This is a genomic window from Lederbergia graminis (genome assembly GCF_042655485.1).
Lineage (GTDB): Bacteria > Bacillota > Bacilli > Bacillales > Bacillaceae_C > Lederbergia > Lederbergia graminis.
The window spans coordinates 172305-256128 of the sequence record NZ_JBHSMC010000020.1; the positions used below are offsets into that span (position 1 = coordinate 172305).

The 83824-nt window shown below is 37.8% G+C and carries 78 protein-coding genes, 1 pseudogene and 1 riboswitch (1 of these 80 running past the window's edge); of the genes and pseudogenes, 26 read left to right on the forward strand and 53 right to left on the reverse strand.

What is annotated here, in order from left to right; translation table 11 throughout:
• Nucleotides 1-243 carry the end of an STAS domain-containing protein gene (locus ACFPM4_RS15260; protein WP_382353514.1) on the forward strand. 579 nt of this gene lie to the left of the window's left edge, so the window shows 243 of its 822 coding nt (coding positions 580-822); the start codon falls outside the window, past its left edge; its stop codon occupies nt 241-243.
• Between the two features lie 175 nt (nt 244-418).
• On the opposite strand, the gene ACFPM4_RS15265 is transcribed toward ACFPM4_RS15260, so the two are convergent.
• The 6 genes from ACFPM4_RS15265 to ACFPM4_RS15290 form a co-directional block, all read right to left on the reverse strand.
• Nucleotides 419-1318: a hypothetical protein gene (locus ACFPM4_RS15265; protein WP_382353517.1), complete on the reverse strand. Its 900-nt coding sequence runs from the start codon at nt 1316-1318 to the stop codon at nt 419-421.
• Between the two features lie 94 nt (nt 1319-1412).
• Nucleotides 1413-1925, reverse strand: coding sequence for a TetR/AcrR family transcriptional regulator (locus ACFPM4_RS15270; RefSeq protein ID WP_318281180.1), 513 nt, complete (start codon nt 1923-1925; stop codon nt 1413-1415).
• A gap of 266 nt (nt 1926-2191) precedes the next feature.
• Entirely contained in the window at nt 2192-2569 is a 378-nt protein-coding gene (locus tag ACFPM4_RS15275; protein WP_382353520.1) for a VOC family protein, read from the reverse strand.
• Nucleotides 2570-2774: 205 nt separating this feature from the next.
• Nucleotides 2775-3062: a hypothetical protein gene (locus ACFPM4_RS15280; RefSeq protein WP_382353523.1), complete on the reverse strand. Its 288-nt coding sequence runs from the start codon at nt 3060-3062 to the stop codon at nt 2775-2777.
• A gap of 245 nt (nt 3063-3307) precedes the next feature.
• Nucleotides 3308-4228, reverse strand: coding sequence for a glycoside hydrolase family 43 protein (locus tag ACFPM4_RS15285; RefSeq protein ID WP_382353525.1), 921 nt, complete (start codon nt 4226-4228; stop codon nt 3308-3310).
• A 277-nt stretch (nt 4229-4505) separates the two neighbouring features.
• Nucleotides 4506-5045 carry a hypothetical protein gene (locus tag ACFPM4_RS15290; RefSeq protein WP_382353528.1) on the reverse strand — a complete coding sequence of 180 codons (540 nt, stop codon included), beginning with the start codon at nt 5043-5045 and terminating at the stop codon, nt 4506-4508.
• 404 nt (nt 5046-5449) lie between these two features.
• Between ACFPM4_RS15290 and ACFPM4_RS15295 the strand changes: the two genes are divergently transcribed.
• Complete coding sequence (locus tag ACFPM4_RS15295) at nt 5450-6826, forward strand: sulfatase family protein (protein ID WP_382353531.1); 1377 nt, start codon at nt 5450-5452, stop codon at nt 6824-6826.
• A gap of 80 nt (nt 6827-6906) precedes the next feature.
• Here ACFPM4_RS15295 and ACFPM4_RS15300 read toward each other — a convergent pair whose 3' ends face one another.
• Nucleotides 6907-7185 carry a VOC family protein gene (locus ACFPM4_RS15300; RefSeq protein WP_382353534.1) on the reverse strand — a complete coding sequence of 93 codons (279 nt, stop codon included), beginning with the start codon at nt 7183-7185 and terminating at the stop codon, nt 6907-6909.
• Nucleotides 7186-7399: 214 nt separating this feature from the next.
• On the opposite strand from ACFPM4_RS15300, the gene ACFPM4_RS15305 reads away from it, so the two are divergent.
• Both ACFPM4_RS15305 and ACFPM4_RS15310 read left to right on the forward strand, forming a co-directional pair.
• Entirely contained in the window at nt 7400-7612 is a 213-nt protein-coding gene (locus tag ACFPM4_RS15305; protein ID WP_318281148.1) for a helix-turn-helix transcriptional regulator, read from the forward strand.
• Complete coding sequence (locus ACFPM4_RS15310; protein WP_144928317.1) at nt 7609-7995, forward strand: hypothetical protein; 387 nt, start codon at nt 7609-7611, stop codon at nt 7993-7995. The genes ACFPM4_RS15305 and ACFPM4_RS15310 overlap by 4 nt, the downstream gene beginning before the upstream one ends.
• Before the next feature lie 58 nt (nt 7996-8053).
• On the opposite strand, the gene ACFPM4_RS15315 is transcribed toward ACFPM4_RS15310, so the two are convergent.
• The 6 genes from ACFPM4_RS15315 to ACFPM4_RS15340 all read right to left on the reverse strand — a co-directional run bounded on the left by ACFPM4_RS15315 (nt 8054) and on the right by ACFPM4_RS15340 (nt 12432).
• The gene (locus ACFPM4_RS15315) at nt 8054-9157 is read right to left on the reverse strand and encodes a 5-methyltetrahydropteroyltriglutamate--homocysteine S-methyltransferase (RefSeq protein WP_382353537.1); all 1104 of its coding nucleotides are present in this window, start codon (nt 9155-9157) and stop codon (nt 8054-8056) included.
• Between the two features lie 138 nt (nt 9158-9295).
• Complete coding sequence (locus ACFPM4_RS15320; RefSeq protein ID WP_382353540.1) at nt 9296-9697, reverse strand: hypothetical protein; 402 nt, start codon at nt 9695-9697, stop codon at nt 9296-9298.
• A 14-nt stretch (nt 9698-9711) separates the two neighbouring features.
• Entirely contained in the window at nt 9712-10212 is a 501-nt protein-coding gene (locus ACFPM4_RS15325; protein ID WP_382353543.1) for an LURP-one-related/scramblase family protein, read from the reverse strand.
• A gap of 141 nt (nt 10213-10353) precedes the next feature.
• Nucleotides 10354-10746, reverse strand: coding sequence for a hypothetical protein (locus ACFPM4_RS15330; RefSeq protein WP_382353546.1), 393 nt, complete (start codon nt 10744-10746; stop codon nt 10354-10356).
• A 57-nt stretch (nt 10747-10803) separates the two neighbouring features.
• A complete protein-coding gene (locus ACFPM4_RS15335; protein WP_382353549.1) occupies nt 10804-11307 on the reverse strand; it encodes a GNAT family N-acetyltransferase in 504 nt (167 codons plus the stop codon).
• Between the two features lie 48 nt (nt 11308-11355).
• On the reverse strand, nt 11356-12432 hold the full coding sequence (locus tag ACFPM4_RS15340; RefSeq protein WP_382353726.1) for a DUF4279 domain-containing protein: 1077 nt from the start codon (nt 12430-12432) through the stop codon (nt 11356-11358).
• 152 nt (nt 12433-12584) lie between these two features.
• Here ACFPM4_RS15340 and ACFPM4_RS15345 point away from each other — a divergent pair, with 152 nt between their 5' ends.
• Nucleotides 12585-13364 carry an alpha/beta fold hydrolase gene (locus ACFPM4_RS15345; RefSeq protein ID WP_382353552.1) on the forward strand — a complete coding sequence of 260 codons (780 nt, stop codon included), beginning with the start codon at nt 12585-12587 and terminating at the stop codon, nt 13362-13364.
• Nucleotides 13365-13415: 51 nt separating this feature from the next.
• Here ACFPM4_RS15345 and ACFPM4_RS15350 read toward each other — a convergent pair whose 3' ends face one another.
• From ACFPM4_RS15350 to ACFPM4_RS15395, 10 genes are all read right to left on the reverse strand, one after another.
• Complete coding sequence (locus ACFPM4_RS15350; protein ID WP_382353555.1) at nt 13416-13973, reverse strand: GNAT family N-acetyltransferase; 558 nt, start codon at nt 13971-13973, stop codon at nt 13416-13418.
• 65 nt (nt 13974-14038) lie between these two features.
• Complete coding sequence (locus ACFPM4_RS15355; RefSeq protein WP_382353558.1) at nt 14039-14524, reverse strand: GNAT family N-acetyltransferase; 486 nt, start codon at nt 14522-14524, stop codon at nt 14039-14041.
• Nucleotides 14525-14557: 33 nt separating this feature from the next.
• Nucleotides 14558-15184: a lysozyme inhibitor LprI family protein gene (locus ACFPM4_RS15360; RefSeq protein ID WP_382353561.1), complete on the reverse strand. Its 627-nt coding sequence runs from the start codon at nt 15182-15184 to the stop codon at nt 14558-14560.
• A 475-nt stretch (nt 15185-15659) separates the two neighbouring features.
• The gene (locus ACFPM4_RS15365) at nt 15660-17936 is read right to left on the reverse strand and encodes an ATP-dependent DNA helicase (RefSeq protein WP_382353564.1); all 2277 of its coding nucleotides are present in this window, start codon (nt 17934-17936) and stop codon (nt 15660-15662) included.
• Between the two features lie 236 nt (nt 17937-18172).
• Complete coding sequence (locus ACFPM4_RS15370; RefSeq protein WP_382353567.1) at nt 18173-18493, reverse strand: hypothetical protein; 321 nt, start codon at nt 18491-18493, stop codon at nt 18173-18175.
• A complete protein-coding gene (locus ACFPM4_RS15375) occupies nt 18486-19016 on the reverse strand; it encodes a hypothetical protein (protein ID WP_382353570.1) in 531 nt (176 codons plus the stop codon). The genes ACFPM4_RS15370 and ACFPM4_RS15375 overlap by 8 nt, the downstream gene beginning before the upstream one ends.
• 2 nt (nt 19017-19018) lie before the next feature.
• A complete protein-coding gene (locus ACFPM4_RS15380) occupies nt 19019-19222 on the reverse strand; it encodes a helix-turn-helix transcriptional regulator (RefSeq protein ID WP_382353573.1) in 204 nt (67 codons plus the stop codon).
• A gap of 177 nt (nt 19223-19399) precedes the next feature.
• Entirely contained in the window at nt 19400-19876 is a 477-nt protein-coding gene (locus tag ACFPM4_RS15385; RefSeq protein ID WP_144928293.1) for a pyridoxamine 5'-phosphate oxidase family protein, read from the reverse strand.
• Nucleotides 19877-20081: 205 nt separating this feature from the next.
• Nucleotides 20082-20630, reverse strand: a complete 549-nt coding sequence (locus ACFPM4_RS15390; RefSeq protein WP_382353576.1) for an NADPH-dependent FMN reductase — start codon at nt 20628-20630, stop codon at nt 20082-20084.
• 167 nt (nt 20631-20797) lie between these two features.
• Complete coding sequence (locus tag ACFPM4_RS15395) at nt 20798-21103, reverse strand: transposase (RefSeq protein ID WP_382353579.1); 306 nt, start codon at nt 21101-21103, stop codon at nt 20798-20800.
• Nucleotides 21104-21279: 176 nt separating this feature from the next.
• On the opposite strand from ACFPM4_RS15395, the gene ACFPM4_RS15400 reads away from it, so the two are divergent.
• Entirely contained in the window at nt 21280-21501 is a 222-nt protein-coding gene (locus ACFPM4_RS15400) for a hypothetical protein (RefSeq protein ID WP_382353582.1), read from the forward strand.
• Between the two features lie 69 nt (nt 21502-21570).
• On the opposite strand, the pseudogene ACFPM4_RS15405 reads toward ACFPM4_RS15400, so the two are convergent.
• The 3 genes and pseudogenes from ACFPM4_RS15405 to ACFPM4_RS15415 all read right to left on the reverse strand — a co-directional run bounded on the left by ACFPM4_RS15405 (nt 21571) and on the right by ACFPM4_RS15415 (nt 26250).
• Nucleotides 21571-22962 (reverse strand): annotated as a pseudogene (locus ACFPM4_RS15405) (aldehyde dehydrogenase).
• 397 nt (nt 22963-23359) lie between these two features.
• Nucleotides 23360-23818 (reverse strand): PH domain-containing protein, encoded by a 459-nt coding sequence (locus tag ACFPM4_RS15410; protein ID WP_382353585.1) that lies wholly within the window; start codon nt 23816-23818, stop codon nt 23360-23362.
• A 581-nt stretch (nt 23819-24399) separates the two neighbouring features.
• Entirely contained in the window at nt 24400-26250 is a 1851-nt protein-coding gene (locus ACFPM4_RS15415) for a family 43 glycosylhydrolase (RefSeq protein WP_382353588.1), read from the reverse strand.
• A 318-nt stretch (nt 26251-26568) separates the two neighbouring features.
• On the opposite strand from ACFPM4_RS15415, the gene ACFPM4_RS15420 reads away from it, so the two are divergent.
• Nucleotides 26569-27072: a DinB family protein gene (locus ACFPM4_RS15420; RefSeq protein ID WP_382353591.1), complete on the forward strand. Its 504-nt coding sequence runs from the start codon at nt 26569-26571 to the stop codon at nt 27070-27072.
• A gap of 57 nt (nt 27073-27129) precedes the next feature.
• On the opposite strand, the gene ACFPM4_RS15425 is transcribed toward ACFPM4_RS15420, so the two are convergent.
• From ACFPM4_RS15425 to ACFPM4_RS15435, 3 genes are all read right to left on the reverse strand, one after another.
• Nucleotides 27130-28512, reverse strand: coding sequence for an ABC transporter substrate-binding protein (locus tag ACFPM4_RS15425; protein ID WP_382353594.1), 1383 nt, complete (start codon nt 28510-28512; stop codon nt 27130-27132).
• A 105-nt stretch (nt 28513-28617) separates the two neighbouring features.
• Nucleotides 28618-29751, reverse strand: coding sequence for a Gfo/Idh/MocA family protein (locus ACFPM4_RS15430; protein WP_382353597.1), 1134 nt, complete (start codon nt 29749-29751; stop codon nt 28618-28620).
• A 3-nt stretch (nt 29752-29754) separates the two neighbouring features.
• Entirely contained in the window at nt 29755-30534 is a 780-nt protein-coding gene (locus ACFPM4_RS15435; RefSeq protein WP_382353600.1) for a sugar phosphate isomerase/epimerase family protein, read from the reverse strand.
• Nucleotides 30535-30731: 197 nt separating this feature from the next.
• Here ACFPM4_RS15435 and ACFPM4_RS15440 point away from each other — a divergent pair, with 197 nt between their 5' ends.
• On the forward strand, nt 30732-31493 hold the full coding sequence (locus ACFPM4_RS15440; protein WP_382353603.1) for a helix-turn-helix domain-containing protein: 762 nt from the start codon (nt 30732-30734) through the stop codon (nt 31491-31493).
• A gap of 155 nt (nt 31494-31648) precedes the next feature.
• On the opposite strand, the gene ACFPM4_RS15445 is transcribed toward ACFPM4_RS15440, so the two are convergent.
• The 7 genes from ACFPM4_RS15445 to cysK all read right to left on the reverse strand — a co-directional run bounded on the left by ACFPM4_RS15445 (nt 31649) and on the right by cysK (nt 40160).
• The gene (locus tag ACFPM4_RS15445) at nt 31649-32671 is read right to left on the reverse strand and encodes a LacI family DNA-binding transcriptional regulator (protein ID WP_382353606.1); all 1023 of its coding nucleotides are present in this window, start codon (nt 32669-32671) and stop codon (nt 31649-31651) included.
• A gap of 284 nt (nt 32672-32955) precedes the next feature.
• Nucleotides 32956-34572, reverse strand: coding sequence for an extracellular solute-binding protein (locus ACFPM4_RS15450; protein WP_144928364.1), 1617 nt, complete (start codon nt 34570-34572; stop codon nt 32956-32958).
• Nucleotides 34573-34603: 31 nt separating this feature from the next.
• Nucleotides 34604-35512: a carbohydrate ABC transporter permease gene (locus tag ACFPM4_RS15455; protein ID WP_382353610.1), complete on the reverse strand. Its 909-nt coding sequence runs from the start codon at nt 35510-35512 to the stop codon at nt 34604-34606.
• A gap of 11 nt (nt 35513-35523) precedes the next feature.
• Nucleotides 35524-36483, reverse strand: coding sequence for an ABC transporter permease (locus ACFPM4_RS15460; RefSeq protein ID WP_382353613.1), 960 nt, complete (start codon nt 36481-36483; stop codon nt 35524-35526).
• A gap of 40 nt (nt 36484-36523) precedes the next feature.
• Complete coding sequence (locus ACFPM4_RS15465) at nt 36524-37354, reverse strand: MBL fold metallo-hydrolase (RefSeq protein WP_382353616.1); 831 nt, start codon at nt 37352-37354, stop codon at nt 36524-36526.
• Nucleotides 37355-37381: 27 nt separating this feature from the next.
• Nucleotides 37382-37975 carry a histidine phosphatase family protein gene (locus ACFPM4_RS15470; RefSeq protein WP_144928372.1) on the reverse strand — a complete coding sequence of 198 codons (594 nt, stop codon included), beginning with the start codon at nt 37973-37975 and terminating at the stop codon, nt 37382-37384.
• 1261 nt (nt 37976-39236) lie between these two features.
• Entirely contained in the window at nt 39237-40160 is a 924-nt protein-coding gene (cysK, locus tag ACFPM4_RS15475) for a cysteine synthase A (RefSeq protein WP_382353619.1), read from the reverse strand.
• 191 nt (nt 40161-40351) lie between these two features.
• On the opposite strand from cysK, the gene ACFPM4_RS15480 reads away from it, so the two are divergent.
• The 6 genes from ACFPM4_RS15480 (at nt 40352) to ACFPM4_RS15505 (ending at nt 45254) form a co-directional block, all read left to right on the forward strand.
• The gene (locus ACFPM4_RS15480) at nt 40352-41128 is read left to right on the forward strand and encodes an ABC transporter ATP-binding protein (RefSeq protein ID WP_382353622.1); all 777 of its coding nucleotides are present in this window, start codon (nt 40352-40354) and stop codon (nt 41126-41128) included.
• Nucleotides 41112-41879 carry an ABC transporter permease gene (locus tag ACFPM4_RS15485; RefSeq protein WP_382353625.1) on the forward strand — a complete coding sequence of 256 codons (768 nt, stop codon included), beginning with the start codon at nt 41112-41114 and terminating at the stop codon, nt 41877-41879. The genes ACFPM4_RS15480 and ACFPM4_RS15485 overlap by 17 nt, the downstream gene beginning before the upstream one ends.
• Nucleotides 41880-41893: 14 nt before the next feature.
• A complete protein-coding gene (locus ACFPM4_RS15490) occupies nt 41894-42874 on the forward strand; it encodes an ABC transporter substrate-binding protein (RefSeq protein ID WP_144928380.1) in 981 nt (326 codons plus the stop codon).
• Nucleotides 42875-43144: 270 nt separating this feature from the next.
• Nucleotides 43145-43924 (forward strand): 3D domain-containing protein, encoded by a 780-nt coding sequence (locus ACFPM4_RS15495; protein ID WP_382353628.1) that lies wholly within the window; start codon nt 43145-43147, stop codon nt 43922-43924.
• 109 nt (nt 43925-44033) lie between these two features.
• Nucleotides 44034-44777 carry a class I SAM-dependent methyltransferase gene (locus ACFPM4_RS15500; RefSeq protein ID WP_382353631.1) on the forward strand — a complete coding sequence of 248 codons (744 nt, stop codon included), beginning with the start codon at nt 44034-44036 and terminating at the stop codon, nt 44775-44777.
• Nucleotides 44778-44855: 78 nt separating this feature from the next.
• Nucleotides 44856-45254, forward strand: a complete 399-nt coding sequence (locus tag ACFPM4_RS15505) for a hypothetical protein (RefSeq protein WP_382353634.1) — start codon at nt 44856-44858, stop codon at nt 45252-45254.
• A gap of 121 nt (nt 45255-45375) precedes the next feature.
• Here the strand turns inward: ACFPM4_RS15505 and ACFPM4_RS15510 are convergent, their stop codons facing one another.
• The 3 genes from ACFPM4_RS15510 to ACFPM4_RS15520 form a co-directional block, all read right to left on the reverse strand.
• Complete coding sequence (locus ACFPM4_RS15510; RefSeq protein ID WP_382353637.1) at nt 45376-45771, reverse strand: VOC family protein; 396 nt, start codon at nt 45769-45771, stop codon at nt 45376-45378.
• 190 nt (nt 45772-45961) lie between these two features.
• Nucleotides 45962-46417, reverse strand: a complete 456-nt coding sequence (locus ACFPM4_RS15515) for an SRPBCC family protein (RefSeq protein WP_382353640.1) — start codon at nt 46415-46417, stop codon at nt 45962-45964.
• A gap of 244 nt (nt 46418-46661) precedes the next feature.
• Nucleotides 46662-47486, reverse strand: a complete 825-nt coding sequence (locus tag ACFPM4_RS15520; protein WP_382353643.1) for a MerR family transcriptional regulator — start codon at nt 47484-47486, stop codon at nt 46662-46664.
• 107 nt (nt 47487-47593) lie between these two features.
• Between ACFPM4_RS15520 and norA the strand changes: the two genes are divergently transcribed.
• From norA to ACFPM4_RS15535, 3 genes are all read left to right on the forward strand, one after another.
• Nucleotides 47594-48814: a multidrug efflux MFS transporter NorA gene (gene norA, locus ACFPM4_RS15525; protein WP_382353645.1), complete on the forward strand. Its 1221-nt coding sequence runs from the start codon at nt 47594-47596 to the stop codon at nt 48812-48814.
• 575 nt (nt 48815-49389) lie between these two features.
• Nucleotides 49390-50742 carry an ABC transporter substrate-binding protein gene (locus ACFPM4_RS15530; protein WP_382353648.1) on the forward strand — a complete coding sequence of 451 codons (1353 nt, stop codon included), beginning with the start codon at nt 49390-49392 and terminating at the stop codon, nt 50740-50742.
• A gap of 87 nt (nt 50743-50829) precedes the next feature.
• A complete protein-coding gene (locus ACFPM4_RS15535) occupies nt 50830-51201 on the forward strand; it encodes a VOC family protein (protein WP_382353650.1) in 372 nt (123 codons plus the stop codon).
• A 55-nt stretch (nt 51202-51256) separates the two neighbouring features.
• On the opposite strand, the gene ACFPM4_RS15540 is transcribed toward ACFPM4_RS15535, so the two are convergent.
• The 5 genes from ACFPM4_RS15540 to ACFPM4_RS15560 form a co-directional block, all read right to left on the reverse strand.
• Nucleotides 51257-52810: a BCCT family transporter gene (locus ACFPM4_RS15540; protein ID WP_382353653.1), complete on the reverse strand. Its 1554-nt coding sequence runs from the start codon at nt 52808-52810 to the stop codon at nt 51257-51259.
• A gap of 590 nt (nt 52811-53400) precedes the next feature.
• Entirely contained in the window at nt 53401-54960 is a 1560-nt protein-coding gene (locus ACFPM4_RS15545) for a BCCT family transporter (RefSeq protein ID WP_382353656.1), read from the reverse strand.
• 743 nt (nt 54961-55703) lie between these two features.
• Nucleotides 55704-57638, reverse strand: coding sequence for a fructose-1,6-bisphosphatase (locus ACFPM4_RS15550; RefSeq protein WP_382353659.1), 1935 nt, complete (start codon nt 57636-57638; stop codon nt 55704-55706).
• 299 nt (nt 57639-57937) lie between these two features.
• On the reverse strand, nt 57938-59749 hold the full coding sequence (locus ACFPM4_RS15555; protein ID WP_382353662.1) for an HD domain-containing phosphohydrolase: 1812 nt from the start codon (nt 59747-59749) through the stop codon (nt 57938-57940).
• A gap of 310 nt (nt 59750-60059) precedes the next feature.
• The gene (locus ACFPM4_RS15560; RefSeq protein WP_382353664.1) at nt 60060-60566 is read right to left on the reverse strand and encodes a DUF6141 family protein; all 507 of its coding nucleotides are present in this window, start codon (nt 60564-60566) and stop codon (nt 60060-60062) included.
• A gap of 136 nt (nt 60567-60702) precedes the next feature.
• Here ACFPM4_RS15560 and ACFPM4_RS15565 point away from each other — a divergent pair, with 136 nt between their 5' ends.
• Nucleotides 60703-62034 carry a LysM peptidoglycan-binding domain-containing protein gene (locus tag ACFPM4_RS15565; RefSeq protein WP_382353667.1) on the forward strand — a complete coding sequence of 444 codons (1332 nt, stop codon included), beginning with the start codon at nt 60703-60705 and terminating at the stop codon, nt 62032-62034.
• A gap of 109 nt (nt 62035-62143) precedes the next feature.
• Here ACFPM4_RS15565 and ACFPM4_RS15570 read toward each other — a convergent pair whose 3' ends face one another.
• The 7 genes from ACFPM4_RS15570 to ACFPM4_RS15600 form a co-directional block, all read right to left on the reverse strand.
• A complete protein-coding gene (locus ACFPM4_RS15570; protein ID WP_382353669.1) occupies nt 62144-63331 on the reverse strand; it encodes a M20 family metallopeptidase in 1188 nt (395 codons plus the stop codon).
• Between the two features lie 28 nt (nt 63332-63359).
• A complete protein-coding gene (locus ACFPM4_RS15575; protein ID WP_382353672.1) occupies nt 63360-64802 on the reverse strand; it encodes an MFS transporter in 1443 nt (480 codons plus the stop codon).
• A gap of 170 nt (nt 64803-64972) precedes the next feature.
• On the reverse strand, nt 64973-68719 hold the full coding sequence (locus tag ACFPM4_RS15580) for an alpha-L-arabinofuranosidase C-terminal domain-containing protein (protein WP_382353675.1): 3747 nt from the start codon (nt 68717-68719) through the stop codon (nt 64973-64975).
• 931 nt (nt 68720-69650) lie between these two features.
• Nucleotides 69651-70958, reverse strand: coding sequence for a G5 domain-containing protein (locus ACFPM4_RS15585; RefSeq protein WP_382353678.1), 1308 nt, complete (start codon nt 70956-70958; stop codon nt 69651-69653).
• A 165-nt stretch (nt 70959-71123) separates the two neighbouring features.
• Complete coding sequence (copZ, locus tag ACFPM4_RS15590; protein WP_382353681.1) at nt 71124-71327, reverse strand: copper chaperone CopZ; 204 nt, start codon at nt 71325-71327, stop codon at nt 71124-71126.
• 35 nt (nt 71328-71362) lie between these two features.
• The gene (locus tag ACFPM4_RS15595; RefSeq protein ID WP_382353684.1) at nt 71363-73756 is read right to left on the reverse strand and encodes a heavy metal translocating P-type ATPase; all 2394 of its coding nucleotides are present in this window, start codon (nt 73754-73756) and stop codon (nt 71363-71365) included.
• A 13-nt stretch (nt 73757-73769) separates the two neighbouring features.
• On the reverse strand, nt 73770-74021 hold the full coding sequence (locus ACFPM4_RS15600; protein WP_144923417.1) for a metal-sensing transcriptional repressor: 252 nt from the start codon (nt 74019-74021) through the stop codon (nt 73770-73772).
• Between the two features lie 201 nt (nt 74022-74222).
• Nucleotides 74223-74333, forward strand: a riboswitch (TPP riboswitch).
• A 124-nt stretch (nt 74334-74457) separates the two neighbouring features.
• Between ACFPM4_RS15600 and ACFPM4_RS15605 the strand changes: the two genes are divergently transcribed.
• From ACFPM4_RS15605 to ACFPM4_RS15630, 6 genes are all read left to right on the forward strand, one after another.
• Nucleotides 74458-75060: a thiamine phosphate synthase gene (locus ACFPM4_RS15605; RefSeq protein ID WP_382353687.1), complete on the forward strand. Its 603-nt coding sequence runs from the start codon at nt 74458-74460 to the stop codon at nt 75058-75060.
• On the forward strand, nt 75050-76162 hold the full coding sequence (gene thiO, locus ACFPM4_RS15610) for a glycine oxidase ThiO (protein WP_382353690.1): 1113 nt from the start codon (nt 75050-75052) through the stop codon (nt 76160-76162). Before ACFPM4_RS15605 ends, thiO begins: the two co-directional genes overlap by 11 nt.
• Nucleotides 76163-76174: 12 nt before the next feature.
• On the forward strand, nt 76175-76378 hold the full coding sequence (thiS, locus tag ACFPM4_RS15615; RefSeq protein WP_382353693.1) for a sulfur carrier protein ThiS: 204 nt from the start codon (nt 76175-76177) through the stop codon (nt 76376-76378).
• Between the two features lie 2 nt (nt 76379-76380).
• A complete protein-coding gene (locus tag ACFPM4_RS15620) occupies nt 76381-77148 on the forward strand; it encodes a thiazole synthase (protein WP_382353696.1) in 768 nt (255 codons plus the stop codon).
• Entirely contained in the window at nt 77145-78161 is a 1017-nt protein-coding gene (locus ACFPM4_RS15625) for a ThiF family adenylyltransferase (RefSeq protein ID WP_382353699.1), read from the forward strand. The genes ACFPM4_RS15620 and ACFPM4_RS15625 overlap by 4 nt, the downstream gene beginning before the upstream one ends.
• A 705-nt stretch (nt 78162-78866) precedes the next feature.
• The gene (locus ACFPM4_RS15630) at nt 78867-79166 is read left to right on the forward strand and encodes a HesB/YadR/YfhF family protein (RefSeq protein WP_382353702.1); all 300 of its coding nucleotides are present in this window, start codon (nt 78867-78869) and stop codon (nt 79164-79166) included.
• 159 nt (nt 79167-79325) lie between these two features.
• Here the strand turns inward: ACFPM4_RS15630 and ACFPM4_RS15635 are convergent, their stop codons facing one another.
• Together ACFPM4_RS15635 and ACFPM4_RS15640 are read right to left on the reverse strand one after the other, a co-directional pair.
• Entirely contained in the window at nt 79326-80033 is a 708-nt protein-coding gene (locus ACFPM4_RS15635; protein ID WP_382353705.1) for a DNA alkylation repair protein, read from the reverse strand.
• Between the two features lie 215 nt (nt 80034-80248).
• A complete protein-coding gene (locus ACFPM4_RS15640) occupies nt 80249-81304 on the reverse strand; it encodes a hypothetical protein (protein ID WP_382353708.1) in 1056 nt (351 codons plus the stop codon).
• Nucleotides 81305-81696: 392 nt separating this feature from the next.
• Here ACFPM4_RS15640 and uvsE (ACFPM4_RS15645) point away from each other — a divergent pair, with 392 nt between their 5' ends.
• Nucleotides 81697-82650 carry a UV DNA damage repair endonuclease UvsE gene (gene uvsE / locus ACFPM4_RS15645; protein ID WP_382353711.1) on the forward strand — a complete coding sequence of 318 codons (954 nt, stop codon included), beginning with the start codon at nt 81697-81699 and terminating at the stop codon, nt 82648-82650.
• A gap of 16 nt (nt 82651-82666) precedes the next feature.
• Nucleotides 82667-83632, forward strand: coding sequence for a UV DNA damage repair endonuclease UvsE (gene uvsE / locus ACFPM4_RS15650; protein WP_382353714.1), 966 nt, complete (start codon nt 82667-82669; stop codon nt 83630-83632).
• Nucleotides 83633-83824 lie beyond the last annotated feature (192 nt).

The window sequence follows — 83824 nt, forward strand, 5'->3', positions numbered from 1 at the left end:
GAAATAGCTGTTACACGCTTCGAAACACTTGTTGTCGATTTATCCGGAATCGCAATGATGGAAAACGATGTATTGGATGATTTCGAAAAAATCCTAACCGCAGTCGCGATGATGGGATCGAAAGCCATCATCACAGGACTAAGACCCGACCTAGTCAAAAAAATGGTCCATACCGGCATCCGCATAGGAAAAGACGCCGAAACAAAAGGCACCCTCCAAAAAACACTAAAAAAATATCTTTAGGTGCCAGGCACCCGAAAAATTCCGAATAGTCCCGGAGTTGTTTGGGTGCCTGGCACCGTGAATATTCCGAATTGTGTTGGTGCCTGGCACCGGAACAAAAAAAAGCATTAATCTACAACGATTAACGCACTACTTACTTTCACAAATTTTCTTTTTACCATTTTACATTCAACTTTTATCCCTGATTAGGGGTAATACTATTTGTTCTCAAAGTATTTGTTCGCCAATTTTTTATAAAATGAACAGATGCAACAATCACTGTACTTAGCCAAACGAGTAAGAAAATTCCGGAAATTATGGGTAGTGTCGTTAGTTCAAATACCGTTCGACCTAATGCAGTTTGGATAGCAATTACGATAATCGACAGCATCCAAGCTATACTACCATAATGAATCAGCCTATTTTTCATTTGGTCTTGTAATTGTATTTTTTCCAAAAGCCATCCTGGAAATACTAATGTTTGTAACGCATGAAAGCCTATTCCATGAAGGACGATTATATTCCCCATATCACCTGTAAATCGATCTTGAAGCAAAATCATCCATATTCCAGCAAAATTGGCTACTAGAATAGATATAAATGCATAACGAATCCCTATTAATAGCAATGGACGTTCAAAAGGGAATTTTATTCGAAGAAACTGTATAGTAAGCAGTACAGCTAGAATCACTAATATTAGTGAAAAAACTCCAAATAACATCCCGCCTATCATATCGACAACGGATCCTTCGCGAGAAAACCTAGGATTGAATCCTCGAAAATTCTGGATTGTTTCGATTGCATAGGCATATAAGCTCGAAATGATAAAAAGCCATCTGATGGTCTTTCTTTTTTTATCCCCAAGTCTAGCTAAAGGTAAAATGGCAGCTATTGAAAGGATAAAAATGCCGATTGCAGCATTAAAGGAAAAAGCATCTCCTAAATTGCCTTCAGGTAAGATAATACTCCCTTGAAAAAAGATATAAACAGCGATACCTGCAGCAAGAATAAATCCGAGAATACCAGTAATGACAAGCCATCTTTCTCCTTCAAATAGCTTCACAGACGGTTCCACAACATCTTTACGAATTGACAAGAGTAATCCCTTCTTTCCATAATAGTTTTTTTATTTATCAATCAATAAATAATAATGTAAAAAAAATTTCATCTCCTTTTTTAAAACCCCCTCACTACATCCTTTTTCCATCAATCAATTGTGGCAAATTCAATACTTCTGCAACTGTAATAAGTAAACCTGTGCCAATAAAATGAGCTGCTGTCGCTTTTGCATTAGGAATTCCTGCTCTTTCAAATTTCAGTGTTAAGGAGTCAAAAATTTTAAGAAACAAATTACGAACATGTTCGCGAATGCCATATTCTGATATTGAATGAGCTTGCATGACCATCAACACCTCATCACGATGAGTTTGAATGATTTGACTAAACTCTCTTCCCATAGTTTCAATTAATTGATCAGCAGGTGCTTCAACTTCAGCAAACGTATCATAAATACGGCTAAACGCACGGTCAATAACTGTCTTAAATAATTCCTCCTTGTTTTCGAAAAAGTGGAAAACATATGGCTGTGTTACTCCTGCAGCCTTCGCTACCATCGCAGTCGTTGCTCTATAGTATCCCTTCTCAGCGAAAACCACCAAAGCATTTTCAATAATTAGTTCTCTTTTATCTTTACGAACAGCCAAGACCATCATCCTTTTAATTTATTTATTGACCAATAAATAAATTATATAATGTACTGTAATATATTGTCAATTACTTTTGTAAAATTTTCCTTTTTAAAATCAAGAAGTGTCTTCTCGATCTAGTTATTAACCCTACAGAACTGAAAATTAGAACCACTTAAATCTATATGCTTCAGCTTGTTAAGAAGCCAAAACAGACACTAAAATGTAGATTCAAGTGTCTGTTTGCATTAATTGTAGCTCTCCACCCCGTATAGCGGAATTTACTATTTTTCCATTACAGCAAAATAATTTTCTTCATTATCCGCAAAGTTAAATACTCTACCAGATGGCAAATTTACCATTTCACCGACTTTAACTTTTTTATTTAACAAATCGCTATGTAACTGTTCAAGATTTTCTGTAAAAAACATTAAAGAAGGAGTACCAAGATTTACTCCTGGAGATATTTTAGCAACGAGATCTTTATTATGGAGAATGAGGCTTGTCTCTACCCCTTTCTTTGGAGCAATTTCAATCCATCTCATTCCCTGATCATTATTCTCCTCAGCAATTACAGTAAAACCTAATATTTCTGTCCAGAACTTCACTGCCTCATCTTGATTATTCACATACAACATAATTTGACCAACTTTACTAAACAAAAACCTCTCACCCCCTATTGAAAACAGTGCCTTGAAAACAGTGCCAGGCACCAAGAGAATTCTGAATTGTATTAAAGTTGCACCGGTGCCTGGCACCCGAAAAATTCCGAATTGTATCAGAGTTGCACCGGTGCCTGGCACCCAAAACATTCCGAATTGTACCGGAGTTGTGCCGGTGCCTGGCACCCAAACAGCAACACCCCAATCACGGTTGGACTTCGTCTTCCATTGCTTGGAGGTTGATGAGCGCTCTTTCCATGTGCCCTACTGCTTCTTCTACGCGTAAATGTGCATCAAATAGAGGCTCTCCTGGTGTATGGTTTCTTTCGATTTCTTTTCCTTGTGCGTTTAGTATGCGTTCCTGTAGTTCGTGTAATTGTTGTTTTACTTGTTTAACAGCTTCAAGATCTGCTTCGTTTCTAGCTTCCCTTGCTTCTCGTTCTAGTTGTTGAGAAAGTTCGATGAGTTCCCAGTTCTCTCTAGCGTTCGCCATACTACATTCCTCCCAATATATTCTCCACCATATCTTTTGCTAATTTTCATTTTTGTAGACTCTTTTCTGAACGAAATATCATTGTAAAATAAAGGTATTTATCACCTTAAATGTGTGTGTATAAAAGTCTAAAAAATGGAGAAACGTATGGATTCAATCTTTTTGGCAGAAAAAAAGACACATCCGCCTAATATGGGACATGTCAATACGTTATTTTAGCTATTGGAATTGAAGTAGTTACTGATTTATTTTTCGGTCAATTTTCTTGCGTCGACGCCATCAAAACTGATTTCTACCGGCTTAATTGTCCCATCCTCATTAAAAATCATCTTGTCTATGCAAACAACTCGATGATTCCTGTCTGTTTCGGGAAGCGGTCTGCGGTGATAAACGATGTAATATTCATCGGTTCCTGGCACTTGAATATAGCCATGATGTCCAGCACCTGTCGCAACATCGGGATTCTGTTGCAGAATGGTTTCAATGCGCTCGAATGGTCCTAATGGAGAGTCAGAAATAGCATAGGCTACCCGATAATCAGGCCCTGTCCATCCCCCTTCTGCCCACATAAAGACATATTTTCCGTTCCGTTTAATCATACATGGCCCTTCCACATAGTCAGTCGGTGTTATTTCCTTATACAAGCTGCCATCATCAAAAGGTTCAATACTAATCATATCCTCTCCTAAACGAGCAACATTACAGTGTCGCCAACCACCATAATAAAGGTAAGCTTGACCATCATCATCAAGGAATACATGAGGATCGATTGGTTGTGCACCATTGTAGAACCTATCAATAAGTGGTTTCCCTAGAGCATCCTTGAACGGTCCTTCTGGTCTGGTGGATACACCGACCCCAATACCACCAATTTCGTCGTTATTCTGAATGTCATTAGCAGAGAAATATATATAATATAGGCCGTTACGCTCAATTGGTGATGGCGCCCAAACTGCTTTATGGGCCCATTCAAAGTCCTCCATGCTTAAAATTCTTTCAACCTTTGTCCAATTAACCAAATCCTCGGAATGAAATGCATCAAAAAATGTTTGTTCCTTATAAATAGCTGAGTATGTAGGATAAATCCAGTAACGCCCTTCAAAAATCCTAGCTTCTGGATCAGCATACCAACCGGGAAACACAGGATTTCCTGATTTTATTTTCATCAATAGCTCCTCCTTTTATAAACCTAAAATCATTGAAGTAATTCCCGGTTGCCATTACCAATAATGCTTAATTACCTCATAAGATTTCGGCTTCATTTTGTCATTCGCTCTACTGCACTGATAACGTATTTTGTAATAGAGTGTCAAAAGCGCAGATATAATAACGCTTACATATGAATATATCAAACTATCATTGGTATAGCACTAAAAAACTAATCAAAGTTTAGTCCGATTCCTCAAAATAAAAAGCCATGCCTCCTCGACATGACTTCTCTTCTTACTCGTTTTCTTCTTCAAAATCATCTGGGTAAACCGTAGAATCAAATACATCCCCAGTGCTTTCATCTTTATAGTTAATTTTGACTTTGTTCTTATCTTCGTCGACGCCATCTAAAAATTGATACATCATTCCGCTTAGACCTAATGCAAATGATGCGAATGTGTCAAAGCTATTTTCAAAATCCTCTTTTTTCACTACAACAGTGAATTCTGAGTATTTATCATTATGCTTAATATCTTTAATGGAAGCAAAGTCATCGCCGGATTTCATTTCCTCGATGCTAGTGTCTATTTCCTTCTTCATTTCGTCCATCATTTCTTTATGCCTTTCTTTCGTCAACTTATAAGTGATGGATCCATCATCGTTCTTTGTTACCTCTTTAACTCCTTCTTCTTCTTTTGCCTCTGTAATCATTTCATCGATATTTTCCCCTTCAAAGAAAGAAGCCGGTAACGTAATCTCCACATCTTTACTACCACATGCAGCTAATGCAAAAACAAAAACGACCATCATTAACATAAAACTAAACTTTTTCAAAAAATTTGCCCCCATTCTTTTTCATAAACATCTACGATGATACACAAATTTCCTTCCAATGTACATAAAACTGCACTCTGCTACTAGCCAATATAATTGTTGTAAAACTCTTTCATGTCCAGTAATAGTGGAATTGAAAACTTCTTCATTATTACATTATCTTTTGCAACACACGTAAAAATATTACCACCATCCATACATCAGAAAGTGAATTTTCAAAAAACTTAGTACTTCGCGAAAAAACAGCACACCTTCCTAATCTATTCTTCATCGTTTTTAACATGCATGAAAATTTCTTCAAAAATTCACTCATGAATATGGTAAAATAGTAGGTAAACGTTTCCATACTGGTGGTTTGTAGGTTGCGTAGAAAAAAATAACATTTTGGGAGAGGGTTGAGGAGATTGAAAGATAAGCAACCAAACATCATTTTGATTAATTGTGATGACTTGGGTTATGGGGATTTGAGTTGTTATGGATCAACTGTCCATGATACGCCAAACTTGGATAAGATGGCAGAGGAAGGCATTCGATTTACGGATTTTTACATGGCATCATCTGTTTGTACACCATCTAGAGGAGCGATGTTGACGGGCTGTTATCCAAAACGGATTGGTTTCGGTTCGTTCGAGGATGGACATTGGGTGTTGTTCCCTGGTTATCGAAATGGATTAAATCCGAATGAATGGACAATCGCAAAAATGTTAAAGGATGTCGGCTATAATACGAAAATGGTTGGGAAATGGCATTGCGGTGATCAACCTGAGTTTTTACCAACGAGACACGGATTTGATGAGTATTATGGCCTTCCATATAGTAATGATATGGGACGGCAGACTGGTGCACCAAGAAGTCTTCCTCCACTACCGCTCCTACATAATGAAGAAGTATTGCAGGAACAACCAGACCAAACAGGCTTAACCGAACGTTATGCAGAACAGTCTGTCCGTTTTATTAGAGAAAATGCCAAAGAAAATAAACCTTTCTTCCTTTATTTAGCCCATATGCATGTACACTTACCACTGTACGTTGCGGAACGCTTCCGTAAAGAATCGCGAAATGGTGATTATGGTGCGGCAGTTGCATGTATTGATTGGGTAACAGGCGTCCTAATGGATGAGTTGAAGCACCAAGGAATCGATGAGAATACGTTAATGATTTTCACATCCGATAATGGTTCGAGAAATGATTTTGGTGATAGTAATGGCCCATTGCGCGGTAAAAAAACAACGAGCTGGGAAGGTGGATTCAGAGTACCATGTATCATGCGTTGGCCAGGTAATATTGAGGGTGGAATTGTTTCTGATGAAATTGTAACATCGATGGACTTCCTCCCTACTCTTGCAAAATTTGCAGGTGGCTCTATTCCAACAGATCGTATTATTGATGGTTTGGACCTATCTGATTATATTTTAAATCCAAAAGAAGAAGCATCACCACGTGACACATTCTTCTATTTTGTGGCGGAGAACCTCACTGCGGTGCGTTCAGGAAAATGGAAATTACACGTATGGCGCCATAAAAACGCAGTTTGGGAACTGTACGATTTGGAAAAAGATGTTAGTGAAACAAACAATGTTATCGATGAATACCCAGATGTAGCAGAGAGATTGAATCGACTTATTGAGGAGTGTCGTGTGGACCTTGGGGACGGCGCAACCGATACAATCGGGAAAAACTGTCGCCCTGTAGGAGAAGTCGACAATCCCGACACCCTCACCCACTTTGACCCAGACCACCCATACATCATGGCAGAATACGACCTACCTCAAAGAGGATAAAATCGGTGCCAGGCACCCGGACAATTCTGAATTGTTCCGGTGCCTGGCACCTATGTTATTTATCTTCTCTTAATATATATTCATTTTCTTGCATTTTCATATGCTGATTCAATATCTGTCGTACTGAAAAGGATGGAAGGATGTGCCACTTTAGCAGGTTGTTGCTTTTCCATTGCAGATTTAGAATAAAGAACTAACGTAGTAAACTCATCCTCGCTTGGTCCTACCTCAATCCAGGCAGCATTTGGTCCCATCTGTTTTTCAAATTTTATTACAAAACCAAGTTTATTTAACCAGAAATCTTTTGCTAGTTGTTGGTCTTCCACATAAACTGTGATTTTTCCAATTTTATTGATCATCTAATCACCTTTTCTTAATAGTCATCATGCATTTTATCAAATCATGACTGAGCTTCGCCATTTTTAGAGAATGTTCCTTAGGAAGCATCGTGCTTATCGAATCTGTCCTCATCCTCCCAACGAGAATTAAAAATGAGTGTCAAAAGTATTTGACACCCCTCCCTTGTTCCTTTATACTTAAGGTGTAAAAGATGTTTTACAGGTAAAGGGTGGTATTTTAGTGCGAAATAAAATTAAACAATATCGAGAAAAGAAAAATATATCTCAAGGAAAGTTAGCTGATTTATGTAATGTCAGCAGGCAAACCATTAATGCAATTGAAAACAATAAATATGATCCAAGTCTACAATTAGCTTTTGATATAGCGAAAACGTTAGGTGTCACGGTTGATCATTTATTTTTAAGTGAAGGAGAGATGGAGGAATGACAAAGAAATCGCAAATTGCAGTTTTTGGCGTGGCTACACTCGTAATGTTGGCAAACATTTTGTATAAAATGTTTGCTGAAAAAGAAGTTGATTTTTATGAAATGATTGCTCTCGGAGTTTTCTCTACTTTTTTACTACAGGCAATCACTTGGGGAACAAGAAAAGAAAATAATGGTATCTTACAAGACGAAGAACTAGGTCAAAAGATTGTGGAGCAAAGTTCGAAAATAAGTTACACGGTCGTATACTTCCTACTTCTCGCAGCCATTCTCACAGACAAACTTGTAAACGGCACAAGCAACATCTTCCTACTTGCAACATTCATCCTAGCAATGATCACCTTCCCAATCGTTCAGTTTATGGTTTCTAGAAGATATCAATAAAAAAATGGTGCCAGGCACCGGAACTATTCAGAATAGTTCCGGTGCCTGGCACTCCATTTTATCCCCAAATTTCTTTGGAAATGTCTACGATATATTTAAGTTTCGCCCATTGTTCTTCTTCTGTTAGGATGTTTCCGTGATGTGTAGATGCAAAGCCACATTGTGGGCTGATACATAATTGCTCTAGTGGTACATATTTTGTTGCTTCTTCGACACGTGCTAAAATATTTTCCTTGTCTTCTAGTTGTCCATGTTTAGATGTGAATACTCCTAGTACAACGAGTGGACCGCCATTTGGAATGTGTTCTAATGGTCCAAAATCACCTGAACGATCATCATCATACTCTAGGAAAAAGCCGTCTACTTTTTCTTTCGCAAATAAAGTAGGCGCGATTTTTGCGTAGCTACCTTCAAATGCCCATTTAGAACGATAGTTTCCACGGCAAAGGTGCGTTGTAACCACTAAGTCTTCTGGTTTACCTTCTAATACACCATTTGCTACACGTAGAGCTAATTCGATTAATTCTTCACGTGCATAACCGCTGTCGTTAAAAGGAATTTCAGGAGCATTTAACCCAGCAATATACACATCATCTAATTGTAAGTAACGGCAACCAGCATCATAAAATGCTTTAATCGCATCACGATATGTTTGGATAATATCATTCGCATATTCTTCAATATCTGGATAAATTTCTAAGTTACGAATACCAGCATTAAACATTTGATTCGGACTAGGAATCGTTTGTTTCGCAACAGCACGATCACCAACAATTTCTTTAAATTCGATAAAATCTTTTATATGTGGATGATCAGGGTTAAAGGAAATTTTTCCTGTTACACGCACATCATATCTTTCCGTCTCTTCTCCTTTGAACGCAAAACCATGATCTGGCACATAACCTTCTACCCCATTCAAATGCTCTAGGAAATCAGTATGCCAAAATCTACGACGGAATTCACCATCTGTTACTGCTTGAAGTCCTACTTCAATTTGTTTATCGACAATTTTTGTAATTTCTTCTGTTTCGATTTGATGTAGTTCTTGAGCAGTAATATTCCCAGCTTGGAAATCTTTTCTCGCTTGATGAATTCTTTCTGGTCTTAATAGACTCCCAACATGATCGGCTCTAAAAGGTGCTTTCACTAGTGTCTTTGTCATAATAATCTCCCACTCCCTATTATCTTTTGATGTAACGTAAGTGTAGCATAGGAAAATGATTATAAGGTAACACCTAAAATCTATTCGTGGTTATAGCTTTTAACTATAGCAAAAATACTTTTATGGTCATTTTTAACTTTACTTAAAAATGACCGATTGTGCTTCTAGTTCTTTTCTCAAATTATAGAAATCCGTATGTTCAATCCACTCATTTTTCAGATTGTATGTACGTCCATTGTATAAATGTAGAATAATATCTTTTCCTAATACTTCTACTGCCATGATCTCCTCAACCCTAATCTTCTTTTTCCGATGAAAGAGCCGCAAGTGAATGATTAGGATCTCATCACGCAAAGTTACATAGGTTTGATTTTTTCGATTTAAAAAGGAAATACCTAATACAATAAAAGAAATTGCCGAATAGGGAAATCCTGTGTAATAAAAATGCGTATATCTTGACCAGATTTCATATGCAGCACATGCAAACCAAAAAATAGCAATTCCTTTCCACAGCGGCCTATCTACAATTTTAATTTCCATTGTAAACCTCCCGATTAGTTCATATGACTATGTGAGGAAGCTGCTGCCTCATCTGCCTTTACACAATCAATCGCAATCACGAGAGCGATGATGATTTCTTCCATATCATCCTTTTCTATTTGGACTTGGTAGCTGTCTCCCCAAGTGAACCACTTCTTATTTACTTTACCAACAACTTTCCCATGTTGGTACACTTCAAATTCCATATCCCACCAATTACCGCGCACTTCTATCCCGGCCGCATCAATATTGTATCGAGCTTTAAAGAAGGAAAACTCTTTCTTAATCATTAGAACTTCTCGTCCATGCACTTCTACAAAAAACTTTGGTAAAAAGCTGAACATTTTCTTCGTAATTCGTGCAACTTCATTTCTATTTGAATTCATGATGGAATAGGATTTTGGTATTTTCATAAAACTACCTTCTACATAATACACATCATTTTCCTGCTCATCTTTTACTGTGAATTTACCACTAAGACTAAAAACCTTTTGTTTAATATAGAGCTGCTTCATCCTTTCCCTCCTTACCACCTAATTATATTCATAGTATTATTTTACCATAACTTTAATTGAAATTTCAGAAATATCAAATGATATTTTAACGAAAAATTATGAAATTGAAATTCGCATGATAAAAATAAAACCCCAGTTAGCTTAAGAATGCACCTTAAAATAACTCGGGATTTTTACGAGAACATATTTTTTAGTCCACATTTGAGTGGTGGCAACTAAAGTTTCTCCGTCTTTTTCAAAGATCAGACCAGCACCAGCTTTATCTTTAAATTCCCATCCATTTGCGGCAACCAATTGTTTAATATTCTCATCAGCAAAATCAATACCTTTATTCTTACTACTTATGATATACCAAATAAAATCCCCTTCTATTGCAATCTCAGCTAATTTACTATCGGATTCTTTTAGTTTATGAATTGCTTCTTTTGCTGTTACATTCTCTATTGGAAGAGTGGGATAGTATAATTTATTTACAAAGATGAACACACCAATCATAACTATTACAATAGCAAGAATAAGTCCAACCTTCTTCATCTAACTATCCCCCTGTATTCGTTTTTTAAAAACTTTCTTCCATAGATGAATCCATCACTAAAATAATTTTTCAAATGCTATTCTCTCATGCAGACCATCAATATAGACGATTCCGCAATACTGGAAGCCATTTTTCAAAATAACCTTTTGCATTGGGATATTTTCTTTATGTGTATCAATCTTAATACTATGAACGTTGTGTTCTAAGCAAAGTTTTTCTACATGCTTAAGGATTTCCGTCGACAACCCTAATCCTTTATGATCTCTACTTACGGCTACTCTGTGAACTGCTGCATATTTTTCATTACTAAGCCACTGCCCTTCGTGTATCAAATTATAGGCAGGATCCCCTCTAAAAGTGACCATTGCGGTTGCGACCACTTCCCCTTTTTTCACGAGAACATAGCTTTCTCCATGTTTAATATCCGTTTGAATTGACTCTTCATTCGGATATCCATTTTGCCATTGGTCTACTCCTTGCTCTTTTAAAAACACTTTAGCTTCACTTATGACCTTCATTATGCTCTGTATATCACTGCTGTTCGATTTTCTAAACTCCATTACTGTCCCCCAGTTATTTATATTTTCCTACCTTTAAAATCAAAACCTTCATCCAAAACTGAGATTTTCATCAAATGGGAATACGTAGACGTCAAAATCTATATATTCTGTTTGGATTTGATGCGCAAATTCGATAACCTTTTTATCCAGTGTCATTACCGGTGATTTTCCATAATGAACATGGAGCACAACTTGAAGATGCGATTTTAATCCATATGTATCTCGCAACTCATTAATGACAGGAACCTTACTGCGTAGCTTTCCAATAATTTGGCTCATTTGTACTTCCAAATCCATCGATTCTTCGTCATCTGTTGAGAGTTCCCAATCCGTTACGTGATAAAATGACTCAGGGTAAGGATGGTTTGTTGGAATTGGCGGAATTATTGGATTCCCATCTTTATCTAAATTCGTCGGCTGTAATCCTAATTTTTCTGAAACTGCATCTAACGGAAAATTATTCCCGTAAAGACTAAAATAAACGCGGATGGTCGTTTTTTCCTCAATAAGCTCTATTTTCTGATGTTGAATAAACTGTTTGATTGTTGCTGCTATTGAAGCCATTGTTTCTATATTAATTTCAATCGAAACGGACTCAAAAAGGGCATTTCCACCAACTTGAGCAATAATTAAATGCTCCTTCTCCTCTATCAAACGAGCCCCTTCTTCATGAACTAATTCACTTTCATCTCCTAAAAAGACAAGTCCTTTACATGGACGGTTTAGGAGCGCATCGAGCACACTGTCTTGATGAATATACGGTGAATACCATACGCACTGTACGTTGGAAAATACGTCTTGCTTAAGAGAATAGGCAACAATCGTAGATCCCAAACCTAATGAGACAAAATGGATGGAATCATACTCATGTTGTTGTAAAAAAGATTCGATCATTCCATGGACAAGCTTTGGTAACTTATCCTCCTCAATATCCATAAAAGGATATTGAAACTGTAATGTATCAAAATTTTGCTCCAAATACACTTGATTTGCATACCAAAACATCGGTCCCTGGGTCGTATACTCCTTACCCGGTAACAAAATCGCAAGCTTCTTCGTTGACCTACCTAACTTCGTATAAAAATAAGGAATCGAAACCCCTTCCTCCTCCAAAACTCCCTTCACATACTCCAACACAAAACCTCCTTTTTTAATCGGTGCCTGGCACCCACACAATTCCGGAACTATTCCGAATTTATGCAATTGTTCCGGTGCCAGGCACCTAAACAACTGTCTTGAATATTTTATTGCAGATGATGCTTATTGGGGGAATTGTTTTGGGGTATTTTGTTTCCGTTGAAGAAGATGTTAATTTGTTTGTAGAAGATTTGAATCCTAATGGCGAGAAAACGATCTTATTCATCCACGGCTGGCCACTAAGTCATAAGCAGTTTGAATATCAGTTTGATGTTTTGCCAGCAAAAGGCTATCGCTGTATCGGTGTCGACTGGAGAGGATTTGGACAGTCCGATAAACCATTAGACGGTTATAATTTCGATCGATTAGCGGATGATATTCGCGTGATTATCGATGTTCTTCAATTAGAAAATGTCACACTTGTTGGCCATTCCACCGGAGGCGCCATTGCGATTCGCTATATTACTCGTCATCATGCACATGGTGTTGAAAAACTTGTTCTTGTAGACGCAGCAGCACCAAGAGGTTTCACAAAAGAAACAGCACAGAGTTTCCTACATGATGCCCTTAATGATCGGCCAAACATGATGCAGAAAGTAACCGATACATTCTTTTTCCAAAATATTACGAAGCCTTTTTCCGACTGGTTCCTTCATCTAGGATTTCAAGCTGCTGGCTGGTCCACTGCTGCTATAATTGTAACGTTAAGAGATGAAAAATTAGACTTAGATTTACCTAAAATCAATGTTCCAACCTTGATTGTTCATGGAGTTCATGACAAAGTAATCCCTTTCACACAAGCCCAAGAAATGAACCGAGCCATAAAAAACTCACAACTCGTACCATTTCATTATAGTGGACACGGACCATTCTGGGAAGAACGCGACAAATTCAACAAACTGCTCGAACAATTTGTTTAGGTGCCTGGCACCCAAACAACTCTGGTTCAATTAGGAATTTTCCGAATTGGATTAGAATTGTTCCGGTGCCTGGCACTCCTGCTTCAACACTGAATACATATATAAATCATCGAATTTCCCACATGTATATTCATAGCTTCTCAATAATCCTTCTCTTACGAACCCTAGTCTTTCTACTAACTTTTGTGATGCTAGATTACGAGGTTCAATTAATGCTTCTATACGTTGAAAATTCATCTGTTGGAATCCTTGTCTTATAATTGCTTCCACTGCCTCTGCAGCTATACCTTTTCCCCACTGCTCTTTACTCAGCTCAAAACCAATTTCTGCACGGAAATGTTGAGCCACAATGTTATGAAAACCACAACTACCAATTACAACATCATGTTCCTTTAATGTAATTCCCCATCGAATTCCAGTTCTTTTACTTCGTATCGACTTATACCAAGAAATCTCATCTAGGGCATCATTGATGGAAGTAAAAGGTTCCAAACCATAATACTTCATTACCTCATCATCTGACAGGTATTCCAAAATGCTACTCGCATCCTCATCCGTAATCTCTCTTAACAATAACCTATCCGTCTCAATCACAGGAAAACTATTCATCTCTTAAAATCCCCTCAATTTTCCGGTGCCTGGCACCCAAACAACTCTGAAACAATTCAAAACTATCATAATTGTTCCGAAGTTGTGCGGGTGCCAGGCACCAACATATAGTCCATTACACGTTCGTCTTCTAGCATTTCGTCCGTTTCTATGAAGCCTACGCTTTTATAGAAATGAATGGCGGCTTCGTTTTCTGGGACTACAGAAAGGCGAATTCGTTCACAATCTTCCTGTGCTGATATCATTTCGATTACTTTTTTCATCGCTTTTTTTCCGTATCCTCGCCCTTGGAATTGTTCTCCAATCATGAATCTCGGAACCCAGTGACGATCATATGGCTCATTTTCTGGAATATATTCAACTGCCAATAAACCTATCACCGTATCTCCATCACAAATTGCATACGGAGTAAATTTTGGATCTACATACGCCCATGCAATCGTCGCCAAATTCCGAGCCACAAATTGCTTTTGATTTTCAGCTACTTCTAATTTTGCACATACTCTAATATTTTCTTGTGTTACCGGTCTAATTTCTATTTTATTTTCCATATAAAACTCCTCTCGATGGCAGTGCGCTCTCTCTTATTTCATATATTGCGCTACAAGCGTGAAGCATCTTTCTCTTGTCAGTTCTGCTTGCGTAGCGACATATTCTAATGCCTCTGTTGAACCGCCTTTGTATTTTTCAGATGACTCTTTTGCTATCTCGTCTCTCTCTTTTATCCAGCTGCGTTGCTCTTCTCTTAATTGTTCCATCTCATCGCTACTAAGCTGTTCTTCTAACAATCTGTAAATCTCATTCAACTCAGCGTCCCATTTTTCATATCTCTTCGCTTCCTGCTCTTCTAACTCGGCGACGGTTGTCCCTACTTCTGAATTTCTATCTACTTCTTGCATTTCATTCAACTTCTTTAAATATTCTTCCCTCTTACTTTCCACAACCTCTGTTTCGCTCTGTTCAGAAGCATCAGCGTCACTTTGTTCCGTTTCCTGTTGCTCTGCAAGCTCATCACTAACATCATTTTCAGCATTGCTTTCTTCTGAAGTCTCCTCTACCTCTGCAACGCCATCATTTTTCACTTCACTTTCTTGCGTTACACTATCGCTAGTATTATCGGGCTCAGCATTTGATTCTTTCGTTTTGTCACCACAGGCAGCTAATAAAACAACAATTATTATTATTGGTAAAAATGCGAACTTTTTCTTCATGTTCATCCTCCTTATGTTTTAAATCAATGATGTTCAGTCATAAAATTCTTAGGCATGTTTGAGCAGTTATCGAGCACTTTGATTCCCATTTACATTCGTTTTAAGTCGTGGTGGGAATCATTCACCACTTTTGATTCCCATCCTCATTCTTTTTCAGATAACACAGGAATCATACGCCATCTTTGACCCTTCCACACCCTTTTTCGAATCACTCAGGAATCATACGCACCCTTTGATTCCCTTCCACACCCTTTTTCAACCCACTCAGGAATCATTCGCACCCTTTTGATTCCCTTCCACATCCTTTTTCAACTCACTCAGGAATCATATGTTCTCTTCGTTTCCCCACGCAAATCTGCAATCAGAATCTTCCTCACACAATGCTCCCAATCGCAACCACACCCACTTCCCACAAAAAAAATAACAGCCTGCACTTAAATCCACTGCTATTCCAATAAAACGAACTTCATCCACCCTAAATTATCTCAAATTCTCTCCATTCCATTGGTAGCAATGCCTGATATTTCGGTGTCAAAAAGCGATCATCCACTAAAACAATCACCCCTGTATCTGTTTCAGACCTGATTAATCTTCCACCTGCTTGCAGGACTTTGTTAATACCTGGATATGTATAGGCATAATCATAGCCGTTTTTGCCGATGGATTGGAAATATTCTTTTATAATATTCCGCTCTAATCCAAGCTGCGGGAGTCCAACGCCAACCACAATGACCCCATTCAGCCGATTCCCTTTCAGGTCCACCCCTTCCGAGAATACACCACCGAGAACGGCAAACCCAAGCAATCCCTCAGTACTATCTTCCTTAAACTCTGCTAAAAATTGTTCACGTTCGTCCTCATCCATTGCATTATGTTGTATGATCGTACGTATGCTAGGATGTGCTGTTATAAAATCCTCATATACACTTTTCATATATTGATAGGATGGGAAGAAGATGAGAAAGTTTCCTTGCTTCTCTTTCACTAACTTACTTAACATGTCGATAATTTGTTTTTTCGTCCGTTCTCTTGCATGAAAGCGCGTCGATACTGGTTGAATAAAAACTTCTGTTTGTTCCTTCGCGAATGGGGACGGAATAGCTAACGTATAATCCTCCGTCGTTCCACCAAGCATGTCCATAAAATACTGCAGTGGTAATAATGTCGCAGAAAAGTAAATTGTGGAACGAAACTTCTTGCGAATCTGCTGTAATAAATGAGAAGGATCCAAACAAAACATTTTCAGCTGTACCTCACTCTTTCCAGCTTCCACATATGTGACATACCGTTCATCATAGAGCTTGGCGATGCGCACAAATCCCGTCGCCGCAAAATACGTATCCAATAGTAATTGCTGCTCGCTAGTCGATTGCAATAACTCTTTTTCGGCCTGCTCTACGAATGCTTCTAGCAATTCAACTAGATCCTCTTCCAAATCCTTCACAACAAGCTGCCCATTCTCTGAACACTTTTTCTTTAATTCAATAAAATACTTATTAATTTTGTTCACAGAATCATACAGTGGAGCGCCCTTATATTCCCTTTTTAAAGACAAAAACGTCGACTTCGTTAATTCGGCCGAAAACATTTCGCGTGCTCGATCCACTAAGTTATGAGCTTCGTCTATTAATAAAACAGATTGGCTTTTATGTTCATCGAAAAATCGCTTTAAAGACACTTTTGGGTCAAAAATATAGTTATAATCACATATAATCGCATCCGCTACATAGGCCAAATCCAACGAAAACTCAAAAGGACACAGTGTATGTTTGCGTGCATACTCCTCAATCACCGCTCTACTAATGAATGTTTCATTAGAAAAAATATCCAATATCGCATCATTAATTCTATCATAATAGCCATTCGCAAACTCGCAATAATCTTTCTGGCAGCGCGTTTCTTCTTTAAAACAGACCTTATCTTTTGCCGTAATCGTTACCGCACTCATACAAAGACCTTTATTTTTCAAATGAGCAAAAGCTTCCTCAGCGTTTTGCCTCGTAATCGTTTTGGCTGTTAAGTAAAACATCCGTTTCATTTTGCCTTCCCCAAGTGCTTTTACAGCTGGAAAAATACTCGAAATTGTTTTACCAATTCCAGTTGGTGCATTGGCAAAAATATTCTTTTCCTCGGAAATAGTTTTATAAATGGCACCTGCCAGCTTTCTTTGCCCTTCTCGATATTGTTCAAACGGAAACGGTAATGATTCAATACTTTGATCTCTCCGTAATTGATGTTTCTGCATTAGCTGCGCATATGGTGCATAGTTTTTCACCAGGTCATGAACAAACAGCGCAAGTTCCTCAAACGTACACCGTTTTTGAAACTTCTTGATTTCGTCTGTCACCACATGGATATACGTTAATTGCACAGTCATCTCCGCAAGTTCATGATCTTTTGCATAAATATAGGCGTACACCTTTGCTTGAGCCCAGTGAACAGGATAACGATCCTCTTCAATTGAAGCCAAATCCTTGGAAGTTGACTTAATTTCGTCAATGAGGATTTCATCATCACGAATAATTAACCCGTCACAACGGCCGTCAATGAGAAAATTCAAATTTTCATATTCCATTTCCGTCTTTAGAAAAACTTCTTTAAAATCAGTTTCTTCATATGTACTTTGAATCGCTTTATGAGCTTTTGTTCCATCCGTCATCGTGGTTGCTGTACGAAACTTATTATCAATACTTCCGCTCCGATACACATATTCCACTAATGCCCGAACAGATAGCCTTACTTCAGGTAGCATAATATCACATCCATACCACCATTTTACAAGATACCTCCCCAAGTGGAAAGTTGGACATAGGTGCCTGGCACCCACACAATTCCGGAACAATTCTGAAAAAGGGACATGGGGTCAGGTCCCACGTCCCAGTACCGTGTCCATTAAGCAATAAAAAAGCATGGTACATGGGAGTCACGTCACAACATCGAATCCACTAAAAAAGCCAGCTTACATACTCAAAAGCTGGCTCTAGATATCTATCTAATTTTCCGATGAACTTTATATTTATTCCCTTCAAATTCAAACGATCGTTTTTTCGCTGATTGTTTAACTACTTGGGTTACGTTTTGTTGTGAAACTTGAAGATCCTTTTCAATATGTACGAGTTCAGCTGAAGTATCTCCTACTAGTAAATAATATGCTCCTGTGGAAGATAATCCGTCTGCTGCAACCAACACATTGTCGAACATCATATCGACAAAACGAAGGAAACCACTTCTAATCGGACGCCGAATCAGTTCATGAATACTTCCATTATTCGGAGCTATTTCTAGTATTTTTTTATCATATTTATTCATCAAAATACCCCAATTCTTCTAATCTTTTATTATATCTTTTTACCTTCCATTCATCGAGCACGTAAGCTATTGCATAAAAGATAATGATACTCAACAAAAACTCCAGCGATAGTGAAGCGGTTATATTGATGCTCTCACTTGCTTCTGGAAATACGCTAAAATGATCCCATTGTTTTTGAATGAACAATGAATCGATAATCGTAAAAAGCAAAAATATGAAGGCTAAACCGATTGCGTCGATAAAATAATGTTTTTTTCTCTTTTTTACGGACTTCTCATCTGTTCCAGTAGGAATTTCTTTTCTCGTCGTAGACATCGTTGGTATAATTAGACTTTCATCCTTCCGTGCAAACCAAGCAATCGCACCAGGAATCATGACGATCAAAATTAATTCCAACGTACTATTCGTAATATCCTTTGTTGTCACATATTTCCAAATACATGAAACAAAGAGGACAACATACAATAGACCAAGCGTTACTGCCATTCCCCTAGCAACCAACTGCTCGCTTCTTTCATCCATTTTTACTCCTCCTCCACATATTCAAAAATCTCTTCAATTGAGACGTTAAAAACTTTTGCGATATCCCATGCTAATTTTAGAGAAGGATTATACGTTCCACGTTCCAAATGTCCGATTGTTTCCCGCCTAACCCCCACTAATTCCGCCAATGTTTGTTGATTCATATCGTGCTTTACCCTAAACTCCTTCAGCTTTGTTCGCCACACATGTAATCACCTTCATTCACTTTTATGTTATAAATACATCTCATTGCGTTATAAATATATCTCATATAGTACACACTGTCAACTGAATTGTCAGAAAAAAAAGGACACGGGGTCAGGTCCCGCGTCCCAGTTATCAAACTGGTCCAAGGAAACTGACCCCATGTCCCGTTATTGTTTTTAATTCAGTTCAATTGTTTGATTGATGTCCGTATCTCTCGAACTTTGCCCTGTCATCCGTTTATAGTAATAAACAATATTCTTTATGAGATTTCCGGATTCCCAATATTCGGCTGCTTCCACATTCACCTTGATTAAAATTACATTTGGATCATCATAAGAAGTTTGCATGATTTTCTCATACATTTTGCTCCATAATTCTTTTTTCTTGTTCACATCTTCCACAATTTCCGCTTTGCCACGAACAGAAACATAGGATTTACCAGCATATGCAACATTCACATCTTGATCATGCATTATTTCTTCATATTTTTCAGTATCCTTTTTCGAAAAAAACCATAAGTCTCCATCAAACTCAACTTCTTGCGTTTTCATCGGACGAGAGACTAGCCCTTCTTCCGTAGCCGTTGTTAACATCGCAACATCTATGCCTTTTATTAAATCTCTTAATGTTTCGATCTCATCCTGCTTCATCATGTTGCATCACCTCTTTCATCGTTATAGTATCCTCTATACCAACCTTCTATGCAGGCTAAACGTAGTAAAACAATAGGAATGAATTAAGGATGTAATCCTTTTGATAGTTTTCGCCTTCAAAGAGGAACTATATATGATCGAGGCTATAATTAGAGAAAATAAAAACCCGCAAATGCCGTCTAAGCAACATTTACGGGTTCATTCATTAAGCTGTATGTTTTTTAATTAAATCTACAAATGCATTTACGAATCCTTGTAAGAATTCAACTGTATCTTCTCTTGTAATTTTTCCATTTTCGTCTACTAAGTCTTGAGAATTTGCTAAGTATGCTTCCGGTTGTTGAACTGTTGGCATATTTAGAAACGCTAGAGTTTGACGTAAATGATGGTTTGCACCAAATCCACTTAAACCACTAATAGATTGACTAATGATTGCAGCTGGTTTGCCATCCCAAACACTTTGTCCCCAAGGACGAGATGCAACATCAAGTGCATTTTTCAATGCAGCTGGTACACTACGGTTATGTTCAGGAGTTACAAATAAAACAGCATCTACGCTTTTTACTTTTTCGCGGAATGCAGTATACTCTGCAGGAGAATTTTCATCATAGTCCTGGTTGTACAATGGTAAATTTGCGATTTCGATAAATTCTGTCTCAAAACCTTCTGGGAATAATGGTGCTACATTTTTAGCGATTTGCTCTGAAAAAGAATTGTTTCTAATACTTCCTACAATAATACCTACTTTTGTCATGTTGATACTTCCTTTCTTTTAGTGTGATACTATCATTTTAATAGCTTCTATCATAATTGTACAATTATTTGCTCTTCTCACATTATTAGAACATGTACCAAACTACTTTTTCCCATAACATTAGCCTGTATCCATGTGGGACATGGGGTCAGGTTCCTTGTCCCATTTCAATACTTCCCCTTCATATCTCGATTATCTATAGTAAAGATAAGGAGTAGATATAAAATATATACCCCAAGATAACTACCAGTAATTAAGAAAAATGGATTTAAGAAAATAGCATGAATCTTCGTCATAAAAACTGTGTTATCTACCAAAATGTTATAAATTGAGATCGAGGCAATATTACCGAAAATAAGTGCAGAAATAATAGCGAGTAAATTAAAAGTCAAATGAAGCTTCCCCCACTTTTTTCGCAATATAAACATTACAATTGGAATGACAATACTTCCTAATACTAATAGAATTTTCATATTCATCACCACGCGATAAAATTTGTATCCTATTTAATTTGCCCACGATAATCGATGGTTATGAAAAAACGGGTATAAAACGCTAGCAAAACGAAATCGAAAAATCTATAAATATTTGTCCTGCCTTGTAAATAAAAAGATAGATTTGAATTATAAATCGAAAGGTGGTGAAAAAAATGGAGCATCAACCACTTATTGTTGTGATGAAACTTGTTTTTGAAGAAAATAGTGAGAAGTTAATGAAATTAATGCAGTCAGAAATGGAAGAGTTAAGAGGAGGAACACATTTGATGAGGTTCATGGGTTCAGAGGGTCACGGGGTCAGGTCCACCGTCCCATCTGCACTACCTTGGGACATGAAAGCTGACCCTATGTCCCTTCATGTAACCGGGACATGAATCCTGACCCCCTGTACCACCTCTAACTGGGACACCTATCCTGACCCCTTGTCCCTCCCTTGTTCTCCTCTATTTCAAAAATTTTCGTACGAGTCGGTCGTTTTTGTGTTTGTATGGTGGGAAGAGTAGTCTTATATTAATTTTGGAACTTGTTTTCAGTACACTTTTTTCATGGGAGAATGTTCGGAAGCTGTATTCGCCATGATATGCGCCAATTCCGGAATTCCCGACGCCGCCAAAAGGTAGATCAGGATTTCCTAAGTGTGTGAGTGTATTATTAATACACACTCCTCCAGAAGAAATTTCCATTAAAACTCTATCCTCCACTGCTTTGTCTTCTGTAAAGAGATATAGTGCTAATGGTTTGGCAAATTTCTTAATCGCCACAATTGCTTCATTCAGGTGTTGATAGGATAAAATCGGTAAAATTGGACCAAAAATTTCTTCCTGCATCGCAGCCGAATCCCAGTTAGCGTCTAGTAGTGTTGGTTCAATAAATCGGGTCGATGCATCCACCCCACCGCCAACAATAATCTGATCCCTATCTTGTTCCAAGATTCCCATTAACCGATTGAAATGGCGGTCGTTGACGATGCGACCGAAATCCTTACTATCTTTTATTACCTCACCAAAAAATCGCTGCAACACTTGCTTCATTTCTGTTATGAGCTCATCTCTCCTAGACTCTTCCACAAGCACATAATCTGGTGCTACACAAGTCTGTCCAGCATTTACGATCTTCCCCCATATAATTCTTTCTGCTGCCACTTTTCAATCAGCTGACTTATCAACAATGACAGGGCTTTTTCCGCCTAATTCCAATGTGACTGGTATTAGATTTTTTGCAGCAGCTTCCATGACAATTTTTCCAACCGTCACACTTCCTGTGAAAAAAATGTAATCAAATGGGGAATGAATAAGCGATGTAGTCGTTTCGACCCCACCTGGAACCGAACGAATATAAGACGGATCAAACGTATCAGCAATCATTTCCGTCACTACAGAGGATACATTTGGGACTAATTCTGATGGCTTGATGACCGCTGTATTTCCAGCCGCAATCACACCAATTAAAGGTTCGATTAGGAGTTGAAATGGGTAGTTAAACGGACCAATAATTAACACCGTTCCATATGGCTCGTACACCACCATACTCTTCGCCGGAAACAAAGCGATGGGTGTATCGACTTTTTTCGGTTTCGCCCACTTTTTCAACAGCTTCTTCGTGTGGGTAATACTGTTTAATGTGAAACCAACCTCTGTCGCAAAAGCCTCGAATGAATGTTTTCCTAAATCTTTTTCAAGTGCTTCTAATATATTCGTCTCATATTTCTTAATTGCAGCTCGCAATTTTTGCAACTGTTGTAAGCGAAAATCGAGATCCTTCGTTTTATTCGTAGCAAAAAAACGATGGTGCTCCTCCAGAATTTCCGCCGCTTTTTCGTTCGTTAGTTCTAACATAGGTACCTCCTAGACCAGACACCCAGTTTGCCGGTATCATTTTCAATAGACAATAAGATTAGCTACAAAACTACCTTATTCCAGTAACAAAGCTTCTATTATTTCACTTTCGTCTTTATAAATTTTCCACATTAAAAACATTAAGACTGTGACAGCAAATATAAGCGAATTCTCTTTTACAAAGTATATCAAATCATACAACTTCATCCAGCATCACCTTTGATTTAGTATGGCTAAAAATACGTACAGTACCAGCAAAAAGTTTCATTGAACACACCAAAACCATGGCATGGAAATCACTCCACGCCATGGTTTTATCGTTCACGAAACTTCAAAGTATATGGGTCATTCTTTTTTACATTGCTCCATACTGCAACAGGGTATTATTTATGAATTATCATTCTTGAATCTGGATGTGAGGACAACGTTTCTTAAGTTCATCCATAAACTCTTTTCTATTACTTGGTGATATTTTTATGCTTCCCATAAATGTTGTTTTATTAAAGATTTCAATCGCATCTCTCGAGGACAATATTCGATGACCTGTAAAGACGGCGTTTGTAGGTGATACCCTTGTTATATTTTCGTATGGAATACGACTTTTAAACGGACCACCTTTTATAAATAAATAATCTTCATGAAAGACATACTTCACTACAAATACAGTCCATAAGATAAAACCTGTTGAAAGAAGAAAGATTGAAGTCATTATGATCACTGCTGGTATAAAAACATTTGCTGGTTCATTTCGAACTTCTTCAATGAAAAAAGGAAAAAAGGAACCCAAAGCAAGAACAAGTACAACAATCAACGCCAAATTAATAAAAAACGCATCTACTTTTGAACGAAAAACCATTTAATCACCACACCTCCATCTAATTTTCTATACGGGTATAGGTTATAAAGGTTTCAATAACTTTTTCAATATTAGTAATAAAATTTTTCACAAAGTTTGCAGTATTCAGGTGAGAGGAAATAATAAAAAAGGCTAAAAAGCACACAGAATGTGAATGTGGATAGAATTAAAAGGCCAAACTATTGCTTGAATTTTCTCAAGATAGTTTGGCATGGTAAAAACTAATTAAAAGCTATCATAATCAGCGGAGGAAATACACGGAGACTCCTGCGGGATGTACGGTAGCCGGAAGACCCTACAGATAGAAAAGCGAAGGCGACTGATCAGCGGCGTACGAACGGGAGACAATCCTGCACTGAGATAAAGGAAACACGGCGAGGAACGAGCCGATGTTGACTTATCGTAGGGAAAGGAATGACTCGTTCGCTAGCTGCTAGGAGCCTGAGCTAGACAGGCGCATATTGCGCCGAGGAGGCTTCCGAACCGCCCGCGGAAAGCGTAGTGTATTTCCGTAGCGGCATAACTAATCTATAACTTTGCTCAAATTTACATTTAGGATATTTTTGTTTTTTACCTTCCCATCAATCCAACTTATACAACACCCACATCTGCGCTGGTCCACCTGGGATGTCTTCCCACGTGCCGACATTTGCGCCACTGTCAATGTTGGCACCACCTACATCAAGTGATTTACCACTCGCAACATTAAACAATTTATAATATCCACCCCCAACATGGACAACTCTCCACTTTTGGATGTCAGTATTATTCCATGCTTGCACGTTCACATTTGCCCACGGTGTTTGTGGATCACCTTCAATCGCCAAAACCATATTCGTCGCAGGATTTACCACTTTATAACTTCCATCCTCCAACGCTACCATTTCCCAGCGCTGAGAATCTCCTCCTTCGGAATCATCCCAAGTGAGAACATTATTCCATTCATCCACATGTAATGCTTTATTCCCATGTGGATTTACAAGCTTATATTCCGCACCTGATTCCACGGAAGCGGTAACTTTCCCAGAGATCTCAATATAATCGATTTCGAGTTGATGTTTTTTCTTCGTAAACTCGATCATATTGTTGTAGCCTTTTCGAAGCTCTACATCCATCGTGACAGTACTAAAATTATTTTTCCCAGTACTAGGATAAGAGAGAACGGTCGCCGGCTTGCCATTAACAGATACATAGCTTGTCGCATCTGGACCAGCATAATTAGAGTACTTCACCGTCATTGTATACGTTCCCGCTTCTGGAACATTAATATCCTCGATTAACAGTGAACTATTGACATTATTAAGAGATACTGTTTGGTTCGTAGAATTCTTTACATTATTTAGCTTCACTTTATGCAATGTTCCATGCTCTGCCTCAATGCGATATTCACCGGATGGAACTGCTAAAGGACCATTCGTTGGAATACCGAAATCTGGTGTAGCATCAGCGTTCCAGTTTACTTCCTGCATGCGTGTCGGTCGTGCACCACAACCTTCTCCTGGATTGTTATTGCCATGATACACAATCCAATCCTGTGTTCCATCCTTTGATTTTACAAAGTAATTATGTCCAGGCCCATATACGCCATTTTCAGGAGAACTTTTAAATAATGGTTCAGCTGATTTTGTCCAAGCATTAGGATCTAATAGATTGCTATCTTCTGAGGTCGATAACATTCCAATGGCATATTGATCCATCCAGCATGCACTTGCAGAATAAACTAGATGCACTTTGTCTTCTCTTTTCAAGATAACAGCGCCTTCATTTACATGCATCCCATACTTTTCCCAAGCATATTCTGGGTATGTTAAAATTTCATTTTCACCGGTTAATGTCCACGGGTTCACCATTTTGGCAATGGCAATCGCACTACCATGCTGCCCAGACCAGTTACCATAGGCCGCATATAAGAAGTATTTTTCACCGTTATGTTCAAAAACCGTTCCATCAAGACCAGAATATTGTGTGTTGATTCTTCCTTTATCTACCCATTCCCCTTCTAACGGATTGGCAGAATCATTTTCAAGTACATACACACCTCGACATGCATCTCCACAGCCTGTATTCGCAGTATAGTAGATATACCATTTTCCGTCGATATGATGTATTTCAGGCGCCCAAATATCATGTAAGTTTGCAGGTCTAGTCCAAACTGTTTTCCGCTCCCCAAGATCAATTCCTGTTAAGGTACGCGATCTCCAAATATCGAGACGATGTCCAAGTGTCCGCATGAAATAATAATAACCATCATCATGAAGCATTACATACGGATCCGCTCCTGCTGTATTCACCGGATTTGAAAATTCTTCGGTAGACACTGTTACTGCTGTCGTATCGGAAAGATTTTCTGCATAAAAAGATGAAGTAAGTACAAGTGAAAACATAATAAACAATAACGCTACCCTAAAAATCCTCCTACCCTTTACATCCATTTCATCCACCAACCTTTCTGGGACATGGGGTCAGTTTCCTCGTCCCATTATGCATTTGAAATACTACTTTTGTCTCACGCCCTAACACTCTGCTGGCCAATGCTAAAATGCTTTTCCCCCCTACTTTTCAAATTAGCCAACAACAATTTAATTTCCATCTTACATTCATAATTACCTTTAATTTTCTGAATTTTAGGTATATGTATCTAATAAAGAACACCTCAGGTAGGTAATAAGAACGATACGGTCCAATAATTGATTTTCGAATCTGAAAGAAAGTTATGTCATAATAAAAAAAGAATAAAAGGAGGAGAGTCTATGTATGTAACAATCGCCGATTTTATTAGAGAGTGGAAATGGGAGGCATCACTAACAGAAAAAGTGTTAGATGGTCTTACTGATGATTCATTGCAACAAAAAGTATATCCAGAAGGACGCACTTTAGGACGAATAGCGTGGCATTTTACTACCAATATCCCAGAGTATTTGACCCACTTTGGTTTTAAAATTGATACAGACTATGATGGAGAAAATGTTCCAACATCTGCTGTAGACATTGCAAATACATTTAAAGATATTAGCGCTCTAGTACCAAAACTCTTAGAACAACAGTGGACAGACGAATCTTTACTGGAAGTTCAAATCGCTTTTGGCAGGGAAGAAACAAATACTCAAATATTAATGGGACTCATAAAGCATATTATTCACCACCGTGGCCAAGTTACTGTTCTAATGCGCCAGGCAGGACTAAAACCTTTCGGAGTTTACGGGCCTCCTAAAGAAGATTGGATTCATTTAGGTGTGGAAAATCCACCACTATAATAAAATATAGCAAATAAAAGGACAGTGGTATGTGTACCTCTGCCCTTTCTCCAACCATTATGGCGCAATCGCATCATTAGCTTCTTTATATTGATTATTTGCCAAATCGTTTATTTGCGTAATGTAGTCTTCTATCTTAATCGTCCCTTTTACAGCTGCTTCCAATAGTTGACTAATATTAGCATTCAAATTGTCCTCAATTGCTACACCAGTTGGGGCTTCCCATCTGGATTGAACATAGCCAGGCACTGTCTTCACTGGTTCTACTACCGCTTTGTCTAAGTTTTCGTATGCCTTCCTTAATCCTGGAAGAGATTGAAGTTCGAAATACGCATCTAATATTTCTTGATCTGTTGTAACTGGTAAACTATCTAATCCAAACCCTTCCTCTTGTGCAATTTCTAATCGTTTTAAATAGCCTTTTTTCCCAAAACTCATCCATTTCGCAAATAAATAAGCTTCTTCTGGGTGTTCGGTTGTCTTAGATATTCCCATATAATCATTCGCTACAACAGTTCGGCCACCTGGAATGCTAACGAAGTCCCAGTCGAATTCAGCATTTTCCTCAAAAAATGGAATTGCCCATGTTCCATCCCATGTTAGTCCGATACCACCGTTAACGAAAACCTCTCCACCCCATTCACCTGAAAAATTAGCCTTTTGCTCATCTGTCAGTCCTTCATATGCGTTACCGCCTAGCATAAGATTACTAGCCAAATTCAATCCATTGATAAATTCCTTGCTATCTAAGTGGTAGCCTTCATCTGTCAATGTATACCAACCAAGGTTGTCGGTCACTGCCGTAGGATACCAGTCTAGTATTGCCATAGCATTTGCAAACCCAACCTTGCCCTCATTAATATTTGTTATATCTCGAACAGACGAGACAAAATCATCGATACTCATTCCGTGTTCAGGAACATCTAAATTCGCTTGATTATATAAATCTTTGTTCACATAGTACCCTAAGAATTGTTGTCCTGCTGGAACCGCATAAATAATATTATTGTAAGTTGCAGCATCGCGAACAGCTTGTGGTACATTAGCAAATTCTGGATCATTTGAAGCTATTACTGTAATATCTAATAGCCATTCATTTGCTACACCAGGGGGAACCTCTGCCAGCATAAAGACGTCTGGCATTTGCTTTGCACTTGCTGCCGTAGCCAATCCATCTGTCCATCGATCATTTGGAATCGATTGATCCAACTCTATTTTTATATGTGGATATTCTGCTTCAAATGCCTTAATTAGTGATCTCTCTAGATTCGGCTCATCTTCCGTCCCTTTATTCCATGTTCCAAACGAAATCGTAATTTGTTCTTTATCTCCTTTTTTCTCAGTATCTTTCTTATCATCAGAAGATGTTTGATCACTGCTGCACCCGATAAGCAAGATGATGATGGTTGTTATAATCATGAAAAACTTAAACCGTTTCATCAAATCCACCTCACATTTTTTCTTATAAGGCCAGTGTGTCATAACGACTTGGCAAACGCTTTCATTTCTTTATCGAATCTTCATTACGGAAAAATGAAATGTCCGTTATTGATTGATACTTATTAATGACTGAGATTGTGAATTATCAATAACTTCCTCCGCAGTTACCTCTCTCTCTAATTTGTTGGATAAATAGATTCCTTCACTTATAAGCATTGTTTGCAGAGCAAGTTCTGCTGTCGGCAATAATTCCACCCTGCCTTGCAGTGCTGCGATCCAATGATGTTGTGATGAATCGTAGGCATCTGTATTTTCTTCTAATTGATGCCATCTATAATTTGCGCTACCTAAATCAAAGGTTCCATCCATATCCATTCCATTTACAGATGTATAGTAACTAAAAGGAGTATTCACCCCATTCGTGTATCCAGGAAATTGGATTCCACCTTGATTTCCTACAATATAACTACCTTCAAAACCTCCAAGATGGATGGCCCAAGATTCGATGATATCCATTGTTAACCCTTGTTCAAATCGGACAAAACCCATCCCAAGTTCTTCAACATCAATACCACTTATTTGTTTCCGTTTTTCATCCATATCTAGTTCCTGATATGTTTTACCAGAAACCGTTTTCATTTTTGGCATATTTAATAAGTATAGTAACTGCGATATGCGGTACACTCCCATATCAAATAATGCGCCACCTGAAGCTACTTTTTTCTGGAGAAATTCCTTTGTTCCGTAACCATCTACATAAGGACGCCCTTTTCGCCTAAAACCAGTGGAACGAGCGTGATAGATGGTTCCTAGATTTCCTCCATCTATTAATTTTTTCGCTGCTTTCGTTTCTGTGGCGTATAGGAAACTTAAATGGATGTGTAACTTCTTCCCATATTCCTTTGCAGCCTCTAGCATTCTCTTTCCATCGATATATGATCCTGCGATTGGTTTTTCACAATACACATGTTTTCCAGCTTGCAATGCCGCAATGGTGATCGGTGCGTGAAGGTTATTATGAAGACACACATCAATCGCATCCAAATCATCCCGCTTCAGCATTTCTCTATAATCCGTGTACGTATGAGGGATATTGTACTTTTCCGCAACATATGCTAACTCTGCTTCGTTAATATCACATGCTGCAACTATTTCCACACCTGCTATTTCAGCATAGTTATCTAAATGGGTCTTCCCTATAATTCCAACACCTATAATACCAATCCGAATCGTATTCAAATGTCATATACCTACCTTTTTCTTGGTTTGCATATTAATCCAAGTATTTTTAGCAGTAGCAAATTGCCATTCCACTTGACTAAACTCATTTATGCCAGAGTGATGTTCAATTCCAAGGTGTCCCTTATAACCAACATCCTCCAAGATTTGTAGTTTCTCTTCACAATTCGGTATAACCCATGCAGCTAAGTGAGTATGAAATGCATATTTTGCACATAGACGATCGCCATTCTCTTTGTCTACATCCCAATTGTCAAAGTGTAATAGAATTCCAAATGATGGATGATCGACTGCTTCATACACTTTTCTAATATTTTCAGGTACTCTGGAAGCTCCCCAATGATTTTCAGGCCCTACCATAAATCCAGATTCTTGAGCAATATGAGCATATTCTTGATAACGTTTCACCGTATATTCAAACTGTTCGTCGGTCATCTCCAAATCTCTTCCACCCATATCAATCCGAACAGTTTGTGCACCGAGAATTTCTGCAGCACGTAGGTTCTTCAACCCATTCTCATACCATTGCTTTCTAGCATCCGGGTCAACATCCCAAACTTCCGCAGCATCTACACATAGATTTGCTAGATACATATCTTTCTCGTCCATTGCTTCTCTTACTTTCTTTAAATAATCTTCATCATAACTATCGAGCATCATGTTCCAAATATCTGCTGAGTTGAGATGGTAGCGATACTTCACCGTTTCTAAATAATGAAAAATGTCCATTTTCCCTTCTCGGTGTAATCCATTAAATGAGTAAGACGCAATTGTATATTTCATTTTACCCCTCCTATTGGTATTGGATTTGTATCATCTGTCAGCTAACGCTTCAAACTAGAATCATACACTCCTCTGTTTAAAAGCTTGGTATTTATCTGACTAATTTGATAATATCAAGAGAATAAGAGATGTGAAATATACAAAACTATTCAAATTTGTATATTTCAATACTAAATTTCTAAGCGGTGGTGATATAGATGATGAATATTCAAGGAGTCTATCATGATGTGAATCCGACTTGGAGTATAAAGAATGACCAAGGTTGTGACACTCTTGTCTTTGTATGTGAAGGAAAAGTAGTCTACTGGATTAATAACGAACGCTTGGAATTAAAGAAAGGAGATATTCTTTACATTCCATTTAGTATGGAACGAGCCTGGGAGAACCATCCTGAGGAATTACACCAGAAATATACGGTTGTCTTCTTCTGGGAAGATCTAGAACTAAAAAACGCACTGAATTTCACGAAGCAAAATAATATTTTTCACTTTAACACACATAATGCCGCATACGTTGAACAGCGTTTCTCCAAATTGTTTACACAGTTTTTAGCAAAAAGGGTCTATTATGAACAAATGTCCAGTCACATCTTAAGTGAATTGCTAACATTACTTGCTCAAGAATCATCCGAACAACGTACCTCACCCGCAAGAGAACTGATTGCAAGGAAAATACAAGAATATATATTAGCGAATTTCCGTAAAAACATCACCATAGAAGAACTAGCAGATTTAGCTGGTGTAACACCAAACTATATATCCGTTATCTTTAAAGAAGTCGTCGGATATACTCCAATCCAATACCTTCATCAACTTAGAATCAACACAGCCATCAATCTATTAAAAAATACATCCATGACCATACACGAAATAGCTGAATACCTAGGATACTACGACCAATCCTACTTCAACCGCATGTTCAAAAAATGGATGGGCACCAACCCTAGCCATTTTGTATAAGGGACAGGGGGGTCAAGGGACAGGGGGTCAGGTTCCTTGTCCCAGTTTTCTCGCAAGGACGGCGCGTCCGGTTCTCGAAGATGCGGGACAGCTTTCCTGACCCCGCGTCCCACTCCCGAAAACGGGACAGCTTTCCTGACCCCGCGTCCCACTCTCTACCCCCGATTCTTGACGGAATCTCTAAGGACGATGGATGTTTCGAATGTATGATGGACAATGTTTCCGTCTGGGTTTTGGATGCGGTGCATTAACATTTCACTTGCTTTTTGCCCCATGAGTTCCTTGTTAATATCCATCGTTGTTAATGCGGGAATGGCATGCTCCGAAATAATCGACTGTTCATACCCGATGATGGAAATGTCTTCCGGTATCCGTATTTTTTGTTCATATAAATACCTCATAGCCCCGACCGCAATCCCATCACTTGCTGCAATGACAGCGTCTGGATGTTTGCCACTATCCCATAGTTCCCTCATTGCACGAAAACCTGCATTTCCAGTATAGTCCGTAAATACAACAGCACTATCGACATCACGCTCGAATTCCGCTAACGCCTTATTAAAACCTGTTAACTTCCCTTTCGATGCTTGAGCTTTTTCTGGTCCATTAATAAATACAATATTACGATGTCCTGTTTCTAGTAAATGCTTCGTTCCTAGATAGATGGCATTCGTCACATTAGGTGCAACCGAGTCAACCCCAGGAACTAGTCGCCCTACAATAACAGCCGGAATCTTTTGTTCTTGCAATTGTTGAATGAACTCGTCATGAAAAAGCCCGCCGATGATAAATACGCCATCCACTCGTTTGTTTTTGATCAAATTTGGAAGATTTTCGGAACCATCTGCAGCATAGCGTTCACTTAACAATCCATAGTCCGTATCTTTTAAGTGTGATGAAATTCCGGTGAAAATATCATAAAATAAGGTTTCCGTCACCGAATCAAACGAATACGACTTTTGTGTTGCTTCATTTACGAGAAAAACCATCCCAAGAATGTTTTTCACCTTCGTTTGTAGTTCCCTCGCCGCCATGTTCGGGACATACCCCAACTTTTTAATCGATTCCAACACTTTCAATTTAGTCTCTAACTTCACAGCATCACTATTATTAATAACCAATGAAACTGTACTTTTTGATACATTACAATCTTTTGCCACGTCCCAAATTGTTACCATATCTTCACTGCCTTTTAATACGTGATGTATATTTTTTTAAAAGGCTCTGTTAAATTTCATTGTTGTTAACTACTTAGTTGATTGTAGCGGATGTACACGAGACTCCTGCGGGAACAGCACGAGCCGAAGATCCACTTGGCAAAGCAGTTTTCTTTGCCAAGTTAGCTGAGGCCGTGCCCGCGGAAAGCGAGTGTACTGGAGCGAAAATCAACAACAGAGTTTAACAGAGCTTTTTTCAAAAAACTCCTCCAGCAATTACTAGAGGAGTTACATGTTTGACCACATTACTTCTTATTAGCTTTTAATGTGTCATACCCATCTTGATAAATTTGAGTGAATTCTGCAAGTCCCATTTTATTTAAGTTTTCTACATAACTATCCCAATCTTTATCAATATCTGATCCTCCCGTAATCCATTTCGCAGCCATTTCATCTGTGTACGCAATAATATCTGTTTGATATCTAGAAATGTTATCATACTGCTCTTTTGTAAATAAAATTTTCGGGTAAACCCAATCAACTAGTTTTGGTTCAGATAGTTCAAACCATTCATCTTTATCCGGGTCTAATACACCTGGCTTCAAGTTAGATAAATCAACACTTTCGCGCATCTCTTGTGTATATCCATACGGGAAATTGTTATAAGGTGTCTCTTTTACACGCCACTCCCCTGCTGTATATCCTTCAGGTGGTGAAACAATCCCATACAGTCCATTATCTTGCATTTTTATACGATTCGGTCCTTCACGAAGCATTAACGACATTTCCGGTTCAAATGCTCTATCAATCCATCGAATCGTTGCTTCTGGATATTCATTTTCAACCGTAATCGCAAACGCAGCTTGATTCAATTGTGGATTCAGTAACCCACGAATTTGGTGTCCCTCAGGACCTTTTAGTGCCAGGAGTGGGGAACCATAATCCCATTTATAATCTGGATTCGTAATTTGGTCCGGACTCCATCCAAAGAAGGCACCAACATTTGCAGTGTCATCAGCTGACAACTTAGCAATCAGATCAGATGATTCTAACGTAAAAATCTCTTGATCGATCAACCCTTCTTGATAAAGAGAGCTAATGTATTTGATTACCTCTTTATATTCAGGTGATGTACGAACAAACTTTACTTTGTCATCTTTTAAAATAAAAGTTTCATCCAATGTATTAAAGGAACCAAACAAGAAACCTAAACCATGAAGACTATCCCCATAAATTCCAGCAAGAGGAATTTCATCATTTGGATCACCATTGCCGTTCATATCTTCTTTCTTAAAAGCTTCGAGAGCCGCTTTAAATTCTTCTGTTGTCTCCGGCATGTCCATTCCTACTTTTTCCAACCACTTCTCGTTAATCCATAATGTGTTTCCACTCACTAGTTTATATTTTGACATGTTTGCGTATGGAATCGAGTAAATATGACCATCAGGAGCTGTAATTGCGTCCCGAACTTCCGGATGTTTATTTAAAAAATCCGTTAAGTTCGGTGCATATTTTTCAATCATATCCTCTAGAGGAACAAATACACCTTGTGCACCATTTACCACAACATCTGACGGGCTTAAGCTCAAGATCACATCAGGTAAGTCGCCACTAGCAAGCATTAAATTTCGTTTCGTTGTCCAATCCGAGCTTGGAGTCAATTGCCAATCAATATTCATATTCGTTCCTTCATTGATTTTCTTAATCGTCTCTAAATTATTATAATCGGATCCCGTTCTCGCATCATATTTACCTGCAATCGAAATGGTAATTTCCTCTTCCATGATTGGTAATCCAGTTTCGTTAAAATTTTCATCTGGCCCCGACGATTTCCCACTCGTTTTGATGCCACAACCTGCGACTAGGAGCGAAAGTGATAAAGCTAATCCAGACACTGCCATGAACCTTTTTTTCATTGTCATGTAAAATCCCTCCAAAATATTAGTAGATTCATTACCCTTTAATAGATCCAATCATTACCCCTTTTACAAAATAGCGTTGTAAAAATGGATAGATTATAAGAACCGGTAAACTAGAAACAATGATTAATGAATATTTAACTAACTCTTTATAATGTTGGGCCTCTGCGATCATTTCTGGATCAACCGCACCATCGCCAACTTGTGCAGCATCTTGGCTCGCAATTAAAATACTGCGTAGTATTAACTGCAACGGGTATAACGCTTGGTCATATAAGTAGATTAAAGCTGGGAAATACGAATTCCACTCACTGACCGCACTAAACAAAGCAATAACAGCAATAATTGGTGTCGATAATGGCACGACAATTTTAAAGAAAAACTTCGTTGTTGAGCACCCATCCATTTTTGCGGCTTCCATTAATTCTTCTGGTATCGTTGATTGAAAAAAGGTTTTAGCTACAATGATATGAAAAGCTGATACTGCTGATGGGATAATGACAGCCCAAATCGTGTTCATCATCTGTAAGTCTTTCACTAATAGATAAGAAGGAATTAACCCACCGCTAAAAAACATCGTAAACACAATCATAAACATGAAAAAGTTTCTTCCAACTAAATCTTTTCGTGATAACGCATATCCAGCTGTCAATACTAAACTCCCACCGATAAGGACGGATAAAATCGTATATAAAAATGAATTGACATATCCCTTCCAAACTTCTGCGTTTTCTAGTAGAATCTCATATCCTTTTAACGTAAAATCTTTTGGCCATAGCCACACTTTTCCAGCATTGACCACGATAGGATCACTAAAGGATGAAATAACGATTAAATACAGTGGGTACAAAATTAAAATCAGAATGATGCTAAGTAACCCATAGTTTACGAAATCAAACAGCTTATCCTTTCTGGACCTTGGAATTTTTCCTAAATTATCCATATCCTCACCACCTAGAACAGACTTTGTTGTTTTAACTTTTTCGCTAATTGATTCATCATGATGAGTAAAATAAAATTCAACACATTTTCAAATAAACCAATTGCCGCTGCATAGCTGAACTGTGAACCTAGTAAACCAGTTTTATACACATATGTTTGAATGACTTCCGAGGAAGCAATGTTTAATGAATTTTGCATGAGCAATACTTTTTGATACCCTAATGTGACAAAGTTGCCAATTTCGAGAATAAACATGATCATAATAACGGGCAAAATGCCTGGTATATCAATGTGACGAACCCGTTGAAATTTACTGGCACCATCGACAATTGCCGCCTCATGCAAATGTGGATCCACGGAAGTTAAAGCAGCAAGATAAATAATTGCACTCCAACCAGTTGTCTGCCATATTTCTGATCCGACAAAAACTGTTTTAAACCATTCATTACTCCCCATAAAATAAATAGGTTCGCCGCCGAATAATTGAATGATATTATTCACAAATCCATTTGATGGTGATAAGAAAATAAAAATCATCCCCACGAGCACAACTACGGATATAAAATGCGGTGCATAAGTTACCGTTTGGACGAGCTTTTTAAAACGTGTCCGTGTCACCTGATTAAGCATCAAGGCAAATATAATCGGTAATGGAAATGCGAATAGTAATTGATACAAGTTAATTTGCAACGAGTTTTTCAATAGATTCCAAAATTGATAGGATTCAAAAAATCGTATAAAATGTTCAAAACCTACCCATGGGCTTCCCCAAATTCCATAAAAAGCAATAAAATCTTTAAACGCAATTTGCAGTCCATACATAGGGATGTACTTGAAAATAACAAAGTAAATAATAGTTGGTAAAAGAAATAAGTAGAGTTCCCAGTTTCTTGCTATTCTCTTGAAGATGGAAAGTCCTTTACTTTTCTTCTTTACTACCTTTTCAACTTGAAGTTGTGTAACTGTATCCATCGTTCCCCTCCATTCTTGGAGTTGTTATTATTCAGTTGCATTAAAAATGTAAAACTAGTCCATCGTAGGCACATTGCACCCCGAAATTTTTTAGAATAGCGCTTAATTCCTCATGGTTCGGACAATGTTGATGTGTGAAATGTGTCGCACAAATTGCTGTCTTCTCTGTAATCGCGCCAATTTCTTTCATTTTAGAGATCATCTCTTCGACCCCATTTATACTTAAATGCCGCGTCTGACCTGGAAGATTTGCGATATTAGTCCCAACTGTGCACTCGATAATTAATTGGTCAAGTGCGATCCCTTCTAAGTGAGGCCAAACCTCATCCTTATATACCGCTGTATCGGATGCGATTAATACTCTAGATGTGCCATCATCAATGATGTAATTCACTGCGTCCCCGACTTGTGGATAATGGGTTGCTTTCACTGCTTTTATTTGATAACCCGCTAGAGTGATAGAATCATAAGGTAAAATTGGGATGCGACGAATTCCCATCGCCTTATCTGTTACTCCAGTTCCATTCAATAGTGTCATCACCGAAGGCGGTGCTATAAAATCCATTTGTGGTTTCTCTTCACGATTTGGAAACCCTTGTTTACGCACGACAAGATTTGCTGCATCAAAATGATCACGATGACTATGTGTGATAAGTGCATGTTTCACATCCATCAGATGAACATCATGCATATTACAAGCTACTAATAAATCTGGACCCATCTCGACTAACAGATCGTCGTTAATGAGATAATTGCAACGTTTGCGCAAGTCCTTGCCACGATTTTCTCGGGCATACTCACACCTTGGACAATCACAATACGGAGACGGGATTTGATCAGCTGCTGCTGTTCCTAAAAAGGTAATCTTCATTCGTAATTGCTCCTTTTCAGCTATGTATTATTGTGTTACTTCTTCTTTTTCTAAATGGCGAGTGCAATTGTATAACTCATATTCCCATCCATTCGCGGACTTTTTAATAATCGTTATCGATGTATTATGAAGCGAATCGTTATGATCTGTTTCAAGAGGGATTAGTTCATATAATGTTTCGATCATAAACTTTCCGTGAGATACGACTAAAATAGTCTTACCAGGGTATCGCTCATGCATCTCCTCCACAAAATGCCTACCTCGAATGCGCATGGATTGATTACTTTCCTGCCAAAGCTTAAGACTACGCCAATCTTCCCCCCATATCCTAATGCGATCCTCTTCAATCGTTCCTTGAATCTCCCCACGATTTTGCTCCCTCAAACGCTGATCAAAATGAATCGGTAAATGAAGCTGCGAAGAGATGATTTCAGCTGTTTGCTTCGTTCGTAGAAGATCACTAGAATAAAAGAAATCATATTCCCCTTCTGCTAATCGCCTCGCTACTATCTCTGCCTGTTTAAAACCTCTCTCATTCAAAGGATTAGCTGCATGACCCTGTGCTCGCTTCTCAATATTCCAATCCGTATTGCCATGTCGAACAAAAACAATTCTCGTCATCTACTAAACTCCTTTACATCTATTTGGAACGTTCCAAATACAGAATAAGCTATCAACATTAACCCGAAGTTAACATCACGTAAAATCAATATTAATTGTTGGTAAAGGCTGGGACATGGGGTCAGGAAAGGTGTCCCGTTTGGTGGTGGTTGCGTGGGACGCGGGGTCAGGAACTGTGTCCCATTTGGCGGTGGTTGCGTGGGACGCGGGGTCAGGAAAGGTGTCCCGTTTGGCGGTGGTTGCGTGGGACGCGGGGTCAGGAACTGTGTCCCATTTAGGAGGGATTGGGATTGATTGTTTCAACGTGACTGCTTCACGAGGATTTGATTTTAGAAGGGCACGATGCGACTTCTTGCGTGACCTCTTCCCACAGATCTGACTTTACCTAGGAACGATGAAGCCCCCAACATGACCACCTTACGAAGTTTCAACTCTAGCTGGGCACGTTGAACCTCCTTGCGTGACCACTTCACCAAGATTTAACCCTAACCGGGAACGGTGAACCTTCCAGCGTGACCACCGCACGAAGTTTCAACTCTAGCTGGGCACGTTGAACCTCCTTGCGTGACCACTTCACCAAGATTTAACCCTAACCGGGAACGGTGAACCTTCCAGCGTGAACACCGCACGAAGTTTCAACTCTAGCCGGGCACGTTGAACCTCCTTGCGTGACCACTTCACCAAGATTTAACCCTAACCGGGAACGGTGAACCTTCCAGCGTGACCACCTCACGAAGTTTCAACTCTACCCGGGCACGATGAACCTTCCAGCGTGCCCTCATCACGAAGTTTCAACTCTAGCAGGGCACGATGAACCTTCCAACGTGACCACCTCACGAAAATTCAGCTCCAGCTGGGTACGATGAACCTTCCATCGTGCCCACCTCACGAAGATTCAGCTCCAGCTGGGCACGATGACACTCACCGCATATCTACTTTACAAACTTTTCATCATCACAGACATGAGTAGCTACAGAACATCCCTCCAGAACACAAAAAAATAGAGCCACCTCTAAAAAAGGCAACTCTATTTATTCTAGGACGAGGTGGATGAGCTCTTGTCTTACATATGCTCTCCTCTATTTACCAAGAGTCATGCATTATCTTTTATTAGTGGGACAAGGAACCTGACCCCCTGTCCCATGTGACCCCGTGTCCCATGTCCCAAAGAGCCTGCCCCCTGTCCCACCACACCCCAGCTCAATTTAAAGAGGGACAACTCTCCTGACCCCTTGTCCCACCTGCCCCCATGTCCCACCAATCATTCCGGGAATAAGTCCGTTGATAGGTAACGTTCTCCCGTATCAGGTGCAAGGCAGAGTACTCGTGCATCACGTGGAAGTGTTTTTGCGATTTCCAGTGCGAAGTGGGCAGAAGCAGCTCCAGAAGCTCCGACGAAAATTCCTTCTTCTGCAGCAAGTTGTCTAGCCATTGTTTGTGCATCTTCATCCTTAATATGTAAGATTTCATCATATATATGTTGATTCAATATTGCCGGGATAAATCCTGGTCCTGTACCTGGAATTTTATGTGGACCTGGTTCCCCACCAGATAATACAGGTGATCCATGTGGTTCTACTACATAGATTTTTAAATCAGGGATTTCCTTCTTCAATTCTTCCCCTGTTCCAGTAACCGTTCCGCCTGTTCCCGCAGTTAATACGAAAGCATCTAGCTTCCCATCAAATGCTTCCAAAATTTCTACAGCTGTCGTATGGCGATGCGCATCAGAATTTGCTTCATTTTCGAATTGCATCGGAATAAAGCTATGTGGAATTTCACTTGCTAGTCGATTCGCCTCTTCGATAGCACCTGCCATTCGCTTGCTAGCTGGTGTTAAAATCACTTCTGCACCATACGCCTTCATAATTCTTACCCGTTCTTTTGTCGCGTTATCCGGCATTGTTACAATCCGACGATAGCCTTTTATCGCAGCAACCATGCAAATTCCAATCCCCGTATTCCCAGAAGTCGGCTCAATAATCGTGCTTTTACCCGGGATCAACTTTCCTTCTTTTTCCGCTTGCTCAATCATATTTAAAGCAGCACGATCCTTTACACTTCCACCTGGGTTAAACGATTCCAGCTTCATAAAAACTTGAGCACCATTCTCATCCGGTAACTTATTCAACTTTACAATCGGTGTTTTACCAATCAAATCAATTAACGAATTAAATATTTTCATCCATCTCTTCCTCTCTAAAAATAAATACTAACACAAATTTTCTTAATTTATAATTAAAAGTTATTGACTTTATTGCATATGTATATATAATAAATGTTATTATTCCGATTCATTAACTTTGATTTAATTATACATCGCTCATTTTAGATGCGCAATGACCAATTGGTTTTAGACATAAAGGGGTGACAAACATGTTCTTAACAATACAAGATGTTCAAAAAAACTTCGGAAATACGGAACAAGTGTTAAAAGATATAAATCTATCCATAGAGGAAGGCGAATTTGTTTCCTTATTAGGTCCTTCTGGTTGTGGTAAATCGACACTACTTAACATCGTTGCTGGGCTCCTTTCTCCTAGTGAAGGGCAAATAACGTTGGACAATCAAAAAATCATCAAGCCAGGTAAAGATCGTGGCATGGTCTTTCAACAAGCAGCTCTTTTCCCATGGCTTACTGTTGAAGAAAATGTCATGTTTCCATTAAAAAAAGAAATGAAAAAAGCAGAGGCACGAGAAATTGCTCATAAATACTTAAAACTTGTGCAATTAAGCAACTATGCAAAACACTCACCACATGAATTATCCGGTGGGATGCAACAAAGAGTGGCGATTGCACGGGCTTTAGCAGTTAATCCTCGAGTTCTATTAATGGATGAACCGTTCGGAGCACTTGATGAACAAACGCGCTCTCGCCTCCATCATGAACTTGAAAAAATCTGGATAGAAACAAAGAAAACAATTCTTTTTGTAACACATAGTATTCATGAAGCTATTAAACTATCAGACAGAATTATCGTCATGGGTACACACCCAGGCAGGATTTTAAAGGAAATCCGCGTGGATATCGAAAGACCACGGGAGCAGCACTTAGAGAAGATGGCAGAATATGAAAAAGAGATTTTGAACTTATTAAAAGTAGAATTAGATAAAGTAGAAAATGAGGAATTACAGTATGCATCTAGCTATTAAACGTATCAGCTTTTATGTTCTATTAGTAATACTTTGGGACGTATCCATTCGCATTTTTGACGTTCCAAAAATCATTCTGCCTGGCCCATTAGATGTTTTCAAAAGTTTACGAGATAGCATAGGCGATGGATCCTTATTTTCCGATTTAGGTGCAAGTTTTACTAGACTATCCATCGGTCTAGCAATTGCTTTAACAATCGGAGTTTTACTTGGAGTATTTTTAGCAAAAGTAAAAACTGCTGATGAAACAATTGGTTCTTTAATTATTGCACTACAAAGTATTCCAAGTATTGTTTGGCTTCCATTAGCGATTATGTGGTTTGGCTTAAATGAAAAATCGGTAATTTTCATCGTTGTTTTGGGCGCCGCAATTGTGATGACCATCAACATGAGAACTGGAATAAAAAATGTTACGCCACTTTATATAAAAGCAGCGCAAACAATGGGATCACGTGGAATTGACTTGTTTTTCCGGGTCATCTTCCCTGCATCCATTCCCTACGCCGTTACAGGACTTCGACTCGCTTGGGCATTTGCATGGCGTGCGCTTATGGCTGGTGAACTTTTAAGTACAGGTCCAGGATTAGGCTATACATTAAGATATGCGTCTGATTTTGGACGAATGGATATGGTAATTGCCATTATGGTTGTTATAGGAATTATTGGAGTAACAGTAGATTTATTAATATTCCAACGAATTGAAAAACGCGTCATGATTAAATGGGGACTTGAAGAGAAAAAAGCCGCATAAGGAGGATATAAAAAATGAAAAAGTGGATTTTATCATTATTTGTTTTACTAGTTGTAGGTGTTTTAGCTGCATGTGGAGATGATTCCGATGCGAATAAAGTAAAAATCGGGTATTTCCCAAATATTGACCATGCTCCTGCAATGGTCGCAAAGGAAAAAGGTTATTTCCAAGAGGCACTTGGTGAAGATGTAGAAATTGAATATGTGACATTCCCAGATGGTGGAACATTTATGACTGCTTTAAATTCTGGAGAAATTGATGCAGGATTAGTAGGACCTGCTCCAGTATTAAACAACTATTCTAATGGTGCTGATGTTAAAATCATAGGTGGAGCTTCATCTGGTGGTACAGTAGTTGTTGCAAGTAAAGAAAGTGGAATTAATAGTTTAGAAGATATCGAAGGTAAGACTTTTATCACACCTGGTATCGGTTGTACACATGATGTCCAATTTGAAAAGTTCTTATTGGAAAAAGGTATTGATAAATTAGCTTCAGACCGTATTGGTGGTAGTTTGAAACATACAACTGGAAAACCAGCAACATATCAAGGATTATTTGAATCTGGTCAAGTCGACCTCGCTGCAGTACCTGAGCCTTGGGCATCGATCCTTGTCGACAAAGGTGCAAAAGTAGTCGTAAGCACAGAGGAAATCGCTTATGGAGAAACACTTCCTAACGTTGTATTAGCTGCAAGTGGTTCACTTCTTGAAGATAGACCAGAAATTGCAAAAGCAATTTTAGAAGCGGAAGAACGTGCAGTAGAGTACATTAACAACAATAAAGAAGAAGCACTAGACATTACCATTAAAGCAATCAAAGATATTACAAAACAAGAGTTAGATAAAGACTTAATGGCAAAAGCAATGGAACGTATTACGTACACAACAGAAATCGATGAAGACTTACTAAAAGAATTCGGTCATGCTTCATTTGAACTTGAATTCCTAAAAGAAAAACCAAACTTCGACGGAATCGTCGTTTCAAACATCAACTAGACGCGTGGGTTACCCCCGCGTCTTTTTTTATGGGTCACGGGGTCAGGAACCTCGTCCCACCACCGAAACACCGCCCTCTCCCTTGGGACATGGGGTCAGGAACCTCGTCCCAAGGAAGGGACAATGTTCCTGACCCCACGTCCCTAGAAATAACTTTGAAATATGAATGCCATTTATGTAAACAAAATAAAATCTCCCTGTTCTTTGTCTATGAAAATTCTATGATACGATTATTTTAAATTAGCAATTAAAGAATAGGGAGTGTAAATGATGCTGAAAAAGATCATGCCGATTTTGGCAGGTACAGTTCTTACTTTAACAGTAAGTGCAAATGTACAAGCCGCAACCATTACAGTTGAAAAAGGAGATACTCTTTGGGGCATTTCACGGGAAAATAATATAACTGTTTCCGACATTAAAATGCTGAATGATCTTACAACAGACCTCATTCACCCTGGAGATAAACTAACAGTAGCTCCTAAAAAACAATATACAGTGAAAAAAGGCGATACTTTATGGGGCATTGCAAGAAGTCATGGAACTACCGTTTCACAAGTGAAAGAATGGAACAACTTACATACAAATTTGATTCATCCAGGACTAAAACTAGTAGTCTATGAAGGCGTACAAGCTAAGAAAGCTCCAACCGCTACAAAATCACAGCCGGCTACTACGAAACAAGCTCCAAAGAAACCAGCTGCACCAGCGGCAAAAAATACGAATTCTACTTCACAAACACCTGCAACAGCGGTGAAAAGTGAAAAAGAATTTATCATGACTGCTACTGCTTATACAGCTACATGCAAAGGATGTTCAGGCATTACAGCTACAGGTATCAATCTATTAGAAAACCCTGACTTAAAAGTGATTTCAGTAGATCCTTCTGTCATTCCACTAGGAAGTAAAGTATATGTAGAAGGCTATGGAGAAGCAATTGCTGGAGATACTGGTGGAGCAATTAAAGGAAATAAAATTGATGTATTTATCCCATCAAAACAAGACGCCATTAATTTTGGAGTCAAAAAAGTAAAAGTAACAGTTCTAGACTAAATAACTAGGAATGAGGGTTTCCCTCGTTCCTTTTTTGTATTTTTAAGACTTTATTTCATATAAACTCAAACTATAATAGAAGCATACATATCATAAGGGGATGAAAAGAATGAAACAAAATAAATATGATGATCCAAACTTCTTTTCTGCATATGAAAAGATGGAACGATCGATCAACGGTCTTGAAGGTGCTGGAGAATGGCATGTTTTTAAAAAAATGCTCCCTGATTTACAAGGTAAACGTGTGCTTGATTTAGGCTGTGGATTTGGCTGGCATTGTCGCTATGCACGGGAACAGCAAGCTAGTTCTGTTATTGGAGTAGATATTTCCGAAAATATGTTGGAAAAAGCAAGAAAAATGACAGATGATACCGCCATCTCATATAAGAAAATCCCAATAGAAGATATTAATTTTTCCAAAGAGCAATTTGATGTTGTCATCAGTTCATTGGCATTTCATTATATACAATCATTTAAAACGATATGTGAAAAAGTCCACTATTCCTTAAAACCTGGTGGTACATTCATCTTTTCAGTGGAGCACCCGATTTTCACATCACGAAACGAACAAGATTGGTGGTATGATGACGAAGGTAACCCTCTGCATTGGCCTGTTGATCATTATCAAGCAGAGGGGTTACGTGATACAACCTTCCTTACAAATAATGTTGTAAAATATCACCGGACTCTTTCCACTTATATCAATGACTTAATACAAGTTGGTTTTACCATAAAACAAGTTGAAGAACCCCTTCCATCCGAAGAAACGCTCCATAATATCCCTGAAATGAAAGATGAATTGCGAAGACCAATGTTTTTAATCATTTCCACAGAAAAAAGTACGGATAGATAACTTTAAGACGAATTGAATATGTAGCTACCAATTGGAACATATTATGTATACGTATGTTTTTCAAAGGTGGTAGATAGGATGAGTAATGCACAAGAAAGATTGAAAGAATTAATGGGTGATACATTACAGATTCTCGATCATATGAAGGTAGATTCTGAACATGAACAGTTGCTTCACCAGATTATTAATGGTTTAAATGAGCAAAAAGAAAAAGTCGATAAGCTAACAAATCAGCAAGAAGCAACTTCCATGAGCAGACAGCTAAGTGAGATTGAAGATATGTGTATTCAACTAGAGGCAAAGCTTTTAGAAGAATATCAACAATCAACAGACAATAATATTGACCAATATCAACAATTATCCATGGAAGAACAAACAGCCCAAGTTGACACCTACCATGACAAAATCGACTACCTCAGCACAGTCAAAATAAGAGAAAACATAAACAGATTAAAAGAAGCATTACTAAACATTTAGGGACGTGGGGTCAGTTTCCTCGTCCCATTTTTCAGTGGGACATGGGGTCAGGAACACTGTCCCAAATCTCTAAACAAAAAAAGACAAGGAATTTCCCCTTGTCCTCTAAGTTCCATAAAAATTACTTAGCATTCTCGTCTGGTTGGTGGATACCAAATATATTTCCTTCTGTGTCAATATAGTATCCTTGCCACGCCATGCCAGGGAGAGCGTATTTTGGTAATGCTACCTTCCCACCATTTTCGAGTATTTTTGCTTCAGTGGAATCATAATCTGCGACTCCCATCGTACAAGCATAGCCATTTAATGCTTGACCTGGTTCTGGTGGCGGACTTTGCCTTTGCATCAATGCACCATCAATTCCATGTTCACCTGCATCACCAGTGACAGCTCCGAAATAAGGCATTCCAGCATATTCGCTCCAATCCTCGAATTTCCAGCCAAATACCTCACCATAAAAACGTTTGGCACGTTCCATATCATCGACATGTACTTCAAAATGAACGATTCTTCCCATTCTACTACCTCCAATTTATTTCATAGAATTGGATCCTAAACAAATCCATACCAACATACATTCTACATGCTTGTTCGAAACCCTCTTTTATTATTGGAAAAAATATACAAAACTAAACAAACAGGACGTATGGATCAGGAAATTTGTTCCAATATATGACAAATTCTCCTTTCCCATACGTCCCTACTTTTTATTTTTCCAAATAGTTTTTTAATGCATCTAAATCTTTTTCACATGCTTTCTTGAATGTCCCTGCCATCATTTTACCGAATAATTTTGTTATTCCTAACAATCCATTAATTTCTCCTTGTAATGTAACTTCAGAAAAATCATCTGTAGACGGTTCGATTATGTAGGTGAAAATAAATTCACCTTTACCAGTGGTACCTTTCGTTCCATCACAGCGTAATACAATTTTATTTGGTTCATGAAGGTCGACCACTTCAAAATGCTCTGTCGCTTCTTTCCCATACATTTTTCTCGTTTCTAACCATTGACTTCCTACTTTCATAGAGCCTTCATCTAAACGTTCAATTTTAACAAGCCCTTGCATCCATTGCTCGGCAGCTTCGAGATCCAACAAACTATTGTACGCATTTTCCTTTGGTACATGAAACGTCTTCTGAACTTCAAATTGAATACTCATATGAACACCTCTTTACTTTTTGATTTAGAACATAATGGGACGAGGTTGCTGACCCCTTGTCCTTCCTTCTCCTGAAAAATGGGACAGGGTTCCTGACCCCATGTCCCTCCCTTGTCCCTCCTTCTTCTGAAAAAGCGGGACGAGGTTCCTGACCCCGCGTCCCTCTTCTGAAAAAGCGGGACGAGGTTCCTGACCCCGCGTCCCTCTTCTGAAAAAGCGGGACGAGGTTCCTGACCCCGCGTCCCTACTTGATTACTTGGATCATGATTTTGGTGACGTAGTTTTCTTTTTGATTTTGGACAATTGTGTCATATATATACTCTTCAAATACATGTTCACCTAGTGTTAGTTGCAAACGGTCCATCTCCGCAAACATTTTTTCATATGTATGATGGATTGTTTTATCTTCGCCGATATGATATCCGATTAGAAAATCACCTTTTACTGCTTTAAAGTAAGGATATCCTTCCTTTGGAGTTGGTTGCTCAATATACAAGTAACTGTAATTCGAATATTCTCCTTTTAACACTTGCTCCCGCTTTGTAATCCCACCAATGGGATAGCCTGAATCTAGCTGTGATTCACTTAATTCCTCAATGAACTCGGAAATCACATTACCGAATTCTTCATCACTGACATTCTCAATGTTTTTACTCAAATAAAGAGTCGCTTCCGGCAATTCCTCTAAGGAAATTTGATTAAAATCAATTTTAGATGCTTCTTCCATGAGCGTTATTTTCGCATCAATAATTTTTTCCTTCATTTCTATTTCTTGGCGTTTTCGAACGATTTCTTCCTTCTTTTGATACATTAACGACAAGAATTTTTCTGGAGACTTATTTTCTGTGTATTGCTGTATATCTTGAAGCGACATATCGAGATCTTTCAATAAATCGATAACATAAAATAGCTCCAATTGGTTAATCGAATAGTATCTGTATCCTTTTTCATTTTTGAAAACTGGTGTTAACAAACCAATTTGGTCATAATAAAATAAAGTCTGCTTATTCACCTTACAAAGCTTAGCAAATTCACCTGTCGTTAAGTACTTTACACTTTTTTTACTCATTTTTTACATGATCACCTCTTGACTATATAGTTACTATATACTCTAGGATATAGTCTGTAAACAATCGAAAGAGATATTAATTTGTTTCGATAAGGAGATTGTAAAAGATGAAAAATTATAAAATCACTCTAGGATTATTATTATTGAATTTGTTCATTGCCTTTTTAGGTATCGGGCTTGTCATTCCGGTTTTACCGACGCTAATGAATGAATTAGGTATAAATGGAACAACGGTTGGTTATTTAACAGCTGCTTTTGCGATAGCGCAATTAATTGCATCTCCTTTCTCAGGAAAAGCAGTAGATAAATTTGGAAGAAAGATTATGATCGTCATAGGACTTTTTATTTTCGGCCTATCTGAATTATTATTTGGACTAGGAAAAGAAATAGAAGTCCTATTCATTTCTCGTATTTTAGGTGGTATTAGTGCAGCTTTCATTATGCCCGCTGTTACTGCCTTTATCGCAGATATTACCGACATGGATACACGTCCGAAAGCGTTAGGTTACATGTCAGCAGCAATTAGTACAGGTTTTATTATCGGGCCAGGAATCGGTGGATTTTTAGCAGAATTCGGTACGAGAACACCATTCTTCTTTGCAGGTGCACTAGGAACAATCGCGGCAATCCTAACGATAATTCTTATTACAGAACCGGAACGTAATGCTGATCATACCGAGGATACAGTTGAAAGTAAAAATGGCATTAGACGGATATTGGAACCAAAATATTTTATAGCATTTATTCTCATTTTTATTGCATCATTTGGCTTAGCTGCCTTTGAATCATTCTTTAGTTTATTTGTAGACCACAAATTCCAATTTAAACCATCCGATATAGCGATTGTCATTACTGGCGGAGCGATATTTGGTGCCATTTCCCAAGTATTACTTTTTGATCGCTTAACAAAGTTATGGGGAGAAATTAAGGTAATACGTTACAGTTTGGTCCTTTCTGCTCTCCTTGTCTTTTTAATGACTGTTGTACATTCTTATTTTGCAATTTTACTCGTTACATTTATCGTTTTCGTTGGATTTGATTTATTCCGTCCAGCTGTTACTTCTTACCTTTCCAATATCGCTGGGAAGGAACAAGGCTTTGTTGGTGGCATGAACTCCATGTTTACGAGCCTTGCAAACATTAGCGGACCCATCATCGGCGGCATGTTATTTGATATCGACATCAACTACCCTTACTACTTCTCAACAGTAGTATTAGCAGCAGGAATAACCCTCACCTTCTTCTGGAAAAAACCCGCTGCAAAGGGACACGGGGTCAGCAACATCGTCCCAGTTCACAATAAAAACAAAGCAGGCTCCGCAACGTAAAATGTTGCCTGTATTATTAAAAACAGCTACTAATCCATTACTAGATTAGTAGCTGTTTTTTCCTTCGCTACATCTTCTCCTGATCCCTATTCTAACGGTTAACATCAAATGATATAATTAATATATCAATTACATAAACAAGGGTAAATACTCCTTTACACTCAATACCCTTATAAGCAATAGTACCTAACTTTACTTCCAATCCACTAAATCATATTGACTCAAATGAATTGATTGCTATAATAATATAAGTTATGACAAATAGATACATTGTTTCATATTTCGTCTACAGTTATCCTCCACCCAGAAACATCTTCATGAATTTACTCTAGCAAAAGCAGAATATATCCTACCTAATAATTAAAGCGTTTTCATTAAAAGATGTATTGCTTAGAATTCTAACAATGTTCTACCCCATCAATGGGATTATCATTACTCCCTTGAAATATAGCTTAGCCAACAGGAGGTGAATGGAATAGAAAGGAACCTAGTTCAAGAAAGATATCATGCACACTAACTACCATCATGTCAGTCATGAAAAATCCACGCTGAAAAAATGCTGAGGGGGCATACTAATGAAAAAGAAGTATTCGTTTATGGTGATGATGTTATTTTTTGTAATTCTATTTGCTGCCTGTTCCAATAAAGGAGCTAGTACAGGTGATAACAATAACGATGGAGAAAAAGAAAAGAAAAATGAAAGGTTATTTGAAATTGACGCAAGTCTTGAAGGAGAAATTACCTTCTGGACCTTTACTCCTGATATCTATATCGATATTGTAAAAGGATTTAATAAGGATTATCCAAATATAAAAGTTAAGGTAGTCGGGATGGAAGGACTTGAGAATCAATTACAAACTACGTTAGCAGCAGGGACAGGTGCACCCGATGTGTCGCAAGTAGAGCAAGGATCATTTGCGAGATTTTCCACCAATTACTTACTGGAAGACTTACTTCAACCTCCATACAACGCGGGTCAATATAAAGAGTATTTAACTGACTACAACTGGGAACGCTGGCACTCTGTTGACGGAAAAAGACTTTTAGGGATGCCTTGGGATGTCACACCTGGAATATTCTATTATCGGGAAGATATTTACGAACAAATGGGATTACCTAGTGACCCAGAAGAGTTAGTAGAATTTCTTCAAAGCGAAGAGAATGTATTAGATGCTGCCCAAACATTAGCAGCAAACGATATTTATATGTGGGATTGGCGTGATTTACCAGCCGTTCAATATGGTGATTCTCTCGGATATTTTGACTCCGATTATAATTGGACAAGAAATACAGATCGCATGGCAGAACTATTTGATCTAGTAAAAAGCGGGATTCAACTTGGATGGGCTCCACAGATATGTGGTCTATGCTCAGATGAAGGTAGACAATTAATGATGCAAGGCAAGATTGCATCACTTGCTGGTGGTAGTTTCCTAGCACGAGAGTTAGCAAATGTTTTACCAGAACAATCTGGACAATGGCGCGCTACTAGACTTCCTTTAGATGTAAATGCTGGACTTGGTGGTTCATCCTTCGTTATCCCTGCACAAGGAAAAAATAAAGAATTAGCATGGGCTTTCGTACAGTGGATGACGCTATCAGAAGAAGCGTGGAAAGTATTTGTAGAGCATTCTGTCCAACCTTCCTATACTCATATTACTGCTTTACCTTGGTATCAAGAGCTCACAAATGAATATTTAGGTGGTCAGCAAGATTATAAACTTTATAGTTCATTAGAAGGTAATATACCTGTAAAACGTATGACACCACTAGATGGTAGTGCATGGACGATTTTCATCGATAGTCTCAATGAATCTATCAATAATAATATTGATTCGAAGACAATATTAAATCAAATCGAAACAGATGTGATGAAGGAACTTGGATCAGAAATCGAAAAACTAAAAGAAGAATTATCAAAATACTAACACGGCAAGGGGATCCACTTCCCCTTGTTCTTTTCCACAGCACTCCTATATACTAATGACATACATACATGGAAAGGGAGTTATTTGATGAAATTAGGAGCATTTTCCGTAAGCTTAAATGTAAAAGACATTCACAAATCAAAAGAATTTTATTCTAAACTCGGCTTTGAGGAATTAGGTGGAGATATCTCACAAAATTGGCTGATTTTAAAGAATGAAAATTGTATTATCGGACTTTTCCAAGGAATGTTCGATAAGAATATCCTAACCTTTAATCCAGGTTGGAATGAAAATGCCGAAAATATCCAAAGTTTTACGGATGTCCGTGATTTACAAAAGCAATTGAAAGCAAATGGAATTAAGTTAACAACCGAAGCAAATGAAGAAACAGAAGGTCCAGCTTACTTTACACTAGAAGATCCTGATGGCAATCAAATTCTTATTGATCAACACCGCTAATTGAAAAACACCCGATGCTGTGAAAAAATCCATAGCATCGGGTTTTACTTCGCATTTATACAGCTTTTGTATCTTTTTTGTGTTTATTAGCTGTTTTCTTATTTTCAATTACCTTAAATTGACCGATTCCAAATTCTTTCGCTTCTTCATTTAACGATTTAAATAAGCTCCATAACATGAGTAGCATAATAACAGAGAACGGTAACGCACCTATTATCATCGTATTTTGTAATGCTTGTAATCCACCAGTATAAAGTAGTGCAAAAGCAGTTAAGGCTAGAAATACTCCCCATACCACTTTAATTTTATTACTTGGGTTTTGTGTGCCGTTTGCCGTCATCATCCCTAAAACAAATGTCCCGGAGTCAGCCGATGTAATAAAGAACGTTCCAATTAATATAATCGCTAATATCGATAAAGCCATACTATATGGAAAACTTTCAAATACACCAAACAATGTCTCCTCCGGTAGCAAGGATGTTAGAGAAGCTCCTCCTCCCATTTCCGTTATGAAAGCTGCACTTCCAAAATTCGTAAACCACACAATAGCAATTAGTGTTGGAATTAATAGAACATACAGCACGAATTCACGTATAGTTCTTCCCTTTGATACTCTCGCGATAAAAACTCCGACAAATGGAGCCCAAGAGATCCACCATGCCCAATAAAATAACGTCCAACCATTTATCCAACTTCGTGAATCTTCATTAAGCGGAGATATTCTAAAGCCCATGTTAATAAAGTTTTGTAAATAGGCTCCGACGGAATCAACAAAAAGATTTAAAGTGAAAACTGTGGATCCTAAAAGGAACACAATTAAGAAAAGAGCAGCAGCAAGGCCCATATTAAGATTACTCAAGATTTTAATCCCTTTGCTCAAACCGGTTAATGCAGAAATCATAAATAAGATTGTAACGACAAAAATAATAATGGATTGAATAGTAAAATTACTAGGTATACCAAACAAGTAGGATAATCCACCGTTAATTTGCATGGCACCAAATCCGAGTGATGTCGCAACCCCTAAAACAGTGGAAACCACAGCAATAATATCAATTACCTTACCCACCAATCCATCTGCATGCTTCCCAATAATCGGTCTTAGTGTCCTACTAATTAACGTTAGTTCCCCTTTTCTAAATGCAAAGTAGGCTAGCACTAATGATACAACTCCATAGACCGCCCATCCATGGATCCCATAATGAAAGAATGTAAATCTTAACGCATCCTTCATCCCTTGGTCCGTGCCAAGTTCTCCTGTTGGTGAACTAATTGCGTAGTGACTAAGTGGTTCATATGTGCCGTAAAAAATTAAGCTAATTCCCACACCTGCACTAAAAAGCATCGCAAGCCAAGTCGGTTTTGAAAACTCTGGTTCATCCTCCTGTTTACCAAGTTTTATTCGACCTAAAGGACTAACAAATAAGTAAGCGCACGCAACAACAAATACCATAACTAGCACTAAATAATACCAACCAAAAGAATTCGTAATAAAATTTTGTGCTACACTAGTAACCTTTTCTAACGTTGTAGGCATGAGAATCCCCATCAATACTAAACTTCCTACAATCGCTAACGAAACATAAAAAACAAGTGAAGCTTTTTTCATATTAAATTGACAACTCCCAGTTAAGATTTGAATAAAGCGGGTTTTACTTCGAATGGAGAATACATAAAAATGTAAAACCAAAATAAAAGGATTTTTTTGAAGCAAATATCGTTCACCCAATAATTGTTACAAACAACTTTTTTAACTAGCAAAAGTATTCTCGAGGAATTTCTACAAATATGAATGCGTGGGATGACTTTTTACAGGATATAGAGAAGGCTAGATTACTAGTTATTTTGTAACACTTATTAGTCTAGCGAACTATAAGTTAGAAAGCACACTCGATATTTTAGCATTATCTAGACTATAATCGGATTATTTCCTCTTAGGTGAGTATATAACTATGCATTCTCAATAATCTCCTTATATACTCCGAATAATGTATGAATATAAAATAATCAGTTTATTAAGGATAGATAAGTGTCGTGTTATTGTTATTGTGAAACTTATACCCTAACTTCCACTATCGAAACATGACAATATTTTTTCTGAAATACCCAATATTAATTCCCTCAATCCCCTTACTCTTTTGAAAGAAAAAGCCTTGTATCAGCTTAGGTAATACAAGGCTTTCTTGTTTTCTATTTGATTTATACAGCCTTTGAAGTTTTTCCTTCACTTCTGTTAGGCATTGATTTCTTACTTTCCTTCATTTTTAATTGTCCTATTCCCAGCTCTTTCGCTTCTTTATTTAATGCTTTAAAGAGACTTGCTAACATAATGATCATAATAACCGAGAATGGTAAAGCGGCTATAATCATTGTATTTTGGAGAGCTTGCAATCCTCCCGAATACAGCAATGCTGCAGAAGTTAATGAAAGTAGTACACCCCAAATAACTTTAATTTTATTGCTAGGGTTTAGAGTTCCATTGGCCGTCATCATCCCTAACACAAACGTACCTGAGTCAGCTGATGTGATGAAAAATGTACCAATTAAAATCATCGCTAGAATCGATAACGCCATACTAAATGGAAAGGTTTCAAACATTCCAAATAATGTTTCTTCTGGTGCCAACGATGACAGTGAGATTGCACCAGCCATTTCGGTTGTAATTGCAGCACTTCCAAAGTTTGTGAACCATAAAAACGCGATAATCGACGGAACAACTAATACACAAAAAACAAATTCTCTAATTGTTCTTCCTTTTGATACCCTAGCGATAAATACACCAACAAACGGTGCCCAAGCTATCCACCATGCCCAATAGAAAATCGTCCAGTCATTAATCCAGCCACGAATTTCTTCGTTAAGCGGTGCGATTCGTAATCCCATATTAATAAAGTTTTGGAAATACGCCCCTAAAGAATCAGTAAATAAATTTAATGTGAATACTGACGATCCCAGAAGAAATACAGCTAAGAAAAGAACAGCAGCAAGGCCCATATTCACGTTACTCAAGATTTTAATCCCTTTGCTTAATCCAGTTAGCGCAGAAATCATGAATAACACAGTAACTACAAAAATAATGATTGCTTGAATCGTAAAATTACTCGGCACATCAAATAAATAAGAAAGTCCCCCATTTATTTGCATCGCTCCGAAGCCAAGTGATGTCGCAACACCTAGAACAGTAGAAACGACGGCAACAACGTCAATGATTTTACCAACTAATCCATCTGCATGTTTTCCGATAATTGGTCTTAATGTTCTACTTATTAAGCTTAATTCACCTTTTCTAAAAGTGAAATATGCAAGTACTAAACCAATGACACCATATATTGCCCATCCGTGGATACCATAATGGAAGAATGTATACCTTAACGCATCCTTCGCACCTTGATCCGTTCCGAGCTCGCCAGTTGGAGAACTTACAGCATAGTGACTAAGCGGTTCATATGCACCATAAAATATTAATCCAATTCCCATACCAGCACTAAATAACATCGCAATCCAAGTTGGTCGCGAAAATTCTGGTTTTGCATCTTGTTTACCTAGCTTTATCCGTCCTATTGGACTGATAAATAAATACACACAGGCAACGACAAATACCATAATTAACACTAAGTAATACCATCCAAATGAATTGGTAATAAAGCTTTGTGCAACACTAGTAATCCTTTCTAGCGAAGAAGGCATAGCAATTCCCATTAATACTAAGCCTGCTACGATCGCTAACGAAACGTAAAAAACAAGTGTAGCTTTTTTCATATTAAATTGACAACTCCCATTTTAGATTTGTTCAGAGAGGGCTTTACTTCGATTGGAGAATACATTTTCATGCAAAACCAATTAAGAAATTCGAGGATTTTTATTGAAGCAATAGTAGACAACCCAAATAAAAAGTTTTTACTGAACTTAATTATTCACCTAATAAAGAAACCAGAAGGGGTAATACAATCTACTAAACTATCGAGATTGAAAAGGTTATCTTATTAGGAATTTTTAACACTTTATAAGTGTAGCGCAAAAAAAGATCTGGAGCACACGGGAGAATCATGGATTATTCACGCTAGAACGTGGTGATTCCAGCTGAGCGGAAAATACAACCATGTATTCTTACATATAACCCGATTTACGCCAAATACTGTACAAACTTAATAAATTGTACATATTAATTGGAAATATTTAGGGTGATACAATAGGGTTCAATTTTCATGAAAATAACATATAAAAACTAAAAAGGCATCTGAGCACCATTTGGATAGTAAAACCCATCGTACTGTGCAGATACCCTTTTTTATGGGGAAATCCCCTTATTTCATATAGCTCTGTAAAAGTTCATTGTTGTTAACAATTTAGTTGATTGTAGCGGATGTACACAAGACTCCTGCGGGAACAGCACGAGCCGAAGATCCACTTGGCAAAGCGGTTTTCTTTGCCAAGTTAGCTGAGGCCGTGACCGCGGAAAGCGAGTGTACAGGAGCGAAAATCAACAACAGAGTTTAACAGAGCTATTTCATATAGCTATATTCAAGCAAGCTCTTGAGGATTTGGATTTCTTGGAGTAGTTTTTCGCCAATGTTCGTTTCTAGTACTTTTTTTCTTTCAAGTTCTTTATCTACTAATCTTTTTACCGATAAGACATCAGTACCGTTTAATAGGACGTCTTGTTTGGATGTGAATTTTTTGTGAGCAACGAGTTGCATACCATATGAGTTATATAAAAGTGTATAACCGGCAATTCCTGTTGTGGACTGATATGCTTTTGAAAATCCGCCATCAATGACGATCATTTTTCCATTAGCCTTAATTGGATTTTCTCCGGCAATCTCCTTCACAGGGGTATGGCCATTAATAATTCGTCCTTGTTCCGGATCTAAGGAAAACTCTCGTAAAATCTCCTTGCAAACCTCCTCATTTTCACGTAAATAATAGTATGGATTTTTTATCTCTTTATGTGCTTCCTTATCTTCAATAAAATATCTTTCAAAAGTGGTCATTTCCCTTTTTCCAAACAGCGATGAGAATTCTCCTGTCCACAAATACCATACCATGTCAGTAGCCAAGTCTTCCGTTCGTTCCGGATGAGCAAAGCTATGGCGTAAATATTGTTCAAAAACATCTAATAATTCTCGACCTGCATATGCTTTGTCTTCAATTACCATTTTCTCCATGTTTCCATTTTTATCGATAGGTATGCAACCATGTAATAATAAATTTCCGTTATAGCGCAAATACAGACTACCTTTATTCATAAGGAAGTTCATATGCCTCGCTAGTTTTTCCGAATGTTGAACGGAAAATAAAAGTTTCTCTATTACTTGCTCTTCTTCGGTTGTTAATTGTTCCGGTTTCTCCTGATTTACCGTCATAAAACAAGTGTTTTTTAATTGATATGTCTTCCCATGAATCGTTACTTCATTCTTTTTATAATCTATCTTTTCTAGTAACAGTCTCTCCATCATATTAAAATATGGTCGCCTTTTGATAATCGGTATTTCTAGTTTGAATTGAATCATTGCAATTGCTTGGTGAATCTTCGTAATTTGTAATTCTTCATGATCTGTCAACTTTTTCCCAGAATGTTGCTTCGGACGAAATGCAGGATTATCCTCATAATACTTCTCTGCAAGGTTAAGTAGCGGCCGTAAATTGATTCCATATACGTCTTCAATAATATCCAAATTATTATAACGAGCACAGATGCGAATGATGTTAGCGAGACAAACCTTAGACCCGGCAAATGCGCCTATCCACAGTACATCATGGTTTCCCCACTGAATATCAACAGAATGATAACGGATGAGGGTATCCATAATTTTATCAGGATCGGGACCACGGTCATAAATATCACCAACGACATGTAGATGGTCCACAACTAATCTTTGCGTTGTATAAGCAAGGCCAATGATAAGCTTATCCGCTTGTCTGAGCGAAATGATTTGCTGAACAATTTTTGTATAGTAATGTTTTTTATTTGTAAATTCATCTGTTTTGTAAAGCAATTCCTCAATAATGTATACAAACTGTTTCGGCAAGGCCTTTCTTAGTTTAGAACGTGTATATTTTGAAGATGCATACGAAATCAGCTTAATCAGGTGAGCTATTATGTCGGTATACCAATCTGACAATTCCTGCTCTGATTGAAAATTGTTCTTGATTAATTGCAGTTTTTCCTCTGGGTAATAAACAAGAGTCGCTAGTTCATTTATTTCACTCTCTGATAAAACATCTAGGAAAAGATCACGAATTTTTTCTTTGACTTTACCTGAACCATTCCGTAACACATGCTGAAAAGCCTGAAATTCCCCATGTAAGTCACTAACAAAATGCTCTGTTCCCTTTGGTAAATTTAAAATTGCTTCTAAGTTAATAATTTCAGTCGCTACCTTTTCCTCAGAATCATATTTTTGAGCAAGTAAGTCGAAATATTTAGTATTGGTCATTTTTCTTTCCCCTTTTTCTCTTTAACTACATCTTGGTTCCATACTAAAAATTTATAGAATCTACTTCTCACTAGTCGGGCAGTAAGATGTAGATTCTATATAAACGCATATTATATAGTTTTTATGACTTAGATATTCGTGATAGTCGGGTAAAGTAGTCTTCTTAGTTTCAATAGCGTAGATTTACTATATATTAACAGATACCTCCATAATTTCAATATATATTTCAAATTTTTAGAATATGCTCCCACTTACATCAATATGTTTACAATTAGAAAAGGCAACAAGTATTATACTTGTTACCTCCCCTCATCTTTAAAAGCATCCTTAATTTTAATAAATTCTTTTACATTGTCTAAAAATATATCGACTAACCTCGGGTCAAAGTGTTTCCCCTTTTCTAATCGAAAGTATGCCAGTATATCCTCCATATTCCATGCTTTTTTATAAATTCTGTCTGTACTTAACGCGTCAAAGACATCCGAAATAGCTACAATTCTTCCATACAAGGGGATATCTTCTCCTTGCAATCCCTTTGGATAACCGCTGCCATCATATTTCTCATGATGGGTTAAAGCAATCAGAGAACCTGCTTTTAATAAACTTCCATTTGTGTGCTTCAACATTTGATGTCCGATCGTTGTATGTTTTTTTATCACTCCATATTCTTCTTCCGTTAATTTTCCAGGTTTGTTTAATATCGAATCAGGGATGCCGATTTTCCCCACATCATGTAATGTAGACGCTGCTTTAATTAATTCAGCTTCTTTTTTAGACAGGCCATATTTCAATGCTAACAAATAGGAGTAATTTGCTACCCTTTTTACATGATTCCCTGTTTCCTTGGAACGAGTTTCTGTAATTTCCCCAAGTGTAAATAATAACTCTCTTTGTGTGTTTTCAAGTTCCTTAGAAAGAAATTCAATTTCAGAAAATGAACCTGCAAACCTTTTGGAAATCGTAAATGATTGTGCACCTATAAATAGCAGAAGCCCATATGGAGTTAAGACAGTTGTTTTCAAAATTTGTGCATCATACGCAAGGTCATTGATAATGGTAGCAATTAATACTATTAGAGCAAAAACAACAATATTAATACCGACTTGCTTTTTCTTTATACCTTTCACAATCAAAAACAAAAGGTATGAAAATGTAATGAAGAATAAGAAATATAATACAATATGTAAATTTGTAAAAAACTTAGGATCAGATAGGATAATCAGAACAATACAAAGAAGAGATGTAATGATGACAAAATTTACGATGAAGTTACTTTTCCCAGTAGTTATCATTAAATGAAAATATTTAATAAATAGTAATAAACAAGCAAATATGCAAATGTAATTTAACTTTAATACGAAAATCATACTGAAGTCCGGAAAGAAATAGAAAATTGATGCTTGACCAATCAATAACATTCTAATTCCATAAAGTAAGCAAAATAGCGCAAAATATAATGACAAACGTTCTTTTTTTCTGTTAATATAAATCAACATATGATTAATCCCAAATATGATAAATGCCCCAATGCTAAACCACTCTTGAATAGTACTTCCAATCAATTTGTCTTCAATTGCGGTTGGGTTACCAACATAAACCTTTCCTAAAATACCAGGTTGACGATAATAAAAGTTGGAAACTTGCATTCGTAATATCATTTTTTCTTGAGAGACATTAAAGTATACTCGCTTAGGAATTCCTCTAGGAACGGACTCTTTTTTTGAAGTTGCCACCTTCCCATTCTCCACCATGAGTTCATCATTTAACCATAGTTTATATGCACTGAAAACTTGAGGAATATAAATAGCTTTCGGTTCTCCGATGTCACTTTCAGAAAACTGCATAACTAATTCGATAGTTCCATATTCCGTATCACTATCCCAGTAACCAGGGACTTTTATTTGATCAAAAGAAAGATGATTGGTTGAATCCATAGGATCCAATAAGCGTTCTTGATAAACATTCCAATATCCAGATAGACGAACTATTTCTTCATTTGGCTGAATGCTTACTTGGCCTTCATGTATCGCTTTGTCCTGATTTTGTTGACAACCTGTTAATAATATAATGAAAAAGGAAGATAACAAAAGGAAATAATATGTTCGGTGCATTTGCCTACTCCATTTATGTTAAATTTGCACAGATGTCTTAACTGGCACTTGAACTGGATATTTGCCTTTATTCTTCCTTTAATACTTTTTATTTATCCTTGAAATGGTACATCTTATAGATGAAAATAAAAAAACTGTCATGAAAACGACAGTCCCTTCAATATATATTGATTTTATTTGTATATACGAGAACTTTCATGGAAGCATCATCCTAGCCAATGGTTGTTATACGCGATAATCCCCAATATCGCTCCAACTGCTGCACCGAACAAAGCACCTGCTGCCGCTTTTATTTTCTTATCCACAATGATTAACCTCCTTTTGTGACGGAACCAATTGCATTTACTAATTCATCAGGCTTTTGTGTACCAATAATGACTTTCTTATTATTTTTCAAAAGCAATCTTACCGCTTTTTTCCCCTGCATACTATAAGCTTTTTCACCTTTAAAATTTTCACGTATTCCATACCCGCCGAAATCCATTGCGCGATATTCACTAACCTCATAATCGTCTATTTCGTTGAACAAAAATACTCGATAATGAAGATGAAATGGTAAAAAGCGCAAATAAATTCCATCTTTTCGTACTTCAACGGTTAGTTTTATATAAAAAATTAGTACAAGTGGAAACACAATACCAAATATGAGCCAAATAATGATTAACATAAGATCAGGTGCTGGTTTATCACCAAACGGTACTCTGAATACGATTTGGTGGATAAAACCATACCACATTATTGCTGCGATAATCATGATGATTAGCCATATCCATATTTGCCGTGGTTTTTGAATTTCTCGATATATATACTTTCCCAATTCCATCCCCCCTTCCACTCATTTTGTTATACGGATTCCCAATAAAAAAGATTCAATTTTACTTTTACAAACATCATTTTTGATTGTAAAAACATCGGATTTGGAGATAGTAAAAGGTAAATGGAGGGTGATTCCCATGAGACCTTTTATGAATTATAAAATCATTGAATCCGAAGATGGCATTGAAGTTGTATTATATTTGGATCAGAACTTAAGCGAGTTTTCTGATGATCTAGGTACTATTTCCAAAGCAAATGAAACTACTATAAAACAGGATGCCGTTAGTTTTGTAAAAAAAATGTTTCCTACCTTGAAGGTAAAATCCATTAAAGTAATGGCAGGTGCTATGTTATTAACTAGTATTGGACTAGCAAGCCTCCCATCCTTTCAGGCTTCAGCAGCCGAACCTATTTCATCCTATACCGTATCCGCTGGCGACACTCTATATAATATTGCCCAACGGAATAGTACAACTGTGGATGCACTCAAGCAGGCAAATCAATTAACATCAAATGTCATTCACATCGGAGATACCATCATCATACCAGGGGAAAATGTATCAACACCGACTCAAACTACAACATACCGAGTAGTTTCGGGTGATACTCTTTACAGCATTGCATCTCGTCATGGCACAACGGTTGACGCAATTAAATCAGCGAATAACTTATCTTCCAATTTACTTCAAATTGGACAAACATTAACGATTCCTTCTGGTGGAGAGACTACCGCTCCTATACAGAATAATACAACGACACATTACGTTGTTTCTGGTGATACTTTATACAGCATTGCCAAAAACCATAACACAACAGTTGATGCAATTAAAAACGCGAATGGTCTTACATCCAATATACTTAATATCGGACAAAAGTTAACAATACCTACGAGTGGAACTGCAACACCTGCACCAACAGCTAAACCAAGTAATCAAACGACATACCGAGTTGTATCAGGTGATACTTTATACAGTATTGCCACAAGATATGGCACATCCGTTAACGCACTTAAGCAGACAAATAATCTTACTTCTAACGTGTTAACAATCGGGCAAAATTTAACGATTCCAGCAACAGGAACATCGTCTTCTGCTGTTATTAATCAAGAAGATGTGGAATGGTTAGCTAAAATGATATGGAGTGAAGGCAGAGGCGAACCATTAGAAGGACAAATAGCAATCGGTGCAGTCATTATGAATCGTGTAAAAAGCCCATTATTCCCTAATACCGTTAAGGAAGTCTTATTTGAAAAAAGCTATGGATACTATCAATTCACACCTGCCCAAACGGGAATCATTCATGTAGCAACTCCAAACGCCCAAAATAAAGAAGCTGCATTAAGAGCAATAAACGGGGAAGATCCAACCAACGGAGCACTATTTTTCTACAATCCACAAAAAGCATCCAGCCCCTACCTAGAAAGCCGAACCGTATCCACAGTCATCGGCAACCACACATTTTCATTTTAAAGGGACATGGGGTCAGGTCCCGCGTCCCAGTTGAGCTGCAAAACTAAAAATGGGACAAAGAATCTGACCCCCATTTTAAAGGACATAGGGTTTACCCCTATGTCCTTTTCTATTCCCCACAATAAGATGCTACTGCCGCAGCCATTGCTTTCGCGCTGATGATAAGGCTGTTTTCATTTATATCAAATTTTGGATGGTGGTGTGGGTAGGCCTCTCCTGACTCCGGAGCAGCTCCTACGTAAAAGAAACATCCTGGTACTTTTTCCAAATAGTAAGCAAAATCTTCTGATGGTGGTTGTGGCGGTGTTTCCAATATTGACTCCACATCTGGAATGGATGCTTGCTCTAATGCTTGCCGCACTTGTTCCGTTACATCCGGATCATTATATAGAACAGGATAATCGTTTTTATATTCAAGCTTAGATTCTACTCCATATGAAGTCTCTAATCCATTTGCAAAAGCTTGGATTTGCTTTTCTACAAGTTCGCGCGTCTCCGGTGTCATCGTACGCACATCCCCTTCAATAGTCACCGCATCTTTGATCACATTGAAAGTTCCCTTGCCATCGAAATTACCAATGGTAATGGATGCTGTATCAAACGGATTTATTCGTCTGCTGACGATGGTTTGTACATTTAATACGAAGGCACTAGCTGCCACAATCGCATCATTGGCCAAATGCGGGGATGACCCATGTCCACCCTTTCCTTGTACAACTAATTTAAAATAAGATCTTCCCGTTTGTGTATTACCACTTCGATAATAAATATGTCCCGTTTTCATTGTAGACATGACATGAATCCCAATAATGGCATCGACACCCTCCAGGACACCTGCTTCGATCATACCTAGCGCTCCTCCAGGAGGTGTTTCTTCTGCAGGCTGATGGATGATACGAATTGTCCCTTTTATATGATTTTTCACTTCTGCCAACGTTTCCGCTAACACCAACATATAGGCAGTGTGACCATCATGACCACAAGCATGCATAACACCTTCATTTTTGGAAGCAAAAGGAAGCCCTGTTTCCTCTTGAATCGGCAAAGCATCGAAATCTGCTCGAATGGCGATTGTTTTTCCTGGATGCGAGCCTTTAATCGTTACCACAACACCACGCTGTCCACCGAAATTCGTTTCTACCGAATCTACAGGAACATCTTTATAAAAATCACTAATATATTTTGCCGTTTCTTCCTCTTGAAATGACAGCTCTGGATGTTCATGAAGATAACGGCGAATTTCAATGATTCTCTCCTTTTTATCTTCTAGCCTTTTCATTAATTCATCTAGTAACATGGGAACATCTCCTAAAACTCACTGTAATTTAATGAATCGGTTCAGGTTCTTTACGTTTTGTATTTAGAGCTTTCGCCTTTTGAGCTACTGTTTTTTCCTTGCCCGCATTATTCGGAACCATAAAGACAATCGAAATAATCGAGAGAACTCCGAAAATGACATTGACAATAATCCCCCAAGTAGCTGCTGTATTCAAGCTACTCACTGCTGCAATCGTACTATAAACAGTTGCTGAAATTGCAACTCCAAATGCTCCACCTAAGGAACTTGCCATTTTATATATACCAGCTGCCTCTCCTACTTTATTAGAAGGTGCATTCGAGACAGACGTATCTGTCGAAGGTGTGGCATAAATTCCTAACCCTAACCCAAATAAAGCAAATCCAACAAATACAACAACTGTATAGATCATTCCTTGCAAGAATGTTAAACCCATCATCGCAACACCAACAGTTGTGATAAGCGCTCCCCAAATCATCGGTGATTTCGCGCCTGCTCTTTGTAAAATTTTCTCTCCGACACGAATCATTGCTAGTACAGCAACTAAATACCCTAATGATAACATACCTGATTGGAAGGAACTAAACCCTCTGTCTACCTGAACATACGTATTTGCAACAACTAACGTACCTGCAATCGCATTTAACAAGAAGTTTGAAAAAGTAGCCCCAGAATACGGCTTATTCTTAAATAAAGAAAAGTCAATGAGAACAATTTCTTTACTTTTTTCTACCTTCACAAACACGATGATACCGATAACGGTTGCTACTGCAAGACCAATTGTTAATATACTCGTCCAACCAAAATCAGATCCAAATGTAATCAACACATTTAACGCTAACATCGTTACAACGAAAATACCTAAACCAGTATAGTCGAATTTAAATTTCCCTGTAGATTCCGCTTTACTTTCCGGTGTGTCTTTTATCAACCACATTCCCAGTAACGTAAAGATAATCGAGAAAATAAAAATCCACTTCCACCCTAAATAAGTCGCAATCGCACCTCCTGCAAATGACGCAACTCCTGATCCTCCCCACGATCCAATCGACCAATAACTTAAAGCTCGTTGTCTTTCTTTTCCTTCAAAATACTCCTTCATCAAAGCAATAGTTGCTGGCATAATACACGCTGCTGATATACCTTGGATTACGCGACCAATAATAAGTAACATTGACCCTTGCGCAAAAACGAGACAAAGGGATCCAACGATACTTAATATTAATCCAAAATATGTTACTTTCTTCCGACCAATTTTATCTGCAAGTCCACCAGCAGCAACAATAAACATCCCTGAAAATAAAGCAGTTAAACTAATGGCAATATTTATCGTACCCACTGATATCCCTAAGTCCTCTTGTACAGCTGGAACAACATTCACCATTGCCTGAGCAAAAAGCCAAAAGGTGATTACCCCAAAAACAATCCCGATAATCAATTTATTGGTGCCTCTATAGGTGGTAGATTCCATTATTGCACCTCCAAAATTAATAAACATCAAGTGAATCACATGAACATGATTCAATTTTAATATTTGCCAACTAGAGGATATTAGTCCGATATGAAACCAACAATAATTGGAAGATACACGTTTACAGGCAAAAAAAGACATGTCTGCTTTCACAAACATGTCCTCACTCTTTATTTCTTACCTAACACAATCACATTTACGGAATTGGCTGCTAGTGTAACAATTGCACTATCATCGTTTACTGTGATTTCTAATTCAGTTGGAACAATTAGTTCCGCATTCTTTTTATTCACATTTGGTGTATGAAGTAATGATTCATCTCCAGTCACCGTCGTCATTTTTGCAACCGAGTCAACTTGAACATTATTTAGTAGGATCTTCGTTGTTTTTTCAAATGGATCCGCATTGACTAATTTAATGTACACATGCTTATCATCTTTTGTAACAGAGCTAAAAATATCATCGTTATACGCTTCTAACTTGTAATCCAATACTTTACTTGTAAAAGTACCATCTGTATAGGAGCAAATTAAGCGATCCCCTGTTCCTGCTCCATAATTAACGGTAATCGTATAATCTTTATGATTTTCCAACTCCTCATAGCAACTTGCACGTAGGTTGCCAGCTGCAGTACTGGAAGAATAGTCACCAAGCATATAGCCTTGAACACCTTGCTTGTATACTTTTACACCTGTTGCATTCCCGTTATATCCAACCGCATATTCATGTACATCTTTTTTCTCTGGAGATATATCCGTTAATCCTACACCAACATAGAAACCATCATTTCCATAAACTTTTGAAGCAATTACTTCTACTTTGTAATCCGACCAGCTATCATTCATAATATACAAACCGTTAAGACCACCATTTTGCGCCTGTAACACGAGACCTTTTTCTGGATCTAACGTGTATCCAGCTGAACCTGGGATAACCTCCCATGCTTGGTTTAATTCCTTCGTAAAATCTTGTTCCAGTAAAATTCCTTCTGTTTTATTATCGATTACTTTCACGTATTTTACATGGACTTCTGCATTCCCTGCAGCAATTTCGATTCCACCACGAGGAGTTAGTTCTGTTAGCTTCCCTTTTTTATAAGAAGAGAAGGAAGTCCCTACTAATTTTGTTCCAAGATATTTTCCAAATAGTTGTTGTACATAATAATTCGGTGTAAACCATACCGTTTCATCATCGAACCAAATTAAGTCTGGTGTCCAACGGTATGTTCCATCTGTTAACACTTTATTGAATAATGGTGCATATGCAGCCAATCTAACAACGTCAGAATTTTTCTCAAATCCAGTCATAATTGCCGCTTCTGCAATTGCTCCTGCTAACGTGTTTTTGTCTGTGGATGCAAACTCGCCTACAAACACCTTGGATGTTTCTCTTTCATTCAAGCTGCCATCTTCATTGTAAGCACGATAATAATAGTTATATCTGTCCACATTATTTAATAAATACTCGTTGGAGCGATAGTAGTGTTCATCCGCAATCGTATCCATATAGTTCGGTTGCTTTTCATACCAATTAACTGTTTCTTCGATTTCCGATTTTCCATCTGTAAATTTGATTGTTTCCGATCCTTGCAGATTTCCACTTAAGAATTTCCAACCTTCTTGGTATGCATCATCATCCGCTTGTGCACCGACAGTCGAGATAATTTGTAAATGATGGTTCGGATAATTCTTTTCCATGTAGTCCTCAATCTTCTCTTTAAAATATTCAAAGTTCGCGAAAAACTCAGTGCCCCAGTTTTCATTACCAATCCCTAAGTAAGGAAGTTCAAATGGTGCCTCATGTCCCATTTGCTTACGTAAAGTTGCCCATTCATTGTTGTCAAAATCCGTACTAATCGCGAAATCAATTAAATCCGTAAAGCTCTTCACATAGTAATCGCGGAGCTCGCCACCTGCTGGATGAACATAATTGGAACGTGCTTGACAGAGAACTCCACACGCCATAACAGGAAGTGGAATAGCATTTAAATCTTCCGCTAATTGGAAGTACTCCATATAGCCAAGCCCCATTGTCATCATATAACCCCATACGTTAAAGTTTTCTTTACGCAATTCGATGGCACCAACAGAATCCTTCCATTCGTATACGTTCTCCCAAATGTATGATCCCTCAGAAATACAACCACCAGGGAAACGCAAGAAAGTCGGATGTAAATCTACTAATGCATTTACTAAATCCTTACGCAAACGATAATTCGGGTTACCTGTGTAGTTTGCATGTGCCGTAGCGGATCGTTCCTCTTCTTTAGCACCCCAAACATCTTGTGGTATTAAGGAAACCATATCGATAGAGATTTCAGCATGGAATGTTAATGCAAGTTGTCCTAGTTCAGTATGTGTTCCTGTTAGAACAATTTTATTCTCTACCCCATACTTTTTCCATGTGTTACCGCCTTCGACTTCTACGGTAACGGTATCACTAATTGCCAAACCTTGTTGATTTTGCAATTGCAATGTGATGCTAGCTGCTGTTTCTGCTTTTGCCCAAATCGTAAAATCATATTGGTCTTCAGCTTTAATTGCCATCGCACAATGATGGTTGGAATCAGTGAATCCTTTATTAATTAATGTACTACCATCTGAAACAGTAATATAATGCGAGTTCACATCAGGATCTGTAATTCCAAAGAATTCATTCAATCCACCACTATTTTGTACCGTAACTTTATCCACATCACCAAACCACGCATGGAGAGGTTCACGATTTCTACCTGTTGAACAACCACAAACACCTGATGTATGGTTATATGTGTCAAATACGAATGATTCAAATGAACGATTTTGTACTAGTTCAGCGTAAATACCGCCATCTGCAGCGTTATTTATATCTTCATAAAATAGTCCATATAAATTATTACTTATATCTAAAACTTCATCATTTCCATCAATGGATAATACATGTGACGGAACTCCTGCAGGTAGAACTGTTATCGTAAATTCCTTCTCCTCTTGGTGTCCAGCTCTGCTCAGCACTGCTGTTAATGTGACACCTTTTGGTTCATTTAGTTGTCCTACTTTTCCATCAGCGGATAAAGCCGTCATGTCACTTGATTTCCAGGAAACGGTTACTTTTCCACCCATCAGAGAAGTAGGCAATGTAACGTCTTTCGATACAACTGTTATTGGAAACGCCAAATATTTATCTTTTGCAAGTTGAACAATTTCTGCATCTGTTAGAGATTCACACATTAATTCAATTACTTCATCTTGTGTTAATCCCGCCTTGTAAATTCGGAAATCAGATAATGAGCCAGCAAAGTCCGGATCTACTACATGTTGTGATCTACCGATATAATTATTATTATAATTATCTTCTTCCGCGAAAGTTTCAAACCAGCTTCGAAGCCTTTTGTAATTTCCGCTAGATGTTTGACTAATAGAACCATCTGCCACTACTTCACCATTCACATAAATAACTGGCCCAGCACTACTTAATGTTCCACCTTCTGTGCCACGAACAGAAATAGCAATATGTAACCATTCACCTGAAGAGTATGTTCTTCCCGCATCTGCCACAAGATCAGACTGCAAATGGGCAACTCCTCGCAAATTACGTGTTAAAAATAAATTTGACCCACCAGCATTTTTACCAAAATCAAAAATACGCTCCCACACATTTCTGCCTTTCTTCAAATAAACCCATGTAGAAACAGAAATACCCGTTTGGTCATTAATATCCCTTAACAAGCCAGAAGGTAATTTTATATAGGATGTTCCGTTTTTGCCACCTGCAAGAGAAACAGCAGATCTGCCACCAACTGTTTCTATCGTTGGTTTTGTAATTCCCTCCACTGTCGCATCATGGTGATTGCCAGAACTATCTTGACCAATGTTATCTGGATTATCAAAATGATAATGAGCAATAAGACGATCCTTGAACGAAATGTTGTTATTCATGAAGGCTCTCCTTTACTTGTACGTATTAATTATAAAATTATCAAAACATGTACTTATAACTATTATACTTACAAACTAGCGAATTTGCTATCAAATTTCGTGAAAATTCTACAAAAGTGGAATTCCTCCTTTGATATTGTACGTACAATTAAGATGGAAAGGACATTTTTACTGTGACACTTGTATCAAGACATTTTTGCTTATCGCTTAGTATTAAAATTGACTTGAGACACTGCCTCATGACCATTTCTAGTTATTATTTATTGTAAAACTGTCGTGACAATGTTTCTCTCAACCATCTTTACTCAAAGTTTATAGAGAATCTGTCGCGAGAACTCTCATCAAAACCATTTTAATTCAAATCTTATTGAGAATCTGTCGCGAGAACTCTCATCAAAACCATTTTAATTCAAATCTTATTGAGGATCTGTCGTGAGGACCCTCCTCTCAACCATTTCAATTCAACCTTCATTACAAAACCGTCATGAGGTTGCCTCTCTCAACCATTCCAACTCAACCTTCATTACAAAACCGTCATGAGGACATTCCTCTCAACCATTTCAACTCAACCTTTATTTAAAATCCGTCTTGAGAACTCTCCTCTCGACCAGTTCAACTTAACATTCATTACAAAACCGTCGTGAGAACAGTCCTCTGCACCATTCCAACTCAATCTTTATCTCAAAAACGTCATGAAGTGCCCTATCTTAACCAGTTCAGCTCACTCTTCCCAGTGAATCCGTCATGAGGTTGCCTCTCTCAACCATTTCAACTCACTCTTCCCAGTGAATCCGTCGTGAGAATGCCTCTCTCAACCATTCCAACTCAATATTCATTACATAACTGTCATGATGACAATCCAATTATCCGTTTCAACTTAGATATGAAATAAAAAAGAGTAGTCTATCTTAACTAGACTACTCCATACGCATTAAAAATCTCTGATGAAATATCGATTTGTTCCTTCGTTCATTATTTCTTTATATAATGAGTTTGCTTCTGGTGTGCCACTTCCGTAGACGGCATTTGCTGCAGTGCGGATTGCGGATTCCAGTCTTTTCGATTCTCTTTTGTAGAACGCCCAGGATTCTTCTGCCTCCTTAGGTCCAAGTACTTCAATTAGTTCTTCTTTTGTAGCATATTTCCAAGAATTATACGTTAATCCATCAAAGTAGATTCTTTTCACGTGATCCTTACCGACTTCAACTTGAAATTCAAGATCAGTCCACCCTGTGAAATAAAAGTTATACACATTATCACCGTATTTCTTGAACAAACCGGAAGAAGTTAACATTTGATTCGCTTTATCTGCTGATTGAAATACAGTGGATGCAGGAACATTTTTCGTTCCGACCTTAACAATTTTATTAATCGGTTGTTGAACAATTACATCTTTTGAAACTACCTCTACCCTTGGTAGTAATTCGCCTTCCACTTCTGTATTTTTAAATGTTGTTTTCTGCTCGCCAATACGCCCTTCTTGGACAACCTTCCATTTCCCTTTTTCTAGAGTAGGATCCTTTTGTTCGATTACTTTAAATTTAATCACTTCTAATGTAAAGTCGTACCAAACATTTGCTGGCTCTTTCGTACCGACTTTTACAATTTTTTCAACCGGTTTTGTAGTTACCTTCGAAGACAGTTCCTTTTTACTCGTAAGCTTTCCATCGACATATGTTTCTTCGTATGTAATCGTTCTTACTCCATTTTTACCTTCTTGAGTAACTTTTTTCTTTCCTTTTTCTAATGAACTATCATTTTGTTCTATTGTTTTAAAAGGAATTGACTTTGTACTTGTTGATGTTTTAGTAGTGGTTGTTTTTGAATTACTGGTTGATTTGGAAGTAGTTTTTGAGTTAACTGTTGAATTATCGGTCTGCTTGTTCACATTTTTAGAAGCTTCGGTTGTTGTTTTTTTCGTATTTTTTTCACTAGTGTTCGCTATTTCATTTTTGCTTGTTTCTTCTTGTTGTTCTTTATCACTAGGATTAGTTGTATCATCCTTATGAGATTGATCTACTGATCCAGCTTCCTCTGCATGCCCCTCTTCAACTTGCTCCTCTTCTTCCAATATTGCATTTACGTTTTTTTGCTTTTCAGGCTGATTCTGTTCACTCATACTATTCTCTTGGTTCGCAATATTTTCTTCTTCGACTTTTCCGCGAACGAAAATAGATGTAAAGATAATTACTATGATGGCAATTGCCACACTTGCTAATATGATTATTTTCCTATTCAAAACTTACCTAACACCTTTCTAAATAGGACACTAGTACTACTTAACCGCAACAACAATAGTAATATTATCACAAAAAGAGCCAGCCCTCACACAATTTAGATTGTTCCAAAATGCGTAAGCGCTGACCCGACTTATTATAAGTATATATGGGCTAACCCAAATAATTTAAGCTACGTCGTAACCTTGATCTTCGATTGCTTCTTTCATAGCGTCTACTGTTACTATTGCTTCATCATAAGTAACTGCTACGTTTCCAGCTGCTAGATCTACTTCTGCTGCTGTGACACCATCTAGTTTTTTCAGTGCACCTTCGACAGATGCTTTGCAGTGTCCGCAAGTCATACCTTGTACGTTTAATGTTGTTTCCATCGTTTTTCACCTCCTTTAAATGGGACCGATTATTTTTATAATTTGACTCTTTTTAATCGTAGTGCGTTTGTAACAACACTTACGGAACTCAATGCCATCGCTGCACCAGCGACCCAAGGTGCGAGCAAACCTATTGCAGCAATTGGTATTCCAGCCGTATTATATCCGAATGCCCAAAATAAGTTTTGGCGGATGTTGCGAATTGTCGCATGGCTAATCTTAATTGCTTTTGGAATTAATAGCAATTCACCACCAAGAATGGTTACATCAGCTGCTTCAATCGCTACTTCTGTTCCAGTACCAATTGCAATTCCAATATCGGCTGTCACAAGTGCTGGTGCGTCATTAACACCATCTCCTACCATTGCAACTTTCTTCCCTTGCGCTTGTAACTCTTTTACTTTATCCGCTTTTTCTTCCGGTAAAACTTGTGCAATCACGTGCTCAATACCGACTTGTTTCGCAATCGCTGCGGCTGTTCTTTCGTTATCTCCCGTTAACATTACGACTTCTATGCCCATATCTTGTAATTGCTTAATTGCTTCAGGCGCAGATTCTTTAATTGTGTCAGCTACTGCTACAATGCCGCGAAATTGACCATCGACCGCGATCATCATCGCCGTTTTACCTGCAGTTTCATAATCCATTAATTTTTGCTCATGTCCAGCTGTATCGATTCCATGATCTTTCATCAATTTGCGATTTCCTACAAGTATGTGTTTCCCAGAAATCTTCGCTTCAATACCGTGCCCAGGTATGGCATTAAAATCATCGACATGTAATAAGGCAATATCTTTTTCTGTCGCATAGGCTACAATCGCCTCTGCCAGTGGATGCTCCGAACCATTTTCTGCACTAGCTAATAATTGTAATGTGTGGAAATCTCCAGTAAAATCAGTAACCTCAGGTTTCCCTTTCGTAATGGTTCCTGTTTTATCCAATACAATTGTTTGTAACTGGTGTGTCCGTTCTAAATGCTCTCCGCCTTTAAATAAAATCCCTGTTTCTGCCGCTCTCCCTGTACCAACCATGATGGATGTCGGGGTTGCTAGTCCTAAAGCACATGGACAGGCGATGACAAGAACCGCAATTGCTGCTACTAAAGCTGGTTCGATTTGACCAGGTTGAACAAAAGCTATCCATACAGTAAAGGTGACAATCGCAATCCCAATGACAATCGGCACAAAATATCCGGAAATCACATCTGCTAAACGCTGGATAGGTGCTTTCGAGCCTTGCGCTTCTTCTACTACCTTTATAATCGAGGCTAGGGCTGTATCTTTCCCTACTTTCGTAGCTTCCATTTCAATCAAACCGTTTTTGTTAATCGTAGATCCGATTAGTTTAGCACCTGCATCTTTTTCAATTGGGATTGATTCTCCTGTTAGCATCGATTCATCAACAGAAGTTCTGCCTTTCACTACAATACCGTCTACCGGTATTTTTTCACCAGGTTTTACAATTAAATGATCACCTACGATGACCTCTTCTGCAGGAATCATCATTTCTTGGCCATCACGTATGACACGTGCTTCTTTTGCTTGCAAATTTAGTAGCTCAGAAATCGCATTCGTCGTTTGACTTTTCGCACGCGCTTCTAAATACTTCCCAAATAAAATTAATGTAATTAACACTGCACTTGTTTCAAAATATAAATGTGGCATATAGCCAGGATTCCCAATGGTTTTGATTGCTTCATATAAACTATAGAAGTAGGCTGCACTAGTACCTAATGCAATTAACACATCCATATTGGCGCCACCATTGCGCAGATTTTTATAAGCACCAACGTAAAATTGCCATCCAATAATGAATTGTACTGGCGTTGCTAACGCGAATTGGAACCACGGATTCATCAGTGCATGTGGTAAATCGATGCCCAATAAATGATCCAACATCGTTAATAATAATGGTACCGATAAAATGACCGAGATAAGTAACTGTGTCTTCTTGTATTTCAGTTCTTTTTCTTTGTAAGATTGTTTTTCTTTCGCTTCCACTTTCGGTTTCGCATCATAACCAAGATGTTGGATTTTCTCAATAAGCCCGTTTACATCCAGTAAACCTGGGTTATATTCAATCGCTGCACTTTCAGTGGATAAGTTTACAGTCGCCAGTTTTACACCTGCTTGTTTATTTAACACTTTTTCAATTCTGGTCGAACAAGCTGCACATGTCATGCCAAACACATCGAGCTCTGCCTTTTCCGTAAGTACGCCATAACCGATATGTTCAATTTTCTTTGTTATATCTTCAATAGATGTTTTTTCTGGATCATAATGAACGGTTGCTTTTTCCGTCGATAAATTGACCTGCGCTTCGACCCCATCCATTTTATTTAATACTTTCTCCACACGGCTGGAACAAGCAGCACACGTCATGCCAGTAACACCTAGTGTTGCATGTTCTGCATGCTTTGCTTCATTCATTTGAATACCCCCCTTACTTTGAAAATTGCTTTAGAACACTCATTAACTCGGCAATTGTTTCTTGCCCTTCCCCTTGCTTAATCGCATCACTTACACAATGGTTAATATGACGTTCTGTAATCGAGAAACCAACTTGCTTTAATGCCGACTGAATGGCACTGATTTGCACGAGTATATCGACACAATAACGGTCTTCTTCCACCATTTTTTGTATACCTCTAACTTGCCCTTCTATTCTTTTTAAGCGATTAACAATTTTCTGCATCTCGTCTTTCGTTCTTGGATGACTTGGGTGATCATGTAAGAATTTTTTCTCCAAATGGACCACATCCTTAGCTTTGATACTTTTACTATACCCCCCTATAGTATTAATTGTCAACTAAAAAGGTTCCTACTTTTAAAAGCTTTGCAAAGCATGAAAATTATGGTACCTTAGTTATGAAAATTAAATATTTTATAAATTTTGTTTTCACACTAGGGGAACCATTGATAATGGCTGAGAGAAAAGTAGTTTACTTTGATACCCTCATTACCTGAACAGGCTTGTACCTGCGTAGGGATGTGGTAAAGGCAAATTGTTTTTTTACGTTTCTCTAACAATTCCCAACCACTTTCCTATTCGGAGAGTGGTTTTTTTATTTGCCTCTTACTTATCCATTCCTTTTTAGGCTACAGCTATACAGACTAAAAGGAGGAATCTGATGAAGCTAATGGCAGTGACTGATAATCATCACGCTGTAAAAGACATTGCAGAAAAAATAATAGCGGTAAAAGATGTGATTGATTATGTCCAAATACGGGAGAAATCCAAAACTGCTCAGGAACACGTCACCTTAATCAATTACTTGCTAACGAGTGGCGTACATAAGGAAGAAATCATCATCAATGATCGTTTAGATGTTGCTCTTTGTCTCGGCATCCCTACTGTTCACTTACCTGAACATGGCTTACCGGTACAGCTTGTGAAGCAACATTATCCACAAATACAAGTTGGTTGTAGTGTACATTCCTTACAATCTGCAAGAGAAGCGGAAGTAAACGGTGCTGATTATGTGCTTTATGGTCATTGTTTTGAGACAAATAGCAAAAAAGGGGTACCCCCCAATGGTATTAATCCAATTTTAAAAATGAAAGAAGAATTGACAATTCCTGTATATGCAATTGGCGGAATCAATATAGAAACAATTCCAATCGTTAAAGACGTAGGTGCAGATGGGATTGCAGTTATGTCTTCTATATTTGCAACGAAAAATCCTTTGGAGTCAGCAAAAAAATTACGTGAGGCGATGCAACATGAGAAGTAATTATGAAGTAGTTATCATCGGCGGCGGAATCATTGGATCCTCCATTGCCTATTACTTAGCTAAAGCACAGATGGATGTTGCCTTATTGGATGGAGGAGCGATTGGTGATAAAACGACGAAAGCTGCTGCTGGTATGCTTGGAGCTCATTCTGAATGTGAAGATGATGCATCTATCTTCTTCCCTTTCGCCAGGTCTAGTCAACAAGCATACAGAGAGTTGAAAGATGAACTCTATGAAATAAGTCAGATTGATATTGGCTATCGAGAAGGTGGAATATTAAAACTCGCCTTTGACGAAAGCGAAAAGCAAAAACTACATTATTTGCTACAGCAACCTTCTGTACAATGGCTTGATGGCCATGAAGTAAAAAAGTTGGAAACAGCGGTTGCGGATCATATCGTGGGTGCAGCTTATATTAAAGACGATGTAAATGTTATACCAACTCAAACATGTCAAGCATTCGCCAAAGGTGCCCAAGTGTTCGGTGCATCCATTTTTGAAAACACGCACGTTTATGGTGTCCAAAAGCTGAATGACAGTTACTTTGTAAAAACAACAAAAGGAACTATCGAAGCAAAACGGGTTGTTGTTGCAACAGGGGTTTATAGTAATGGCCTTTTACAAGATATAGGCGTCTCTGAACAACTAACACCTGTAAAAGGAGAAAGTATCGTAGTCCAAACGAATCAGCCTATTTTACAGCACACGTTATTTTATGAGAAATCGTATATCGTACCGAGAAACAACGGAAAACTCGTGATTGGTGCAACAATGATCGAGGATGAATGGAGCGAATCGATCAGCTTACAAAGCATGGAAGATTTAATTAACACAGCAAAAGCGATGATTCCTTCTAGCTCAGAATGGAAGATTGATGGTTTTACTTCTGGATTACGGCCAGCGACATTTGATGGCCAACCGTTTATCGGTAGACATCCAGAAGATGAAGGCATTTTTATTGCCTGTGGTCATTTCCGAAACGGGATTTTACTAGCACCTGCAACTGCTGAATTGATACGTGATCTTATGCTTGAAAAAGAAGAAAATAAGGAATGGCTGGATGCCTTTCGGATTGATCGCAGACAATTAACGAAGGTATAGGAGGTGAGACGGATGAATTTTCAACTGAATGGAAAACAAGTTCAACTACCGGAAGAGGTAAATTCAGTAGATAAATTGTTGGCTCATTATGATTTACAACATCGAATCGCTGTTGTGGAAATCAATCAAAATATCATAAAAAAAGAAGAGTACGAGAATACTAGACTTGCAAAGGGCGATGTCATAGAAATTATTCATTTTGTAGGAGGAGGATAAGCATGTTAAAAATCGCAAATCACACATTTAAATCAAGACTTTTACTCGGAACAGGAAAATACCCGTCTTTTGAAATTCAGAAACAGGCTGTTGAAGTATCGGAAACAGAGGTTTTAACTTTTGCTGTTAGAAGAATGAATATTTTTGAAGAAAGTCAGCCAAATTTCTTGGAACAATTAGACTTAAATAAATATACTCTCCTGCCAAATACTGCAGGTGCTAAAACAGCTGAAGAAGCAGTACGAATTGCTAAGCTCGCAAAGGCTTCAGGCCTCTGTGACATGATAAAAGTTGAGGTAATTGGTGACGACCGCTCCCTCCTACCTGACCCGATTGAAACATTAAAAGCATCTGAAATGTTACTGGAAGAAGGTTTCATCGTTTTACCATATACGTCAGATGATGTTGTGTTAGCAAAACGCTTGGAAGAGCTTGGTGTTCATGCGATTATGCCAGGTGCAAGCCCAATTGGTTCGGGGAGAGGAATTATTAATCCATTAAACTTAAAGTTTATTATTGAACAATCCAATGTTCCAGTTATTGTCGATGCTGGGATTGGCTCACCAAAGGATGTTGCGTATGCGATGGAACTTGGTGCAGACGGAGTTCTACTTAATACAGCTGTTTCTGGGGCTCAAGATCCAGTGAAAATGGCGCGTGCTGTCAAGTTAGCACTGGAAGCCGGAAGATTAGGATATGAAGCAGGTCGAATTGAGGAAAAAGATTATGCAGTGGCAAGTAGTCCACTAACAGGGTTGGTTGGATCTTGAACAGTCGTTATTCAAGGCAAGCATTATTTTTAGGGAAAGATAAACAAACGAAAATTTTAAACAGCAGTGTATTTATTATGGGTGCTGGTGCATTAGGCTCTAGTAGTGCAGAAATGCTAGCAAGAGCCGGAGTCGGTAAAATTACGATTGTCGACCGTGATTATGTGGAATGGAGTAATTTACAGAGACAGCAGCTCTATAGTGAAGAAGATGTAAAAAAGAGACTTCCAAAAGTAGTGGCAGCAAAAAATCGCTTGGAGCAAATTAATAGTGGTATTACGATTGTTCCACTTGTTGAGGATGTACATGGTTTAAATATCGAAGAAATGATAAAAGGCCACGATGTTATTGTCGATGCAACTGATAATTTTGAAACTCGATTAATTGTGAATGATGCAGCTGTAAAAAATGGCATCCCCTTTATCATGGGTTCCTGTGTTGCTAGTTACGGGACGATTTATCCTGTCATTCCTGGAAATGGCGCACCTTGCTTACATTGCTTGTTAAACCATTTACCTGTCGATACTATGACGTGTGAAACAGTTGGCGTCATTAGCCCAATTGTGCAAATTGTTGCCGCAACCCAAGTAGCACAAGCATTAAAAGTACTAACGGGAGAACCAGTTACGCCACTTCTACGTTCGATTGATATTTGGAAAGATGAAAATTCATCTATAAATGTCACTCGCTTGCGTAACAATGATTGTCCTACATGTGGGGAGCATGCTACATTTCCCTATTTACAATATAAGAATCAAATGAAATCTGAAATATTATGTGGTAGAAACGCTGTACAAATTCGACCTGCAACAAATGATAAATATGAGCTTGTTACTTTTATCGATAATTTAAAGGATAAAGTCGCAAAACCGATTATTAATCCATTTTTACTTTCCTGCGAGTTTGAGGACATGCGGATAGTCTTTTTCAAAGATGGTCGCGCTATTATTCACGGAACAAATGACACAAAAACGGCTCGTATTATCTATAATCGATTTTTACAATATTATTAAATTGAAATGCCTTAGAAGCTTAATTGCTTTCTATGACTGTTGATTTCCGCTCCATACACTCGCTTTCCGCGGGCGGTTCGGTAAGCCTCCTCGGCGCTAATCGCGCCTGTGGGGTCTTACCCTGACCCTTATTCCCGCAGGAGTCTCGTGTATTACGCTACAATCAACATTGAGCTTACGATTATTAATTTCTTTTTTATACAGGTTCATTTTTAGGACCAATGGCTAACTTCAATTTCTATTATTATTCCATAAACTGCAAAATGCAAAAATTAACAGTCCAATTTATACACAAATTGGACTGTTTGAAAATTTCTAATGAACAGCGAACCTACATATTAAAACAACATTTTCTCATTGTTGGTATTAATTAGTTTCTTCCGCCTCTTGTATTGGATCTTCCTTTTCCTTTGCGTTGTTCATTTGGTTTCTTCGGGTCCGTTCTTTTTTCTTTTCGTGCATTTGAGTCTTTAACCATACGACTTCCCTCCATCACTCATTTTTTGACAACATAAGCAAGTAATATCATTTCCGGAAAGGGTTATTTTATTCCGAATACACTAATTACCATTTTCATAAGTTTCTGTACTCTTTTTATGCATGGTAATTCCTTGATAACAAAAAAATTTATCGATAGAATAAAAGTGTAGAGATGAAAGATGGAGAAATAACCTTACAAATTTTATCTATCTTGGAGTGAAAAAAATGCAAATAACAATCAGTGATAATGCCATTAGTTGGTTTAAAGAATCGATGAAATTACAACAAGGCGATAAAGTTAAATTCTATAGCCAAATTTACGGTTCAAGTCCAGTTCAAGACAAACATGCACTTGCATTCACGAAAGACAATGACCCAATTGATATTGCCGTTCGTACAGAAGTAGAAGGAATTGAATTCTATGTAGAAGATACGGATGTATGGTTTTTTGACGGACACGATTTAAAAGTTGACTACGACCCAGACGAAGATGAATTAAAATTCGACTATGTAAAACCAGAATAACCTTTTTTCAATTGAACAGGATCAAAAAAAATATTGATCCAATTTAAAGCCAAACTATGCCTGAAGAATATCTTCAAGATAGTTTGGCTTTGTTATATATATGGAGTTAAAACCTTTTATCCCTGTTTTTGCTTCATTCGACTTCAATGAATGAACCAATCAACAAATACAAGTTTTCCGCTTCATTCCTACTCTATTTTTTGCTTCTACTTTTTTAATATAATCAATTGCTAGCGGTACCTTACATGCGGTATTTCCAACATCGACATGCACCTTACCAATCGCTTCTGCCACCTGCTTTGCTTCCTCGTTTAACTCTTCTACATAAGTACCTACAGCTAATACAAAGCTGTTCATGACATAACGTACTCGATTTCTTTCTTCATGAATCGTATTTCGTACTTGATTCAATAAAGATCTAATCTCTTCGACATCCAAATTCTCATCAGGTGTGATGGACAAATAATTAGCGTATGTACTCCAACCACAAACAGCAATCATTTCTTCTTCCGATTCCATCCATTCTCTCGCCAATTCAAGAGCAAAACCACTTTCAGCAGTCACCTGAGCAACTGTATATTCCGCTATCATATACCAATAAGCCTGTTTTGCCCAATTTTGTAATGTCTCTTTTGGCATAAGCTTAGGATTGACCGAAAGTCCTGCCAAATACATCGCATCATGATTACCGGATTCAAATAATTTTAAAGCTAATTCATGATCCTTCTTTACAAATCTAACAATTTTTTTGAGGTCTCCTATCTTCACGCCAAAATATGGTTCCTTTACCCCATGGTTTTGATAAATTTTCTTTGTTTGCTCGGATCCTAATTCTTCTAGTTTTATCATAATTTCTTCATAAGTCATTACGTTCTTCATCCTCTCACATTAGAATGTAACTATTTATACAATAAACGATTAGCATGTAATTTCCAATACCATCTTCTCCTATGCCCTCCAAGGACAAGGGGTCAGGAACACTGTCCCAGCAGCGCGGGACAATGTTCCTGACCCCTTGTCCCTTATTATCATATTAAAAAACGGGTTCCAAAGTTAACATTGGATACCCGCTTTTTTAATACTTATTGAATACTTACAATTTTATAATTATCATCTACAGTTGGTCGGTCAAACTCAAAATAACCAAAATGTGTTACTGTTTCAGTTTGTCCATCTGGTGTAGTTAAGTAGAAAGTCACATCTATTACTCCACCAAATCTAAAATCACTGTATTCCATTAAGGAAGATTCATCAAGAGATACTTCAGTTTCCACTGCAGTATATTCTCCATTAAATGCATCTAGATATTTAGCATAGTTTTCGTCATAGTTGGTAAATGACTCTGCAATAATTTGTTTATACTCCTCTTCCGTTTCCACTGTGTACACTTGTGCATAGTGATTAATTAGGTATTTTGCGATTCCAACCAAATCACCTGGTTGTTGCAGATCACGTTCTTGAATGTCTGATAATTCTTCCATTGATTCTTCTTCTACTTGCTCTTCTTCATTATTTAAATTCTTAATATATTCACTCGGAAGAATATCTTGAGCTTTCATTTCTTTAATATGGTTATCCCATGTTTCCACAATATCTGTATTCGGGAAAGTTTCGCCTGTTTCATCAAGTGATCCATCTTCCAATAACCAATTTTGCTTAATTGTAATTGTATTACTGAATTTCCAGCCATCCTCTGTTAATTTTAATACATGGAGAGCTGTTGCATCACTTTGAAAATTTTGATTTGGGTTAAATTCATCTGTTCTATTAGTTTGCAATACTTTTAAAACAATTTCATCGTCTTTAGCATAAATTGCTTCTCCACTAACAAATCCCATTTTTAAACCAACAGTATCATAAGTAGTAAAAGTTGTGCTCAGTTCTTCTTTAAAATTATCTGGAGCATTCAATATATGAGTTAAGTATGTATCTACATCCCGTTTATTGACTGCATCCAAGTTTTCACGAATAACCGCAATTGCATCCTGTTCCATATTAACCGCGACATCATGTTCATTTACTTCTTTCTTTTTTTCTCCACTAACTTTGATCTCATCATGTGTAGAAGTGCCTGTCCCACATGCTACTAATAGGAAAATAGGCACTAATAAAAACATGATTAATAAATTTTTCTTCACGCTGCTTCCCCCTGATGTTCAAAATATTTCTATACCCGAAATATTATACCATGATATTTGACCTATTTGTTTGTTAATTCGAATTTCCTATAGATTATGAATAAACGAAGTCACATAAAAAATGGATCTAAGTTCCATAGCTAAGACATAGATAACTCTTATTATGAAAATTACCTTTCTCCAAACAATCCAATATCAAAAACCCCCCCTATCTTGAGATCAAACAACTGCGTGAAGATTATGTATTTATTTCATACGCGTTTCCAAAGAACACCTTTGATTACTTTTTAACTACTAGTATGAATGATTAAGCCCTAAAAAATAGGTGACAATAGGAGTAAGTAACTCCGATACGCTTGTATAAAAATTTTTAAATGTTTAAGGGGAAAATTATGAGGATTCGTTTTGGTTATGTTGCAAATGCATTAGGATTATGGGATGCCAGTCCATCGAAATCATTAACATTTGCTCGTTATTCCGCGCTTCCAAAAGAGGAGCGTATGGACAAGCTTAAATTGGTGACAGCACAAAATTTGCTTCATACAAAAAGAATATTGCATTATAATATCGCCCATGAAATCGAACTATATCGCTTATCGAGTTCACTAGTACCGTTAGCAACTCATCCTGAGGTAATGTGGGATTTTATTAGCCCTTTCAAAAAAGAGTGGCAGGAACTAGGACAAATGATAAAAAAGCATCATCTTAGAGTGAGCTTTCATCCAAATCAATTTACACTCTTCACTAGCCCTCGTGAAGAAGTAACAATAAATGCTGTAAAAGACATGGAGTATCACTACAATATGCTTGCAGCTATGGATGTTCTCGATGCCGGATTAATCAACATTCATATTGGTGGTGCCTATGGTGATAAGCAAGATTCGCTCAAACGATTTCATCACAATCTAAAAAGTTTACCAACTGATATTAAGCAAAAAATGACGCTTGAGAATGATGACAAAACGTATGATGTAAGGGAAACTCTAGAGACATGCGAACAGGAAAACATTCCGATGATTTTAGATTATCACCACTATATGGCAAATAAAGGTGAGCTAGATCTTCGAGATTATGTAGAACGGATTTTTAATACGTGGGAAACATTTAACATGATACCGAAAGTACATATTTCCTCCCCTAAGTCAGAGCAAGCTTATCGTTCGCATGCTGATTTTGTCTCACTTGATTTTGTCCTTCCTTTTTTAAAAATGGCGAAAGAATTAAACAGTGATTTTGACATTATGATTGAAGCGAAACAAAAGAATATCGCGATGCACCAACTGATTGAAGATATCTCCTCCATTAGAGGAGTTAAACGTATAACAAGTTCATCTATACAATGGTAGATAGGTGGTGGATAAAATGACGATAGTCCGTTTAGGATATGTAGCAATGAGTATGAAACTAAAAAATGCCTCACCTTCCAAAACAATGACATTTAGTCAATTTGAAAAAATTCCGGATCGTGATGCCGCAATTCGCAAGTTAGAAAGAATTGCCCTTGCGAATTTAGACAATACGTTGCGCCTTTTAAAACATAATGTAGAATCAAATATTCATTTTTATCGATTAACATCCAGACTTATCCCATTAGCCAATCACGAAGAACTGCTTGATTGGAATTACATAAAACCATTAAAGGATTCGCTAAGAGCAATTGGAGATTTTACCAAAAAGCACAACTTAAGAATCGACTTTCATCCAGACCATTTCGTCTTAATTAATTCTAAAGAAAAGGACATATTGAAAAATTCGATAGCAACGTTGAAGCTACACTATCTTTTATTAAAAGAAATGGGAATTGATCATACACATCGTTGTGTTATGCATGTAGGAGGCAATTACAAGGATACCGAGAGTTCACTCGAACGTTTTATCGAAAATTGGATGCATGTTCCTAGTAAAATTCAACAAATGATTATGCTCGAAAATGATGATACTTCCTTTACAGTTGAAGATACACTTTACTTATGCGAGAAATTGGGCATCCCCCTTGTTTTCGATTACCATCATCATCTTGCCCATCACACCAATCCAAATTGGCAAGAACATTGGGAACGAATCGTACAAACTTGGAAGGCCTCCCCACTCCCAATAAAAATGCATATCTCCAGTCCGAAGAATGATAAAGCATTCCGCCACCACTCCGACTTTGTAGACAGTGATATGTTTTTTAGATTTTTAAAAGAAATTAAAGGATCCATTCCACAAATAGACTGTATGATTGAAGCCAAAAGGAAAGATGAAGCACTATTCCAGCTAATGGAGGACATAAAAAATAGAAATGATGTTGAAATGTTGGACGGCTCTACATTCTTACTGAAGTAAATACAAAAAAAGGTGAATTCATAACGATTCACCCCACGTAATAATGCCTTTCAAACAAGAATTTCAGCTTTGAAGTCACTATTCCAACCGAATAGTGACTTTATTTTTACTTTTAACTCTTTTCGGTCACTATTCCTCCAGAATAGTGACCTCCTTTACGCAACTTCATCTTTTAGGGCTCTATTCAGGTCG

What these genes read in the sequence shown, in the direction of transcription:
- uvsE (WP_382353711.1), top strand. Translation starts at nt 81,697, where the DNA reads ATGAGGATTCGTTTTGGTTATGTTGCAAATGCATTAGGATTATGGGAT.
- ACFPM4_RS15330 (WP_382353546.1), bottom strand. Translation starts at nt 10,746, where the DNA reads ATGAAGAAGGTTGGACTTATTCTTGCTATTGTAATAGTTATGATTGGT.
- ACFPM4_RS15390 (WP_382353576.1), bottom strand. Translation starts at nt 20,630, where the DNA reads ATGACAAAAGTAGGTATTATTGTAGGAAGTATTAGAAACAATTCTTTT.
- copZ (WP_382353681.1), bottom strand. Translation starts at nt 71,327, where the DNA reads ATGGAAACAACATTAAACGTACAAGGTATGACTTGCGGACACTGCAAA.
- ACFPM4_RS15495 (WP_382353628.1), top strand. Translation starts at nt 43,145, where the DNA reads ATGCTGAAAAAGATCATGCCGATTTTGGCAGGTACAGTTCTTACTTTA.
- cysK (WP_382353619.1), bottom strand. Translation starts at nt 40,160, where the DNA reads ATGAAAATATTTAATTCGTTAATTGATTTGATTGGTAAAACACCGATT.
- ACFPM4_RS15445 (WP_382353606.1), bottom strand. Translation starts at nt 32,671, where the DNA reads ATGGTAACAATTTGGGACGTGGCAAAAGATTGTAATGTATCAAAAAGT.
- ACFPM4_RS15370 (WP_382353567.1), bottom strand. Translation starts at nt 18,493, where the DNA reads ATGAATAAATATGATAAAAAAATACTAGAAATAGCTCCGAATAATGGA.
- ACFPM4_RS15415 (WP_382353588.1), bottom strand. Translation starts at nt 26,250, where the DNA reads ATGGATGTAAAGGGTAGGAGGATTTTTAGGGTAGCGTTATTGTTTATT.
- ACFPM4_RS15355 (WP_382353558.1), bottom strand. Translation starts at nt 14,524, where the DNA reads ATGGAAAATAAAATAGAAATTAGACCGGTAACACAAGAAAATATTAGA.
- ACFPM4_RS15440 (WP_382353603.1), top strand. Translation starts at nt 30,732, where the DNA reads ATGATGAATATTCAAGGAGTCTATCATGATGTGAATCCGACTTGGAGT.
- ACFPM4_RS15630 (WP_382353702.1), top strand. Translation starts at nt 78,867, where the DNA reads ATGCAAATAACAATCAGTGATAATGCCATTAGTTGGTTTAAAGAATCG.
- ACFPM4_RS15350 (WP_382353555.1), bottom strand. Translation starts at nt 13,973, where the DNA reads ATGAATAGTTTTCCTGTGATTGAGACGGATAGGTTATTGTTAAGAGAG.
- ACFPM4_RS15555 (WP_382353662.1), bottom strand. Translation starts at nt 59,749, where the DNA reads ATGCACCGAACATATTATTTCCTTTTGTTATCTTCCTTTTTCATTATA.
- ACFPM4_RS15420 (WP_382353591.1), top strand. Translation starts at nt 26,569, where the DNA reads ATGTATGTAACAATCGCCGATTTTATTAGAGAGTGGAAATGGGAGGCA.
- ACFPM4_RS15510 (WP_382353637.1), bottom strand. Translation starts at nt 45,771, where the DNA reads ATGGGAAGAATCGTTCATTTTGAAGTACATGTCGATGATATGGAACGT.
- ACFPM4_RS15550 (WP_382353659.1), bottom strand. Translation starts at nt 57,638, where the DNA reads ATGACCAATACTAAATATTTCGACTTACTTGCTCAAAAATATGATTCT.
- ACFPM4_RS15425 (WP_382353594.1), bottom strand. Translation starts at nt 28,512, where the DNA reads ATGAAACGGTTTAAGTTTTTCATGATTATAACAACCATCATCATCTTG.
- ACFPM4_RS15635 (WP_382353705.1), bottom strand. Translation starts at nt 80,033, where the DNA reads ATGACTTATGAAGAAATTATGATAAAACTAGAAGAATTAGGATCCGAG.
- ACFPM4_RS15435 (WP_382353600.1), bottom strand. Translation starts at nt 30,534, where the DNA reads ATGAAATATACAATTGCGTCTTACTCATTTAATGGATTACACCGAGAA.
- ACFPM4_RS15620 (WP_382353696.1), top strand. Translation starts at nt 76,381, where the DNA reads ATGTTAAAAATCGCAAATCACACATTTAAATCAAGACTTTTACTCGGA.
- ACFPM4_RS15605 (WP_382353687.1), top strand. Translation starts at nt 74,458, where the DNA reads ATGAAGCTAATGGCAGTGACTGATAATCATCACGCTGTAAAAGACATT.
- ACFPM4_RS15485 (WP_382353625.1), top strand. Translation starts at nt 41,112, where the DNA reads ATGCATCTAGCTATTAAACGTATCAGCTTTTATGTTCTATTAGTAATA.
- ACFPM4_RS15400 (WP_382353582.1), top strand. Translation starts at nt 21,280, where the DNA reads ATGGAGCATCAACCACTTATTGTTGTGATGAAACTTGTTTTTGAAGAA.
- ACFPM4_RS15465 (WP_382353616.1), bottom strand. Translation starts at nt 37,354, where the DNA reads ATGAAGATTACCTTTTTAGGAACAGCAGCAGCTGATCAAATCCCGTCT.
- ACFPM4_RS15360 (WP_382353561.1), bottom strand. Translation starts at nt 15,184, where the DNA reads ATGAAGAAAAAGTTCGCATTTTTACCAATAATAATAATTGTTGTTTTA.
- ACFPM4_RS15460 (WP_382353613.1), bottom strand. Translation starts at nt 36,483, where the DNA reads ATGGATACAGTTACACAACTTCAAGTTGAAAAGGTAGTAAAGAAGAAA.
- ACFPM4_RS15455 (WP_382353610.1), bottom strand. Translation starts at nt 35,512, where the DNA reads ATGGATAATTTAGGAAAAATTCCAAGGTCCAGAAAGGATAAGCTGTTT.
- ACFPM4_RS15575 (WP_382353672.1), bottom strand. Translation starts at nt 64,802, where the DNA reads ATGGAATCTACCACCTATAGAGGCACCAATAAATTGATTATCGGGATT.
- ACFPM4_RS15315 (WP_382353537.1), bottom strand. Translation starts at nt 9,157, where the DNA reads ATGACAAAGACACTAGTGAAAGCACCTTTTAGAGCCGATCATGTTGGG.
- ACFPM4_RS15535 (WP_382353650.1), top strand. Translation starts at nt 50,830, where the DNA reads ATGAAATTAGGAGCATTTTCCGTAAGCTTAAATGTAAAAGACATTCAC.
- ACFPM4_RS15385 (WP_144928293.1), bottom strand. Translation starts at nt 19,876, where the DNA reads ATGATGAAGCAGGATGAGATCGAAACATTAAGAGATTTAATAAAAGGC.
- ACFPM4_RS15310 (WP_144928317.1), top strand. Translation starts at nt 7,609, where the DNA reads ATGACAAAGAAATCGCAAATTGCAGTTTTTGGCGTGGCTACACTCGTA.
- ACFPM4_RS15335 (WP_382353549.1), bottom strand. Translation starts at nt 11,307, where the DNA reads ATGGAGTTTAGAAAATCGAACAGCAGTGATATACAGAGCATAATGAAG.
- ACFPM4_RS15515 (WP_382353640.1), bottom strand. Translation starts at nt 46,417, where the DNA reads ATGAGTATTCAATTTGAAGTTCAGAAGACGTTTCATGTACCAAAGGAA.
- thiS (WP_382353693.1), top strand. Translation starts at nt 76,175, where the DNA reads ATGAATTTTCAACTGAATGGAAAACAAGTTCAACTACCGGAAGAGGTA.
- ACFPM4_RS15545 (WP_382353656.1), bottom strand. Translation starts at nt 54,960, where the DNA reads ATGAAAAAAGCTACACTTGTTTTTTACGTTTCGTTAGCGATCGTAGCA.
- ACFPM4_RS15280 (WP_382353523.1), bottom strand. Translation starts at nt 3,062, where the DNA reads ATGGCGAACGCTAGAGAGAACTGGGAACTCATCGAACTTTCTCAACAA.
- ACFPM4_RS15325 (WP_382353543.1), bottom strand. Translation starts at nt 10,212, where the DNA reads ATGAAGCAGCTCTATATTAAACAAAAGGTTTTTAGTCTTAGTGGTAAA.
- ACFPM4_RS15490 (WP_144928380.1), top strand. Translation starts at nt 41,894, where the DNA reads ATGAAAAAGTGGATTTTATCATTATTTGTTTTACTAGTTGTAGGTGTT.
- ACFPM4_RS15540 (WP_382353653.1), bottom strand. Translation starts at nt 52,810, where the DNA reads ATGAAAAAAGCTTCACTTGTTTTTTATGTTTCGTTAGCGATTGTAGGA.
- ACFPM4_RS15565 (WP_382353667.1), top strand. Translation starts at nt 60,703, where the DNA reads ATGAGACCTTTTATGAATTATAAAATCATTGAATCCGAAGATGGCATT.
- ACFPM4_RS15365 (WP_382353564.1), bottom strand. Translation starts at nt 17,936, where the DNA reads ATGCTACCTGAAGTAAGGCTATCTGTTCGGGCATTAGTGGAATATGTG.
- ACFPM4_RS15375 (WP_382353570.1), bottom strand. Translation starts at nt 19,016, where the DNA reads ATGGATGAAAGAAGCGAGCAGTTGGTTGCTAGGGGAATGGCAGTAACG.
- ACFPM4_RS15285 (WP_382353525.1), bottom strand. Translation starts at nt 4,228, where the DNA reads ATGAAAATAAAATCAGGAAATCCTGTGTTTCCCGGTTGGTATGCTGAT.
- ACFPM4_RS15470 (WP_144928372.1), bottom strand. Translation starts at nt 37,975, where the DNA reads ATGACGAGAATTGTTTTTGTTCGACATGGCAATACGGATTGGAATATT.
- uvsE (WP_382353714.1), top strand. Translation starts at nt 82,667, where the DNA reads ATGACGATAGTCCGTTTAGGATATGTAGCAATGAGTATGAAACTAAAA.
- ACFPM4_RS15500 (WP_382353631.1), top strand. Translation starts at nt 44,034, where the DNA reads ATGAAACAAAATAAATATGATGATCCAAACTTCTTTTCTGCATATGAA.
- ACFPM4_RS15505 (WP_382353634.1), top strand. Translation starts at nt 44,856, where the DNA reads ATGAGTAATGCACAAGAAAGATTGAAAGAATTAATGGGTGATACATTA.
- ACFPM4_RS15600 (WP_144923417.1), bottom strand. Translation starts at nt 74,021, where the DNA reads ATGCAGAAAATTGTTAATCGCTTAAAAAGAATAGAAGGGCAAGTTAGA.
- ACFPM4_RS15580 (WP_382353675.1), bottom strand. Translation starts at nt 68,719, where the DNA reads ATGAATAACAACATTTCGTTCAAGGATCGTCTTATTGCTCATTATCAT.
- ACFPM4_RS15570 (WP_382353669.1), bottom strand. Translation starts at nt 63,331, where the DNA reads ATGTTACTAGATGAATTAATGAAAAGGCTAGAAGATAAAAAGGAGAGA.
- ACFPM4_RS15520 (WP_382353643.1), bottom strand. Translation starts at nt 47,486, where the DNA reads ATGAGTAAAAAAAGTGTAAAGTACTTAACGACAGGTGAATTTGCTAAG.
- thiO (WP_382353690.1), top strand. Translation starts at nt 75,050, where the DNA reads ATGAGAAGTAATTATGAAGTAGTTATCATCGGCGGCGGAATCATTGGA.
- ACFPM4_RS15300 (WP_382353534.1), bottom strand. Translation starts at nt 7,185, where the DNA reads ATGATCAATAAAATTGGAAAAATCACAGTTTATGTGGAAGACCAACAA.
- ACFPM4_RS15395 (WP_382353579.1), bottom strand. Translation starts at nt 21,103, where the DNA reads ATGAAAATTCTATTAGTATTAGGAAGTATTGTCATTCCAATTGTAATG.
- ACFPM4_RS15530 (WP_382353648.1), top strand. Translation starts at nt 49,390, where the DNA reads ATGAAAAAGAAGTATTCGTTTATGGTGATGATGTTATTTTTTGTAATT.
- norA (WP_382353645.1), top strand. Translation starts at nt 47,594, where the DNA reads ATGAAAAATTATAAAATCACTCTAGGATTATTATTATTGAATTTGTTC.
- ACFPM4_RS15320 (WP_382353540.1), bottom strand. Translation starts at nt 9,697, where the DNA reads ATGGAAATTAAAATTGTAGATAGGCCGCTGTGGAAAGGAATTGCTATT.
- ACFPM4_RS15480 (WP_382353622.1), top strand. Translation starts at nt 40,352, where the DNA reads ATGTTCTTAACAATACAAGATGTTCAAAAAAACTTCGGAAATACGGAA.
- ACFPM4_RS15410 (WP_382353585.1), bottom strand. Translation starts at nt 23,818, where the DNA reads ATGGTTTTTCGTTCAAAAGTAGATGCGTTTTTTATTAATTTGGCGTTG.
- ACFPM4_RS15450 (WP_144928364.1), bottom strand. Translation starts at nt 34,572, where the DNA reads ATGACAATGAAAAAAAGGTTCATGGCAGTGTCTGGATTAGCTTTATCA.
- ACFPM4_RS15595 (WP_382353684.1), bottom strand. Translation starts at nt 73,756, where the DNA reads ATGAATGAAGCAAAGCATGCAGAACATGCAACACTAGGTGTTACTGGC.